Source organism: Glycomyces sp. TRM65418, from assembly GCF_019710475.1.
In the GTDB taxonomy this organism is placed as follows: domain Bacteria; phylum Actinomycetota; class Actinomycetes; order Mycobacteriales; family Micromonosporaceae; genus Glycomyces.
The window spans coordinates 1-113,914 of the sequence record NZ_JAJFAX010000010.1; the positions used below are offsets into that span (position 1 = coordinate 1).

Annotated in this window: 104 protein-coding genes (1 of these 104 cut by a window edge); 50 read left to right on the top strand and 54 right to left on the bottom strand. The window is 71.7% G+C overall.

Going from position 1 to position 113,914, the window contains the following annotated elements; translation table 11 throughout:
- Positions 1-406 precede the first annotated feature (406 nt).
- The gene (locus K3N28_RS19315; protein WP_228094392.1) at positions 407-832 is read left to right on the top strand and encodes an OsmC family protein; all 426 of its coding nucleotides are present in this window, start codon (positions 407-409) and stop codon (positions 830-832) included.
- A 207-nt stretch (positions 833-1,039) separates the two neighbouring features.
- On the top strand, positions 1,040-2,332 hold the full coding sequence (locus K3N28_RS19320; RefSeq protein WP_374209838.1) for a KamA family radical SAM protein: 1,293 nt from the start codon (positions 1,040-1,042) through the stop codon (positions 2,330-2,332).
- 60 nt (positions 2,333-2,392) lie between these two features.
- On the opposite strand, the gene K3N28_RS19325 is transcribed toward K3N28_RS19320, so the two are convergent.
- Positions 2,393-3,142 carry an NAD(P)H-dependent oxidoreductase gene (locus tag K3N28_RS19325; protein ID WP_228094394.1) on the bottom strand — a complete coding sequence of 250 codons (750 nt, stop codon included), beginning with the start codon at positions 3,140-3,142 and terminating at the stop codon, positions 2,393-2,395.
- Positions 3,143-3,273: 131 nt separating this feature from the next.
- Between K3N28_RS19325 and K3N28_RS19330 the strand changes: the two genes are divergently transcribed.
- A complete protein-coding gene (locus K3N28_RS19330; RefSeq protein ID WP_228094395.1) occupies positions 3,274-4,125 on the top strand; it encodes a helix-turn-helix transcriptional regulator in 852 nt (283 codons plus the stop codon).
- A 34-nt stretch (positions 4,126-4,159) separates the two neighbouring features.
- On the opposite strand, the gene K3N28_RS19335 is transcribed toward K3N28_RS19330, so the two are convergent.
- From K3N28_RS19335 to K3N28_RS19345, 3 genes are read right to left on the bottom strand one after another with little or no spacing between them, the layout of a single operon-like run.
- Complete coding sequence (locus K3N28_RS19335) at positions 4,160-5,092, bottom strand: NAD(P)-dependent oxidoreductase (protein ID WP_255640297.1); 933 nt, start codon at positions 5,090-5,092, stop codon at positions 4,160-4,162.
- Positions 5,056-5,922 (bottom strand): NAD(P)-dependent oxidoreductase, encoded by an 867-nt coding sequence (locus K3N28_RS19340; protein WP_228094397.1) that lies wholly within the window; start codon positions 5,920-5,922, stop codon positions 5,056-5,058. The genes K3N28_RS19335 and K3N28_RS19340 overlap by 37 nt, the downstream gene beginning before the upstream one ends.
- 10 nt (positions 5,923-5,932) lie before the next feature.
- Positions 5,933-6,805 carry an NAD(P)-dependent oxidoreductase gene (locus K3N28_RS19345; protein WP_228094398.1) on the bottom strand — a complete coding sequence of 291 codons (873 nt, stop codon included), beginning with the start codon at positions 6,803-6,805 and terminating at the stop codon, positions 5,933-5,935.
- Between the two features lie 140 nt (positions 6,806-6,945).
- Between K3N28_RS19345 and K3N28_RS19350 the strand changes: the two genes are divergently transcribed.
- On the top strand, positions 6,946-7,299 hold the full coding sequence (locus K3N28_RS19350; protein ID WP_374209836.1) for a winged helix-turn-helix transcriptional regulator: 354 nt from the start codon (positions 6,946-6,948) through the stop codon (positions 7,297-7,299).
- Here the strand turns inward: K3N28_RS19350 and K3N28_RS19355 are convergent.
- The 8 genes from K3N28_RS19355 to K3N28_RS19390 form a co-directional block, all read right to left on the bottom strand.
- Positions 7,296-7,835, bottom strand: coding sequence for a DUF2087 domain-containing protein (locus K3N28_RS19355; RefSeq protein ID WP_228094400.1), 540 nt, complete (start codon positions 7,833-7,835; stop codon positions 7,296-7,298). The two genes, K3N28_RS19350 and K3N28_RS19355, sit on opposite strands and share 4 nt — an antisense overlap.
- Before the next feature lie 51 nt (positions 7,836-7,886).
- A complete protein-coding gene (locus K3N28_RS19360; protein ID WP_228094401.1) occupies positions 7,887-8,555 on the bottom strand; it encodes an HAD family phosphatase in 669 nt (222 codons plus the stop codon).
- An 87-nt stretch (positions 8,556-8,642) separates the two neighbouring features.
- Positions 8,643-9,200, bottom strand: coding sequence for a thymidine kinase (locus K3N28_RS19365; protein WP_228094402.1), 558 nt, complete (start codon positions 9,198-9,200; stop codon positions 8,643-8,645).
- Between the two features lie 90 nt (positions 9,201-9,290).
- Positions 9,291-12,830 (bottom strand): methionine synthase, encoded by a 3,540-nt coding sequence (gene metH, locus K3N28_RS19370; protein WP_228094403.1) that lies wholly within the window; start codon positions 12,828-12,830, stop codon positions 9,291-9,293.
- Between the two features lie 719 nt (positions 12,831-13,549).
- Positions 13,550-14,446, bottom strand: a complete 897-nt coding sequence (locus tag K3N28_RS19375) for a phenylalanine 4-monooxygenase (protein WP_228094404.1) — start codon at positions 14,444-14,446, stop codon at positions 13,550-13,552.
- A gap of 69 nt (positions 14,447-14,515) precedes the next feature.
- Positions 14,516-16,171 (bottom strand): enoyl-CoA hydratase-related protein, encoded by a 1,656-nt coding sequence (locus tag K3N28_RS19380; RefSeq protein ID WP_228094405.1) that lies wholly within the window; start codon positions 16,169-16,171, stop codon positions 14,516-14,518.
- Positions 16,172-16,253: 82 nt separating this feature from the next.
- A complete protein-coding gene (gene mshC / locus K3N28_RS19385; RefSeq protein ID WP_228094406.1) occupies positions 16,254-17,486 on the bottom strand; it encodes a cysteine--1-D-myo-inosityl 2-amino-2-deoxy-alpha-D-glucopyranoside ligase in 1,233 nt (410 codons plus the stop codon).
- A 41-nt stretch (positions 17,487-17,527) separates the two neighbouring features.
- Positions 17,528-18,358 (bottom strand): undecaprenyl-diphosphate phosphatase, encoded by an 831-nt coding sequence (locus tag K3N28_RS19390; RefSeq protein ID WP_228094407.1) that lies wholly within the window; start codon positions 18,356-18,358, stop codon positions 17,528-17,530.
- A 209-nt stretch (positions 18,359-18,567) separates the two neighbouring features.
- Between K3N28_RS19390 and K3N28_RS19395 the strand changes: the two genes are divergently transcribed.
- Positions 18,568-19,542, top strand: coding sequence for an aldo/keto reductase (locus K3N28_RS19395; RefSeq protein ID WP_228094408.1), 975 nt, complete (start codon positions 18,568-18,570; stop codon positions 19,540-19,542).
- A 142-nt stretch (positions 19,543-19,684) separates the two neighbouring features.
- Here K3N28_RS19395 and K3N28_RS19400 read toward each other — a convergent pair whose 3' ends face one another.
- Positions 19,685-20,179, bottom strand: a complete 495-nt coding sequence (locus K3N28_RS19400) for a VOC family protein (protein ID WP_228094409.1) — start codon at positions 20,177-20,179, stop codon at positions 19,685-19,687.
- Positions 20,180-20,252: 73 nt separating this feature from the next.
- Here K3N28_RS19400 and K3N28_RS19405 point away from each other — a divergent pair, with 73 nt between their 5' ends.
- On the top strand, positions 20,253-21,089 hold the full coding sequence (locus K3N28_RS19405; protein ID WP_228094410.1) for a helix-turn-helix domain-containing protein: 837 nt from the start codon (positions 20,253-20,255) through the stop codon (positions 21,087-21,089).
- On the opposite strand, the gene abc-f is transcribed toward K3N28_RS19405, so the two are convergent.
- The 6 genes from abc-f to K3N28_RS19435 all read right to left on the bottom strand — a co-directional run bounded on the left by abc-f (position 21,073) and on the right by K3N28_RS19435 (position 29,658).
- Positions 21,073-22,722, bottom strand: coding sequence for a ribosomal protection-like ABC-F family protein (gene abc-f, locus K3N28_RS19410; protein WP_228094411.1), 1,650 nt, complete (start codon positions 22,720-22,722; stop codon positions 21,073-21,075). The two genes, K3N28_RS19405 and abc-f, sit on opposite strands and share 17 nt — an antisense overlap.
- A gap of 256 nt (positions 22,723-22,978) precedes the next feature.
- Positions 22,979-24,301: a M20/M25/M40 family metallo-hydrolase gene (locus tag K3N28_RS19415; protein WP_228094412.1), complete on the bottom strand. Its 1,323-nt coding sequence runs from the start codon at positions 24,299-24,301 to the stop codon at positions 22,979-22,981.
- Between the two features lie 119 nt (positions 24,302-24,420).
- Positions 24,421-26,487: a glycoside hydrolase family 2 protein gene (locus K3N28_RS19420; RefSeq protein ID WP_228094413.1), complete on the bottom strand. Its 2,067-nt coding sequence runs from the start codon at positions 26,485-26,487 to the stop codon at positions 24,421-24,423.
- Between the two features lie 3 nt (positions 26,488-26,490).
- Positions 26,491-27,360 carry a carbohydrate ABC transporter permease gene (locus K3N28_RS19425; protein ID WP_228094414.1) on the bottom strand — a complete coding sequence of 290 codons (870 nt, stop codon included), beginning with the start codon at positions 27,358-27,360 and terminating at the stop codon, positions 26,491-26,493.
- A gap of 4 nt (positions 27,361-27,364) precedes the next feature.
- The gene (locus K3N28_RS19430; RefSeq protein ID WP_228094415.1) at positions 27,365-28,300 is read right to left on the bottom strand and encodes a carbohydrate ABC transporter permease; all 936 of its coding nucleotides are present in this window, start codon (positions 28,298-28,300) and stop codon (positions 27,365-27,367) included.
- The gene (locus tag K3N28_RS19435; protein ID WP_228094416.1) at positions 28,297-29,658 is read right to left on the bottom strand and encodes an extracellular solute-binding protein; all 1,362 of its coding nucleotides are present in this window, start codon (positions 29,656-29,658) and stop codon (positions 28,297-28,299) included. The genes K3N28_RS19430 and K3N28_RS19435 overlap by 4 nt, the downstream gene beginning before the upstream one ends.
- Positions 29,659-29,736: 78 nt before the next feature.
- On the opposite strand from K3N28_RS19435, the gene K3N28_RS19440 reads away from it, so the two are divergent.
- Both K3N28_RS19440 and K3N28_RS19445 read left to right on the top strand, forming a co-directional pair.
- Complete coding sequence (locus K3N28_RS19440; protein ID WP_228094417.1) at positions 29,737-30,753, top strand: LacI family DNA-binding transcriptional regulator; 1,017 nt, start codon at positions 29,737-29,739, stop codon at positions 30,751-30,753.
- A gap of 112 nt (positions 30,754-30,865) precedes the next feature.
- Positions 30,866-32,533, top strand: a complete 1,668-nt coding sequence (locus tag K3N28_RS19445) for a sialidase family protein (RefSeq protein ID WP_228094418.1) — start codon at positions 30,866-30,868, stop codon at positions 32,531-32,533.
- Between the two features lie 249 nt (positions 32,534-32,782).
- On the opposite strand, the gene K3N28_RS19450 is transcribed toward K3N28_RS19445, so the two are convergent.
- The 10 genes from K3N28_RS19450 to K3N28_RS19495 form a co-directional block, all read right to left on the bottom strand.
- The gene (locus tag K3N28_RS19450; protein WP_228094419.1) at positions 32,783-34,003 is read right to left on the bottom strand and encodes a beta-1,3-glucanase family protein; all 1,221 of its coding nucleotides are present in this window, start codon (positions 34,001-34,003) and stop codon (positions 32,783-32,785) included.
- 185 nt (positions 34,004-34,188) lie between these two features.
- A complete protein-coding gene (locus K3N28_RS19455) occupies positions 34,189-35,379 on the bottom strand; it encodes a cation:proton antiporter (protein ID WP_228094420.1) in 1,191 nt (396 codons plus the stop codon).
- Positions 35,379-35,864 (bottom strand): cation:proton antiporter regulatory subunit, encoded by a 486-nt coding sequence (locus K3N28_RS19460; protein WP_228094421.1) that lies wholly within the window; start codon positions 35,862-35,864, stop codon positions 35,379-35,381. Before K3N28_RS19460 ends, K3N28_RS19455 begins: the two co-directional genes overlap by 1 nt.
- 6 nt (positions 35,865-35,870) lie before the next feature.
- Complete coding sequence (locus K3N28_RS19465; protein ID WP_228094422.1) at positions 35,871-36,074, bottom strand: hypothetical protein; 204 nt, start codon at positions 36,072-36,074, stop codon at positions 35,871-35,873.
- Between the two features lie 138 nt (positions 36,075-36,212).
- The gene (locus K3N28_RS19470) at positions 36,213-38,186 is read right to left on the bottom strand and encodes a phosphatase PAP2 family protein (RefSeq protein WP_228094423.1); all 1,974 of its coding nucleotides are present in this window, start codon (positions 38,184-38,186) and stop codon (positions 36,213-36,215) included.
- 422 nt (positions 38,187-38,608) lie between these two features.
- On the bottom strand, positions 38,609-39,943 hold the full coding sequence (locus K3N28_RS19475) for a glutamate mutase L (protein ID WP_228094424.1): 1,335 nt from the start codon (positions 39,941-39,943) through the stop codon (positions 38,609-38,611).
- 10 nt (positions 39,944-39,953) lie between these two features.
- The gene (locus K3N28_RS19480; RefSeq protein WP_228094425.1) at positions 39,954-40,349 is read right to left on the bottom strand and encodes a hotdog fold domain-containing protein; all 396 of its coding nucleotides are present in this window, start codon (positions 40,347-40,349) and stop codon (positions 39,954-39,956) included.
- The gene (locus K3N28_RS19485; RefSeq protein ID WP_228094426.1) at positions 40,346-41,098 is read right to left on the bottom strand and encodes an OAM dimerization domain-containing protein; all 753 of its coding nucleotides are present in this window, start codon (positions 41,096-41,098) and stop codon (positions 40,346-40,348) included. Before K3N28_RS19485 ends, K3N28_RS19480 begins: the two co-directional genes overlap by 4 nt.
- Complete coding sequence (locus tag K3N28_RS19490) at positions 41,095-42,687, bottom strand: lysine 5,6-aminomutase subunit alpha (RefSeq protein ID WP_228094427.1); 1,593 nt, start codon at positions 42,685-42,687, stop codon at positions 41,095-41,097. Before K3N28_RS19490 ends, K3N28_RS19485 begins: the two co-directional genes overlap by 4 nt.
- 1 nt (position 42,688) lies before the next feature.
- Positions 42,689-43,750, bottom strand: coding sequence for an L-erythro-3,5-diaminohexanoate dehydrogenase (locus K3N28_RS19495; protein ID WP_228094428.1), 1,062 nt, complete (start codon positions 43,748-43,750; stop codon positions 42,689-42,691).
- 222 nt (positions 43,751-43,972) lie between these two features.
- Here K3N28_RS19495 and K3N28_RS19500 point away from each other — a divergent pair, with 222 nt between their 5' ends.
- The 7 genes from K3N28_RS19500 to K3N28_RS19530 all read left to right on the top strand — a co-directional run bounded on the left by K3N28_RS19500 (position 43,973) and on the right by K3N28_RS19530 (position 51,941).
- Positions 43,973-45,448 (top strand): KamA family radical SAM protein, encoded by a 1,476-nt coding sequence (locus K3N28_RS19500; protein ID WP_228094429.1) that lies wholly within the window; start codon positions 43,973-43,975, stop codon positions 45,446-45,448.
- Positions 45,445-46,284: a 3-keto-5-aminohexanoate cleavage protein gene (locus K3N28_RS19505; RefSeq protein WP_228094430.1), complete on the top strand. Its 840-nt coding sequence runs from the start codon at positions 45,445-45,447 to the stop codon at positions 46,282-46,284. The genes K3N28_RS19500 and K3N28_RS19505 overlap by 4 nt, the downstream gene beginning before the upstream one ends.
- A gap of 195 nt (positions 46,285-46,479) precedes the next feature.
- Positions 46,480-47,154, top strand: coding sequence for a Crp/Fnr family transcriptional regulator (locus tag K3N28_RS19510; RefSeq protein WP_228094431.1), 675 nt, complete (start codon positions 46,480-46,482; stop codon positions 47,152-47,154).
- 109 nt (positions 47,155-47,263) lie between these two features.
- Complete coding sequence (locus K3N28_RS19515; RefSeq protein ID WP_228094432.1) at positions 47,264-48,259, top strand: hypothetical protein; 996 nt, start codon at positions 47,264-47,266, stop codon at positions 48,257-48,259.
- A complete protein-coding gene (locus K3N28_RS19520) occupies positions 48,256-50,307 on the top strand; it encodes a hypothetical protein (RefSeq protein WP_228094433.1) in 2,052 nt (683 codons plus the stop codon). Before K3N28_RS19515 ends, K3N28_RS19520 begins: the two co-directional genes overlap by 4 nt.
- Complete coding sequence (locus tag K3N28_RS19525; RefSeq protein WP_228094434.1) at positions 50,304-51,254, top strand: hypothetical protein; 951 nt, start codon at positions 50,304-50,306, stop codon at positions 51,252-51,254. Before K3N28_RS19520 ends, K3N28_RS19525 begins: the two co-directional genes overlap by 4 nt.
- 135 nt (positions 51,255-51,389) lie before the next feature.
- Entirely contained in the window at positions 51,390-51,941 is a 552-nt protein-coding gene (locus K3N28_RS19530) for a Pycsar system effector family protein (protein ID WP_228094435.1), read from the top strand.
- 149 nt (positions 51,942-52,090) lie between these two features.
- Here the strand turns inward: K3N28_RS19530 and K3N28_RS19535 are convergent, their stop codons facing one another.
- On the bottom strand, positions 52,091-52,396 hold the full coding sequence (locus K3N28_RS19535) for a hypothetical protein (protein ID WP_228094436.1): 306 nt from the start codon (positions 52,394-52,396) through the stop codon (positions 52,091-52,093).
- A gap of 148 nt (positions 52,397-52,544) precedes the next feature.
- Between K3N28_RS19535 and K3N28_RS19540 the strand changes: the two genes are divergently transcribed.
- From K3N28_RS19540 to K3N28_RS19555, 4 genes are read left to right on the top strand one after another with little or no spacing between them, the layout of a single operon-like run.
- On the top strand, positions 52,545-54,221 hold the full coding sequence (locus K3N28_RS19540) for an ABC transporter ATP-binding protein (protein WP_228094437.1): 1,677 nt from the start codon (positions 52,545-52,547) through the stop codon (positions 54,219-54,221).
- Positions 54,222-54,247: 26 nt separating this feature from the next.
- Positions 54,248-55,990 carry an ABC transporter ATP-binding protein gene (locus tag K3N28_RS19545; protein ID WP_228094438.1) on the top strand — a complete coding sequence of 581 codons (1,743 nt, stop codon included), beginning with the start codon at positions 54,248-54,250 and terminating at the stop codon, positions 55,988-55,990.
- Positions 55,991-56,031: 41 nt separating this feature from the next.
- Positions 56,032-56,658, top strand: coding sequence for a hypothetical protein (locus tag K3N28_RS19550; RefSeq protein ID WP_228094439.1), 627 nt, complete (start codon positions 56,032-56,034; stop codon positions 56,656-56,658).
- A 45-nt stretch (positions 56,659-56,703) separates the two neighbouring features.
- Positions 56,704-57,501 (top strand): SDR family NAD(P)-dependent oxidoreductase, encoded by a 798-nt coding sequence (locus K3N28_RS19555; protein WP_228094440.1) that lies wholly within the window; start codon positions 56,704-56,706, stop codon positions 57,499-57,501.
- Positions 57,502-57,505: 4 nt separating this feature from the next.
- Here K3N28_RS19555 and K3N28_RS19560 read toward each other — a convergent pair whose 3' ends face one another.
- Positions 57,506-58,708, bottom strand: a complete 1,203-nt coding sequence (locus tag K3N28_RS19560; RefSeq protein WP_228094441.1) for a serpin family protein — start codon at positions 58,706-58,708, stop codon at positions 57,506-57,508.
- A gap of 193 nt (positions 58,709-58,901) precedes the next feature.
- Complete coding sequence (locus K3N28_RS19565; RefSeq protein ID WP_228094518.1) at positions 58,902-59,837, bottom strand: diacylglycerol kinase family protein; 936 nt, start codon at positions 59,835-59,837, stop codon at positions 58,902-58,904.
- 346 nt (positions 59,838-60,183) lie between these two features.
- Here K3N28_RS19565 and K3N28_RS19570 point away from each other — a divergent pair, with 346 nt between their 5' ends.
- Both K3N28_RS19570 and K3N28_RS19575 read left to right on the top strand, forming a co-directional pair.
- Positions 60,184-62,106 (top strand): translation factor GTPase family protein, encoded by a 1,923-nt coding sequence (locus K3N28_RS19570; RefSeq protein WP_228094442.1) that lies wholly within the window; start codon positions 60,184-60,186, stop codon positions 62,104-62,106.
- On the top strand, positions 62,103-62,861 hold the full coding sequence (locus K3N28_RS19575) for a GNAT family N-acetyltransferase (protein ID WP_228094443.1): 759 nt from the start codon (positions 62,103-62,105) through the stop codon (positions 62,859-62,861). The genes K3N28_RS19570 and K3N28_RS19575 overlap by 4 nt, the downstream gene beginning before the upstream one ends.
- A gap of 168 nt (positions 62,862-63,029) precedes the next feature.
- Here the strand turns inward: K3N28_RS19575 and K3N28_RS19580 are convergent, their stop codons facing one another.
- On the bottom strand, positions 63,030-63,986 hold the full coding sequence (locus tag K3N28_RS19580) for a GlxA family transcriptional regulator (RefSeq protein WP_228094444.1): 957 nt from the start codon (positions 63,984-63,986) through the stop codon (positions 63,030-63,032).
- A 128-nt stretch (positions 63,987-64,114) separates the two neighbouring features.
- Between K3N28_RS19580 and K3N28_RS19585 the strand changes: the two genes are divergently transcribed.
- From K3N28_RS19585 to K3N28_RS19605, 5 genes are all read left to right on the top strand, one after another.
- Positions 64,115-65,014, top strand: a complete 900-nt coding sequence (locus tag K3N28_RS19585) for an NAD-dependent epimerase/dehydratase family protein (protein ID WP_228094445.1) — start codon at positions 64,115-64,117, stop codon at positions 65,012-65,014.
- Positions 65,015-65,428: 414 nt separating this feature from the next.
- Complete coding sequence (locus K3N28_RS19590; RefSeq protein WP_228094446.1) at positions 65,429-66,643, top strand: FAD-binding oxidoreductase; 1,215 nt, start codon at positions 65,429-65,431, stop codon at positions 66,641-66,643.
- Positions 66,640-66,897, top strand: a complete 258-nt coding sequence (locus tag K3N28_RS19595) for a (2Fe-2S)-binding protein (RefSeq protein ID WP_255640296.1) — start codon at positions 66,640-66,642, stop codon at positions 66,895-66,897. Before K3N28_RS19590 ends, K3N28_RS19595 begins: the two co-directional genes overlap by 4 nt.
- Positions 66,894-68,297, top strand: a complete 1,404-nt coding sequence (locus K3N28_RS19600) for an FAD/NAD(P)-binding oxidoreductase (RefSeq protein ID WP_228094447.1) — start codon at positions 66,894-66,896, stop codon at positions 68,295-68,297. The genes K3N28_RS19595 and K3N28_RS19600 overlap by 4 nt, the downstream gene beginning before the upstream one ends.
- Before the next feature lie 517 nt (positions 68,298-68,814).
- Positions 68,815-70,929 carry a beta-galactosidase gene (locus K3N28_RS19605; protein ID WP_228094448.1) on the top strand — a complete coding sequence of 705 codons (2,115 nt, stop codon included), beginning with the start codon at positions 68,815-68,817 and terminating at the stop codon, positions 70,927-70,929.
- 53 nt (positions 70,930-70,982) lie between these two features.
- Here K3N28_RS19605 and K3N28_RS19610 read toward each other — a convergent pair whose 3' ends face one another.
- On the bottom strand, positions 70,983-73,214 hold the full coding sequence (locus tag K3N28_RS19610) for an ATP-binding cassette domain-containing protein (protein WP_374209839.1): 2,232 nt from the start codon (positions 73,212-73,214) through the stop codon (positions 70,983-70,985).
- A 92-nt stretch (positions 73,215-73,306) separates the two neighbouring features.
- On the opposite strand from K3N28_RS19610, the gene K3N28_RS19615 reads away from it, so the two are divergent.
- Positions 73,307-74,275 carry a YafY family protein gene (locus K3N28_RS19615; protein ID WP_228094450.1) on the top strand — a complete coding sequence of 323 codons (969 nt, stop codon included), beginning with the start codon at positions 73,307-73,309 and terminating at the stop codon, positions 74,273-74,275.
- A gap of 57 nt (positions 74,276-74,332) precedes the next feature.
- Here K3N28_RS19615 and K3N28_RS19620 read toward each other — a convergent pair whose 3' ends face one another.
- Positions 74,333-75,193: a sigma-70 family RNA polymerase sigma factor gene (locus tag K3N28_RS19620; RefSeq protein WP_228094451.1), complete on the bottom strand. Its 861-nt coding sequence runs from the start codon at positions 75,191-75,193 to the stop codon at positions 74,333-74,335.
- Positions 75,186-75,767, bottom strand: coding sequence for a TetR/AcrR family transcriptional regulator (locus K3N28_RS19625; protein ID WP_228094452.1), 582 nt, complete (start codon positions 75,765-75,767; stop codon positions 75,186-75,188). The genes K3N28_RS19620 and K3N28_RS19625 overlap by 8 nt, the downstream gene beginning before the upstream one ends.
- Positions 75,768-75,866: 99 nt before the next feature.
- On the opposite strand from K3N28_RS19625, the gene K3N28_RS19630 reads away from it, so the two are divergent.
- On the top strand, positions 75,867-76,265 hold the full coding sequence (locus tag K3N28_RS19630) for a DUF4267 domain-containing protein (protein ID WP_228094453.1): 399 nt from the start codon (positions 75,867-75,869) through the stop codon (positions 76,263-76,265).
- A 39-nt stretch (positions 76,266-76,304) separates the two neighbouring features.
- Entirely contained in the window at positions 76,305-76,823 is a 519-nt protein-coding gene (locus tag K3N28_RS19635; protein WP_228094454.1) for a GNAT family N-acetyltransferase, read from the top strand.
- Positions 76,824-76,978: 155 nt separating this feature from the next.
- On the opposite strand, the gene K3N28_RS19640 is transcribed toward K3N28_RS19635, so the two are convergent.
- Positions 76,979-78,280 carry an MFS transporter gene (locus K3N28_RS19640; protein ID WP_228094455.1) on the bottom strand — a complete coding sequence of 434 codons (1,302 nt, stop codon included), beginning with the start codon at positions 78,278-78,280 and terminating at the stop codon, positions 76,979-76,981.
- 61 nt (positions 78,281-78,341) lie between these two features.
- Between K3N28_RS19640 and K3N28_RS19645 the strand changes: the two genes are divergently transcribed.
- Positions 78,342-78,887 (top strand): transcriptional regulator, encoded by a 546-nt coding sequence (locus K3N28_RS19645; RefSeq protein ID WP_228094456.1) that lies wholly within the window; start codon positions 78,342-78,344, stop codon positions 78,885-78,887.
- A 217-nt stretch (positions 78,888-79,104) separates the two neighbouring features.
- Here K3N28_RS19645 and K3N28_RS19650 read toward each other — a convergent pair whose 3' ends face one another.
- The 5 genes from K3N28_RS19650 to K3N28_RS19670 form a co-directional block, all read right to left on the bottom strand.
- Positions 79,105-80,724: a glycerol-3-phosphate dehydrogenase/oxidase gene (locus tag K3N28_RS19650; protein ID WP_228094457.1), complete on the bottom strand. Its 1,620-nt coding sequence runs from the start codon at positions 80,722-80,724 to the stop codon at positions 79,105-79,107.
- 10 nt (positions 80,725-80,734) lie between these two features.
- Positions 80,735-82,264 carry a glycerol kinase GlpK gene (gene glpK, locus K3N28_RS19655; protein ID WP_228094458.1) on the bottom strand — a complete coding sequence of 510 codons (1,530 nt, stop codon included), beginning with the start codon at positions 82,262-82,264 and terminating at the stop codon, positions 80,735-80,737.
- A gap of 70 nt (positions 82,265-82,334) precedes the next feature.
- A complete protein-coding gene (locus K3N28_RS19660) occupies positions 82,335-83,108 on the bottom strand; it encodes an MIP/aquaporin family protein (protein WP_228094459.1) in 774 nt (257 codons plus the stop codon).
- A gap of 271 nt (positions 83,109-83,379) precedes the next feature.
- Positions 83,380-84,144 carry an IclR family transcriptional regulator gene (locus tag K3N28_RS19665; protein ID WP_228094460.1) on the bottom strand — a complete coding sequence of 255 codons (765 nt, stop codon included), beginning with the start codon at positions 84,142-84,144 and terminating at the stop codon, positions 83,380-83,382.
- Positions 84,145-84,470: 326 nt separating this feature from the next.
- Complete coding sequence (locus K3N28_RS19670; protein ID WP_228094461.1) at positions 84,471-85,724, bottom strand: cellulose-binding domain-containing protein; 1,254 nt, start codon at positions 85,722-85,724, stop codon at positions 84,471-84,473.
- 137 nt (positions 85,725-85,861) lie between these two features.
- Between K3N28_RS19670 and K3N28_RS19675 the strand changes: the two genes are divergently transcribed.
- The 13 genes from K3N28_RS19675 (at position 85,862) to K3N28_RS19735 (ending at position 102,787) form a co-directional block, all read left to right on the top strand.
- Positions 85,862-86,749, top strand: coding sequence for an SMP-30/gluconolactonase/LRE family protein (locus K3N28_RS19675; protein WP_374209837.1), 888 nt, complete (start codon positions 85,862-85,864; stop codon positions 86,747-86,749).
- 185 nt (positions 86,750-86,934) lie between these two features.
- Positions 86,935-88,767 carry an ABC transporter substrate-binding protein gene (locus tag K3N28_RS19680; protein ID WP_228094463.1) on the top strand — a complete coding sequence of 611 codons (1,833 nt, stop codon included), beginning with the start codon at positions 86,935-86,937 and terminating at the stop codon, positions 88,765-88,767.
- Positions 88,764-89,837, top strand: a complete 1,074-nt coding sequence (locus K3N28_RS19685; RefSeq protein WP_228094464.1) for an ABC transporter permease — start codon at positions 88,764-88,766, stop codon at positions 89,835-89,837. The genes K3N28_RS19680 and K3N28_RS19685 overlap by 4 nt, the downstream gene beginning before the upstream one ends.
- On the top strand, positions 89,834-90,772 hold the full coding sequence (locus K3N28_RS19690; RefSeq protein ID WP_228094465.1) for an ABC transporter permease: 939 nt from the start codon (positions 89,834-89,836) through the stop codon (positions 90,770-90,772). Before K3N28_RS19685 ends, K3N28_RS19690 begins: the two co-directional genes overlap by 4 nt.
- Complete coding sequence (locus K3N28_RS19695; protein ID WP_228094466.1) at positions 90,769-91,773, top strand: ABC transporter ATP-binding protein; 1,005 nt, start codon at positions 90,769-90,771, stop codon at positions 91,771-91,773. The genes K3N28_RS19690 and K3N28_RS19695 overlap by 4 nt, the downstream gene beginning before the upstream one ends.
- Positions 91,757-92,743, top strand: coding sequence for an ABC transporter ATP-binding protein (locus K3N28_RS19700; protein WP_228094467.1), 987 nt, complete (start codon positions 91,757-91,759; stop codon positions 92,741-92,743). The genes K3N28_RS19695 and K3N28_RS19700 overlap by 17 nt, the downstream gene beginning before the upstream one ends.
- Positions 92,740-93,567, top strand: coding sequence for a M55 family metallopeptidase (locus tag K3N28_RS19705; RefSeq protein ID WP_228094468.1), 828 nt, complete (start codon positions 92,740-92,742; stop codon positions 93,565-93,567). Before K3N28_RS19700 ends, K3N28_RS19705 begins: the two co-directional genes overlap by 4 nt.
- A complete protein-coding gene (locus K3N28_RS19710; protein WP_228094469.1) occupies positions 93,560-94,864 on the top strand; it encodes a M20/M25/M40 family metallo-hydrolase in 1,305 nt (434 codons plus the stop codon). Before K3N28_RS19705 ends, K3N28_RS19710 begins: the two co-directional genes overlap by 8 nt.
- 12 nt (positions 94,865-94,876) lie before the next feature.
- The gene (locus K3N28_RS19715) at positions 94,877-96,877 is read left to right on the top strand and encodes a S9 family peptidase (RefSeq protein WP_228094470.1); all 2,001 of its coding nucleotides are present in this window, start codon (positions 94,877-94,879) and stop codon (positions 96,875-96,877) included.
- Entirely contained in the window at positions 96,874-97,806 is a 933-nt protein-coding gene (locus K3N28_RS19720; protein WP_228094471.1) for an LD-carboxypeptidase, read from the top strand. The genes K3N28_RS19715 and K3N28_RS19720 overlap by 4 nt, the downstream gene beginning before the upstream one ends.
- A 158-nt stretch (positions 97,807-97,964) precedes the next feature.
- Positions 97,965-99,761, top strand: coding sequence for a glycoside hydrolase family 3 protein (locus tag K3N28_RS19725; RefSeq protein ID WP_228094472.1), 1,797 nt, complete (start codon positions 97,965-97,967; stop codon positions 99,759-99,761).
- Positions 99,762-99,770: 9 nt separating this feature from the next.
- Entirely contained in the window at positions 99,771-101,018 is a 1,248-nt protein-coding gene (locus K3N28_RS19730; protein WP_228094473.1) for an exo-beta-N-acetylmuramidase NamZ domain-containing protein, read from the top strand.
- A gap of 23 nt (positions 101,019-101,041) precedes the next feature.
- Positions 101,042-102,787, top strand: coding sequence for a serine hydrolase domain-containing protein (locus K3N28_RS19735; protein ID WP_228094474.1), 1,746 nt, complete (start codon positions 101,042-101,044; stop codon positions 102,785-102,787).
- A 213-nt stretch (positions 102,788-103,000) separates the two neighbouring features.
- On the opposite strand, the gene K3N28_RS19740 is transcribed toward K3N28_RS19735, so the two are convergent.
- Together K3N28_RS19740 and K3N28_RS19745 are read right to left on the bottom strand one after the other, a co-directional pair.
- Positions 103,001-104,002 (bottom strand): SDR family oxidoreductase, encoded by a 1,002-nt coding sequence (locus K3N28_RS19740; protein ID WP_228094475.1) that lies wholly within the window; start codon positions 104,000-104,002, stop codon positions 103,001-103,003.
- A 44-nt stretch (positions 104,003-104,046) separates the two neighbouring features.
- Positions 104,047-104,223, bottom strand: coding sequence for a hypothetical protein (locus K3N28_RS19745; protein ID WP_228094476.1), 177 nt, complete (start codon positions 104,221-104,223; stop codon positions 104,047-104,049).
- 117 nt (positions 104,224-104,340) lie between these two features.
- Here K3N28_RS19745 and K3N28_RS19750 point away from each other — a divergent pair, with 117 nt between their 5' ends.
- Positions 104,341-104,982 carry a hypothetical protein gene (locus tag K3N28_RS19750; RefSeq protein WP_228094477.1) on the top strand — a complete coding sequence of 214 codons (642 nt, stop codon included), beginning with the start codon at positions 104,341-104,343 and terminating at the stop codon, positions 104,980-104,982.
- A 55-nt stretch (positions 104,983-105,037) separates the two neighbouring features.
- Here the strand turns inward: K3N28_RS19750 and K3N28_RS19755 are convergent, their stop codons facing one another.
- Positions 105,038-105,904 carry an AraC family transcriptional regulator gene (locus K3N28_RS19755; protein ID WP_228094478.1) on the bottom strand — a complete coding sequence of 289 codons (867 nt, stop codon included), beginning with the start codon at positions 105,902-105,904 and terminating at the stop codon, positions 105,038-105,040.
- Between the two features lie 81 nt (positions 105,905-105,985).
- Between K3N28_RS19755 and K3N28_RS19760 the strand changes: the two genes are divergently transcribed.
- Entirely contained in the window at positions 105,986-106,594 is a 609-nt protein-coding gene (locus K3N28_RS19760) for an NAD(P)H oxidoreductase (protein WP_228094479.1), read from the top strand.
- Positions 106,595-106,610: 16 nt separating this feature from the next.
- Here the strand turns inward: K3N28_RS19760 and K3N28_RS19765 are convergent, their stop codons facing one another.
- Genes K3N28_RS19765 through K3N28_RS19790 form a run of 6 tightly spaced genes read right to left on the bottom strand, consistent with a single transcriptional unit; the run spans position 106,611 to position 108,995 of the window.
- Positions 106,611-107,174, bottom strand: a complete 564-nt coding sequence (locus K3N28_RS19765) for a hypothetical protein (RefSeq protein WP_228094480.1) — start codon at positions 107,172-107,174, stop codon at positions 106,611-106,613.
- Entirely contained in the window at positions 107,171-107,692 is a 522-nt protein-coding gene (locus K3N28_RS19770) for a DUF6286 domain-containing protein (RefSeq protein ID WP_228094481.1), read from the bottom strand. Before K3N28_RS19770 ends, K3N28_RS19765 begins: the two co-directional genes overlap by 4 nt.
- Positions 107,689-108,078, bottom strand: a complete 390-nt coding sequence (locus K3N28_RS19775) for a hypothetical protein (protein WP_228094482.1) — start codon at positions 108,076-108,078, stop codon at positions 107,689-107,691. Before K3N28_RS19775 ends, K3N28_RS19770 begins: the two co-directional genes overlap by 4 nt.
- The gene (locus K3N28_RS19780; protein ID WP_228094483.1) at positions 108,071-108,247 is read right to left on the bottom strand and encodes a hypothetical protein; all 177 of its coding nucleotides are present in this window, start codon (positions 108,245-108,247) and stop codon (positions 108,071-108,073) included. The genes K3N28_RS19775 and K3N28_RS19780 overlap by 8 nt, the downstream gene beginning before the upstream one ends.
- Positions 108,244-108,555, bottom strand: a complete 312-nt coding sequence (locus tag K3N28_RS19785) for a hypothetical protein (protein WP_228094484.1) — start codon at positions 108,553-108,555, stop codon at positions 108,244-108,246. Before K3N28_RS19785 ends, K3N28_RS19780 begins: the two co-directional genes overlap by 4 nt.
- A gap of 5 nt (positions 108,556-108,560) precedes the next feature.
- Positions 108,561-108,995, bottom strand: a complete 435-nt coding sequence (locus tag K3N28_RS19790; protein WP_228094485.1) for an Asp23/Gls24 family envelope stress response protein — start codon at positions 108,993-108,995, stop codon at positions 108,561-108,563.
- A gap of 154 nt (positions 108,996-109,149) precedes the next feature.
- Between K3N28_RS19790 and K3N28_RS19795 the strand changes: the two genes are divergently transcribed.
- From K3N28_RS19795 to K3N28_RS19805, 3 genes are all read left to right on the top strand, one after another.
- Positions 109,150-109,902 carry a CPBP family intramembrane glutamic endopeptidase gene (locus K3N28_RS19795; protein WP_228094486.1) on the top strand — a complete coding sequence of 251 codons (753 nt, stop codon included), beginning with the start codon at positions 109,150-109,152 and terminating at the stop codon, positions 109,900-109,902.
- Between the two features lie 23 nt (positions 109,903-109,925).
- Positions 109,926-110,687, top strand: coding sequence for a GNAT family N-acetyltransferase (locus K3N28_RS19800; protein ID WP_228094487.1), 762 nt, complete (start codon positions 109,926-109,928; stop codon positions 110,685-110,687).
- A 272-nt stretch (positions 110,688-110,959) separates the two neighbouring features.
- Positions 110,960-111,190, top strand: coding sequence for an alpha/beta fold hydrolase (locus tag K3N28_RS19805; protein WP_228094488.1), 231 nt, complete (start codon positions 110,960-110,962; stop codon positions 111,188-111,190).
- Between the two features lie 52 nt (positions 111,191-111,242).
- On the opposite strand, the gene K3N28_RS19810 is transcribed toward K3N28_RS19805, so the two are convergent.
- The 3 genes from K3N28_RS19810 to K3N28_RS19820 all read right to left on the bottom strand — a co-directional run bounded on the left by K3N28_RS19810 (position 111,243) and on the right by K3N28_RS19820 (position 112,901).
- The gene (locus K3N28_RS19810; protein ID WP_228094489.1) at positions 111,243-111,470 is read right to left on the bottom strand and encodes a helix-turn-helix transcriptional regulator; all 228 of its coding nucleotides are present in this window, start codon (positions 111,468-111,470) and stop codon (positions 111,243-111,245) included.
- 2 nt (positions 111,471-111,472) lie between these two features.
- Complete coding sequence (locus K3N28_RS19815; RefSeq protein WP_228094490.1) at positions 111,473-111,907, bottom strand: hypothetical protein; 435 nt, start codon at positions 111,905-111,907, stop codon at positions 111,473-111,475.
- A gap of 163 nt (positions 111,908-112,070) precedes the next feature.
- The gene (locus K3N28_RS19820; RefSeq protein WP_228094491.1) at positions 112,071-112,901 is read right to left on the bottom strand and encodes an alpha/beta fold hydrolase; all 831 of its coding nucleotides are present in this window, start codon (positions 112,899-112,901) and stop codon (positions 112,071-112,073) included.
- A 128-nt stretch (positions 112,902-113,029) separates the two neighbouring features.
- Between K3N28_RS19820 and K3N28_RS19825 the strand changes: the two genes are divergently transcribed.
- Positions 113,030-113,728, top strand: coding sequence for a TetR/AcrR family transcriptional regulator C-terminal domain-containing protein (locus tag K3N28_RS19825; protein ID WP_228094492.1), 699 nt, complete (start codon positions 113,030-113,032; stop codon positions 113,726-113,728).
- Positions 113,729-113,863: 135 nt separating this feature from the next.
- Positions 113,864-113,914 carry the 5' portion of an NAD(P)-dependent alcohol dehydrogenase gene (locus K3N28_RS19830; RefSeq protein WP_228094493.1) on the top strand. 948 nt of this gene lie beyond the right edge of the window, so 51 of the gene's 999 nt are visible here — the first part of the coding sequence; its start codon is at positions 113,864-113,866; its stop codon lies beyond the right edge, outside the window.

Here is a 113,914-nt window from a genome sequence, read left to right on the forward strand (position 1 = left end):
GAACAACATTACTAGTCTCAACCCGCGCCGTCTAACTCGGGGCCTTTGACCCTAGTCACACGCAGTTGAGCCTTCGTGAAGTCTCAAGTGATTCCCGCGCCTCGATCTCGGGCCGCGCCAACGCTTCTCAGAGCTTGTCGCGTGCCTCCGTGATCTCCGGACCGGCCTCGTTCTCCTCGGCTGTTCCGTTCCCCCGCGGGCAGTTACAAATATACACACCCTGAACGGGGCCGAAACCAGGGGGGTCCCCTCCTGGTCGACGCTACGCCTGACCAGCGGAGACGCCACCTGGTCGCGGTAAGGCGGCGCCCGGGCCGTCGCGCCCGGCGCCCGCCGCGGACGCTCATCTCGGTCCAGCTTCGGCTGTTAGCCTGCCAGCGAAGGAAGTCCGAGCAGAGGAGAAGGCATGTCAGTCACTCGCAAAGCAAGCACTCGCTGGACCGGCGATCTCCAGAGCGGCAACGGCGTCACCAGCTTCGTGTCCTCGGGGCTCGCGGACGCTCCGGTGACCTGGGCGTCGCGCGCGAACGAGCCCGAAGGCAAGACCAGCCCTGAAGAGCTCATCGCGGCCGCGCACACCTCCTGCTTCTCCATGGCGTTCTCCGCCGCGCTGGGGAAGGCCGGCTACACGCCGGAGGAGCTCGTCACCGAAGCCGCGGTCGATTTCAAGCCCGGCACCGGCATCACCGGCATCGCGCTGACCGTGCGCGCGGTGATCCCCGGGATCGAGACCGACGAGTTCAACGAGATCGCCAACGGCGCCAAGGAGAACTGCCCTGTCAGCCAGGCCCTCAAGGCCGTCCCGATTTCGCTCGAGGCCACCCTGGGTTAGGGTCGCCACCGACAGCTGAAAATTTCATATTCACGCACAGTGTGCGCGAAAGCATCGGGTGCACCATCCGTGGCGGAAACGCCGCGGAGTCGAACGCGGGCGGTTTCGCTCGCGAGGCGGCAAGGTGCTCGTTGGTTTCGCGCACTTGTTTGTAGCCAGGCCTGCCTGCCCAGTTGCAAACCGATATCGCAAGAGGAGGGGGTTGCCCTGACTGCTCCTGAGAACACCGGTAGGCGCTTCCAGGCCTACACCATCCGCCACCTGGACGAACTGCTCAAGCGAGCCCCGATGACGGCGGAACAGCGTCTCCGGACGAAGGCCGTGGCCTCGGTCCTGCCGTTCCGGACGAACGCCTACGTCGTCGACGAGCTCATCGACTGGGACGATCCGTTCCAGGACCCCATGTTCCGGTTGGTCTTCCCTCAAGAGGACATGCTGCCGGCGGAGGACGTGGACCACATCGCCGGGCTGCTCCAGGCCGAGGCCTCCAAGCAGGAGGTCACCGCCGCGGCCAACGCGATCAGGTTCAAGATGAATCCGCATCCGGCCGGTCAGCTTCAGCTGAATATCCCCAAGGCCGGGGAGGAGCCCATACCCGGCCTCCAGCACAAGTACCGCGAGACGGTCCTGTTCTTCCCGCAGCAGGGCCAGACCTGCCACGCCTACTGCACCTACTGCTTCCGCTGGGCGCAGTTCGTGGGCATCGCCGACCTGAAGATGGCCAACAACGACGTCGATCAGTTGACGGGCTATGTGCGGGACCACCCCGAAGTGAGCAGTGTGCTGCTGACCGGCGGCGACCCCATGATCATGGGCGAGCCGGTGCTGCGGCGGTACATCGACCCGCTGCTCGAGATGGACCACGTCGAGTCGATCCGGATCGGGTCGAAGGCGCTGGCGTACTGGCCGCAGCGGTTCGTGTCCGACCCCGACGCGGAGGACACGCTGCGGCTGTTCGAGCGCGTGGTGGACTCGGGCCGGAACCTCGCGTTCATGGCCCACTTCTCTCACCACAAGGAGCTGGACTCGGACATCGTCCAGGAGGCGGTGCGCCGGATCCGCTCGACGGGCGCGGTGATCCGCACGCAGGCGCCGTTGATCCGAACGATCAACGACGACGCGGACGAGTGGGCCGGGATGTGGAGGACCCAGCACAAGCTGGGGATGATCCCGTACTACATGTTCATCGAGCGCGACACCGGCCCGCAGGACTACTTCTCGGTACCGCTGTGGCGGGCCTGGGAGGTCTTCCGCGACGCGTTCAGCCAGGTCTCGGGCCTGTGCCGGACCGTCCGGGGTCCCTCGATGTCCGCCACGCCGGGGAAGGTCTCGGTGGACGGGGTCGTGGACATCGGGGACGAGAAGGTGTTCGCCCTGCGGATGCTCCAGGCCCGCGACCCGCAGATCGTCGGGCGTCCGTTCTACGCGAAGTTCGACGAGAACGCGGTGTGGGTCGACGACCTGAAGCCGGCGTTCGCCGACAAGTTCCCCTGGGAGTGACGCTTCGGCGTCGGTGAGATCGAGCCGGAGCGGCGCACCGCCGCTCCGGCTCTCGGCGTTCTAGGCGATGTGCAGGGCGAACCCGGTGGTGCCCTCGGCTTCGCGGCCGGGCAGGAGGCGCTTGTCGGCGCCGTAGTCGTCGTCCTGCCGGCGGTAGGCGATGGGCTCGGTCTCGGCCAGGGTCTCCAGGCGGCCGCGGAGGAGTTTCACCGCGTCGGCGTAGTCGGATTCGCCGAACGTGACCGCGCTCGTGATCACCGTGGGCGGCAGGACCTGCATCCCGGTGTAGAAGAGGACGCCGTGCTGGATCGGGAAGAGCAGGTCGTCGATGGCGCCGTTGACGCCGCGGTCGGACAGGTGCGCCTCGGCGGCGCCGGTGGTCACGACGACCATGGCGCGCTTGCCCGCGAGCACCCCGTCGCCGTAGCGGGGCCAGGACCGGGAGGTGCCGTAGCCGAAGCCGTTGGTGAACACGCGGTCCATCCAGCCCTTCATGATCGCGGGGACCGTGAACCACCACAGCGGGAACTGGAGGATGACGGCGTCGGCGGCGAGGAGCCGCTCCTGCTCGGCCTTGACGTCCTCGGTCAGCGAGCCCTTGTCCCAGGCCTCGCCGGCGGCGGCCATGAAGTGCTCGTTCTCGGTGGGGCCGAAGTCGTCGTAGTCGGCGACGGCCTTCCAGTTCATGGCGTAGAGGTCGGCGACGGTCACGGTGTGGCCGAGCCCTTCGAGGGTCTGGACGGTCTCGTCGCGGAGGGCCGCGTTGAGCGAGCGGGCGTGCGGGTGGGCGTAGACGATGTGCGTTCTCATGGGAACCATGCTGCTGCGGTTCCAGCGGGGCTACCAGACGTCTGTTCGACCTGGGGTCGTTCGACCCTAGGACTGACAGACCTAGGCACCGGCGCTTCGCCGCGGCGATACTTGCCGCGGAGGTTTGAGTGATGTCATCTGATGCGACGGGGATCCACAAGCTCGAAGACGTGGTGGATCTGGGGAAGTTCCTGCAGGCGCGGCGCGCGCGGGTGAACCCGGCCGAGGTCGGACTGCCGGACAACGACCGGCGGCGCGTTCCTGGGCTGCGCCGGGAGGAGCTGGCGCTGCTGGCCGGGGTGAGCGTGGACTACTACACGCGCTTGGAGCAGGGGCGGGCGAAGCACCCGTCGGACCAGGTGCTGGACGCGGTGGCGCGGGCCCTGCGGTTGGACGAGACGACGCGTTCGCACCTGCACCGGTTGGCGGGGAACTCGCGGTTGAGCCCGTTGCACGCCAGCGCGGGGGTGCGGCCCTCGCTGCAGACGATGCTGGCGGCGATCGACGGCTTCCCGGCGCTGATCATGAACCACCGGCAGGACGTGCTGGCGTCGAATCGCTTGGCGCGCTTGCTGTACGGGGGCTTCGGGTGGGATCTCGAGGCGAATCCGAACTTCGTGCGGCTGCTGTTCGAGGAGGACTCGCAGCAGCACTTCCCCGATTGGGAGGCGGTCTGCTCGCACGAGACGGTGGCGCAGTTGCGGAAGATGGCGGCGCTGTTCCCCGAGGACAAGGAGATGACGGCGCTCATCGGCGACCTCACGGTGGAGCACCGGTTCTTCGCGGAGCTGTGGGCGCAGGCCGAGGTCAAGGACTGCAACATCGGGTGGGTGCGGTTCGAGCACCCGATGGTCGGGCTCCTCCAGCTGTACAAGGACCAGTTCCGGGTGGCGGACGGTTCGGGTCAGATGCTGGTGACGTTGACGGCGGCGCCGGGCACGGACGACTACGACAAACTGGCGCTGCTGGGGGCGGACCGGTAGCCGGTCCGCCCCTGGCAGCGCGTCGGCTTCGAGGTCAGCGGATGCGGAGTTGCTCGACGACGCTGATCCAGTCGGCCGTGCCGCGTCCGGTGGCGGTGAGTTCGTCGAGGTGCTTCTTGACCGGTTCGAGGAAGTCGGCGCTGACGCCCTGTTCGCGGCTGGCGGTGATGAGCGAGGCCATGGCGGCCCGGGTGAAGTCGACGCTCTGGCCCGGGGCCGGGTCGTACTCGCCGCCGTCGACGACGGTGGCGAACTCCTCGGCCAGCGGGAGCACGGCGCCGAGCCAGGCGATGACGTCCTTGGCGGTCTGCTCGGCCGGGACGCCGACGGTGCGCATCATCGCCGTGGCCTGGAGCAGGCCGCCGAACATCTGGTACATGGCGGTGAGGAGGGCCATGTCCTTGAGCGAGGCCAGGCCGGCGTCCGCGCCTTCGAACTCGGCGGCGCCGAAGGTCTCCAGCGCGGGCTTGGCGATGGCGAAGGCGTTCTCGTCTCCGGCGTAGAGCAGTCGCGCGTGGGGCGTGCCGATCATCTCGGGCACGGCCATGATCGCGCCGTCGAGGTAGGTGATGCCGTGGTCGGCGGCCCAGGCGGCGGTGGCGCGGGACTCGTTCGGCGTGGTGGTGGTCAGGTTGACGACGACTTTGCCCTTGAGGTCGGCGGCGGCCGGTTCGAGGTGTTCGCGGACGCTGGCGTGGTCGAGCAGGACGACGATGACGACGTCGCTCGCCGCGGCGGCTTCGGCCACGGTGGCGGCGGCCTTGGATCCGGCTTCCACGTGCGGTCGCGCTTTGGCGGCGGTGCGGTTCCAGACGGTGGTGGTGAAGCCCTGGACGCGCAGGCGCTCGGCCATGGCCGAGCCCATGGCGCCGAGGCCGAGGATGCTGATGGTGCCCTTCGGCATGGTGGTCTCCTTCGGTGCGGGTGCGGTCAGCGGACGGCGAGTCGTTCGATGATGCGGATCCAGTCGCTGTCCCCGTGACCGGTGGCGGCGAGTTCTTCCAGGAACTTCTGGTGGGGTTCGAGGAAGTCGGCTCGGATGCCCTGTTCTCGGCTGGCGGTGATGAGGGAGGCGATGCCGAAGCGGTCGAAGTCGACGCTCTGGCCGCCGGTGTCGTACGTGCCGCCGTCGACGACCGCGGCCAGCTCGCGGCCGTGGGGCAGCATGGCGCCGAGCCAGGCCTCGACTTCCTCGGCGGTCGCGGCCGCGGTGGCTCCGGTGGTGCGCATCATGGCGATGGCCTGGACGTAGCCGAGGAGCATGAGGTCCATGGCCGCGAGCAGGGCCATGTCCTTGAGTGAGGCGAGGCCGGTGTCGGTGCCCGCGAACTCGGCGGTGCCGAGGGCCTCCAGCGCGGGCCGGGCAGCGGTGTAGGCGTGCTCGTCGCCGGAGTAGAGCAGTCGCGCGCTCGGGTCGCCGATCATGGACGGGACGGCCATGACGGCGCCGTCGAGGTAGGCGATGCCGTGGTCGGCGGCCCAGGCCGCGGTCTCGCGGGCTTGGTTCGGCGTGGTGGTGGTCAGGTTGACGACGGTCTTGCCTTTGAGGTCGGCGGCGGCCGGCCCGAGTCGTTCGCCGACGCCGGCGTGGTCGAGCAGGACGACGATGACGACGTCGCTCGCCGCGGCGGCTTCGGCGACCGTGGCCGCGGCCGCCGATCCGGCTCGGACGTGCGGTTCGGTCTTGGCTGCGGTGCGGTTCCACACGGTGGTGGCGTGTCCGGTCTCGCGCAGGCGGGTCGCGACGGCGGATCCCATGGCGCCGAGGCCGAGGACGGTTGCGGTGGGTGCGGGCATGGTGTGCTTTCTAGGCGTCGGTGCCGCGGAGGAGCTGGTAGACGGGGACGGGGCGTCCCGCCCGCTCGCTCGCGTCGATCGCGCGCTGGTAGAAGTCCTGGGCGGTCTCGGTGAGCGAGGCGTCGACGCCGACGTCGACGCTGGCTTCGATGACGTGCTGGGCTCCGGCGTGCATCATCTTGAAGCTGTGGAGGTCGCCCCAGCCGCCGGCCTTGGCGGCTTCGGCGAACTCGCGCATGAAGTCGCGGTAGCTGTTGGGGTGGCTCGAGGCGTTCGCCACGAATCGGTCGATGTCGGCGCCGGAGCGGTCGACGATGGCGAGCGCCTGCTCCCAGCCGATCAGGAAGGCGTGGAACAGCGCGAGCTCGGCCTGGTAGAAGACCTGTGCGAGGCCGTAGTCCTCGCCGAGGTACTCCTGGCGGCTCAGGGGCCGCAGGAGGTCCTTGTGGGCGTCGAAGAGATCCTGCGGTCCGCTGAAGTACAGGTAGGAGTCCGGGTGGGCGATGTCGTCGCCTTGGGACATGAAGCCGCCGACGAGGTACCGGGCGCCGTGGCCGAGGGCCCATTCGGCGCCCTTGCGGGTGTTCTCGGGCGAGTCGGAGGACAGGTTGGCGATGACCTTGCCCTTGAGGTGGTCCGTGGCCTGGCCGAGGACGTCGTACATGGCCTGGTAGTGGGTGAGGCTGACGACGGTGACCTCGTTGGCGTCGAGGGCTTCGGCGACCGTGGCGGCGCGCTTGGCGCCCAGTTCCACCATGGCGTCGGCCTTGGCGGCGGTGCGGTTCCACACGGTCACTTCGACTCCCGCGTCGAGGAAGGCCTTGACCATGGACCGCCCCATCGGGCCGAGGCCGATCACGGTGACGGAATTCTTAGCAGACATGTTGTGCCCCTTAGGAAGTGGTGTCTTCTTGGTTTCGCTGTCGGAGTCAATCGTCGGTCGTCGCGGGTAGACTCTGCAAGACCGCACTTCCAGGTGGGGTTACTTACCGATACGTTCGGAATATGGTCGGGAGGGGCGCGATGGAGACGATGAGTGACGCAGATCAAACCTGCGGCATGTCGCTCGCGATCGACGTGGTGGGCGGCAAGTGGAAGATGCACCTGATGTGGGTGCTCGCCGAGGGACCCGTGCGGTTCGGGCAGATCCGGCGCAAGCTCGACGGCGTGAGCGAGAAGGTCCTGGCCGAGAACCTGCGGCAGCTGGAGGCGTACGGCGTGGTGCGCCGCGAGCTGTACGCGGAGGTGCCGCCGCGCGTGGAGTACTCGCTGACGCCGCTGGGCGAGACGCTGCACGAGGCGCTGGCGCCGCTCGAGGAATGGGGCGACAAGAACCGCGACGCGCTGGCGTCGCGGCCCGGTGCGGTCGTCGGTTAGATCGGCGGGGCCTCGCGGCGGCGGTACTCGCGCCCGCCCTCGGTGCGTTCGAGGAGGAGTTCGTCGATCATGTCGCGGCGCAGCTGGAGCGGGTCGTCGAACTCGGCGGCGAGCGCCTCGGTGATCTCGGCCTCGGTGTAGACCCGGTCGAACGCGAAGAGCCGGCCGGCGAGGTCGCGCAGGAGCGCGACCCGGGTGCGGCGGTTCACGGGGCGGACGGTGATACGGCCGTTCGAGTAGAGGTGCGCGACTTCGGGGCCGGTGCCGGGCGGCGCGTCGGGACGCGAGGCGCGGGCGGCGGCCGCGGCGGCCTTGAACGCCTCGGGCGCGGCGCGGATCCTGCCGTCCTCCCGGATGACCAGACCCGACTCGAAGAGGCGCATGAGCGCCTTCTCGGCCCGCGGGTGGCGCTGCCGCAGCTCGGTGACGCTCGCGCCCGCGTCGGCGAGGACGATCTCGGCGAACACCCTGAGGCGTTCGGGATCGGCGAGGGCCTTGACGATGGCGTGGCTCGGTTCGGTAGGTGGCGCGGTCATCCGGTCAGACTGGCGCACGCGGCCCGTGCCGTCAACGGTTTTTGCGGGACGCTAGCCGAGGGTGCGCAGGTAGGCGAGGTCGACGCCGTCGAGGGTGTCGAGGCGCAGGACTTCGAGGTCCGCGGGGAGCTCGACTTCGCTGGGGATCGCGAGGGTGACCGCCCCCGCCGCGAGAGCGGAGCCCACTCCCGAGACCGAGTCCTCCAGGGCCACGCAGCGCTCGATGTCGACGCCGAGCTTCTCGGCGGCGGTGCGGTAGGGCTCGGGGTCGGGTTTGCGCTGGTCGACCTCATCGCCGCACACGGTGATGTCGAAGCGGTCGGGTCCCATCCGGCCGATGATGATCTCGGCCAGCTCGCGCGGGGTCGAGGTCACCAGTGCGGTGGGGACGCCGGCGGCGCGCGCCTCCAGGAGGAGCTCCTGCGCGCCGGGCTTCCAGTCGACGCCCTCCGCGAAGAGCTGCTTCATGCGCCGGCGCAGCCACATCACGCGCTCGGGGGCTTCGGTGAGCGGACGGCCGAGGCTCTCGAGGAGCATGGTGACCGAGTCGTCCTCGTTGGTGCCGACCATGCGGGCGCGGACGGCCGGGTCCAGGGTGCCGCCGAGGAGTCGGGCGAGTTCCTCGATGCCGGTGTCCCAGACGCGCTCGCTGTCCACGAGGGTGCCGTCCATGTCGAAGAGCACGGCTTGCGGGAACACGGCATTCGGTAGGTCGTTCACGCTGCCAACAGTACGGGCGGCATCCGTGGAGGGCCGAGGCTCGCGGTCCGGCCGCGAGGCGGCTCACAGGGCCGTGCGGCGGTCGGCTCAGGCGAGGCCGGCGCGGTGGTGGCGGCGGCACAGGACCGTGTAGGAGTCCATGTCGCCGACTTCGACGACGTCGCCGGAGAAGACCATGACGCCCTCGCGCACGCGGGCGTTGTGCGTGCCGCGCTCGCCGCACCAGCAGTTGACGCGCACGGGCAGCTCCTCGACGCGGTCGGCGAGTTCGATGAGGCGCTGGGTGGCCGGGAAGAGGCGGCCGAGGAAGTCGGTCTTGAGCCCGAAGGCGTAGACGTCCAGCTGCAGGCCGTCGACGGCGTCGGCGAGGTGGTTGATCTGCTTCGGGGCTTCGAGGAACTGGACCTCGTCGACGATCACGTAGGGCGGTTTGATGGCCGCGAGGTCGTCGTAGATGTCGAACCCGGGCTTGACCTCGCGGGCCTCGTGGCTGAGGCCGATGCGGCTGGAGACGACGCCTTCGCCGCCGCGGTCCATCGAGGTGTAGACGACGCCCTCGCCGCCGAGGGAGTGGTGGTACTGGAGTGCGAGGGTGGACTTTCCGGCGTCCATGACACCGAGATAGGCGACGAGTTCGTGCGACATGCCTCCATCGTGCCGGGCCGCTCGAACGCGGGTCGAGGCGGTGGCGGGCGCGGTGCCCGACGCCCTAAGCGCGTCGGGCCCCTGCGTCGCCTATTTCGCGTTGAAGTAGCTCGCCTCCGGGTGGTGGAGGACGATCGCGTCGGTGGACTGCTCCGGGTGGAGCTGGTCCCCCTCGGACAGTTCCACGCCGATGCGGTCGGCGCCGAGCAGGTCCACGAGGGTCGCCCGGTCGGCGAGCTCGGGGCAGGCCGGGTACCCGAAGGAGTAGCGGCAGCCGCGGAAGTCGACGTCGAGGATGCCCTTGAGGTCACCGGGGTCGGCGTCGCCGACGGTGCCGCCGCCGGGCAGGACCCATTCGCGGCGGATGCGGCGGTGCCAGTACTCGGCGAGGGACTCGGTGAGCTGCACGGTGAGGCCGTGGACCTCCAGGTAGTCGCGGTAGGCGTTGGCCTGGAACAGCTCGTTGGTGTACTCGGAGACCTTGGATCCCAAGGTGACCAGCTGCATGCCGAGCACGTCGAGCCGCTCGCCGTCCTTGGCGCGGAAGAAGTCCGACAGGCACAGGCGCCGGCCCTGCCGCTGGCGCGGGAAGGTGAAGCGCGCGCGCTCGGCGTGGCCGTTCTCGTCGAGGACGACGAGGGTGTTGCCCTCGGAGTAGGCCGGAAGGTACCCGTAGACGACCTTCGCCTCGATGACGTTGTCGGTGGCGAGCCGGTCGAGCCAGTAGCGCAGGCGCGGGCGGCCCTCGGTCTCCACCAGTTCCTCGTAGGAGGGGCCGTCGCCGCGCGTGGGCTTGAGGCCCCACTGGCCGAGGAACGTGGCGCGCTCGTCGAGCATCGCGGCGTACTCGGCCAGCGCGATGCCCTTGACGACGCGGGAGCCGTAGAAGGGCGGCACGGGGACGTCGACGTCGGTGGCGACGTCGGAGCGCACCGAGGTGTCGTCGAGGTCGGGCAGGGTCTCCTTGACGAGGGTGGCCTGCTTGGCGCGGCGTTCGCGGCGCTTGGCGATCTTCGCCTCGTGCTCGGCGTCGGTGAGCTCGACGCCGGTGCGGCGGGCGGTCATGACGCGGTCCATGAGCGCGAGGCCTTCGAAGGCGTCGCGGGCGTAGTGGACCTGGCCGCCCTCGAACATCTCGCGCAGGTCGTCTTCGACGTAGGCGCGGGTGAGGGCGGCGCCGCCGAGGAGGACGGGCCAGCGCCGGTGGAGGCTGCGGGCCATCATCTCGGCGAGGTTGTCCTTCATGATGACGGTGGACTTGACGAGCAGGCCGCTCATGCCGATGACATCGGCCCGGTGCTCTTCGGCCGCGTCGAGGATGGCGTTGATGGGCTGCTTGATGCCGAGGTTGACGACGGTGTAGCCGTTGTTGGACAGGATGATGTCGACGAGGTTCTTGCCGATGTCGTGGACGTCGCCGCGGACGGTGGCGAGCACGATGGTGCCCTTGTCGGTGGTGTCGGCCTTGTCCATGTGGGGTTCGAGGTGGGCGACGGCGAACTTCATGGCCTCGGCGGACTGGAGGACGAACGGCAGCTGCATCTGGCCGGAGCCGAAGCGGTCGCCGACGACCTTCATGCCTTCGAGGAGGTGCTCGTTGATGATCTCGAGCGGCGTCCTGCCTTCGGCGAGGGCGGCGTCGAGATCGGCGTCCATGCCGTTCTTGTCGCCGTCGACGATGCGCTGGGCGAGGCGTTCGCCGAGCGGGAGGGCGGCGAGGGCTTCGGCGCGGGCCTCCTTGGTGCCGGCGAGGCTGACGCCGTCGAAGATCTCGATGAGCTTCTGGAGCGGGTCGTAGTCCCCGCCGCGGCGGTCGTAGACCATGTCGAGGGCGACCTGCCGCTGCTCCTCGGGGATCGAGGCCATGGGCAGGATCTTCGAGGAGTGGACGATCGCGCTGGTGAGCCCGGCCTGGACGCATTCGTGGAGGAACACGGAGTTGAGGACCTGGCGGGCGGCCGGGTTGAGGCCGAAGGAGATGTTGGAGATGCCGAGCGTGAAGTTGACGCCGGGGTAGCGGCGTGCGATCTCGCGGATGGCCTCGATGGTCTCGAGCCCGTCGCGGCGGGTCTCCTCCTGGCCGGTGGAGATCGGGAAGGTGAGGGCGTCGACGAAGATGTCCTCGATCTTCATGCCGTAGGTGCCGGTGAGGTCGTCGATGAGGCGGGCGGCGACGCGGACCTTCCAGTCGCGGTCGCGGGCCTGGCCCTCCTCGTCGATGCAGAGGGCGACGACGCCCGCGCCGTGCTCGGCGGCGAGGGGCATGATCCGCCGATAGCGGGAGTTCGGGCCGTCGCCGTCCTCGAAGTTGACGGAGTTGATGATGCATTTGCCGCCGAGGGCGTCGAGGCCGGCTTCGATGACGTTCGGCTCGGTGGAGTCGAGCATGATCGGCAGCGTCGAGGCGGTGGCGAAGCGGGAGGCGAGGACGCGCATGTCCTCGGCGCCGTCGCGGCCGACGTAGTCGACGCAGAGGTCGAGGAGGTGGGAGCCGCCGCCCGCCTGCTCGCGGGCGATCTCGACGCAGCGGTCGTAGTCGGCGGCGAGCATGGCGTCGCGGAAGGCCTTGGAGCCGTTGGCGTTGGTGCGCTCGCCGACGTTGAGGATCGAGGCGTCCTGCAGGTACGGGACGTGGTGGTAGGAGGAGGAGACGCCCGGTTCGAGGATCGGGGTGCGCTCCTTGGGCTTGACCAGGTCCTCGGGGGCGCCGCCGAGGCGGGCGCGGACGGCGCGGATGTGGTCGGGGGTGGTGCCGCAGCAGCCGCCGACGAGGTTGACGCCGTAGTTCTTGACGAAGTCCTCGTGGGCGTCGGCCAGCTCGTCGGGGGTGAGCGGGTAGACCGCGCCGTTCGGGCCGAGCGTGGGGAGTCCGGCGTTGGGCATGACCGAGATCGGGACCGGCGAGTGGCGGGAGAGGTAGCGCAGGTGCTCGCTCATCTCGGCGGGGCCGGTGGCGCAGTTGAGGCCGATGAGGTCGATGCCGAGGGCGGCGAGGCTGGTGAGGGCCGCGCCGATCTCGCCGCCGACGAGCATGGTGCCGGTGGTCTCGACGGTGACCTGGGCGATGATCGGGACGTTCGTGCCGAGGTCGGCGTTGGCGCGCTTGGCGCCGATGACGGCGGCCTTGGCCTGGAGCAGGTCCTGGGCGGTCTCGACCAGGAGGGCGTCGGCGCCGCCTTCGATGAGGCCGGCGGAGCATTCCCGGTAGTGGTCGCGCAGGAGCGCGAACGGCGCGTGGCCGAGGGTGGGCAGGCGGGTGCCGCCGCCCATGGAGCCGAGGACGAACCGGGGCCACTCGGGGGTCGCGTACTCGTCGGCCTTCCGGCGGGCGAGGGTCGCGGCGGCGCGGGCGAGCTCGCGGGCGCGGTCGACGATGTCGTATTCGACGAGGCCGCCGTAGTTGGCGTTGAAGCTGTTGGTCTCGACGCAGTCGGCGCCCGCGGCGAGGTAGGCGTCGTGGATGCCGAGCACGATGTCGGGGCGGGTCAGGCAGAGGATGTCCGAGAGGCCTTCGTGCCCGTCGTAGTCCTCCATCGTCGGGTCGAAGGTCTGCAGCATGGTGCCCATGCCCCCGTCGGCGATGACGACGCGGCGGCTGAGGACATCGAGGAAAAGACTCTTCGCAGACACGGGGTCAAGGGTACTTGCGGGTGCCGCTGAGTGGGAAGGGCGTTTCACAGGATGGGCATCGTGTCGGGTGAAGATCACACCGGGACGAATAGGATGACGGGCATGGAGTTCCTCGTACCTCTCGTGTTCTTCGCCATCGGCGTCTACGTCCTGTACTGGACCGTCCGATACGCCGTTCGGCACGCGCTCGAAGACGCCGACGAGCGCCGGCGCGAACGCCGCGAGGCCGTGGGGCCGGCGACCCGTCGCGAGCCCGGAGGCGCCGACGAGGCTGAGGATCACCGTGGGGCCGACGGCCGGGACGGGCGCGGCACCGGGTCGTTACGCCCTCCCTCGAAGGGACGCCATGGACGGTCAATAGTGGACCGAAGTGGCCGATCCCGCGCGGCTCCGCGAGATCGTCGGCGACGTGATGCCCCGGGCCGGCGCGAGACGCTGCGGATCAACGGGCGCGCCCGCATCGTCTCGGACGCGCCCTTCTTCGCGGACATGGTCGTCGAGGGCCACCGGCCGATCCTCGCGCTCGTGGTCGAGATCGACGCGAGCTACTTCCACTGCGGCAGGTCGGCCGTGCGGTCCGGCGTCCGGAGACGTGGAACCCCGACGCGCCGCCCTCCCACGCGCGGATGCTCAAGGAGACCCAGGTGGTCGAGCGAACCCTCGACGAGCTCGCCGAGTACTACGGCGAGCAGTACGAGAGGCAGCTCTGCTAACCGGCGCTACCCGCCGACGCCGGCCTCGGCCTTGAGCCGTTCGATCGACTCGTCGTCGCAGGTCGCCCAGAACTCCCCCACGACGTCCTCCAGCCGGTCCATCGACCCGGCGTCGAAGAGCTTGTCCTGGTACTTGGTGATGTCGTAGTCGATCGTGCCCATCGTCACCAGGTCCAGCGGCAGGATCCGCATGCCCCGGAACTCGTCGATCTCCCCGTAGGAGGAGAGGATGCCCGCGCCGTAGGCCTTGAGGCCGTCCTTCTCGCTCATCACCCCGAATTCGAGGGTGAACCAGAAGACGCGGGAGACGAACTCGAGCGCGTCCTCGGAGTGGACGCGGCGGGCCGCCTCGCCGGCGACGCGGTAGAGCGCGGCGAAGCGCGGTGACGCGAGGGCGTTGGCGTGGCCGATGACCTCGTGGATGACGTCCGGCTCGGGCGTGTACAGCGGCACCGAGTGGTGGCGGATGTACTGGGTCGCGTGGAACTTCCCCTCGGCGAGCACCCCGTAGAACTCGCGCAGCGGCACCAGCCCGGCGGCGGGCAGGTAGCTGAACCCGGTGAGCGGCTCGAGGGCCTCGGAGACCTCGTGGAGCTGCGGGATGTGGTCGGCGGGGAGCTTGAGTCGCTCGGCGCCCTCCAGGTACTCGTGTGCGGCCAGGGCCTGGTGCTTCACGGCGAGTTCGGCGCTGACCAGCCGCCATATCTCGTGTTCGGTGTCGGTATAGGAAACGGTCGGCATGGGTAGGCCGGGTTTCCAATCCAATGCGAGGGCCGCGATGGCGTTGCGCCGTTCGCGGTACTCGGGGTCGGCGAAGCCCGGGTGGTTCTCACCCAGTTCCACGACGACCGTGCCGTCGGCGTCGGTGTTGACCGGCGCGAAGTACTGTCCTTCTTCGAACATAAGGACAGTCCATCAGGTGGGAACGCGCCTGTCAACGCAGTCGCGAGACTGGCAAACCCTGTCCAGGCGCTAACGGAACCGGAGCTTCGCCGGGGTCTCGGTCGGGGCGGCCTTGCCGAGGAAGGCGCGGCGCTTGGCGTGGAAGCCGTGGCGGTCGTCGAACATGTCGCGGGCCATCTCGGCCAGCTCGATGGTCTGGTAGTACGACATCGGCTTGGCCTCGGCGCGGCGGCGGGCCTTCGCGGCGTACATGCGCCCGCGGGTGACCGGCTCGTTGTAGCCGACCGCCACGGCGCGCAGCCAGCGCTGGAACTCGTTCCAGTCGCGCGGGCCGACCGCGCCGATGAGGCCGATCCGGGCCGCCTCGTCCGCCGAGATCGGGAGCTTGTCACCGAGGAGGCGGGCGGCGGTCGACGCGCCGACGCGGTCGGCGACCGACCAGGTGTGCAGCTCGGAGCCGTAGATGCCCATGTCGTAGTACGGGTTGAGGACGACGCCGTCGCGGGCGACGGTGACGTCGGCGCAGAGGCCGGTCATGACGCCGCCCGCGCCCGCGTTCGCCGAGAAGGCGGCGACGGTGAGCTGGTCGGCCTGGGCGATGGCGAGGCACAGCTCGTCGATCGCGTTGATGTTGGCCCACGCCTCGGCGGCGGGGTCGGGCGCGGCGTCGATGACGCCGAGGTGGATGCCGTTGGAGAAGGCGTGCTCGGTGCCGGTGACGACGAGGATGCGGGTGTCCTCGGCGAGGGCCTTCTCGACCGCCGCGGTGAGGCGGCGGCACTGCTCGGTGTGCATGGCGCCGTTGTAGGACCGGATGGTCAGGAAGCCGATGTCGCCGTCGCGGCGGTAGACGGACTCGGCGAGCGCCTGGGGGGCGGCCCTGAAGGGCGCGGCCGACGCGTCGATGACCATGGCGGCCGGGAGCTTCGGGCCGCGCTTGCGCTCCAGGAGCGCGGCGTAACCGACCCAGAGGGTGCCGCGGCCGGTGGCGAAGGCGATGGACTCGCAGTCGCGGCCGACGATCGTGCCGGGCGAGGCGCCGGTGTCCTCGTCGGTGGGGACGGCGTCGAAGAGGCAGTAGGTGCGGCCCTCGAAGTCCACGGGCGCGCCGGGAGCGCCGTCGGCGGCGGCGATGCGGCGGGCGAGGTCGCGGGCCGGTGCGCGCCAGTCGAGCGCGAAGGCGGCGCGGCGCAGCAGCGGGAGCTCTCCGGTGCCGGGCACGGCGCGGGGGTGCTCCTCGGCGGGCACGGGGCGGGCCCCGGCGGCGACCTTGCGGACCACGGTCTCGACGCATTCCATGGCGGCGTCGGCTACGCGGCTGTTGTAGAGCGCGGACTTGGTGATGCCTTCGGGGACCTCGAATGTGGACGTCGCCCAGATGGGGCCGGCGTCCATCTCCTCCACCGCCGAGAGCGCGGTGACGCCCCAGCGCGGCCCCTGCCCGAGCAGGGTGTGGTCGAGCGAGGAGGGGCCGCGGTCGCCGACGGGGCCGGGGTGGACGATCACGGTGGTCCAGCGACGCCAGACCTCCTCGGGCACCCGGTGCTTGAGGAAGGGGCACAGGATGAGGTCGGGGTCGATCCGCTCGACCTCGCGGATGAGCGACTCGGGCTCGGCGTGCGCGGGCGCGAGTTCGACGCCGACCTCGTGGCCCTGCTCCCGCAGGGTGCACCACACGCGCTGGGTGAGGCCGTTGAAAGCGGACGCCAGCAGCAGGATCTTCAATTCGACTCCAGGAGGAATGGGGAGTCGGCCACGCTCAACTGTGAGCGTACCGATACTCGGCAATTCGCACAATCAGCGCGTGTCAGTGTATGCCGAGCAATCCTCGGACGGTGTCGCGGGCAAGGGCCGGCGCCGAGGGGTCCTCGCCCCCGGCCGCGAGGGTCTCGGCGGCCCAGGCGTCGACCGCGGCGAGCGCCCCGGCGGTGTCCAGGTCGTCGGCCAGGCGCTCGCGCACGGCGGTGAGCATCGACCCGGCCGGGACGGCGAGCTCGCGCGAGACGGCCTCGCGCCAGCGCCCCAGGCGCAGCTCGGCCTCGGCCAGCGCGGCGGCGCTCCACTGGCGGTCGGCGCGGTAGTGGTGGGCCAGGAGGGCCAGGCGCACGGCGGCGGGGTCGACCCCTTCGGCGCGGAGCTTGGAGACGAAGACGAGGTTCCCGAGGGACTTGGACATCTTCTCGCCGTCGAGGCCGATCATGCCGGTGTGGACGTAGCTGCGCGCGAAGGGCCTGACGCCGGTGAGGGATTCGGCGTGGGCCGCGGACATCTCGTGGTGGGGGTAGATGAGGTCGTTGCCGCCGCCTTGGACGTCGACGGTCTCGCCGAGGAAGTCGAGGGCGATGCAGGTGCACTCGATGTGCCAGCCGGGGCGGCCGCGGCCCACGGGCGAGTCCCAGGAGGGCTCGCCGTCGCGGGGGGCGTTCCACAGGATCGGGTCGAGCGGGTCGCGCTTGCCTTCGCGGTCGGGGTCGCCGCCGCGTTCGCGGGCGTAGCGGAGCATGGTCTCGCGGTCGTAATTCGACTCGGAGCCGAAGGCCGGGTGGGACTCGACGGCGTAGTAGACGTCGCCGGACTCGTGCCGGTAGGCCGCGCCGCGCTCGAGGAGGCCCGCGACGGCCCGGCCCACGGCGGGGATGGACTCGACCGCGCCGACGAAGTGGCGGGGCGGGAGCACCCCGAGGGCCTCCATGTCCTCGCGGTAGAGGGCGGTCTCGCGCAGGCCGAGGACCTGCCAGTCGGTGCCGTCGCGCTCGGCGCGCTCGAACAGGGGCTCGTCGACATCGGTGACGTTCTGCGCATAGTGGACGTCGAGGCCCTGGTCGAGCCAGTAGCGGTGCACGAGGTCGAAGGTGATCATCGTGGCGGCGTGACCGAGGTGGGTGGCGTCGTAAGGGGTGATGCCGCACACGTACATCGAGGCGCGCTCGGCGCCGGGCTTGACCGTCTCGCGCAGGCCCGCCGAGGCGGTGTCGTGCAGGCGCAGGGCCGGGCCGTGGCCGGGCAGGGCGGGTACGTGCGGTGCGGTCCAGGAATCCATGCCCGCGATCTTATTGCGGACACCGGCCGACCGGCCAGCGCTCAGGCGCCTTCGGCGGAGCCGACCACCCCGGTGACGAGCAGCAGCAGGATGATCCCCCCGAACGCGAAGCGGTACCAGACGAACGGCATGAAGGTGTGGCTGGTGACGAACTTCATCAACCAGGCGACGGACGCGTAGGCGACCGCGGCCGAGACGACGATGCCGACGATGAGGGACCCCATCGGGACCGTGCCTCCGGCCAGCTCGTCGAGTTCGAGGAGCCCGGCGCCGGTGAGCGCGGGGATGCCGAGCAGGAACGAGAAGCGGGTGGCGCTCTCGCGGTCGAAGTCGCGCAGGAGCCCGGCGGTCATGGTCGCGCCCGAGCGGGAGACGCCCGGGAAGAGGGACAGGACCTGGACGGAGCCGACGAAGATCGCGTCCTTCATGTTGGCGTGCTGCTCGGTGCGCTGCTGGGGGGCGACGCGCTCGGCGAACCACATGACGAAGGACCAGCCGATCGCGCCGACGGCGACGACCCACAGGTTGAAGATGCGGTCGACGACGCCGGAGAGGACCAGGCCCGCGAGGACCACGGGGATCGTCCCGACGATGACGTACCAGCCGTAGCGGTAGTCGAGGCCGCGGCGGTCCTTGTGGAGCAGGCCGATGGAGAAGCCCTTGACGATCCGCCAGATGTCCTTGGTGAAGTACACGAGGATCGCGAGGATGGCGCCGCCCTGGATGACGGCGTTGAAGGCGATCACGGACCGGTCCGCGGGGTCGATGCCGAGCAGCTGGGCGAAGAGGACGAGGTGCCCGGTGGAGGAGATCGGGAGGAACTCGGTGAGGCCCTCCACGATCCCGAGTATCACGGCCTGCCAGATCTCCATCGGTCTCCTCTTCCGGTGCGCGCCATGCGGCTCTCGCGGCCCGTCTCACGGGCCCCGCAAGAGTCTAGGCGGCCCCGCAAAGGGGCGTCCTCTGCCGATCGGCCGAAGTTGCGGAGCCCGCCTCCGCCGTTCGACCGACGAGGCGGCGAGCGGCGCCCGCGAGAACGGGCCTCGCTTTCCGCGGGCCGCTGCAGGTAACTTGTGTGCTCATGGAACGCCGACCACTTGGACGCAGCGGCATCGAAGTCTCCTCTTTGGGCCTGGGGACGATGACGTGGACCACCGATGAGGCCGGCCTTGAGGACGCCGCCGCCCAGTTGCAGACGTTCGTGGAGGCGGGCGGCACGCTCGTGGACACCGCGGACGTGTTCGGACAGGGCATGGCCGAGGCGGCGATCGGCCAGCTCATCGGCAAGGTGGTGTCGCGCTCGGAGCTGCACATCGCCACGAAGGCCGGCGTGCGCACGGACGGGGCGCCGCGCAAGCGCGACACCTCGCGGGGGTGGCTGATGCGCTCGCTCGAAGGGTCGCTGCGCCGGCTCGGCACCGACTACGTCGACCTGTGGATCCTGCACGTGTACGACCCGGACACGCCGCTGGAGGAGACCATGTCGGTGCTCGACGCGGCGGTGTCGAGCGGGAAGGTCCGCTACGTGGGGCTGTCCAATCACACCGGTTGGCAGACCGCGCGGGCGTTCGCGTGGCAGTCGGCGTGGCCCGGACGGGCCCCGATCGTCGCGAGCCAGGTCGAGTACTCGCTGCTGCAGCGGGGCGTCGAACGGGAGGTGCTCCCGGCGTGCCTGGCGATGGAGATGGGCGTGCTGGCGTGGTCGCCGCTGGGCCGGGGCGTGCTGACGGGGAAGTACCGGTTCGGGCGCCCGGCCGACTCGCGGGCCTCGTCGGCACAGTGGTCGCGGTTCGCCGGGGTGTACCTGGACGAGCGCTCCGCGGGGATCGTGGAGGCGTGCGCGACGGCCGCCGAGGGGCTCGGTGTGAGCCCGCTCGAAGTGGCGCTCGCGTGGGTGCGGGACCAGCCGGGCGTGGCCTCGGCGATCGTGGGGGCGCGCAACGCGACGCAGCTGCGGGCCTCGCTGGCGGCCGAGCAGCTGTTCCTGCCGCCGGAGATCCGCCTGGCCCTCGACGACGTCTCGGCGCCGACGGTGGGCTACCCGGAGAGCTACTGACACGCGGTCCGGCCGGTGGCGGACCGGGCTTCGCGCATGATGGGCGTCGGCCTCGAGAGCGCCGAGCAGACCGCGTCGCGGCTGCGGGCCGCCGGCGCGCCCGAGGGCTCGTGCCCGCAGGCGCACCGGCGGCGTGCCGTGCTCAGCCTTCGGACATGGAGGCGATCCACTCGTCGATGCGGCGCTGGGCCTCCTCGTGCGAGACGTCCTCGACGCGGGTCATGATCGACCAGCGCCGCCCGAACGGGTCGGCGATCGACGCGTATCGGTCGCTGGTGAGGAACACCGAGGGCTCCTCGCGGACCGTGGCCCCGGCTTCGACGGCCTTCGCGAAGACCGCGTCGCAGTCCTCGACGTAGAGGGAGGTGGAGCCGGTGATCCGCTCGGCGTTCGGCGCCTCCAGGCCCCACTGCGGGTTCGCGTCGCCGAGCTGCAGGACCGAGTCGCCGATCTTCAGGTCGCAGTGCACGACCGAGCCGTCCGGCCCGTCGTTGCGCATGAGGACCTTCGCTCCGAAGACGTGCTCGTAGAACTCGATGGCCTTGGCGGCCTCGTTGACGACGATGAACGGCACGATCGAGTGGTAGCCGTCCGGAATCGGGTCGACCTTGGCGTCTGTTCTGGGTTCAGTGCTCATGGGACGAGTCTCGCCGCCGGGGCCGGCGCGCGCTTGTAAAAAAGCGACGTACCCCGGCTCTACTATCGGAGCCGTGAACGGACCCACGGCGAGCGGCAAGGGCCTCCTGCGACCCCAGGAGGCGGCACGGCACATCGACCTGCGGCGCTACCCCGAGACGGGGGCGCTCGGGGCGTACGTGGAGCGGTACTGGTCGGTCCGGTGGGACCTGCCGGAGGGCGCCGCGTACGAGTCGGTGGTGATCCCCCACCCGTGCGTGAACCTCAGCTTCATGCCGGTGATCGGCGCGGAACTGCACGGCCCGGGGCTCGCGGTCTCGCGGCACCCGCTCACCGGCGAGGGCCGCGTGTTCGGCGTGAAGTTCCGGCCCGGCGGATTCACGGCGTTCAGCGGCGTCGAGGCGGCGGCCCTCGCGGACTGGTCCGCGAGCGCGTCCACGGTGTTCGGGGCCGAGGCCGACGAGCTCAACGCGATCGTCATGAGCGGTGCGGACGCGCAGGCCATCGCCGTGGTGTCGCGGTTCCTCGCCGCACGGGCGCCCGAACGGCCCGATCCGCGGTACGGGCGGCTGCTGGCGGTGGTGCGGGCGATGCTGGAGGACCGGTCGATCACGCGGGTCGACCAGGTCGCGGCCCGGTTCGCCATGTCCGCCAAGACGTTGCAGCGCCTGTTCCAGGACTACGTGGGGCTCGGGCCGAAGACGCTCATCCGCCGGTACCGGATCCACGACGCGGCCGACCGGCTCGCCGAGGACCCGCATGCGGACCTGGCCCGGCTCGCGGCCGAACTCGGCTGGTCGGACCAGGCCCACTTCACGCACGACTTCAAGGACCTCATCGGCTCGCCCCCGGCCGAGTACGCGGCACAATGCGCCTCGGCCGGGAGGGAACTGGTCATGGCCCACCGGTGACGGCGAGCCGCCGGTCGCCGGTGACCCTGCCCGCGTCCATCTCGAGGCGGCGGCCCTTGAAGGCGGCGCGGAGCCGTCGGTCGTGGCTGACCAGGACCACTGTGCCCGTATAGGCGGCCAGGGCCTCCTGGAGCTGTTCGGCGAGCATCGGCGAGAGGTGGTTGGTCGGCTCGTCCAGCAGGAGCACGTCGACCGGTCGCGAGACGAGCCGGGCCAGTTCGAGCCGCCGGCGCTGGCCCCACGAGAGCGCGGACACGGGTGTGCCGAACTGGTCGTGGGCGAACAACCCCAGGCGGTCGAGCGCCTCGGCGTGCTCTTCGAGGGTGCCGACGCGGCCTTCGGCGAAGGCCCGCAGGACCGACTGCCGGTCCGATCCGGGAGCGGCGAGCTGACGCAGGTGGCCCACGGTCCCGGTGCGGTCGACCGTGCCCTCGTCGGGCGCGAGCTCACCGGCGAGGACCCGCATGAGCGTGGTCTTGCCCGCGCCGTTCGGGCCCGTGATGAGGACCCGTTCGCCGTGGGCGACGGTGAGTTCGCCGACCTCGAGCCGGTCCCCCACGCGGACGCCCTTGAGCGCCAATGCGGGCGCTTGGGCGTCCACGTCGGTGGTCAGGAAGCCCGGTTCGAAGCGCATCGGCTCCGGCGGCGGCGCGACCGGGTGGGCGCGCAGCCGCTCCAGCTGCTGCTTGGCGACCTTGATGCGGCTGGCGGCGCCATGGCTGCGGTCCCGTTGCCGGAAGGCCCCGGTGGACATGTTCGCCAGCGGGCTCTTGCGCGGGATGGCGGCCATGCGGCCCGCGTTGTGCTCGACGAGGGCCTGCTGCCGGGCCACCTCGGCGGACCAGGTCTCGTAGGCCTCCTGCGCCTGTGCGCGTTCGACTCCCTTCGCGGTCAGGTAGCCGGCGTAGCCGTTGCCGTAGCGGCGGGCGGTCCGGTCGGCCAGTTCGAGCATGGTGGTGGTGACGGCCTCCAGGAAGGCCCGGTCGTGGGTCACGGCGACCACCGTGCCGGGCCAGTCGCGCAGCTGCGCTTCGAGCCAGGTCACGGCGCTGTCGTCGAGGTCGTTGGACGGTTCGTCGAGCAGGAGCAGGGCCGGTCGCGACGCGAGCGTCGCGGCGAGCATCAGCCTGGAGCGCTCGCCGCCCGAAAGCGTCCCCAGGGGACGCGAGCGGTCGAGGCCCGGCAGGCCGAGGGCCGCGAGCGCCCGGTCGACCCGCAGGTCCGCCTCCCAGCCCTCGCGGGCTTCGAAGCGGGCGAGCAGGTCGGCGTAGGCCTCGGCGGCGGCCGCCTCGCCGTCGGCGAGCGCCTGTTCGGTCTCGCGCATCGCGGCCTCGATCTCGCGGATCTCTTTGAGCGCGAGGTCGATCGCGTCGGCGACGGTCCGGTCGGCCGGCAGTTCGAGCTGCTGCGGCAGGTAGCCGACGCCGCCGGGGAAGGCGACGGTGAGCTCGCCGTTGTCGGGGGTCTCGACGGCGGCGAGGAGCCTGAGCAGCGTGGATTTGCCGGAGCCGTTGTCGCCGATGACGCCGAGCCTCTCCCCCGGTTTGACGGTGAAGGAGACCCGGTCGAGGACGAGGTGGTCGGCGTAGCGCTTGGTGACGTCTACAAGGGATAGTTGGGCATGGCGGAGCACGGTGCCTCCAGAAAGCAGTCGTTCGCGAAGGAAGGGAAGGACGGCGCGCAGAAGGAGAGCTCGGGGCTTCATGGATCGATGCGCGCCTGGGCGGTCGCCGCGGAGCCTTGCTCAACGCGGTGACCTGGCTGCTTCTAGAGGAAGAAAATCAACATCGCGGTCGATTATAGCGGCGTTCGCGCCGGGATGTCCAGACCGGACGCGGCCCCTGGCGCGGTGAACGCCGTCACCACACCAGGGCCCGTGGGCGTGCTCGTCAGGAGCGGGAGACGAACCGGTCCATGGCGTCCACGCCGAACTGGAGGGCCGAGATCGGGACGCGCTCGTCGATGCCGTGGAACAGGGCGGTGAAGTCGAGGTCCGCAGGGAGCTTGAGCGGCGCGAAGCCGAAGCAGCGGATGCCGAGGGTCGCGAACGCCTTCGCGTCGGTGCCGCCCGAAAGCATGTACGGGACGGTGCGGGCACCGGGGTCGCTCAGGCGGATGGCCTCGGCCATGGCGTCGACCAGCGGCCCGTCGAAGGAGGTCTCGTAGCCGGGCTGGCGGATCTCGTACTCGAAGTCGATCCCCGCTCCGGCGAGTTCGCGCAGGACGGCCTCGAGCTCGTCGTTGCGGCCCGGCAGCGAGCGGCAGTCGAGGACGGCCTCGGCGGTGGAGGGGATGACGTTGGTCTTGTATCCGGCGTTGAGGCGGGTCGGGTTGGCGGTGTTGCGCAGCGTCGCGCCGACGAGGCGGGCGACGGGGCCCAGCTTGGCGACCGTCTCGTCCGGGTTGTCCGGGTCGAACTCGACGCCGGTGAGCTCGGAGACCGACTCCAGGAACTGCCGGACGGTGGGGGTCATCTCGACGGGGAACTCGTGCCGGCCGATGTCGGCCACCGCGCGGGCGAGGCGGGTGACGGCGTTGTCGTCGTGGAGCATCGAGCCGTGGCCGGGACGGCCGCTGGCGCGCAGGCGCAGCCAGTCGAGGCCCTTCTCGGCGGTCTGGACCACGTAGACGCGCAGGTCGTTCTCCAGGGTCATGGAGAAGCCGCCGACCTCGCCGACCGCTTCGGTGACGCCTTCGAAGACCTCGGGGTGCTGCTCGACCATGAAGCGGGCGCCGTAGTCGGACCCGGCCTCCTCGTCGGCGGTGAAGAGCAGGACCAGGTCGCGCGGCGGGATCCTGCCCTGCCGCCGCCAGTCGCGGACGAGCGCGAGGAGCATCGCGTCGAAGTCCTTCATGTCGACCGCGCCGCGGCCGAAGAGGTAGCCGTCCTTGATCTCGCCGCCGAAGGGGTGGACGGACCATTCGCTCGCCTCGGCGGGGACGACGTCGAGGTGGCCGTGGAGCAGGAGGGCCCCGCGGGCGGGGTCGGCGCCGGGGTAGCGGCAGGCGACGGAGGCGCGGCCGGGCGCGGACTCGTAGATCTCGGGGGCCAGGCCGACCTCGGCGAGCTTCTCCGCGACGTACTCGGCGGCGGCGCGCTCCCCTTTTGCGGTCGCGTTGTCGCCGGTGTTCGTGGTGTCGATGCGGATGAGGTCGCGGGCGATCTCGACGACCTCGTCGTGCGGGCGGGGCTCTTTCGCGGTTTCAGCCATCTCTGAGTTCTATCAAGCCGACGGATCGGCACGCACGGCGCTGTGGCGGCTGTCGCAGTGTTCACTGCCGCCGGCCCGGAGGGCGGGACCCGGTCGAGCACGACCGGGCCCCGTCCGCGTCAGGCGAGGCCCGGGCGGGGCGCGCCTTCGAACTCGCCGGGGCGGGCGCCGCGGCGGTTCGAGGGCTCGACCTCGGCGGCGTCGAGGAAGGCGCGGGCGATCGTGCGGTGCTCGTTGTCGGCCAGCCAGATCAGCAGGCGGGCGGGCCCTGCCACGGGCGGGACGGTGAGGCTCGCCGCGGGCGAGAGCTGGAACGGCTCGGCCTTCACCGGCTCGCTGCTCGCGACCGGCGCGACCGCCGTGGCGGTCGGCGTGCCGGGCGCGGTCCACGCGGCGTGGACGGTGCCGGACACCTCCGTATCGCCGTGGTGGGAGACGTGCACGTCGAACGTGAACGGCGCGTCCGGCGGCGTGATGTCGGCGCCCGCCGCGGCCGGGACCAGGTCCAGGACGAGCACCGTGGGGGCGTTCACGTCGGCGGGCACGCATCCGCCCCAGTCCTTGGGGCGGCGGTCGATGTCGAGCAGGCCCGCGGCCTCGTGCTCCACGTCGGCGAACTCGGTGTACACGTACCCGGTGAAGCGGTCGTGGCGGCGCAGTTCCTGCGTCTCCCAGCGCAGGTGCCAGGCGCGTTCGAGGCTGGTGAAGCCCTCGCCGTATTCGCTGTTGACGATCGGCAGCCCGCGGCGGGGCACGTCGGGCGAGGCGTAGAACGACTTGTCGACGGTGAAGTCGGGGCCGAGGCGGACCGCGAAGGCGTCCTGCTCCCCCGAGGCCAGGCGGGCCACGGCGTCCTTCCACTTCCCCAGGTCCGGCTCGTAGTAGTGCCAGTCGACCAGGTCGGTGCGCACGTGCGACCAGCCGGAGTTCTCCACGATCGGCCGCGTGTCGTCGAGTTCGCGCAGCCGCTCGTAGGCGCGGACCGCGGCCTCGGCGCGGGCGGGGCTGCCGGGGATGTCCCAGTCCAGGCCCCACTCCTCGTTGTAGAGGCCCCAGATCACGATGCCCGGGTGGTTGCCGTCGCGTTCGACCATCGCCGGGAGCTGCGCCTCGAACGCGGCCGCCGCCTCCGGGGAGAAGCGGCTCGGGCAGGCCGGTTCGGCCCACACGAGCATGCCGGTGCGGTCGGCCTCGTGGAGCCACAGCGGTTCTTCGAACTTGAGGTGCTTGCGGACGAGGTTGTAGCCGAGGCCGCGGGCGAGGTCGAGGTCGCGCAGGAGCGACGCGGCGTCGGGTGCGGTCAGCCCGGTGTCGGGCCAGTACCCCTGGTCGAGCACGCCGCGCAGGTAGACGCGTTCGCCGTTGAGGTAGAGCGCCTCGCCGCGGGCTTCGAAGCGGCGCAGCCCCGTGGTGGCGACGACGCGGTCGTCGCCGGTGCGGACCTCGACCTCGTAGAGGTGCGGGTCGGCCGGGGACCACAGCTGCGGGTCGTCGAGGTCGATGCGGCCCTTCGCGACGCCGGTGTCGTCGGCGGTGAGCGTGACGGTCCGGCCCGCGACCGCGGCGGTGACGGTCCGGCCGGCGGGGGCGTCGCCGGCGAGTTCGACGCGGACGTCGACGCCGGTGAGGCTGTCGCCGCGCAGCGCGACCGAACGCGCGTAGGTGCGGCCGCGGGCCTCCAGCCACACGGTCTGCCAGATCCCCGAGGTGGGGGTGAACGCGACGCCGTCGTAGTCGTCGCGCGGGATCGACCGCTGCTTGCCGTGCGGGATGGCGCGCTTGTCGGCCGGGGCGGTCACGGCCACCTCGAGCAGGGCGCTCACGCCGGGGACGAGCGCGTCGGTCACGTCGATCTCGAAGGATTCGTAGCCGCCCGTGTGCTCGCCGACCACGGTGCCGTCGACGCTGACGACCGCGTGGTGGTGCACCGCCCCGAAGGAGAGCACGATCCGGGAGCCGGCCCATTGGGACGGCGCGCTCACCCGGCGCCGGTAGACGCCCCGCTCCAGCCAGGTGCGGTGCACGCCCGAGGCCGCGCTCTCCCAGGCGAACGGGACCGTGATCGGCCCCGCATAGCCGTCGGCCGCGAAGTCCCAGCGGCCGTTGAGGTTCAGCCAGCGCTCGGACCGGTCGCGGTCGGGCCTGGGGTATTCGGGGCGGGGGATCGGGAACGGGTCGGAGGTCATGCGTCAGCCCTTCACGCTGCCGGCGAGGATGCCGTTGATGAAATGCCGCTGGAGCAGGATGAACAGCACCAGCAGCGGAATGAGTGCGACGGAGCTCGCCGCGAGGAGTTCGCCGGTGACCGTGGCGTAGTCGGCGCCGATCCGGTTGCCGGTGATGTTCTGGGCGAGGGTGGAGAGCACGACCTGGAGCGTGGCCATGCGCTCGGAGCTCGCGGCCACGACGGGCCAGACGAAGTCGTTGTAGATGTTCATGATGGTGAGGACGGCGAGACCGGCCAGTCCGGGGCGGATCACCGGCACGACGACGCGCCAGAAGATCCCGAACTCGCCGCAGCCGTCGACGCGGGCGGCGTCGAGCAGCTCGTCGGGGACGGCGCTGATGACCTGGCGCATCCAGAAGACGGCGAAGGCGTCGACCGCGCCGGGGAGGATGAGCGCCTGGTAGGTGTTGACCCAGCCGAGGGTCTTCATCTCCAGCAGCAGCGGGATGATCAGCACGATCGTCGGCAGCATGAGGGTGATGAGGACGGCGCCGAAGGCGAGGTTCCGGCCCACGAAGCGGTACTTGGCGAACGCGAACGCGGCCAGGGGCGCGAAGAACATCGTGATGGCGCCCTTGAACAGGAGCACGATCGCGGTGTTGAGGAAGCCCTGTCCGATGGGGACGTCCTGGAACATGGCCGTGTAGTTGTCGAGTGTGAACCGGGTCGGGTCGAAGGTGAGCGGCGAGCGGATGATGTCGTTCGCCGGTTTGAACGCCGAGAGCAGCGCCCATGCGACGGGCGCGAGGAACGCGGCGAGCAGGAGCATGAGGAGGACGTGGGAGCCGATGCGCGGGCGTTCGCGGCGCACGGGGGCCTGGGTCGCGGTCATCTCGTCAGTCCTTCGCTCGCAGGAGTCGGACGAACCCGAGCGACAGGACCATCACGAGGACGACCAGGAGGAACGAGTTCGCGGCGCCGGTGCCGAGGTCGGCTCGGGTGATGTGGTTGTAGAGGTAGTAGCCGGCGGTGGTGGTGGAGTTGTACGGGCCGCCCTGGGTCACGACGAAGGGCTCGGCGAACATCTGGAAGACCGCGAGGGTCTGCAGCACGACGGCGAACATGATGGTGCGCCGCAGGAGCGGGACGGTGATGCTCCACAGTCGGCGGCCCCGGGACGCGCCGTCGATCTCGGCCGCCTCGTAGACGGCGCCGTCGATCGACTGGAGTCCCGACAGCAGGATGATGACGATGAAGCCGGTGGTCTTCCACAGGAACAGCAGCGCGAGCGTGGGTTTGGCCCACGCGCCGGTGGTGAGCCAGCCGACCTCGGGGACGCCGAAGACGCCGAGGAGGGCGTTGACCGCGCCGTACCGGCCGTCGAAGAGCACGACCCAGATCTGGGCGACGGCGACGAGCGGGGTCACGAACGGGACGATGAAGGCGACCCGGTAGAGGCCGCGGAGCTTCAGCTTCGCGTTGTTGAGCAGCACGGCCACGAGCACGCCGACGACCATCTGGATCGGCACGATGAGGAGCCACAGCGCGGCGGAGTTGCCGAGGGAGTTCCAGAAGGCGCCGTTGGTGAGCAGGTAGGTGTAGTTGTCCCAGCCGACCCACTCCGCGGCGCCGGTGCCGCGCCAGTTCGTGAAGCTCAGACGGGCCGTGAAGAACAGCGGGTAGACGCCGAACGCGAAGAACACGGCGAGGAACGGCGCCACGAAGACATAGGGCGCGAGGCGGCGGCGCAGGCGCGTGCCGCCGTGGCGGCGCCGCCGGCGGGGTGCCGCCGGCGGCGGCGCCGCGGAGCGGGCGGCCGGGATCGTCGTCATTGGCGGTCGACCAGGTTCGTCTGGATCGCCTCGGTGGACTGGGTGAGCACCTCGTCGGGGGTGAGGTCGCCGTCGAGCATCCGCTGGAGGTCGTTGCCGAGGTAGTCGACGGCTCCGGCCCACCACGCGGGCGTGGGGGTGCCGCCGGGGATCTCGGCGCCGGCTTCGGTGGCGACGGCCCACAGGTCCTGGCCGCCGAGCGCCTCGATCGGTCCGAACAGCGGCTCGGCCGGGTCGGACGCGGGCAGGTAGCTCGGGATGGACGTGGTGAGGCCCTCGGGGTAGATCTCGCCAGGGCCCCAGACGGCGGTGTACCCGGCGGGATCGAACATCAGGAACTCGTAGAACAGCCAGGCGAGGTCGGCGTTGGCGCCGTCCTTGGGCAGGACGAACGAGGAGCCGCCCATCGCGCCGGAGCGGACGCCGCCGGCCTCCCACGCGGGCAGGGCCGTGGCGCGCCAGTCGCCCTTGGTCTCGGTGAGCAGCTGCTGCGGGGCGAAGCTGAACCAGATCGCCCACGGGTAGAAGACCTGGTTGCCGTTCTCGAGTTCGGCGATGTCGGTCGGCGTGAGGTACTCGGCGCGGGTGCCGAGGCCCTCGCGCCGCACGGTGTCGAGGAAGCCGAGGATCTGCGCGAACTCGGGGGTGTCGAGGCGCAGCCGCCCCTCGGCGTCGGCGATGGAGGTGCCGAGCTGGTTCGCGTACATCTCCAGTTGGAGCTGGCCGAGGAACGCGGACTGCTCCAGGTGGATCGGGCCGGATCCGGGCACGGCGGCCTGGTAGGCGCGGGCGGCGGCGAGCAGGTCCTCGTAGGTCTCGATCGCCGCGACGTCCACGCCCGCGGCATCGAGCGCGGTCGCGTTGTAGAACAGCAGGCCCGGGTCGAGGTCGAAGGGGACGCCGAAGATGCCGCCGTCGATGGTGTTGACGTCGAGTTTCTGCGGCGCGATGTCAGCGACGTAAGGGGCGAGCACGTCGCTGAGGTCCCACAGGTAGTCGGCGAGGCCGCCGATCTTGGCGTCGTCGAGGAACACGCCGTCGGGCACGTCGGTGCCGGTGATGAGGGTGTTCTGGAGCTTCGCGTCGATGTCGACGGCGACGTGGTGGACCTTGATGCCCGGGTAGGCGGCGTTGAAGTCGGCGATGACGCCCTCGAAGACCTCGAAGAGGTCCCCCGAGCGGTCCCAGATCGTGATCTCGCCTTCGGGTCGGTCGCCGCCGGGCGCCTTGAGGAGGCGGGACTCGTCGGTGTCCTCGCCCGAGGTGATGTCGGGGCCGCACGCCGCGAGGGCGGGGGCCGCGGCGGCGAGGCCTGCGGTCGCGAGCAGGGCGCGTCGTCGGAGGTGGTGGCGTTGCATGGGCACTCCCTTGTGATTTGCCAACGTGTGCAAAATCTAGCATCCCTTTGCCGACGTTGCAAACGGTAGGATGCTCTCATGCCGGCAACACTCCGCGACGTCGCCGAACTGGCGCAGGTCTCCGTCCGCACCGTCTCCAACGTGGTGAGCGGTTACGAGCATGTCAGCGAGCGCATGCGACAGAAGGTCCTCCGGGCCATCGAAGAGCTCGACTACCGCGCCAACCCCGTGGCGCGCACCCTCCGCACCGGACGCACGGGCATGCTCGCGCTCGTCGTCCCCGAGATCGCCGTCCCCTACTTCTCCGAACTCGCCAGGGACGTCATCGACGCCGCCGCCGCGTTCGGCTACCGCGTCATGATCGACCAGACCGGGAACGACCACGAGCGGGAGCGGCAGCTCCTGCGCGGCGACGACCGCACGATGCTCTTCGACGGCATCCTGTTCAGCCCCTTGGTGACCAAGGCCGAACTGCTCGAGATGCGCGGAGCCACCACCATGCCGATGGTGCTGCTGGGCGAGCACGAGTTCGACGGCCGCTACGACCACGTCGCGATCGACAACGTGCAGGCCGCCCGCGACGCCGTCGCGCACCTGATCGCGATCGGACGCACCCGGATCGCCGCGATCGGCACCCAGCCGGACGAGGAGTACGCGACCCCCCTCCAGCGCACCGCCGGATACGAAGCGGCCCTTGCCGAAGCGGATTTGGAGAGTCCGCCGGGGTTCACCGTCCCCGCGGCCCGCTACAGCCGCACCGACGGCTACGAGGCCGCCGCCGCGCTCATGTCGCGCTCGCCGCGCCCCGATGCGATCTTCTGCTTCTCGGACCTGCTCGCCATGGGCGCCATGCGCGCGGTCTTCGACGCCGGGCTCCGCGTGCCCGACGACGTCGCCGTCATCGGCGTCGACGACATCGAGGAGGGGCACTTCTCGCGTCCGTCGCTGAGCACCGTCTCGCTCGACACCCCGTTCATCGCCCGCGAAGCCGTGCGCCGCCTGACCGCGCGGATCGAGGATCCCGAGGTCGCGGCCGAAGAGGTCATCGCCGAACACCGTCTCGTCGTACGCGAGAGCACCGCCGGAGGCGAGTGAGACCGGCGGACGCGGCCGGAAAAATCAAGCCTTGCAACGTAGGCAAATTCCTGGCATGGTGTTTGCAACGTCTGCAAAGCCGCAGGCGTCGCATCCACAGGAGGCAACCCCCATGACGGTGACAAGACAATGGACCGCGCGAGCGCGGCGCTGGGCGGCGCTGCTGGCGGCCGCGGTCCTGGTCGCGGCCGGCGCGCAGGCGCTCGTCGCGACCCCCGCCGCGGCCGCGTACCCGGGCACGGTGCTCTACTCCCCCGACCTCGGGGCCTTTCCCGACGGGACCGCCGGCTACCCGCGCGCCATCGGCCTGCAGCACGACGGCTCGGCCGCCGAGACGATGCTCGTGACCTTCGCCAAGGGCGGCCACAACGCCCCCACCACCCTCCCGATCTACCGCAGCACGAACGGCGGCCAGAACTGGAGCCAGATCAGCACCCTCGCCTCGAACACCCCCGGCTGGGATCTCGAGGCGCCCACGCTCTTCGAAGTCCCGCGGAACATCACCGGACTGAACGCCGGCGACCTGCTCGCCGCCGGCACCGCCTGGGACGTCGGGAACTACACCGCGCAGAAGGTCGAGGTCTTCAAGAGCACCGACGGTGGCTTCACCTGGTCGTATCTGTCGAACTGCACCCAGACCTCGGGGCAGCCGAACACCTGGGGACACGGCATCTGGGAGCCGACGTTCCTGGTGGCGGACAACGGGACCCTCGCGTGCTTCATCTCCGACGAGCGGCCCTCGAACAGTGCCGCCAACAACCAGAAGATCGGCCACTACACCTCCACGAACGGCGGCGTGACCTGGAGCGCGAACATCCAGGACGACGTCGTCTTCCCCGCCGACAACCTGCTGCGCCCCGGCATGCAGACCTTCGCGGAGCTCCCCGACGGGCGCTTCGCGATGGGCTATGAGCTCTGCCGCGACGCCACGAACGCCGACCACGCGTGCGAGGTCTACATCAAGTACAGCCAGGACGGCTTGAACTGGGGCGCGGCGGGCGACCGCGGCACGCTCGTGACGACCTCGGACGGCCGGGAGCTGCTGCACACGCCTTACATCTCGTGGACGCCCGCAGGTGGGCCCAACGGGACGCTGCTCGTCTCCGGCCAGCGCGTGGTCTCAGGCCCCACCGGGAACAAGACCGTGCTCGCCGAGTCCGGGACGGTGCTGTTCGCGAACCGGAACCTCGGGGCGGGCGACTGGTTCGAGGCGACCGCGCCGGTCACGGTGAACCCCACGGGCGGCTACGCCCCCGGCGTGCCCTCCTGCCCGGGCTACTCGACGCCGGCGATCCCGCGCGAGAACGGCACGAGCTTCCTGTACCTGGCCGCGACCTGGTTGGGGCAGGGCAACCAGTGCGAGGTGCGGTTCGGCATCGGCACGGTCCCCGGTGCGACCGGAGCGGTCGTGAACCCGCAGACCGGCAAGTGCCTCGACGTGGACACGAACACGTCCGCGAACGGGAACCGGGCGCAGATCTGGTCGTGCGGAACGGCCTCAGGCCAGGACTGGTCGCGGTATGCGGACGGCTCGATCCGCGCCTTCGGCAAGTGCCTGGACGTGGACGCGCAGGGCACGGCGAACGGCACGAAGGTGCAGTTGTGGGAGTGCAACGGCTCCGGGGCCCAGCGGTGGACGCCCCAGTCGAACGGCTCGCTGCTGAACCCGCAGTCGGGCCGCTGCCTCGACATCTCGGCGGGCGGCACCGCGGAGGGCACCAAGCTGCAGATCTACGACTGCAACGGCCAGTGGACGCAGGTCTGGAACCTGCCGTCCTGACGCCGGTCCCGTTGTAGCGGACCCTCGCGGCCGCGGGCGCTTCGGCGCCTGCGGCCGCTTCGCGAACCGCGATTCGCTGGGGCTCGGTCTCCACCGGCCGGACGGCGCGACTCGCCGCCCAGGCGTCGGCGCTGAAAATTCGTGCGCATAACTCGTCGGCGATATATAACTTCATCGACCGGTCTCAAGGGCATGAAATCGGGCCGTGGCATGAGCGCACGGCCCGATCTGGCTTCGGGGAGCGCTCTCTCACGTAACCGTGAGCGTCCACCTGCGCGGGTTGCCGTCGAAGGCGACACCGGACTGGTCGGGGACGCCGTCGGGCGTCACGTCGTCGTACGGGAAGGCGTACCCGATCGGCGAGTTCGCGTGGACCGCGCGGGCGTAGTGGTTGGTCACCGGGTCGGCGTAGAAGTCGTCGACGGCGGGGCCGTTCGGCTGGTCGGCGTGGCTGTGGACCGTGCTGCGGTTGAACGCCGCCGCGAGCCGCGCCAGGGCGCCCTTCTTCGCCTCGGTGTCCGAGGGGATGTTCGCGAAGGGTCCGTGGTTGCAGGTGAAGACGTCCCAGGACCCGGGCTTGGCGAACGTGGAGCCGTCGTCGAAGACGAGCGTGTCGCCGTTGACGCGGCCGGTGAGCACCCCGCGCCCGCCCTGGAGGTCGATGCGCAGGTCGGTGTGGCGGTAGGTCTCCCACACCCGGTCGGCGTAGCCCTCCCAGTAGCCGGCGAACGGCATGTCCGGCCGTCCCACATGAGGGGCCATGATGTTCTGCGGGGACATGACGCGCAGGATGCCGGCGTCGCCGTGCATCACCAGGTCGTTCCACGGGTAGCCGTCCCGCGCCGCCTGGGCTTCGAGGTCGGCCGCGATGGCCTCGACCGCGCCGTGCGGCAGCGGGGCCACCGAGTGGTCGCCGTTCCCTTGGAGCCGCATCCCGATCGGGAGGGCGGTGACGAGGTCGACGTAGCTGACGTTGGCGAACAGCTGCACGTCGTTGAAGGTGAACTCGCAGAACGAGACGATCTTGCCGAAGTTGGCGTCGGCCCGGTTGTGCAGCGCGGGCTCGACCAGCGAAGGACCGGGGTTGACGAAGAACTCGAGCTTCGACTCGCGGACGAAGTAGACGCGGCCGCCGTACATGCGCGGCAGGGTCACCACCACCGGAGCGGCGCCGGGGGCGCCGAGCGGGATCGCGGCGTCGACCGGGAGCGGGGTGTTCGGCCCGCCGGGTTCCTCGAGGTAGTACGGGCCCTGACCGGCGCGCAGGAGCATCATGCGGTCGGTGCCGAACTCGCGCCCGGTGACGTAGGCGCTGACGTTGGCGGTGTCGGTGTCGTTGACGAGCGCGAGCTCGCAAGTGGTCGGTGCGGCCGAGGCGGCGGGGACGTCGAACGAGCGCCACCAAGGCGAACTCGCGGCGACCGCGCCCGCGGCGGCGGTGAGGGAGAGCATCGCTCTTCGCGAAACCATGGATAACCTCCAAATGGTGCGAGATTGAGGAATGCGGCTGAGATTAGCATGGTTTCTTAAAAGATTAAAGGGGCGATTTCGTACATAAGCGCTCACCGTATGCATCGAGGCTGAAATCGTCCACATAGGGCCGCCGGGGGCGGTGGCGGCCGCCACCGCCCCCGGCGGATCCGTGGAGCAGGCGCTCAGAGGCCCGCGTCGGCGAGTCGCCTCGCGCGGTTCTTCCTGCGGCGCTTGGCGACGATCGGGCCGGCCAGACGCGGCGCGAGCGGGCCGATCGCGGCCAGGATGAGCACGTACGCGGCCGAGACGGTGCCGAGCGCCGGATCGAGGCCCGCCGTGACGCCGAGTCCGGCGATGACGATCGAGAACTCGCCGCGCGGCAGCAGCACGAGCCCGGCGCGGAGCTTGCCGGTGAACGCCGAGCCGCCGCGCCCGGCCGCCCACCAGCCGGTGGCGAACTTCGTCGCGATCGTGCAGACCGCCAGCGCGACCGCGACCGGCAACACCGGCGGCAGCGCGGTCGGGTCGGTCTCGAGTCCGAAGTTGACGAAGAAGATCGCCGCGAACAGGTTCTTCAGCGGCTCCAAGGTCTCCTCGGCCTGCCGCGAGACCTCGCCGGAGAGGGCGATGCCGACGAAGAACGCGCCCACCGCGGCCGAGACGTGGACCTGCTCGGCGAGCCCGGCCACGATGAGGACGATGCCCATGACCTTGAGCATGAGGATCTCGTTGCTCGGCGAGGTGAGGAACCGCGAGAGCAGTCCGCCGAGCCGGGACGCGACCACGAAGGCGATGGCCACGGCCAGCAGCGCGATCCCGAGGCCGACGGCGGCCTGCGAGAACGCGAGACCGGCCAGGAGGGTGGTGACGATCGGCAGGTAGAGGGCCATGACGAGGTCCTCGGCGACCAGGAGGGCGAGCACCGTGGGGGTCTCGCGGTTGCCGAGCCAGCCGAGGTCGGTGAGGACCTTCGCGATGATGCCCGAGGAGGAGATGTAGGTGACGCCGCCGAAGACGACGGCGGCCACGGGCCCCCAACCGAGCAGGAGCGCGCAGACCACGCCGGGGGTGGCGTTGAGGACGAGGTCGACCACCGCGCCGAGCCAGGAGGTCCGCATGGTGCCTATGAGTTCGCGCGGCGTGTACTCCAGGCCGAGGGTGAACAGGAGGAGCACGACCCCGACTTGGGCGCCGACTTCGATGAAGCCGGTGATCGCCTGCAACTCGTAGACGCCTCCGTGGCCGAAGGCGAGGCCGGCGAGGAGGTAAAGCGGGATGGCGGAGAGGCCGAACCGTACGGCGGCGGCTCCGAGCAGACCGAGGGCTCCGATGAGGAGGCCGAGTTCAAGGAGGAGCTCGACGGTCTCGTGCATTATTCGCGACCGCGCAGGATCCGGTCGACCGCGTCGACGGCCTCCTGCGTCCCGATCGTCACGAGGCGGTCGCCGACGTGGAGGGTCGCGGAGGGGGCGGGACCGGTCTCGACGCCGTCGGGACGGACGATCGCGACGATGGAGGCGCCGGTGCGGGTCCGGGCGCGGGTGTCGCCGAGGGGCCGCTCGGCGTACGGGCTGGTGGCGTCCACGAGGATCTGGCGCGAGACGAGGTTGTCGATCTCGTGGTGGAGTCGGTTGAGCTTCTCGACGATGCGGGCGCCGCCGAGGAGTTCGCCGATCGCGGCGGACTCGTCGGCGGAGAAGACGATGCAGTCGAGCATCGAGTCGGGATCGTCGGGGTCGTAGATGATGAAGTCGCGGCGGCCCTCGCGATGGGCGACGATCCCGAGCCGTACATGGCGTTTGGTCTCGAATTCGAACCGCACGCCGATTCCGGGCAGCTCGGTGCGCTCCACGTCCACTGTCGATCACTCCTTAGGTGTGGGATACGCACCGAACCGTACATCACGGTCCGACCGGTCGGCCGCGACCGGTTCGAGGGCGCCGCGGACGGCGCCGCAGGCCCGCTCGGGCACGCGGATCCGCTCGTCGGCGGCGTACCGGCCGCGCACGTCGGCGTCGGGGAGCGGGCCGGGCCGGGTGCAGTGGGCGAGGACTTCGTCGGCGCTCATGGCGTTCCCTTCGGAGCGGAGGGTTCGAAGCCTACGGAGATCCGGGCCGGCCTCTCCAACATGAATCGCGCGAATGTACGGGTCGCGATCTGCGTGGAGGCGAGGCCCCGGCCGCTGAGCGGCCGGGGCCTCGGCGGTCTAGGCGGCGTCGATGCGGACCTTGACGCGCTTCTTCTCGTATTCGACCGTGACGGTGTGGCCGGGCAGGTCGAGCACGACCTCGGCGAAGGTGCCGGTGACCTGCTTGGCCTTGATGACGGTGAGCGGCATGCCCGCGGCGGGCGGGCGCTGCGGGTCGAGGGCGATCCGCAGGACCGCGGCCGGTCCGAGGGCGACCTCCTTGGAGACGTCCAGGGCGGGGTCGTCGCCGTCGCCGAGCCGCACTCGGAGCGTCGCGTTCGACTGGGCGTAGGCGCGGAGTTCGAGCTGGGCGGTGTCGACCGCGAGGGTCCCGCCGGTGACGGTGACGCCGCCTTTGCCGAGGGCGTTCGGGGAGGCCGCGCCCAGGGTCCCGTCCTGGAGGGCGACGCCGCCGGAGAACGCGTTGTCGCCGGCGAGCGTGAGGGCCCCGGCGCCGGACTTGGTGAGCTTGCCAGGGCCGCCGATGTCCCCCCGCCAGGTGTCGGCGGCGCTGAAGCCGCCTTGGGCGGCGTCCATGACGACGTGGACGTCGTCGTCGAAGCGGCCGTAGCCGTCCGCGGCGGCGAAGAGGTCGAGGCGGCCCCACTGCTCGGGCCCGTCCAGGATCGGGTATCCGGCCTTCAGGGCCGTGGTGCGCAGGACCTCGCGGCGCTGCTCGGCGTCCAGGTAGGGCAGGCGGGTCTCCAGGAGGACCTCGGCTCCCTTGGGGACGGTGAGCGGGGCGTCGGAGCCGGACCGCTTCAGGAAGTAGGTGAGGCGTTCGCGGTAGCGGGCGCGGTTGACCTCGCGGTCGGCGTACTGGTCGGTGTCGGGGCCCTCGCGGTGCGCGTAGGCGTGCAGCTCGTCGGCCGAGACGCCGGCGGCGGCCGTGAAGTACGCGAGCGCCTGGGCGCGGGCCTCGGCCTTGAGGTCGGCGTTCGCGGGGTCGTGGAGGGCGGCGGCGGCCAGGGCGGTGCCGAGGATGCGGCCGCCGATGACGTCGACCGCCGAGTGCATGCCGGCGGTGATGCGCGAGTGCGCGACGTCGGCGGCCCGGGCGAGCTGCTCCTGGAAGCGTTCGGGCACGGCGTAGGCCAGCGCGATGGCGGCCATCCAGGCGGCATTGGTGTGCCCGGAGGGGAAGCCGCCGTCTTCGGCGGGGTTCGTGGATCGCTGGCGCAGGAGCTGCGGGGCGACGACGACGTCCGAGTCGTAGGCGGGGACGCCGAGGACGGGGATGCCGCCGGACTCGGCGACCTCGCTGTCCTCGTTCATCCGGTAGGGGCGCGGGTACTGGTAGGCGAACTTGCTGGGGTTCGAGGAGGCGAACGGGCCGCGCACGGTGTTGACGAGCTGCGCGACCCTGCCGAGCTCGGAGTCCGCGGCGCCGGCCCCCGTGGCCGAGCCGGCCGGGGCTCCGGCGGGGACCGAGTCGCTGATCTTGCCGTCGGGGATGCCGTCGGGGGCGCTGGTGATAGCGGTGACGGCCTTCGCGCCGGCCTTGTAGGCGGCTTCGAGGGGGCCGAGGCCGCCGATGGCGCTGTAGCTCTGGTGCTGGCGGTCGAAGATGAAGGACTGCTTGGCGACCGCGTCGGGGCGGTTCCCGGTGATCTCGGCGCTGTAGGCCATGTTGGCTTCGAGGACGTCGTCGTCGACGACGGTGCCGTTGTCCCAGTCGGGGCCGGTCTGCCAGAGGGCCTCGAAGCCGCTGAGGATGCGGACGGCGGCGTTGGTCTCGGCGGTCTGGTTCTCGATGACGTTGGTGGTGTAGGCGTCCACGAAGGCGGGGCCGTCGTACTGGGCGTACTGGGCGGTGCTCTGGACCGTGGCACTCGCGAGACCGCCCACTGAGTCCACTGTAGAGTGGAGCGCGCTAGTCGACTGGGAGGCGGCGGCGGGTTCGGCGACGGCCGCCGCCGCCATGCCGGCGGCGATGGCGGCCGAACCGGTGAGGAGGCGGCGTCGATCAAGCGTGTGCGGTGCTTCGGTCATGGGTGGTTCGCTTTCCCGTCGGGGAGGGCGGGCCGCGGAGGCCCGGGGCAGGTGGTCCATGGGTGCGGTAACACTGTCACGACAGGCGATGAACGGGTCCTTGCGGGCCGATGTCGCGGGTCTGCACGTCGGCTGACGCTTGCACGACGGGGCCCGAGGGGCCGGGGCTTGCGGTCGCCGCGGGGTTCGGCGAGGCCCGCGCCGATGGCCTCGACGTCGAGGGCGACCGCGTCCGCCGCTGCCAGACCGGTCGCGTGCGCGGCGTCGAACCTCTTGTCCCCCATGCGCAGGCGGGTCTGGACGGCCCGGTGGGCCGCCCCAGAGGCCACCGAGTCGCGCACGATGGCCTTTCGTCGGCGCGCAGCGCTGCGGAGGGGTCCGCACCTTGAGACGCGAGGGGAGACCCGGCCGGCCGGCGGATCTCACCGCGATGTCGACCAGGCGCCGAGCAGTCCTTCGGCGGCGTGCCGGTACCCGTTCGCGGCCAGGAGCCCTGCCGGCGCGAGGCGGTAGTCGGCGTCGACTGCGAAGCGGGCGTCCTTCGGGGGCCGGACGCCGCCGGAGGTGTCCGCGCCGACGGCCTCGCGGAGCCACGCGGCGGCGGCGGGATCGCGGCGGAGCACGCCGCCGGAGCCGATGACGAGGCCGACCGCGGCGAGGTCCTTGCCGCCGCGCAGGGGCTCGGTCGGACCGCCGATCTGCTCGCCGCGGGCGTGGCGGCGCACCGCGATGCGGGCGGCCAGCGCGCTCAGTTCGGCGTCGGGCCCGGGGTCGTCGGCGCGGAACGCCGGGTTCGCCGTGCGGAGGCCCGCGGCCTCCTCGAGCGCGGCGCTCGTGGGGAGGTCCTCGTCGTCGGCGGCTTCGGCGATGCCTACGGCGGTGTGGCGGACCCCGAGGTCGCCTTCGACGGTCCTTGAGCGCCAAGCGGTTCCGGCGACTTCGGCGCGGGGGCCCTCGCGTTCGGCGTCCGGGGTGAGGACGGAGTAGACGTCGGTGGTCGCGCCGCCGACGTCGACGACGAGCAGGTCGTCGGCGATCCGGTCGGCGAGGAGCTCCACCCCGGTGAGCACCGCGTCGGGGGTGGCGGCCTTGACCATGCGGGTGAAGTCGGCGCTCGCGGAGAGGTGCTTCCCGGCGATGACGTGGCGGAGGAAGACCTCGCGGAGGGCGGTGCGGGCGGGGACGGGATTGAGGGCGCCGATGCGCGGCAGGACGTTCGCGACCCCGGTGACCGCGATGCCCGCGGCGTCGAGGTCGGCGGCGGCCGCCGCGAAGGCGTCGGCGTTGCCGGCGTAGACGACCGGGGTGCGGATCCCGGAGGCGGCGAGGGCGGCGGCGTGGTCGCGGACGGCCGTGTCGTCGCCGCCGTCGGTGCCGCCGGCCAGGAGGATCACGTCGGGCCGCGCATCGGCGAGCGCGGCGAAGTCGGCGTCGGCGAGGCGCCCGGCGCGCACGTCGACGACGCGGGCCCCGGCGCTGAGTCCGGCCCGGTAGGCGGCGCGGGCGGTGACCAGGGGCTCGTTGCCGATGACGGCGAGGCGCAGGCCGCCGCCCGCGGACGAGCACACGAGCGTGTCGACGACGTTGGCGGCCTTGGGAACCGCCGCTTCGGCGGCGGCGCGGAGGCCCTCCATGACGTCGGTGGCGAGGGTCGTCGGATGCGAGGCCGTGCCGAGGAGGTCGCCGGTGTCCGCGTCGACGGCGGCGGCCTTGGTGTAGGTCGAGCCGACGTCGACGCAGACGACGGCGTTCGTCATGGCGGGGTCCTCACGGCGCCGTCCTCGGGGGAACGACCACGGTGCCCGTGGCGGTGGTGGCGACGATCGGCGGGTCGAGGAGGACCGCGGCCGAGTCGCCGCGTTCGGGGTCGGCGCGGCAGACGACGGCGAGGGTGAACTCGACGGTGCGGCTGCGGGCGCCGGTCCGGACGATCACGCCGGTGGCCTCGACGACGTCGCCGGCCTTGACGGGCGCCTTGAACTGGACGTCCGTGTAGGACGCGAAGAGGCCTTCGTCGCCGTCGGTGCGGATGCACAGCTCGGTGGCGACGTCGCCGAAGAGGCCGAGGCCGTAGGCGCCGTCCACGAGGTCGCCGCCGTAGTGGGCGTGGCTGTAGGGGAGGTAGCGGCGGTGGGTCACGGTCGTGCCGTTGTGGTCGGTCATGCTGCCGGCTCCGCTTCTCTGCTGGTGACGAGGCGATGGACGAGGTAGGAGGCGACGTCGGACGGGGTGGTGCCGCGGGTGAAGATCCGGTCGACGCCCAGTTCGGCGGCGGCGTGCTCGTCGAAGCGGGGTCCGCCGACGACGAGCAGCGGGCGCTTCCCCGGCGGCAGGGCCTCGCGGAACGCGGCGGCCATCTCGCGGGTGTTGTGCAGGTGCGCGTCCTTCTGGGTGACGACCTGGCTCACGAGGACGGCGTCGGCCTCCTCGTCCACGGCGCGGTTGACGAGGTCGGGGACGGCGACCTGCGCGCCGAGGTTCACCACGCGCAGTTCGCGGTAGTACTCCAGGCCCTTCTCCCCCGCGACGCCCTTGATGTTGAGGATCGCGTCGATGCCGACGGTGTGCGCGTCGGTGCCGATGCAGGCGCCGACGACGCAGAGCTTGCGGCCGAGCCGCTCGCGGATGGCGTCGTTGACTTCTTTGGGGCTCAGCTGGGGGTAGTCGCGTTCGACCACTTTGACGTCGTCGAGGTTGACGAGGTGCGTGGACGCGCCGTAGACCACGAAGAACGTGTAGCCCTCGCCGATGGCCTTGGCATGGACGAGCATCGCCCCGTCCAGGCCCATCTTGGCGGCGAGCTGGAGGGCCGCGCCCTCGGCGCGCTTGTCGTGCGGGACGGGCAGGGTGAAGGACAGCTGCACCATGCCGTCGCCGGTGGTGTCCCCGTAGGGCCTGACGATGCGGCTCATCGGGCGGCCTCCTCGCGGGCGGGGGCCGCCGCGGCGTCCCGGTCGAGGATCGCGGCCGCGGGATTCCAGTAGTCCTCGGCGCGCTTCGCGACGCCGTCGAGGCCCCGGCCGCCGTCGGCGGGGCGCTTCATGATGCCGAAGGTGCCGTCGGCGATGGCGTCCAGCAGTCCGTCGTCCACGATCGTCCCGAGGAGGTCCACGGCCTCGCCGAGCACCTCGCCGGCGCGCTTGGCGATGAAGCCGTCCGCGGGCGGATGGAAGTCCTCGGCGAGCCCGGCGCAGGCGTTCAGGACGTAGCGCACGTTCTGGAGGGCGATGTCGCGATCGGAGAGCCAGGGCGTGACGACCGCTTCGGTCATCATGCCCACCAGCAGGATCGACTGGCCGGTCATGACCCCGGCGAGGTTGAAGAACCCGTCGAGGAGGTTGCCGCGGAAGACGTCGCCGGTCATGTGCCTGGTGGGCGGCATCCACTTCAGCGGCGCGTCCGGGAACAGCTGGCGGGCCAGCAGGGCGTGCGCGAGCTCCATGCGGAAGGACTCGGGCAGGTCGGGGTTGATCTCGAAGGCGTGGCCGAGGCCGAGGAGCCGATCGGGAAGCCCGGCCTCGTGCGCGAAGTGCTCGTTGAGCAGCTGCGAGACGGTGACCGTGTGGGCCGCCTCGACGGCGTCGGCGGTGGTCAGGTAGTTGTCCTCGCCCGTGTTGATGATGATCCCGGCGCGGGCGTGGACCTGGCGTGAGAAGCGCTGGTCCACGAAGGTGCGGATGGGGTTGATGTCGCGGAACAGGATGCCGTACATCGAGTCGTTGAGCATCATGTCGAGCCGGTGCATTCCCGCCAGTGCGGCGATCTCGGGCATGCACAGCCCGGAGGCGTAGTTGGTGAGGCGGATGTAGCGGCCGACCTCGCGGGAGGTCTCGTCCAGGGCGGCGCGCATGAGCCGGAAGTTCTCGCCGGTGGCGTAGGTCCCGGCGAAGCCCTCGCGGGTGGCGCCTTCGGGGACGTAGTCCAGGAGGGACTGCCCGGTCGAGCGGATGACGGCGATGACGTCGGCGCCCGCGCGGGCGGCGGCCTGGGCCTGCGGGATGTCCTCGTAGATGTCGCCGGTGGCGACGATGAGGTAGATCCAGGGGCGCTGGGGCGGGTCGCCGATCTCGGCGACGAGGGCGTCCCGGCGGCGGCGCGAGCGGTCGATGCGGTCGAAGCCGTGGGACACGGCGGCGGTCGCGCGCTCGCGGGCGGCTTCGGCCGCAGCGCCTTTCGGGAATGCGAAGCGGACGCCGCCCGCGGCGGCGGCGTGCGCGAGGCGGGTGAGGTCGGGGTGGTCGGCGAGGGCGTGGAAGACGGGGAGGGCGATGCCGTGTTCGATGCCGACCTGTTCGGCGACGGCGTCGGCGAGGCGGTTGACCCAGGGGATGCCGTCGGGGTCGGCGCCGGTCAGGCCGGCGAGGCGGAGGGTGGCGCGTTCGACGGAGACGGTGGTGTGGCTGCGGGCCAGGTCGACCACGGGCTGGGCGGCGCGGGCGGCGAGGCGGCGGGCGCGGTCGACGAGGGCGGGGTCGAGGGGCAGGAGCGGTGTCGCGGTCATGTCAGCGCCCCTCGGTCTCGACGTGGCCGACGCGCGCGGTGAACAGCTCCCGCAGACGCGGGTCGGCCCGCATGAGCTGGAGGGCGTACTCGGCGTGGCCGGGGACGTAGCCGTTGCCGATGAGCATCTCGACGTCGGCGGCCAGGCCTTCGGCGCCGAGGGCGGCGGCCGTGAAGGAGGTGGCCATCGAGAAGAAGACGACGGTGCCGCCGGCGGCGGTCGCGAGGATCGCGCCGTGTTCGCAGCCGGGCACGTCGACGCAGACGACGGTGACGTCGGCGCCGCGGCCGCGGAGGGCTCCGGTGACCTGTCCGGCGACGTCGATCGGCTCGGTGGCGTCGGCGACGACGATCGTGTCGGCGGTGCCGAGGCGTCGGATCTGGGCGGCCTCGATCTCGTCGCGGACGACGGCGACGACCTCGGCGGCGTGGGCGTCGCGGGCGGCGGCGAGGGAGAGCGACCCGGACTTCCCGGCGGCGCCGAAGACGGCGACGGTGGTGGAGGCGTGGGCGCGGCGCGCGACGATGCGGCGGACGAGGGCGGGCGCGCCGCACACGTCGAGGACGGCGAGCGCGAGGTGCTCGGGCAGGTCCTCGGGGAGGGGGGCGGCGATGGAGCGGCCGAAGAGGATCGCGTGCCCGGCGGCGGGGACCTGCTCGCTCAGGCCGTCCCAGCGGGCGAGCCCGTCGCTGATGTGCAGCGGGGTGAGGGTGAGGGAGACGAGGGTGGCGATCTTCTGGCCGGGTTCGAGGCCGAGCGGGGAGCGTTCGCCGACGGCGTCGACGGTGCCGATGAGCATGCCGCCGGAGCCGGTGGCGGGGTTGTGCATCTTGCCGCGGCGCTCGATGATGCCGAGGACTTCGGCCCGGATCCGTTCGCCGTCGCCGCCGTGCGCGGTATGGAGCTGCCGGTAGGAGGCCGCGTCGAGGTTGAGGCGCTCGACGCTGATGCGGGCCTCGTCGTCGGCGATGGCGGGGTCGGGGTCGAGCCGGTCGGCCGCTTGTGGCAGCGCTCCGGCGGGGCTGACGACTCGGTGCGATCCGACGGGTGAGCCTGTCGACATCGTTGCCGCCCTTCTTGATAACGGGATGTTATGGAGTCTCAATATGCGGGACCTAGCGCACAACTGTAACGGAAGGTTATCCTCGTCACAAGGCGGATATCCTCCGTCTGCGACGTTTCTCCGGGCCCACATCCCGGACGTGGAGGTGAGAAGGTGTCGAATCGACCATCGGGAGAAGCAGCGCCGAATGACGACTCGCAGTCGTCGCCGGGCGCGCCCGTCATGATCGAGCAGCCTTACCAGTACCGGCGTCGCCAGCTGGTGGAACCCGACTGGACCCGGTTCCCCGGATGGGCCGACGTGACCGAGGCCGACTGGGCTTCGGCGCAGTGGCAGCGCGCGCACTGCGTCAAGAACGTGAAGCAACTTCGGGACGTGGTGGGCGACCGCCTCCACGAGTCGTTCTACGAGGACCTCGCCGCGGACATGGAGCGGTCCGCGACGATGTCGATGCTCCTGCCGCCGCAGATGCTCAACACGATGGCGCCCGAGATCGAGGAGACCGGCGCGGGCTCCTGGACGGACGCGTTCTACGCCGACCCCGTGCGCCGCTACATGCTGCCGGTGGCCTCCGATCGGCGCACCGACTGGCCCTCGCACCCGTTCGCGGCCCGCGACTCCCTGCACGAGCACGACATGTGGGCGGTGGAGGGCCTCACCCACCGGTATCCGACGAAGGTGCTCGCCGAGCTGCTCTCGACCTGCCCGCAGTACTGCGGGCACTGCACCCGCATGGACCTCGTGGGCAACTCGACGCCCACAGTGGACAAGCGGCGGCTCGCCCTCAAGCCCGTCGACCGGCAGACCGCGATCCTCGACTACCTCCAGGCCCACCCGGGCGTGCGCGACGTGGTCGTCTCCGGCGGCGACGTGGCGAACCTGCCGTGGAAGCAGCTGGAGCGGTTCCTCGAACGGCTGCTGGACGTCCCGACCATCCGCGACATCCGCCTCGCCACCAAGGCGCTCATGGGGCTGCCGCAGCACTGGCTGCAGGACGAGATCGTCGAAGGCATGGCCCGCGTCGCCAAGCGCGCCGCCGGCCAGGGGGTCAACCTGGCGATCCACACGCACGTCAACCACGTCAACTCGGTGACCCCGGCCGTCGCGCGAGCGGCGGCCGCGATGCTCGACGCCGGCGTGCGCGACGTGCGCAACCAGGGCGTGCTCATGAGGGGCGTCAACGACACCCAGGCCGACCTGCTCGACCTGTGCTTCGCGCTGCAGGGCGAGGCGAACATCCTGCCGTACTACTTCTACATGTGCGACATGATCCCCAACGCCGAGCACTGGCGCACCTCGGTCGCGCAGGCGCAGGAGCTGCAGACGGCGATCATGGGCTACCTGCCGGGGTACGCGACGCCGCGGATCATCTGCGACGTGCCGATGGTCGGCAAGCGCTGGGTGCACCAGCTCTCCGAGTACGACCGGGAGCTCGGCATCTCGTACTGGACCAAGAACTACCGGACCAGCATCGAGGCCGACGACCCGGACGCGCTCACCCGGCGCTACCCGTTCTACGACCCGATCGACACGCTGCCCAAGGCGGGCCGCGAGTGGTGGGCGAACATGCCCTTGCCCGCCGCCCCCGGCCACCCCGACCGGAATGGGCACTCGACTGATTCCCAGGTGCGGGCGCGGGAGGCGGGCGACGCGGCAGCGGCGCGGTCGCGCGCGGCCTCGGCGGCGGAGGTCCTTTGAACGGCACACTCATCACCGTGGCCCCCACGGGGGCCGAGGTGGACAAGCGCGAGGTCCCGGCACTGCCGGTGACACTCGAGGAACTGGTCGACACCGCCGTGCGGTGCGAGCGGGCGGGGGCCTCGGTCGTCCACGTGCACTTGCGGGACGACGAGGCGAAGCCGACGCTGGATCCGGTGCGGCTGCGGGACGCCGTTGCGGCCCTTCGGGACGCGACGGACCTGATCGTCCAGCTCTCGACCGGCGGTGCGGTGACGGACCCGGAGGAGGCCCGTCTCGCGGTGCTCGACGCGGAGCCGGACATGGCCTCGTGCACCATGGGCACGGTGAACTTCGGCGACGGGGTGTTCATGAACCGCTGGGAGTTCATCGTCGAGCTCCACGGGCGGATGCGGGAACTGGCGGTCGTCCCGGAGTACGAGCTGTTCGACCTGGGCCACCTCGCTTCGCTGGAACGCCTGCTGGACGAGCGCGGACTGCCGTTCGGCGAGCACGTGCACGTCGACTTCGTGCTGGGAGTGCCCGGGGGCGCGGCCGGAGACGCGGCCACGGTGACCGCCTTCGCGGAGGGGGTCCGCCGGTACCTCCCGGAGGGGACCACCTTCTCCGCCACGGGCATCGGCAGGACCACGCTGCCGGTCATGTTCGCCTCGCTGGCGCACGGCGGGCATCTGCGAGTGGGCATGGAGGACACGGTGTCCTTCGCGAGGCGCCGACCGGTGACGGGCAACGACCAACTCGTGGAGCGAGCGGCCCAGGCCGCGGCACTGGCACAACGACCCGCGATCACCACGGCCGAGGCGAGAAGGCTCCTGAACATCCGCGACGCCGACTGAACGGGAGCGGCAGCCCGCGAGTGGTCGATCGGCCGAGGTCGGGGCCATGATGCTTCCGCACCGCGCGGACCGCGCTCGTGCACGAGCGCGGTCCGCGCGGTGCGGAAGCCGCTGGCGAGGCCAGGGATCGACGCTCACTCTTTCGGTGTCGTCAATGCGACAGTCAGCGCTGCCGATTCTCGCTAAGAAGAGCGTATGCCTCCCGTCCCCCCTCCTCACCGAACCCGTGGGTTCCTCGCCCTCACCACTCCTGAACAGTGGCGCGACCTCCTGCAGCACGGCAAGCGGCGTCCCGTCGAACGCGGCACGCGGCTGCTCGACCAAGGCGGCCCCAGCCGGCTCGTCTACGCGCTCGAGCATGGACGGGCCCGCGTCGTCTACACCGAGCACAATGGCGATGAGGTCCTCGTAGCCGTCCGCGGACCCGGAGACCTCGTGGGCGAATACGCGCAACGGGACCGCAGCAAGCACATGGCCTCGGTGTGGACCCTCGAGCAATGCGTCGTGACCGTGTTCACCGCGGACGGTTTCGAAGGCGGCATCCGGCGCCACGATCTCGGCGAACCCCTGCAGCGCTACATGCTCGGCAAGGCCCGTCAGGTGGGCAAGCGGGTATGGCGCGTCGCGCACCTCCGTGTGGAGCAGCGCATGGCGAAGCTCTTCCTCGAGATCATCGAAGCCGGTGTCGACGCCGAAGTGCACACGGTGCCGTTGTCCCAGAATCAGATCGCCGCCTCCCTCGGCGTCTCACTGAGTTCCGTGGCGCACCTGCTCGGCGCGTGGCGGCGAATCGGACTGGTCGAGACCCGGGCGTTCGAAATCGAGGTTCTCGACCTGCCGGCGCTGACCCGCAGGGCCGCAACGCGTTGAACGTGTCGAGTACCACTGCCGATCGTGCAATGTTGCACGACGACCGCTCATGAAAACCCCGAGGATCAGGAGGAATCACACCTGCCATACGGCATCACCGAGGAGTTCCATGCACGACGTTCCCCATCAGACGCAACCCGAACCGCACGACCTCACGATCCTCGCCCTCGACATCCGTCGCTTCAGCGATTTCACCGAAACCGAGCGCACTCGGATCGCCACCGAGTTCCGCGACTGCGTCGAGGCGTCCTTCGCCGGCGACCTTGCACCGGTCTGGAACGGACGGGTCTTCGAGCAGGACGGCGGCGACGGCATCGTCGTCGGTTTCCCCCGCAAGCACCTGCGCGACATCGTCGACGCGGTGCCTGCCGCACTCCAGCAGGAACTGCGCAAGCTCCACCAGCGGACCGGGCTCAACGTCCGGATGCGCATGGGCATCGGCGCCGGTCCGATCCAGTACACGCCGGACACGCGTGTCAGCACGGCACCGAACCAGCCGATCATCGACGCCTGCCGCATCGCCGACTCCGAGCCGGCCCGGCTGCTCTTGGAGAACTCCGACAAGGACGCCACCTTCCTGGCCGTGGCGGTCACGGCGACGGTCATGACCGAGACGATCGGCCCGGACCCGCGAGGGCTCAGGGCCTCCGAGTTCGTGGAGGTACGGGTGGACACCAAGAAGAAGCAGTACCAAGCCACCGCCTTCCTGCACGTCCCCTCCCCTTCCGGCGCGCTGCTGCGATACGGACTCCTGAATCTCCACGGCAGTCCCCTCTCGACCGATGACTCGGCATCCCCGCTGGAGGAGCTGATCAAGCACGCGAAGCAGACCTGGCCGGCCGCACAGGGCACCGCCGAAGTGGCGGCCGCCCGGATCGGCAGCGTCGACATCGACAAGGAGTCGGTGCGGACCGGCGATGTCGGCGAACGCGCCGTCGTCGCCGGTGCGAACAGCCGAGTCCACAACGACAGCCGCGATCAGCGCAGCTACGTCGGGCGCGACAGCGTCGTCAGCCACGGCGGCAATGCCCGGGTCACGAACGTCGGCCGCGACGAGGATCGCATCCGCCCCTTCTGGCTCGACGAGGAAGATGACCGCACATGACGGATATCCCTCAAGACCCGGTGACCGAGACGCCCCCAGAAGGCGCCATCGACACCGAGCTCTCGCCCGAGACCGCGGCGGCGCCCCCGCAATCGAGCGGGACCGCGGCTTCCGGTGATCAGATCGGGCGCGACAGCGTCGTCAGCAACGGCGGGGACGCGAAGGTCGAGAACATCACCAACAACTTCTACCGCAGCAGGATCGCCCTCGCTCGGTACGCCGCCGAGCACGGCACGGTCGACCGCGACCTCAAGGGCATCGTCGATCCGCCTGACGGCCGCGAGCACCTGAGAGCCCTCGGCGCCACTCGGGTCCTGGTCCTCACCGGGCCGTCCCACTCGGGGCTGCCCACCGCCGCGAGCTGCCGCTGGGTGCAGTTCGCGAAAGGCGCGGGCGATCTCCCACTCCGAGTGCTCCACCCCGACAACCGCGACGACCTCCAGACCCTGGTGGACCAGAGCGAGCCGGGCACGGTGCAGCTTCTCGACTCCTCGAGCGACAGCGAACTCGGCCGGGACATCGTCGAGCTGCTCCCCCGCTTCCAGGCGGCGATGCGCGACCGGGGCAGCTACCTCGTCATCGCCGTCGGGGACCAATGCCACTCCCGAGCGATCGCCTCGCTGCCGGGATCCGTGTTCGCCCTCGGCAAGCCGGATCAGCGGCTGGTCCTCGCCACCTACCTCCGCAAGGACATCGCCATCGCGCCGCTGCTCGCCAACGAGCGTTTCAAGGCGATGCTCGCCGAATGCTGGCCTCCGCGGGTCGAGAAGCTCGCGGCGATCATCAACGACGCCGGCCCGGACGCCGATGTCGACGAACTCGTCGACGGCCTCGACGCGTTCGTCGAAGACTGGTCGGGCGAGCTGGAACTGCTCGTCGAGGCATTCGAGCCCGACACGCGCGCTTTGCTGGTCGCCGCCGCCGCGATGGAAGGCGCCTCGGCCGGGGCCGTCGCCTTGGCCGCCGACTGGTTCATGGACATCGTCGGGTTCGAAGGACCTCATCGGGACATGCTGCGCATGCGCCTCCTCGCTCAGCGGTTCGAACCGCTCAAGGAGGTGTTCCGGATCGAAGGAGCAGGCACGGCGTTCACCGAGAGCGGCTACGGGGAAGCGGTGCTGCCGGTGCTGTGGGAGCAGTTCCCCTCCTGGAGGGAGCCCATGCGCGAATGGTTCGACCGGCTCCTGCTCCCCTCGTCCTATCTGGATGACGAGCCGACCGCGCGGCTGCTGCTGCGGCTGCTCGAACTCGCGTCGCATCTGGGCGATGCGACCTTGGTCCTCGAGAGGGCCTCGAAGCTGCTCTCCGGCCGGTCCACGAACTACCGGCAGGGCCTGACCACGGACCTGCTGATCGCGGCCGCGACCGATCCCTCCATCGGGAGGCAGACGCGCTACCAGCTCTGGCGCTGGGCGAAGAACTGGGACGACGGCTCGGAAGCACTGCAGCGCACCGTGGTCGCGACCTGCGCCAGCACGGAGTACACCGAGCGCTACCCGGACAACGCGATGCGTCGGCTGAAGCACCTGGTGAAATCGCGCGACCACAAAGTGCACCGGCAGGCGCTCGAGGCCGTCGTCGACCTCGGCGCGTCCATGCCGACGCGCTCGATGTTCCTGCACATGTCGGAGTGGTTCTCCGGTGACCGCGGGAACCGGCTCCGCCTTGCCGCGCCCGACATGGCGGTGCGGCTCCTCGGCAGCGACAGCGTCATCGCCCGGATCCGCGACCGTCCCGGAGCCCTGGAGGGCGCTCGGGAGTTCGCGGTTCGATTCCTGCAGCGACTGTTCGCCTCCGCCTCGTCCGACCAGGTGCGGTCCGTGGTCACCGCGTGGCTCGCGCTCGCAGACAAGCTCGACTACCCGGACCGGGAGCATGCGGTCGCCATGCTGTCAGCGGCCGCCGCTGAGGACATCCTCGCCATCGGCCAACTCGCACAAGCGGTGAGCCACGGCGTCTGGGTCGACCGACCCGACGCCGACCGACGCCGACCCATGCTCGAGCGCCTTCGCGCCGACCTCTCTCGAATGGAAGTGCCCCTGTCGTGACCGGATTCTTCGTCATCCTCATCCTCGCGGCCGTCATCGTCGGCGCTTGGAAGATCTACGCGTCCCAGAAGTCCCCGGCCGCCGCGTATGCGCCGGCCGCCCCGGCCTTCGTCCCGCCGACACCGCTGTACGAGGTCGCGACGGTACGGCTCGATCTGCCCAGCGTGGTGCCGGCATTCCGCTTCAACTGCGAGTTCAGTGTCAGGTACCGCACCGACAACGCCGTTTCCTCCGGCCCCGACCCGCTGACAGCGGTGAAGTCGGCGATCCAAGCGGAGGCGCGGACGATCACCGCCGCATACGCATTGGACGGCGACATGGGCCTCCTCGAGTACGAGTTGGACGTGGCCTTCCAGGCGGGAATGACCGACGGGGGCAGGCCGGTCGATTTCAGCGCCCAGTGCCTCGCGATCGCCTGCGACTCCGCGGAGCAGAAGCTGGTGAAGGAGGTGTCGCTCCGCAAGTTCAGGCTGGAGGTCGAGAACCACCTCGAAGAGGCGTACCGGACCCGCATCCGGCAGTTGGACGAGTTCTTCTCCGAGCCTCGCAGCGCGGCGCTCTGGTGGTTCGCTCAGAACCCCGACAAGATCGACCAGCTCCCCAACAAGATCAAGCTGATGTACAAGGTCGACCGGAGCCTGCACCACGAAGGGGCCGAAGGCGGCGTCTCCTGGTTCGACCCCGAGCATCCTGACGGGCTGCAGGCCGCCGACCTGAGCGACTTCCTGGCCACCTCGGATCTGTCGTCGCGTGCCGCTGTCGGCACGCTGCTCGGCAACACGTACGAGCGGTTCGGCCGGGCGGATCTGGCTCAGCGGGCCAGGATGCTCGCCGAGGCTCCGGAGCCCGAACCCGAACGGGATCCCGAGCCCGAGCCCGAATCTCAGCCCGCGCCCGACACCTGGCCGGTGGCCGACGCGGAAGGTTCCGAGCCTGAACGGGAGTGACCTGTAGACCGGTTGCGGCGCAAAGACGATGACGTCGGTCGTCACCTCCGGTCTCCCGATCTTGCAGGCCCGCGTCGACGGTGTTCACGCCGTCGATGCGGGCACCGCTCCGTTCCCGATCGCGCGGAGGTTGATGTGACCGACTCAGATGCCGAGCACGGCTCGACGGCGGTGCCGCCGGAGCCCGACCAGGCTTGGAAGATACTGCTGCTGGTCAACGACTGGGTGCGCCATGCCGAGACCAAACTCGCCGCCACGCTCGCGGCGGCCGGCATCAGCGGCGGCGTGCTGTTCAATCTGGTGACCGATCAGCACGAGACCAGCCTCGCGTTCAATCTCGCCGCGGTCATTTGCTGCACCGCGGTCATCCTCGCCGGCGTCTCCGCGATCGTCGGCCTGTATCCCGTGCTCGCCGTCCGCCGTCGGGGCCCTGACGACACCGCCAGCCTGATCTACTTTCACGACATCGAACACCGGTATCGGAACGACTACCCCGCTTTCCGGACGGCGCTTCACACTCTCACGACCGATGCGGATCTGCTCACAGATCACCTGAGCCGGCAGATCCACGCCAACGCCGCAGTCGCCGATCGCAAGTTCCGATGGGCGAACCTCGCCATCCGTACGCTGCTCATCGACCTGCTGGCGCTCGGCGCCCTGACATTGATCATCGCCTTGGGCCTTTGAACAGGCCCTGTCGAACCTGTGGCCGGTGATCCGGTCGCGGCCCGCTCGGGAAGGCGATCGGGCGGACGCAGGAAGCGGTCCGCGCCGGATCCGGCGCGGACCGCTTCCGGTCGTTTCCGGAAGCTAGGTCGTGGCGGGCAAGGCTGCGGTCAGTCGCGCCAGCGGCGGCGGCCGACCCCCGAGAGGATTCCGCCGATCGCCAGGTAGATCAGGGCCGCGATGCCGTAGTTGACGACGGCGCGGACCTTCGGGTCCTCGATCTGCGTGAACATGTCCTTGAACAGCCACGCGAACCAGTTGGCGCAGTCCGCGATGAAGTTCACCAGCGGGTTGCCCGGGTTGGCCTCGAGCAGGATGAACGCGAGGTGCAGCAGGATGATCAGGGCGATCAGTCCGAAGACCGCCGAGATGATGTGCACGATGACGGGGTTGTGACGGGTGGCGACGTAAGGCATGACGATTCCATTCGCTTCGATTATCTGTCGCGCTTGGACAGCGGAGTATCCCGTTGAGGTGCGGCGCAAACAAGTTGCGTCGAAGCGTCGGATAGACGACCGTTTATGCGCTTTCCGGAATACCGGTCGGCCGGTAAGCTTGGATCCCATGCCTTCCCGACCTCGGCCGCTCCGACCGAAGCGGCCGATCACCCCGCTGCGGCTCCTCGTCGGCCTCGCCCGGCCCCACAAGGGCCGCATCGCGCTCGGCGCGCTCTTCTACCTCCTCGCCGGCTCGGCATCGATGGCGCAACTGTGGATGATCGGCCGGATCGTGGACGAGGGCTTCATCGCCCGCGACGGTTCCGGCCTCGTGTTCTGGTTGTCGCTCACCGCACTCGCCGTGATCGCGCAGCCCGTCTTCTGGTCGCTGGGCTTCCGGCAGTTCGTCGGCGCCGAGGCGGCCGGCCAGCGCGCGATCGTGCGGCGCCTCACCGACCACCTCAACGCCGCCGGAACCGGCGTGCGCGGACGCGTCCCGGCCGGCGAGCTGGTGAACCTGCCCAGTGAGGACACTCGCAGGGCCGCCCGCTCGATCGCCGACGTCGGGTTCTTCTTCAACAACTTCGCGATGTTCACCGTCGGCTCGGCGCTGGTGTGGTCGATCCACCCGCTGTTGGGCGTCGTGATCATCGCGGGGAGCGCCGTCACCTCGGTCGTCACCGGCCCGCTGCTGGGCCGCCTGCAGCGCCGCCAGTCCGACTACCGGGAGATGATCGGCGACCTGACCGCGCACGCGGCCGACATCGTCGGCGGGCTGCGGGTCCTGCGCGGCATCGGCGGGGACGTCCTGTTCGCCGAGCGGTACCGGGAGCGCTCGTCGGCCCTGCGGGACAAGGGGTACCGCGTCGCCAACTCGAGTTCGTGGATCCACGCGATGCGGCACTCGATGCCGATCGTGTTCGTCGCCGCGATCACCTGGACCGGTGCCATCCTGGCCGCCGACGGCGCGATCACCATCGGCGGGCTCGCCTCGGCGTTCAGCTTCGCGACGGTGTTCATCGCCGTCTCGGGCAACTTCATCGGGCTCGCGCACTTCCTGGTGGCCGCCTGGGTGGCCGCCGGGCGCATCGCCGGGTTCCTGCACGTCGGCCCCGACGTGGACGACAGCGGGACGGTGCGCGGTGGCGGCGGCGAACTCCGCGATCCCGAATCGGGCCTGACCGTCCCGGTCGGCGGCCTCACCGCGGTGGTCACCGCGGAGACCGCTCCGGCGCTGGAGGCGTGCGAGCGGCTGGCCCGCTACCGCGATTCCGAGGCGGTCTGGGGGGCGAGGCCGCTGGAGGCGTACGCGCTCGCGGAGGTGCGCGAGCGGATCATGCTCCTGACCGACGAGGACTACCTGTTCGCGGGCACGCTCGCCGAGACCCTGCGGGCCGACCGGAACCGGGCGCTCGCGGCGATCGAGACCGCCTGCGCCGCCGACGTGTACAGCGGCCTCGGCGGTTCCCTGGACGGCCGGGTCGCCGAGGGCGGGCAGAACCTCTCGGGCGGTCAACGCCAGCGCCTGCGCCTGGCTCGCGCGATCGCGGCCGAACCGGAGATCCTGCTGGCGGTGGAGCCGACCTCGGCCGTGGACGCGCACACCGAGTCACTGGTGGCCCGGCGGGTGGCCGCGGCCCGCGCCGGTAAATCCACAGTGGTCGTCGCCGCTTCGCCGATGTGGCTGGCCCGGGCCGACCGGGTGGTGTGGATGGTCGAGGGCAAGGTCCACGCCGTCGGGTCCCACGCCGAGCTGCTGGACGACCCGGCCTATCGCCGTCTCGCCTCGCACCGGGCCGACTGATGACCGCTTCGACCGAAGGAGACCGCATGGGCGCCGACGTCGCGACCGCCGCGCGCCTGCCGATCGCCGACGCTCGCCAGGTGCGGCGGGCCTTCATGCGGCTGCTCGCCGCCGACCGGGGCCGGGCGATCCAGGTCCTCGTCCTCTACACGCTCGCGGCCGGATGCACCGTCGCGGTCCCGATGCTCCTGGGCCGGGTCGTCGACGGGATCGGCGCGGGTTGGAGCATCGAACGCATCAACCTGGTGTGCGGCCTCATCGTCGCGGCCGTGGCCGTGCAGTTCGTGCTCAGCCGCCTGGGACGGCGCGCGGGCTACCGCTTCGGCGAGCGCGCCGCCGCGCGGCTGCGCGAGGGCGTCGTCACGAAAGTGCTCGGGCTGCCGCTCGGCCGGGTCGAGCAGGCCGGACGGGGCGACCTCGGCACCCGGACCGCCGCCGACGTGAACACCGTCGCGGATCTGCTGCGGGACAACGGACCGACGGTGGCGACCGCGCTCATCGAGGTGGTGGTGCTGTACGTCGCCACGTTCCTCATCGATCCACTGCTGGGCCTGTGCGCCCTGGTGACGGTGCCGCCGCTGCTGCTGGCGGCCCGCCGGTACCTGCGCCGGGCGAGCGGGGCGTTCCTGGCGCAGCGCGCGGCCATGAGCGAGGCCGCCGAGACCCTGTCGGCATCGGGCGCGGGAGCCCGGACGGTGGCGGCGCTCCGACTCCAGCAGGAGCGGCGCGAGGCCGGCCACGCCCGCGCCGAGACCATGTACCGGCGGTTCATGCGGGTGCTGCGCTTGCAGATCGAGTTCTTCCTGGTGCTGTTGTGGCTCAACCGGTTCCAGTTGGTCATCGTGGTCGCCGCCGCCGGGCTCTGGTACTTCCAGGGCGGGCTGAGCCTGGGCACGGCGGTCGCGGCGATCACCGTGACCGTCCGGATCGCCAACCCGACCAACGCGGTCATGGTGCAGCTCAACGAATTCCAGCAAGGCGCGGCCTCCCTCGCGCGCATCGAGGGCGTGAACCTCATCCACGTGGAGCCGCGGACGGCGGTGCCGGAGGGGAACGACCTGCGCCTGGACGCGGTGACGTTCGGCTACGGCGACGGCCCCGACGTGCTGCACGGGCTGAGCCTCCACCCGCGCCCGGGCGAGCGGCTGGTCGTCGTGGGCCCCTCCGGGGCCGGGAAGTCGACGATCGCGCGGCTGCTCGCGGGGATCGACCGGCCGCGCACCGGGACGGCCACGCTGGGCGGCGTCCCGGTGGGCGACATCGCGGTCGAGGAGCTGCGCCGCCGGGTCGTCCTGGTGACCCAGGAGCATTACGTGTTCACCGCGACCCTGCGCGAGAACCTCGTGCTCGCCGCACCGGACGCGGACGACGACCGGCTCGTCGAGGGCCTGCGGCGCGTCGACGCCGGATGGGCCGTCGCGGCCGGGCTCGACACGATGCTCGGCCCGGAGCACCGGCCGCTGAGCACCGCCGAGGCGCAGCAGATCGCGCTCGCCCGCGTCGTCATCGCCGACCCCGCGATCGTGATCCTCGACGAGGCCACGGCCGGGATCGACCCGGCCAGCGCGGGCAATGTGGAGGCGGCCCTGGCGGCGGCCCTCGCGGGCCGCACGGTCATCGCGATCGCCCACCAGTTGCAGGCGGCCCGCTCGGCCGACCGGATCGCGGTGGTCGAGCGCGGGCGGATCGTCGAGGACGGCACGCACGAGGAGCTGCTGGCGGCGGGCGGCGTGTACGGGGGGCTTTGGCATGCGTGGCAGGGCGACTGATTCGGGTTGCCCGGCGCCCTCCGGGCGGTTATGGTCCGATCATGGCGAGAACCCCCGTGACCGGAACCGACGTCGAACGGGCCGTGGCCCTCACCGCGGAGACGTTGCGCACGGCTCCGGCCGAGGCGTGGAACGCGCAGGCCGGGCCGATGGACTGCGACTGCTGGGAGGCCTTGGACCATCTGAACAACGGCCTGTTCTCCTATGCGCTGCGGCTGGCCCCGCCGGTGCCGTATGTCGAGGGCCGGCCGACGATCCTGTGGCACCGCCCCGGAGCGCATCCGTTCCCGATCACCACCGACCGGGAGGCGGGCCCGGAGGCCCGGATCGAGGCGCTGCTCATGATGGGCGGCCTGGTCGCCGCCGTGGTCGACACCCGGCCCCCCGCCGCGCGGGCCTGGCACATCTGGGGCGTCGGCGACCCCGAGGGCTTCGCGGCGATGGGGGTGGTCGAGACGCTCGCGCACGCCTTCGACCTCGCGCAAGGGCTCGGGGTGCCGTTCGAGCCGCCCGCGGACCTGGTGGCCCCGGCGCTGGCGCGCCTGTTCCCGGAGGCGCCGACCGACACCGACCCGTGGCGAACCCTGCTGTGGGCGACGGGCAGAGGCGGGCTCGAAGGGCACGAGCGGCGGGGCCCGGACTGGGCCTGGCACTCGGCGCCGCTCTAGGCGCCTCCGTCGCACCTGCACCGCCGGCGGTAAGGAGCATTTCTGGTGGATGAAGACCACGGCGTCGTCGTCGTGACCGGCGGCGGACAGGGCGTGGGCCGAGCGATCGCCGAACGCCTGCTCGCCGACGGCGCACGGGTGGTGGTCGTCGAGCTCTGCGAGGGGGCCGCCTCCTGGACGGGCCCGGCCCTCGAGTCGGACCGGGCCCGCGTCGTCGTGGGCGACGCGGGCCGTGACGAGGTCGCGGCCCGGGCTGCGGGGGCGGCCGCGGAGCTCGGGACGCTCACCGGCTGGGTCAACAACGCGGCGGTCTTCCGCGACGCGTGGCTGCACGAGGCCGGCGGCGAGGCGGTCGCCGACCTGATCGGGGCGAACCTGCGGCCGTGCCTGACCGGTTCGGCCGCCGCCGTCAGGTCGTTCCGCGCCTCGGGCACCGCGGGCGCGATCGTCAACGTCTCGTCGCATCAGGCGCGGCGCGCCGTCAGCGGGGCGCTGCCCTATGCCACCGCGAAGGCGGCCGTCGAAGGGCTCACCAGGGCGCTCGCGGTCGACTACGGCCCGTGGGGCGTCCGCGTCAACGCGGTCGCCCTCGGGTCGATCCGCACCGAGCGCATGGACGCCCTGCTGGCCGAGGGCGCCGAAGCCGATCGCACGGCCTTCGCCCGCACCATGCGCGGCCTGCATCCGCTGGGCAGAGCGGGCCGCGCCGAGGAGGCGGCCGACGTCGTGGCCTACCTCCTGTCGGATCAGGCGTCCTTCGTGTCCGGCGCGGTGGTCCCGGTCGACGGGGGCCGTGCCGCGCAGGGCCCGGATCCGGAGGCGCGCCGCCTCGAACCGGGGTGACCGCTCAGGCCGCGCGTTCGGGCTCGGCGACCCAGCCGGCGATGAGGACGAGCCCGGAGGGCCGGTGCCGGGCGAGGTAGGCGAAGGGCCGGTCGAACCGGACCGAGGCTTTCACGTGGCGGTGCTGGGGCTTGGAGAAGGAGGCGGCACGGGTCATCGCGAGCGCGGTGACGGCGGCGGCCTCGAAACCGGTGGCGCTGAAGACCGCCGTGGCCGACTGCTTCGCCTGGCTCACGAAGACCGGTTCGGCCGCGAGGCGGTCGAACTGGGCCCGGTCCGGGTCGGAGGCGAGGAGCAGGCCGAGCTGCCGGGCGCTCTCGGACAGGTCCAGGTCGGACTCGAGGTGGAAGCGCACCGTCTCGACGTCGATCTCGGGGCCGGTCTGTCGTCGCGTCCCCATGTATTCGACGACTTCGACGCCGACGGCCCGCTCCCCTACGGCCAGGTCGGTCGCCGAGCGGCCCCAGGCGGGATCGCTCGCGGCGCCGAGCAGCAGGTCCGTGACGCGATGCGGGGTGAGATCCTCGCGTCCGAGCGCCAGGAGCACGTCGATGTCGCCGTCGCCTGGAACCGTGAGGACCGACGCGTCGTCGGTGACGCGCAGCAGATCGTCGTGAAGCGTGGCGGTGAGCGCGTGGCACCGGCCGAGGCGGGACCAGGTTCCCGGCATGAGGGCGGGGCGTTCCTGGAACGGCGTGGCCCAGGTCGTGCGGACCGAGAGGGCGCTGGCCAGCACGAGGTCGATCCGCTGCGAGAAGTCGAGGGGCATCCGCTCGATGAGGCCCTGGGTGCTGCGCGAGACCCATGCGTCGAGGGCGGCCTTGTCGGCGGGCGCGTCGCCGGTGAGCGAACCGATCGCGTCGACGGGAAGGCCCTCGACCCACTCGGGGTCGAGGGTGATGCGGGATCCGGCCCAGACGCCGAAGGCGAGGCGGAGCGCCGGGGAGGCCTCCACCGCGCGGAGGAGGGCCTCGGGGATCGCGGCGGCCCGCTCGGGGGTCAGCCGCGCGGCGGTCAGCAGTTCGTTCCGGGTCGCGCCGATCGCGCCGGTGGCGAGGACGCCCAGGAGCGGCCAGATGCCGAGTCCGGAAGCGGCCGCGGGGATCTCCGAGCGGTGCTCGAACCAGCGCCGAGTGAGTTCGTTCGCGGCCGCGACCTCATCGGCCGTCAGCGCCTGCTGCAGTGCCTTCGTCTCATCGGTGCTCATCCCCCGCATGCTAGCGCGCGGCGGCGGGGGCGCGGGGTCCACGGCTTGCAGCGGTCGCGGGCGAGGGCGGCCCACTGGGGGAACCGGAAGCCGTGCCGACCTGAAGCGGACGGCGGCCGCGGGCCGGGCGGACCGGGCCGCCGGGATCCGCCGTTCGCCCGGCGCTTCAGCTCGTGCGCGACCTGAGCGTCGGTCAGCGCACGCGGACGGCCCCGGGCTGGACCTCGATCGAGAAGCCCGTCGTCTCGCCGAGGTCTTCGCCGTCGATCTCCAGGACGCGCGGCTCCGACAGCGCGACCCTCAGGTGGCGCGCCCTCGCGTGCGCGGCCGTGTCGGCGCTCTGCGCGCTGCCCTCGCGTCGCAGGAGCCGCCGGATGCCGTTGTCCCACACGAACGACCGGAGCGTGTCGAGCCATTCGCCGATGCTGTCCGCGCTCAACAGGAGCAGATCGAGTTCGCCGTCGGAGAGGTCCGCGTCGGGCAGGAGCGAGATGCCGCCCTGGAGGGTCCCGCAGTTGCCGACCAGGAGGGTGTGTCCGGCGGTCCGTTCGGTCGCCTCGCCGTCGATGCCGAGGTCGATCTCCACGATCTCGCTCGTGTCGAACGCGCGCCCGAGCGACTCCACATAGGCGAGCCATCCGACCTTGCTCTTGAGGTCCTCGTCGGTCTCGACGATCATGTGCGCGTCGATGCCGAAGCCCGCCATGACGGCGAACGCATGGCGCTGGGGCACGCCGTCGATGTCCGCCCGGACCCAGCCGAGGTCGATCGGGCGCGGCTCGCCTTCGAACGCGCGGGCGAAGGCGCCGCCGAGGTTCCCGATCGGCACGCCGAGGTTGCGGGCGAGGAGGTTGCCGGTGCCGAGCGGGACGATCGCGAGGTCGGTCGTGCCCTCGTCCTCCGCGAGCCGCTCGGCGACGGCGCGCACGGTCCCGTCGCCGCCCACCGCGACGACCACCTCGGCGCCCGCGGCCAGCGCCACGCCCGTGGCCCCCTGGCCGGGGTCGTCCACGGTCGTCTCGTACCACGAGAGCGCCGCGTCTGAGACGTCCTCGGGAAGCGCCTGTTCGAGGTCCTCCCGCGAGGTCTTCGACGGATTCCACACGATCGCGATCCGGTCGTCGACCATCACGTTCCCTTCTTCCCGTGCCGTCCTGCGACCGCCTTCGGTTCCGTGGTCGCGGGAGGTCTGCCGTCACCTGCGGTGACGCCCGCAGCGCCACTGTGCACAGGCGGCCGTTGCGCTCACCCTACTCGACGCCCGGGCGGCTCGGGTCGGTCACTGCGCATACCCCGGCTCCGGGAGGCGCGGGCCGGGCCGCGCTAATTCGGTTGCGCGGCCCGAATGGAGGGCTTAGCCTCGGGCGCATCGTCGGATGTCGACGTGCCAGTCCTCGTCTCGAAGGAGATCGCCATGCGCCAAGCCTCGGAGTGCTTCATCCGATTCCAGCCGATCTCACTCTCGAGGACTTGCAATGTCGTATCTCAACCTGGGGATTCTCGCCCATGTCGACGCCGGTAAGACCAGCCTGACCGAGCGTCTGCTCTTCGACGCGGGCATCATCGACCGCGTCGGCAGCGTCGACTCCGGGAGCACGCAGACCGACTCCATGGACCTGGAGCGCCGCCGCGGGATCACCATCCAGTCGGCGGTGGTCGCGTTCCAGCTCGACGGCCTCACCGTCAACCTCATCGACACGCCCGGGCACACCGACTTCATCGCCGAGGTGGAGCGGGCGCTGCGGGTGCTCGACGGTGCGGTCCTGGTGGTCTCCGCCGTGGAGGGCGTCCAGGCCCAGACGCGCGTGCTGTTCCGCACCTTGGAGCGGCTCGGGGTGCCGACACTCCTCTTCGTCAACAAAGTGGACCGGCGCGGCGCCCGCGAGGCGGACCTCTTGGAGGACATGGCCTCCCTGCTCAGCCCGCGGCTGCTGCCGATGAGCACGGTGCGCGACATCGGCTCGCGCGAGGCCGCGGTGCGGCCGTTCGGCTTCGGCGAGCGGGCGTTCCGGGAACAGGCGGTCGAGATGCTCACCGAGGGCTCCGACGAGTTCCTCGCCGCGTACCTGGAGGACCCCGACTCGCTCGACTGCGAGGCCGAGCTGGCCGCGCAGGTGCGTTCGGGCGCGGCGCACCCGGTCTACTTCGGGTCCGCCGTCACCGGCGCGGGCGTGGCGGCCCTGACCGAGGGCATCCGCCGATACCTGCCGGTGCCGCGACGCGACGCCGAGGGCGAGCCGGTCGGGACGGTGTTCAAGGTGGAGCACGGCCAGGCGGGCCAGAAGGTGGCGTACATCCGCCTGCACCGCGGCCGGATCGCGCCGCGCGAGCAGCTCACGTCGTTCCGCCGCACCGACGGCGCCGTGGAGTCGTTCGACGGCAAGGTGACCGCGGTCGAGGTCTTCGCGACCGGCACGACCACGGCGCCCGCCGTCGCGGAACCGGGCAGCATCGCGAAGGTCAAGGGCCTCACGGAGGTCCGCATCGGCGACGCGATCGGCTCGGAGGAGGCGCTGGCGGGCGGCGGGTTCTTCACGCCGCCGACGCTGGAGACGGTGGTGCGTCCGGCGCAGCCGCGCGACCGCATCCGGCTCAACCGGGCGCTGCTGAGCCTGGCCGAACGGGACCCGCTGGTGGACCCGCATCTGGACGAGCTGTCCGAGGAGATGGCGGTGCGGCTCTACGGCGAGGTGCAGAAGGAGGTCGTGGCCTCGCTCCTCGCCGAGGAGTTCGGCATCGAGGTCGAGTTCGAGGAGACGCGGGCGATCCACGTCGAGCGGCCGATCCGGGAGGCGGCCGCACTGCACGAGATGGGGCCGTGGCAGCAGACCCCGCACCTCGCGACGGTGGGTCTCAGGCTGGAGCCGGGCGAGCCGGGCTCGGGTCTGCGGTACGAGCTGGAGGTCGAGCGCGGCTCGCTGACGCGGGCGCTGCGCAACGCGGTCGAGGAGACCGTCCACAGGGTCCTGAAGCGGGGCCTGTACGGCTGGGCGGTGACCGACTGCCGCGTCGCGCTGACCGCGACCGGCTACATCGGCAAGGCGAGCACGGCGAACGACTTCCGGGAGGTCACCGCGTTCCTGCTGGACGGGATGCTCAAGGAGTCGGGGCCCGCGGTCTGCGAGCCCGTCAACCGCTTCGACGTGGAGTTCCCGGCCGGGACGGGCAACGCCGTCTTGAAGGCGCTCGGCGAGGGACGGGCGGACATCAAGGGCCAGTTCTCGACCGAGACCACCGGCTACGTCTCGGGGTTCATGCCGACCGAGGCGGTCCACGGTTTCGAGCGCCGGCTGCCGGGTCTCACGGAGGGCCTGGCGATCTTCACGACCGAGTTCGCCGAGTACCGCCCGGTCTACGGCACCCCGCCTCGGCGCGGTTCGGCAGAGGAGCAGCGATGACGTTGCAGGTCAACCGCATCAACGGCCGGTGGGAGGCGCGGGAGGCGGGGGCGCTCGCCGGGCGCGCGGACTGCTGGGTGCGGCCCGACGGGAAGCGCTTCGCGCACTTCGGATCGGACGATGCGGCGGTGATCGCGGCGCTCGGCGCGGCGATCACCGCCGAGCACGGCCGGCCGCTGCACACGACCGCCGACGCCGACGACCGCGCCTCGCTGCTGCGGTTCGGCGAGGCCGGTTTCGTGGGCGAGCGGTACGAGCACCGGTGGACGCTGCCGGTGGACGTCGCTGCCGACTGGGACGACGAGGCGCTCGCGCCGTTCGAGGTCGGTTCGCCGGAGACGTTCGGCCCCGAGCAGGTGCAGCGGCTCGACGAACGGTTGCGGGCCGACGTCCCGGGCCTGCGGGGCTGGCGGTGGACGGCCGAGGCGTGGGCGGCCGAGCACGGCACGCCCGCCTATGACCCGGCCCTGTACCCGGTGGTCTGGGATCCGATGGAGCGGCGGTTCGCCGCGATGGCGCGGGTCTGGTCCGATCCGGACGGCCCTCGACTGGGCCTGGTGGCCGTGGCCCGGCCGTACCGGCGGCGCGGGCTCGCGGCGGCGCTCATGGCGCGGGTCTTCCGGGAGCTGCGCGAGCGGGAGCGCACCGAGGTGGCGGCCGAGTGCGACGCGGCGAACGCGGCCTCCTGCGCGCTCATGGCGAAAGCGGGAGGAACGGTCGTGGGCGGTGAGATCGAGCTGATCCTGTGGAACTGAGTGCCGGAGCGGCCAGGCGGGGTCCGGCTGCACGAGGCGCGGGAGCGCCACTGAGCGGCGTGCGAGGCTCGACGCCGCGCGCCGGGGCGGCCGGGGTCGAGGGCGGGGCCGACCGAGGCGGGGCGAGCGCTCGGAGCCGGTCCGATGCGGCGAACCCGGGACGGACGATCATCGCGTCGACGCCGGAGCGCGGGTGAACGCGGCGCGGTAGGCGCTCGGGGTCAGCCCGAGGTGCCTGGCCATGTGCTGTCGGAGGGACTCCGCGGTGCCGAAACCGCTGCGGCGGGCGACCTGGTCGACGCTGAGATCGGTCGCTTCGAGCAGTTCGCGGGCCCGGTGCAGGCGTTGCTGCAGGAGCCACTGGAACGGGGTCGTGCCCGTCTCCGCGATGAAGCGGCGCGCGAGCGTCCGCACGCTCACGTTCGCCTCGCGGGCCAGGTCGTCCAGGGAGATCGCCCGGTCGAGCCGGCCGAGCGCCCACACGCGCGCCTCGGCGAGCGACGATCCGGTCACCGGCGGCAGCGGCGTCTCCACGAACTGCGCCTGGCCGCCTTGGCGAACCGGTGTGACGACGGCGGCGCGGGCGGCCGCGTTCGCCGCCGCCGCACCGTAGTCGCATCGGACCAGGTGCAGGCACAGGTCGATCCCGGCGGCCGAGCCCGCACCCGTGAGGATCGCCCCGTCGTCGACGAACAGCACGTTCGGGTCGACCGACACCGACGGATGCGCTTCGCGCAGTTCCTCGGCGAGCGCCCAATGGGTGGTGGCGGGGCGACCGTCGAGGAGCCCGGCCTGGGCGAGGATGAACGCGCCGCTGCAGATGGAGGCGATGCGCCTGCCGGCGGCGGCCGCCTGCCGCAGCGCCTCCAGTGTCGCCGCGTCGGCGTCGTGGCGGCGTCCGCTGGAGGGGACGATCACGGTGTCGGCCGTTTCCAGCGCCTCCAGGCCGTCGGCGATCACCAGGTCGAAGCCGCCCGAGGAGGCGATGACGCCCGGTTCGGCGGTGCAGACGGTCACTCGGTATCCGGGCCGGCCCTCGACCTGGACGTCTTCGAACAACGTGGACGGCATCGACAGGTCGAAGGGTTTGACCGGGGGGACGGCCAGGACGGCGACATCGCGCATGGCGGGATCCTTTGGAAGCATGGCGTTCAGGCCACTAGGCTACTCCCCCGTCGCCGCGCACGATTGGTCTCGCGGCCCTGCCGCAGTGCGAATCCCAACTGAGGCAAGCGAATCGAAGGAGACCAGTCATGTCCGAACGCATCGTCATCGGAGCGGGCGCCACGGGAGCGGCGACGGCGCGGCGGTTCGCCGCGAACGGCGACCGGGTCCGCGTGATCACCCGCGGCGGCGGGGGCCCCGAGGTCCCCGGCGTGGAGCGGATCGCGCTCGACGCGGCGAGGACCGACGAACTGGCGGCGGCGATGCAGGGCGCGGCGACCGTGGTGAACGCCGCGATGACGGCGTACGACACGTGGCCCGAGACCATGCCGCCGCTGTTCGACTCGATCCTGGCCGCGGCCGAGCGGGTGGGCGCGGACTACGTGATGCTCGGCAACCACTACGGCTACCGGCAGACGAGCGGGCCGGTCGGCGAGCGCACCCCGCTGGAGCCGCACACCCGCAAGGGGAAGGTCCGGGCCGAGCTCTGGCGGCGGGCCGAGGCGGCGCACGCGGCCGGGCGCCTGCGGGCCGCGGAGGTCCGGGCGGGCCAGTTCCTCGGCCCCGGCGCGGTCTCGCCCTTCACCTTCATGGTGGCGCCGAAGGTGCTCGCCGGGCAGCTGGCGCTGGTGCTCGGCAATCCCGATGCGGCGCACTCGTTCTCGTTCACGGAGGACGTGGCCGCCGCACTGGTGGCCGCCGCCGGGAGCGAGCGCGCGTGGGGGCGGGCGTGGAACGCCCCGGTCATCGTCGCCACGGTGCGGGAGGCCGCCGAGCGTCTCGCCGAACGCCACGGCGCGCCGCAGCCGCGACTGGAGCAGCTCACCGAGCGGGACCTGGCGCTGCTCGGGTTCACGGCACCGCTCTGGAACGAGTTCCCCGAGACGGCCTACATGGCCGACCGGCCGTTCATCGTGGACGACACCGACATCCGGGAGGCGCTCGGCGTCGAGGCGTCTTCGCTCGACGAGGCCGTCGCGGGCCTGTAGCGGAACGGGGCGGGCGGGTCTGCGCCCGCCCCGCAGCCGCGCCTCGGCCTTGGCCCGCCCCGCGAGCGGGGCTGTCGGCCTTCCCGCACCGGTATGGCTCACCGCCGCGGACGCACCGCGCTCGGAGGCCGAGCCCCGCCGCCCGCGTCCGCGACCTCGCGGGGCGAGACGTCCCGCCCGCCGGCACTTCGGCGGCGGCGAACCCGCACGCGGGACGGAACCGGAGGCGCTTCGCCTCGGCGTTCACACCCGCGCCCGGTGCGGGGCGCAGCCGGTCCCGGCCGCGCCCGGTTCGCCGGATCACGCGGGCGCCTCAGCGGTCGCGGCGGCGCGGCTTCCACCATGCGGGAGGCGGATCGGACCGGTCGGCTCGTCACGGTGTACGCCGGGCGGGATCGGGCATACTCTCTGATCGTGCCGAGTTCTGAGGGGCGGGTGGTTCGGATCGATGCCGCGGACGTGGTCGTGATCGGGGCCGGAATCATCGGCGCCGCGTGCGCCGAGGCGCTCAGCGCCGCCGGTCTGCGGGTGCTGGTGCTCGACCGGGGCGCCCCCGCCGGGGGGACGACCGCCGGGGGCGAGGGCAACGTGCTCGTGTCCGACAAGGCTCCCGGGCCCGAGCTGGATCTGGCCGTCGCCTCGCGGCGGCGGTGGCCCGAGCTGCTCGAGTCGCTGCGCGGCGAGCTCGGCGACGAGCTCGTGCAGGTCGAATGGGAGCCCAAGGGCGGCTTGGTGGTCGCCACCGACGAGGACGCCGTCGGGCCGCTCCGGATCCTCGCCGAGGCGCAACGCGAGGCCGGGGTCGAAGCGGTCGACACGACGGCCGAGGCGGCGCGCGCGATGGAGCCGCACCTGGCCGAGGACGTGCACGCGGCGGTCCACTACCCCGAGGACGCCCAGCTGCAGCCGGTGCTGGCGACGACGGCGCTGCTGGCGGCCGTGCGGGCGCGAGGCGGGGAGGTGCGCGGCGGAACCGAGGTGCACGGCCTGGTCCTGGATGCGGCCGGCACGGTCGGCGGGGTGCGCCTCGGCGACGGGACGGTGTCCTGCGGGGCGGTCGTCAACGCGTGCGGGCCCTGGGCCGGACATTTCAGCGTGACCGTGGGCGCGCCGATCGAGGTGCTGCCGCGGCGGGGCGCGGTCCTGGTGACCGCGCCGCTGCCGCCGGTGGTGGTGCGTCGCAAGGTCTACGCCGCCGACTACGCGGCGGCCGTGGCGACCCCCCACGTCGACCTGCAGGTGTCGGCGGTGGTCGAGTCCACCGCGACGGGCGCGGTCCTCATCGGCTCGAGCCGCCAGCGCGTCGGATTCGACGAGTCCCTGGAGGTCGAGGTGCTGCGGCGCTTGGCGCGCAGCGCGATCCGGCTGTTCCCGGTCCTGGCGGGCGTGCCCGTGATGCGGACGTACGGCGGTTTCCGGCCGTACACGCCCGACCATCTGCCGGTGATCGGCGAGGACCCTCGGTTCCCCGGCCTGTGGCACGCGTCCGGGCACGAGGGCGCGGGGATCGGGCTGGCCCCGGCGACGGGGCGGCTGGTGGCGGACCTGATGTGCGGGCGGCAGCCCGAAGTGGACCCGTTCCGCTTCCGGGTGGACCGGCCCGAGGTGATCGCGGAGGTGCGGACGTGAGAGTGCGGTTCGAGGGCGAGGAGATCGAGGTCGAGGCGGGCCAGACCGTCGCGGGGGTGCTGCTGTCCAAGGGGATCCGTTCGTGGCGGACCACGCGGGGCGCGGATCGGCCGCGGGGGCTGTTCTGCGGGATCGGGGTCTGCTTCGACTGCCTGGTGCGCGTGAACGGCGTGCCGGACGTGCGGGCGTGCCAGCGCGTGGTCGCCGACGGGGACGACATCCGGACCCAGACCGGCGTGGAGCTGCCGTCATGAGGCGCGTGGTGGTGATCGGTGCGGGGCCGGCCGGGATGGCCGCGGCGCGGGAGGCGGCGGCGCACGGCGTCGAGGTGGTGCTCATCGACGCGGCCGCGAAGCTGGGCGGGCAGTACCACCGGCAGGACGCGCTGGAGCCCGGCGACCGGTTCGGTTCGCCGGTGGCGCCGGGGAGCGCGGAGGCCGCGCTGCCGGAGGTCGAGCATGTGGCGGACGCGACCGTGTGGGCGATCGAGCCGATCGACGGCGGGCATCGCGTGCACCTGCGGATCGGCCCGGCCGACGGGCCGTCGCGGCAGGGTCGGGCGGTCGAGGCGCGGGCGATCGTGCTCGCGACGGGCGCGTACGACCGCGCGCTGCCGTTCCCGGGGTGGGATCTGCCGGGGGTCGTGACGGTGGGGGCGGCGCAGGCGCTGGCGAAGGGCCAGGGGGTCGCGGTCGGCGACCGGGTGGTCGTCGGCGGGACCGGGCCGTTCCTGCTGCCGGCGGCGGTCTCGCTCATCCGCGCGGGCGCGCGGGTCGTGGAGGTCGCCGAGGCGAACGCGGCGGTGACGGGTTGGCTCACGAGTCCGCGAGGGGCGCTCGCGGGCTGGTCGAAGAGCGGTGAGCTGGCGCGGTACGCGGCGGCGCTGGTGCGGCGGCGGGTCCCGTACCGGTCGCGCACGGCGGTCGTCGAGGCGCACGGCTCCGAGGTCGTCGAGTCGGTCACGTTGGCGCGGTTGGACGCCCGGTGGACGCCGATCCCGGGGAGCGAGCGGCGGGTCCAGGCGGACGCGGTGGCGGTCGGGTTCGGGTTCACGCCGCAGTCGGAGCTCGCGTTGGCGACGCGGTGCCGCGTGTCGGACGGGTTCGTGGTCGTGGACGCGGCTCAGGGGACCACGGCTCCGGGGGTGTTCGCGGCCGGGGAGCTGACGGGCATCGGCGGGGCGGATCTCGCGGCGGCCGAAGGGGCCGTGGCCGGTGCGGCGGCGGCGAAGTACGTGGGCGCGGCGGTGGAGCCGCCGTTGCGGGCGATGGCGCGGGTCCGGTCGGGCCGGAGGTTCGCGGCCGCGCTGGCGGCGGCGTACCCGGTGCGGGCGGGCTGGCACGACTGGCTGCGGGACGACACGATCGTGTGCCGGTGCGAGGAGATCACGAAGGCGGCGCTGTTCCGGGCCGTGGACGATCGCGATGTGGGAGCGGCGCGGTCGCTCAAGCTCGTGAGCGGGGTCGGCCTCGGGCTGTGCCAGGGCCGGGTGTGCGGGCAGAACGCGGCCGAGCTGGCGGGCGTGGACGGCACCGGGTTCGCGAAGCGCCCGATCGCCTCGCCGGTGCGGCTGGCGGAGCTGGCCGAGGAGGAGCCGATCGAGTCCCCGATCGACGCGGAGGAGTCCGGGAGCCCGCTCGGCGTCGAGTACTGAGACGACCTCGCCGTTGAGCGCGGGGCCGGCGGCTGCGGGGACCTGGAGTGACGGGCCGGACGCCGGACGGGCCCGGCCGCTCGCGCCCGGATGCGGCGCGGGTGCGGCGGGAGCGTCGCGGCTCGGCTGAGCCGAGCGCCGGGTTCGCGCGACCGGCCTCCGCGCCTCGCGGTCGCTGCGGCGACCCGAGCCCCGGCGACGGGACGAGCCGAGCACCGACGGCCGCCACCACGCCGGGCGACACCGGAGAAGCGGCGGGGCGCGGGCACGGGTCGGCGATGCGCCTGCGGACGCCGTCGAGGAGATCGCGTATCGGGCGGGCGCCAGCGGCCTCGGCCGTTCCCGCGCGTTCGACGAATCCGGCCCTTGCCGCGCGAGTCGAATCCGGTCTCACCCGCCCGGCGGCCCCGGTGCCCAGTGCCTGTCACCGCTGCTTCCCGGCCGCGGCCTGGGGGTTGACAGGCGATGCCGCGCTTGCGTACGGTACGTCTGACTACGTAGTCATAAGGAGCAGCGGATGAACCACCGGCCGAACCCGATCCTGTTCGGGGCCGCGTACTACTTCGAGTACCAGCCCGGCGCCGCCGACGGCTTCGACACCGAGGCGGCCCGCGCGCGGCTGAAGACCGACCTCGACCTCATGGCCGAGGCGGGCTTCTCGGTGATCCGCGTCGGCGAGTCCGTCTGGAGCACCTGGGAACCGGAGAACGGCCGCTTCGACCTGGAATGGCTCCGGCCGGTGCTCGACGGCGCGCACGAACGCGGCATCGCCGTCGTCCTCGGCACCCCCACCTACGCCGTACCGCCATGGCTCGCCCGCCTCTACCCCGAGATCGCCGGCGAGCACCGCACCGGGCAGCGCTTCGGCTGGGGCGCACGCCAGGAGGTCGACTTCACGCACCCGGCCTTCAAGTTCCACGCCGAGCGGATCATCCGCACGATCCTGGCCCGCTACGCCGAGCACCCGGCGGTCATCGGCTTCCAGGTCGACAACGAGCCCGGCCTGCACGCCTTCCACAACGAAGGCGTCTTCCAGCAGTTCGCGGACCGCCTCCGGCACCGGTACGGCGACGTCGAGACCCTCAACCGCGAATGGGGCCTGGTCTACTGGTCCCACCGGCTCTCGACCTGGGCCGACCTGTGGCGGCCCGACGGGAACGCGCAGCCGCAGTACGCGCTCGCGTGGCGCCGCTTCCAGGCCGAGCTGACCACCGAGTTCATCGCCTGGCAGGCCGGCATCGCCCGCGAGTACGCACGCGAGGACCAGTTCGTGACCACGTGCATCTCCTACTCCCGCCAGGGGATCGACGACCCCTCGCTCACCGAGCGGCTCGACGTGACCGCCGGGAACCCGTACTACCGGATGCAGGACGGCCTCGCGCTGCCGCCCGCGGACGAGGGCGACGCGATCACGTGGAACACCGAGGGGACCTGGGCGCTCTACCACTCGGCCGACCGCATGTACTCCTCCAAGCAGGCGCCGTTCCTGGTCACCGAGACGAACGCGCAGGCCATCGGCGAGCCGTGGCGCAACGAGCCGGCCTACGAAGGGCAGTGGCGGCAGGCCGCATGGGCGCTGATCTCGCGCGGCGCGTCGATGATCGAGTACTGGCAGTGGCACACCCTCCACTTCGGCGCCGAGACGTACTGGGGCGGGGTCCTCCCCCACAGCCTCCGGCCGGGCCGGGTCTACCGCGAGCTGGCGCGGATCGGCGCGGAGCTGCGCCGAGCCGGCGCGGCCCTCGACGGTCTGGTGCCGGGGGCCGACGCGGCGATCCTGTACTCGAAGCGGAGCGAATGGGCGCTGGCGGCGCAGCCGCAGATCGCGAAGGACGACGGCGGAGCCGACCCGCGCTCGTTCGAGTCGATCCTCGGCCCGTTCTACCGGGGCGCGTTCGACGCCGGACTCCAGACACGCATCCTCCACACCGGACAGATGGGCGATCCGGTCGCCGCGGCGGCCGAGTACCCGGTGCTGGTGGCCGCGGGCCTGTATGCGGAGGACGACGACCTGCTCGACCGGCTCGCCGCCTACGCGGCCGCGGGCGGGCACCTGGTCGTGGGGCCGCGCACCGGGTACGGCGACGAAGAGGCCCGGGCGCGCCTGGAGGTCAAGCCCGCGCGGCTCCACGAGGCCGCCGGAGTCTGGTACGAGGAGTTCGCGAACCTCACCGGCGAGGTCGCGGTGCGGTCTGCGGACGGTTCGCCGCTGGCGCTGGACGCCGATGCGGCGGCCGTGAAGTGGGCCGACGGCCTGTACGTGGAAGGCGCGCAGGCCCTGGCCGAGTACGCGCACCCGCATTACGGCCGGTTCGCGGCGGCGTCCACGAAGGAGCACGGCGAGGGCCGGGTCACCTATGTGGGGACGATTCCCAACGCGGCCTTCGGGAAGGCGCTCTTCGAGTGGATCGCCCCGGCGGACGCGTGGCGGCCGGCCCACCCGAGCCTCACGGTGACGAGCGGTGTGACGGGCGAGGGCGAGACCGCCCGCTTCGTGCACAACTGGTCCTGGGAGGCGACGGAGTTCGCGCTGCCCGCGGCGGCCCGCGACCTCCTGGACGACACCCGGTACGAGCCGGGCGAGGCCCTGCGGCTGGGCCCGTGGGACGTGAAGGTCCTGATCGAGTCCTGAACGGGGGGAGCCGTGCGCCGATCGCCTCGGGGCGGTCGGCGCACGGCTCGAGTTCAGCCGGCCTGGAGCGCCCGTGCGGTGGCGGTGCCCTCGATCCCCGTGACGGGCCCTTCGTAGAGCACGCGACCGCCGTGCCTGCCGGCGCCGGGGCCGAGGTCGACCACCCAGTCGGCGCGGCGGATCACGTCGAGGTTGTGCTCGATGACGACCACGGTGTGCCCGTGCTCGACCAGCTGGTCGAGCACCGCCACCAGCGTGTCGATGTCGCGCAGGTGCAGGCCGGTGGTCGGTTCGTCGAAGACGTACAGCGACGGCTCGGTCGCCTCCCGCAGCTCCTTCGCGATCTTGACCCGCTGGCACTCCCCGCCCGACAGCGTGCTGAGCGGCTGGCCGAGACGCAGGTAGCCGAGGCCGACGCGGTCGAGGCCGTGCAGCGCCTTCCGGATGGCGGGGTCCGGCAGCCGGTGGATCGCCTCGGCGATGGTCAGGTCGTCCACGTCGGCGATGGTGAGGCCCTCGACCCGGTGCCGCAGCGCCGCCTCGGTGAACCGGCGCCCTTCGCAGGTGGGGCACACGGTCTCCTGGCCGTCCATGAACGCCAGGTCGGTGTAGCGCACGCCGAGACCGCCGCAGTCGGGGCAGCCGCCTTCGGAGTTGGCGCTGAAGTACTTGGCGGGCAGGCCGCTCGCCTTCGCGAAGAGCTTGCGGACCGGCGCGGCGATCCCGGTGTAGGTGATCGGCGTCGAGCGGCGGCTCCTGCCGATCGGCCGCTGGTCGACCACGATCGCGCCGTGCTGGTCCACCAGTTCGGCGGCCAGGCTCGACTTGCCCGAACCGGCCACGCCGGTGAACACGGTGAGCACGCCGGTCGGGAGGTCGACCGTGACCTGCTGCAGGTTGTTGCGGGAGGCGTCCTTCACGGTGACCGTGCCCGCGCCCTTCCGCGGGGCGGTGTTGGTCGGCGCCCGCTCGGTCAGGGCGCGCGCGGTCGGCGTGTCCGCTTGCCGCAAGCGGTCGAACGGCCCCTGGAACACCGCGCGTCCGCCCTCGGCGCCCGCTCCGGGCCCGATTTCGACGATCTGGTCGGCGACCGCCATCACGGCGGGGTCGTGCTCGACCACGAGGACGGTGTTCCCCTTGTCGCGCAGGCGCTTGAGGAGGTCGGTCATGGCGTCGACGTCGTGCGGGTGGAGCCCGACCGTGGGCTCGTCGAACACGTACAGCATCTCGACGAGGCTGCTGCCGAGGTGCTTGACGGTCTTCACCCGCTGCGACTCACCGCCCGAGAGGGTGGTGGTCGCACGGCCGAGGTGCAGGTAGCCCAGGCCGATCTCGGTCATCGCCCGCAGCCGTTCCACGAGGGCCTCCACGACGGGCGCCACCTCGGGCTCGCGCACGGCCGCTATGTGCTCGGCGAGTTCGGTGATCTCCAGGCGCGCCATCTCGCCGATGGTGCGGCCCTGGAGGCGGACGGCGCGGGCCTCGGCGTTGAGGCGGTCGCCCTCGCACTCCGGGCAGGGGCCCGAACGCGTGAACCGGGCGATGGCCTCCTGCTTGCGGTCGGAGAGGTCGTCCGAGGTGCGCAGGTAGATCCGCTCGAACCGCTCGACGAGGCCCTCGTAGTCGGCGGGCGGCTTCGTGCCGAGCCGGGCGGCCTCATCGCCGCCGTAGAGCAGCGCCCGGCGCTCGCTCGCCGTCCAGTCCTTGAGCGGGGTGTCGACCGAGAACGCGCCGATGTCGGCGTATTTGCCGTACCAGTACCCGCCGTCGCCGAAGCCCGGCAGCAGGATCGCCCCCTCGCGCAGCGACCGGTCGAGGTCGAGGAAGCGGTCGACGTCGGGCTCGACCGTTTCGCCGAGTCCCGAGCAGGTGGGGCACATGCCCGCGGGGTCGTTGAAGGAGAACCGGTTCGACTCGCCGAGGTGCGGCGTGCCGACGCGGGAGTACAGCAGCCGCAGGTAGGTCCACGTGTCGGTGATGGTGCCGACGGTGGAGCGGGCGTTGCCGCCGATGCGGCGCTGGTCGATCACGACCACGGGCGACAGCCCCGACAGCTCGTCGGCCTCGGGCCGCGTCCATTTCGGAAGCCGGTTGCGGACGAAGGGCGGGTAGGTCTCGTTGAGCTGGTGGCCGGCCTCGGCGGCGATCGTGTCGAAGACCAGCGACGACTTGCCGGACCCGGACACGCCCGCGAACACGGTCAGGCTGCCGCGCGGGACGTCGAGGTCCACCGACCGCAGGTTGTGCGACCGGGCGCCGCGGATTCGGATCATTCGTTCGTGCATCGTTCCGGCGTTCATGGCATCGGCGTTCATGGCTCTGACGCTATGCGCAGATGCGGCCGGTTCCCGACCGCGATTCGCGGCAGACTGGAGCCATGTCGGATGTCACCGGGCGCATGCTGTCGCTGCTGGCCACGCTCCAGACCGGGCGCTCGTTCAGCGGTGAGGAGCTGGCGACGCGCCTCGGCGTCAGCCCCCGCACGCTGCGGCGCGACATCGACCGCCTGCGCGGTCACGGCTACCCCGTCGAGACGCGGCCGGGCCCCGGAGGCCACTACCGGCTCACGGCGGGCAGGACGATGCCGCCGCTCATGCTCGAGGACGACGAGGCCGTCGCGATGCTGCTCGGCCTGGCTTCCCTGGCGACCAAGGGCAGCGCCGACGAAGGGAGCCTCGACGAGGCGGCCACGCGCGCCTACGGGAAGCTCGAGCAGTTCCTGCCCAAGCGCCTGCGGCCGCGCATCGCGCGGCTGCGCACCAGCCTGGAGACCGGCGCCACGGCGGCGCCGAGCACCAGCGCCGAGCACCTGGGCCTGCTCGCGGACGCCATCGGGAGCCGGCAGGTCGTCGCCTTCGAGTACGAGCGCAAGGACGGCGCGGTCGCGACGAGGCGGGTCGAACCCCACCGGCAGGCCCATCACCTGGAGCGCTGGTACCTGCTCGGCTGGGACCTCGACCGGGGCGACTGGCGGGTCTACCGGGTCGACCGCATCAGCGGCCTGCGCGTCTCGACCGCGCGCTTCGAGCCGAGGCCCGCACCCGCCGACACCGCCATCGGCTACCTCGCGAGCGGCATCAACCGGACCCGCGAACCGGTGGTGATCACGGTCGACGCTCCGGCGGGCGCCGTCGCCGACGCGTTCCGGCACGACGATGCCGAGGTGGTGCCGTTGACGGAGCGGCGCACCCGGGTCCGCCTGTGGCTGGACTCGTGGGAGTGGCCGCTGCCGGCGCTCGCGTTCCTGGACGCGGATTTCACCGTCGAGGCGCCGGAGCGGTTCCTGGAGGGGCTCAAGGGGTTCGGCGAGCGGCTGGCCCGAGCGGCGGAGCGCGACGGCCGTTGAGCGATCCGGCGCCGGGCGCCGCGCCCGGATCGGCCGTGGATCCGGGCGCGGCCGCGGTCAGTCTTCGAGGGCCGCCAGTTCCAGGGCGGCGACCGCGTCCGTGTCGTTCGTGATGTCGATGGCGGCGATCCTGCCGTCGACGACGGTGAAGGCCAGGACCGAGCGGGGGCTGCCGCCCGGGGCCCACATGGCGCCGGCCGTGCCGTCCACCATGACCGCGACCGCCTGCCGCGCCCGGCCGTTGAACAGCGCCGCCACGGCCTTCGCGCCGATGACCTCGCGGCCGGAGAACCCGGTCGCCACCGCCTCCTCGTCGGCGACCACGACGATGTCGGGGTCGAGCACGGCGAGCAGGTCCTCGAAGCGGCCTTCGCGCGCCGCGGCGAGGAAGGCGTCGACCACGTGCCGCTGACGCCGCACGTCCGGCGCGGGCCTGCCCGAGCGGACGCGGCGGCGGGCACGGCTCGCGAGCTGGCGCGCGGCCTCGGGGGTGCGGTCGAGGATCGGGGCGATGCGGTCGAAGGGGACGCCGAACAGGTCGTGGAGCACGAACGCGAGGCGCTCGGCGGGTCCGAGCGAATCGAGGACCACTTGCAGGGCGAGGCCGACCGAGTCGGCGCTGACGGCGGCGGATTCCGGGTCGTCCGGGCTCGACGCGGGGACCGGCGGGTCGGCGTCGAGCGCGTCCTCGCGGCGGGTGCGGCGCGAGCGCAGCAGGTTGAGGCAGATGCGCGCGACGACCGTGGTGAGCCAGCCGCGGAGGTTCTCGACCTCGGCGGTGTCGGCGCGGGCGAAGCGCATCCACGCCTCCTGGACGGCGTCGTCGGCCTCGCCGGTGCTGCCGAGCATCCGGAACGCGACGGCGTGCAGGTGCTCGCGGTGCTCCTCGAAGCGCTGCACCGAGCGGTCGTCATGCACCGCTGCCGCCGCGGAACCGCTGCAAGAGGATCTGGAGCCGCTGGGACTGCAGGCCCGGGCGCAGACGGCCGTCCCGGTTCAGGGTGGCCAGTCCGTGGATCGCGGCCCAGCCGGTCTCGGTGAGCGTCTCCGGATCCTGGCCCTCTCCCGCCAGCGGGGCGAAGACCGCGTACAGGGACGCGAACCCGGCTTTCAGCGGTTCGAGCGCCTCGTCGCCGAACTGCAGCCCTTCGGCCAAGGTGAACATCGCCTCGAACACCGCCGGCTTGGCCGCTGCGAAGTCGAGATAGGCCTGCGCCATGGCCTCCAGCTCCCCGCCGTCCTCCGCGCTCGTCCTGGCCCGCTCCATCGACTCGGCCAGCTCCTCGAAGCCCTCCAGGGCGACCGCGTCCACGATCGCGCCCCGCCCGGCGAAGTGCCCGTAGAGGACCGGCTGGCTGTACTCGATGCGGTCCGCCAGCTTGCGGATCGTCACCGAGTCCCAGCCCTCGGCCTCGGCCATCTCCCGGGCCGCACTGACGATGAGCGAGGCCCGTCGGGCGCGTTCGCGTTCCCGCCGCTGCTGTGTAGCCATGAGCTGATCCTAGCACCGCTAGACTTCCGAGCGTCACTATGCTAGCTTCGTTGCCGTACCTAGCAACGTTAGATTTTCTAGCTTCAATAAGGAGCCTTCGTGGCACGTCGCATCATCGCCAACGTCTGCACCGTCGTCATCGCCCTCGGCATCATGTACATCGGCGCGTCCTTTCTCATCGCCCCCGAGACCTCCGCTTCGACCTTCGGCTTCACGGCGTGGCCCCAAGGAGCCGCGGCCGACTTCCTGACCGTCAAGGGCGTCCGCGACGTCGTCTCGGGGATCGTCCCGCTGACACTGCTCGCCCTCGGCCAGCGACGGGCGCTCGGCTGGGTGCTGCTGTGCGAAGCGCTCATCCCGGTGGGCGACGGCACCCTGGTCCTCCTCCACGGCGGCAGCGCCGCCGCGGCGATCGGCGTGCACTACGCCACCGCCGCGTTCGTGATCGTCACGGGCGTCCTCCAGCTCCAGGTCGCCCGCCGCGCCGAGCGCCGATAATCGTTTGCGCGGGGTCTCACCGGCCGGGACACTCGGCCGGTGACTGTGATTCGACGAGAGGTCGAGGGCGACGCGCCCCTCATCCATGCCCTCCACGACGCCGCCTTCGCGACGGCCCCTCACGCCTCGGGCACCGAGGCCGCCATCGTGGACGCGCTGCGGGACGGCGAGGACTGGGTGCCCCAGTTGTCGCTGGTGGCCGAGATCGACGGCGAGCCCGTGGGGCACGCGGTGTGCTCCTACGGCCGGCTGGGCGACGAGCGGATCCTCGGACTCGGCCCGATCGGGGTCGATCCGGCGCTGCACGGCAAGGGCATCGGCTCGGCGCTCATGCACGCCGCGATCGCGGCGGCGGACGCGAGGGACGAGCCGATGATCATCCTCCTCGGCGACCCCGACTATTACCGCCGATTCGGGTTCGAACCGGCGTCGCGCTACGGCATCGAGCCGCAGGAGCCGGACTGGGCGCCCGCCTTCCAGGTCCGCCGCCTCGCCACCTGGCGCGAGGACCTGCGCGGACGCTACGTCTACTCCCCCGGGTTCGACGCCCGGAACTGAGCGGGCGCGACTGCGGCGCGACCCGGAGGTCGCCCCCGTTGTCCCGAACGATCGAAAAACGTAGCGTGAGCGGGGACCGCTCCTCGGGCGCCGACGTACGACGACCTCGCCGCAGCCTTGGCGTCGTTCGCTGAAAACGGCTGAGCGCGACGGCGTCAGCCCGCGACCGCGACCGGTTCGGGCTCGGCGGGCCCGGGCAGGTCGCGCATGTTCCGCAGCGGCGAGAGGAAGACCGGCAGGAACGACAGGCAGACCCCCGCCGCGGCGATCCACAGCGTCGTCCTCGCCCCCAGGAACTCCCCGAGCACGCCGCCGAGGAGGGCCCCGACCGCGCTGAGGCCCCAGGCCAGGAATCGGACCGTGGCGTTCATGCGGCCGAGCAGCCGGTCGGGGGTCAGGCGCTGGCGGAAGCTCACCTGGTTCACGTTGTAGACGACCGAGCCGACGCCCACGATCCCCATGCCCAAGGCGCCCAGCCACAGTCGCCACCCCGGTTCGGCGGCGGGGAGGAGCAGCAGGCACGGGGACGTCACGAACGTGGAGATCCAGATGGCCCGGCCCTCCCCCAGCCGGGCGGTGGCCGGGCCGGACAGGAACGCGCCGGCGAGGCCGCCGACGCCGAACACGCCGAAGAACAGGCCGATCTGCCCGGGCGTCATGCCCAGGTCGCGGGGCAGGAAGACGACGATCATCGCCATGAACGCCCCCATCCAGAGGTTCCACCAGCTGGTGCAAGCCACGATGGACGCCAGGAGGCGGTTGCCGAAGACGAAGGCCAGCCCCTCCTTGATCTCGGTGGCGATCCGGGCGTCGTGGGCGACTCGCGGCTTCGCTTCACGGCGGCGGATGCGGACGAGGAAGAGGGCCGAGGCGCCCATGGCGACCGCGTCGAAGGCGATCGCCACCGGCGCCGTGAGCCATTCGATGAGCTGACCGGCGAGCACGGGGCCGCCGAGGTGCGCGGTGGAGCGCACGGTCTCGAGCTTCGCGTTGCCCTCCACCAGCTTCGCGCGGCCGACCAGGTGCGGCAGGTAGCTCTGGTAGGAGACGTCGAAGAAGACGGTGCAGACGCCGACGGTCAAGGCGACGGCGTACAGGTGCCCGATGGTGAGGGCGTCGGCCCACCAGGCGACGGGAACGGTGAACAGGACGGCCGCACGCACGACGTCGCTGACGATGAGGACGCGCCGGCGGCGCATCCGGTCGATCCACGCGCCCGCGGGCAGGCCGATGAGCAGGAACGCGAGCATGGTCATGGCCGACAGGAGGCCGACCTGGAATTCGCTCGCGCCGAGGGCGAGGACGGCCGCGAGCGGGAGCGCGAGAGTGGTGATCTGGAAGCCGAACTGGGAGACCGTGGTGGAGAGGAAGAGGCCGCGGAAGTCGTGGTCGCGCAGGAGCCCGAGGCGGTCCCTCCGCTCGGGCGGGTCGGGGTTCGGTTCACCGAGGGAGATCATGCGATTGAGTATTCCCAATCGATTGGGAAGTGTCAATCGCATTTGCCGCTAGGATGATCACGTGGCAGTAGAGCGCAGCGCAGAGGGATTCAAGGACGATCGGCCGGTGGCGACCGAGGCCGAGGCGAAGGCCGTGGCCTCGGCGGTGCGCCTGCGGATTCTGCGCCTGTGCCTCGACAGCCCGTTGACGAACAAGGAGATCGCGCAGCGGCTCGGCGCGAACCCGGCCACGGTACTGCACCACGTGCGCAAACTCGTGGACACGGGTTTCCTCGCGCCGCAGGGGGAACGAGTCGGAGCGCGCGGGGCGCGCGAGATTCCCTACCTGGCGACGCGGAAGTCCTGGGCGCTGCAGCTCGGGGACGAGTTCCGCTCGGACCTCTCCGTCGCGATGCTGGAGGTCTTCCGCACCGAGGTCGCGCAGGTCCCCGATCCGGCGCAGGTGAACACCGGCAGGCTCGGGCTGCGGTTGAACGCCGAGCAGTACCGTGAGCTCAGTCGGCGGTTCAAGGACCTGTTCGACGAACTGGAGCAGTGGCAGCCCGGCCCGGGAGCGGAGCCGTATTCGCTGTTCGTGGCGATCCACCCCGACGCCGGCCGGCAGTGATCCGGCGAGGCTCCCACCGGATCGCCGGACTGTTCCGGCGGCGGACTGCGCATCGGACGCCCGTGACCCGGCCTCGGTGATGACGCGCGGGCATGACACTCCCGGTCGGACCGTCCTCACGAGCGGGGCGCGCGAAAAGACGGGGGCGGGGACCCCTCAGACCCCGCCCCCGTCGCTCCCTCATTCATTCCAGTGAAGACTCATGTCCGGCGACGACTCACCTGCGGTCGAGCATCGCCTGGACCTTCGCCCGGACCTCGGGGGTGTCGAGGCCCCGGATCATCAGGGTGGTACGGCGGCGCAGCACGTCGTCGACGGTCTCGGCCCACTCGCGGTCGCGCGCGTAGACCACCTGCGCCCAGATCTCCGGCGCGTCCGGGTGGACCCGCTCGGCCAGCTCCGGGTGCTCCCCCGCGAGGCGGGTGATGTCGAACGCGATCGAGCCGTAGTGCGTCGCCAGGTGCTTCGCGGTGTCCTCGCCGAGGTTCGGCAGCGGCGCGCCGCCGTCCGAGAGCAGCCGGTGCTCCACGGCGTGCGGGTTCGCGATGCCCGGCAGCGGCAGCCGGTGCGGCAGGTTCCGCATCGGCTCCATCTCGGACCCGAGCGAGTGGCCCGGCAGCTCCGAGAGCTTCTTCATCACGGTCCGTCCGATGTGGCGGAACGTGGTCCACTTGCCGCCGGCCACCGACAGCATCCCGCCGCGGCCCTCGGTCACCACCGTCTCGCGCTTGGCCTTCGCCGTGCTCTCCGGACCGCCCGGCAGCACCCGCAGGCCCGCGAACGCGTACGTGATCAGTTCGGGCTTGAGCTGCTCGGAGCGCACCGACAGGCTCGCCTCGTCGAGGATCTGCTCGAAGTCGGCCTTGGTCGGCGTGACGCGGCCCGGGTCGCCTTCGTAGACCTCGTCGGTGGTGCCCAGCAGGAGCATGTCCTCCCACGGCAGCGCGAACGTGATGCGGTACTTGTCGACCGGCGTCGCCAGGGCGGCCTTCCAGTCGGCGGTGCGCTTGAGCACCAGGTGCGCGCCCTTGGAGAGCCGGATGGACGGGTCCGCGCCGGCGTTCTCCATGCGCCGCAGGTGGTCGACCCACGGGCCGGTCGCGTTGAGGACGACGTGGGCGTCCACGCCGAACTCGGTGCCGTCGATCTTGTCGCGCAGGTCGGCGCCGCTGACGCGGCCGCCGGTGAAGCGCAGGCCGGTGACCTCGGCGTAGTTGAGCACGGCCGCGCCGGCGTCGGCCGCGGCGCGGGTGGTCATGAGCGCCATGCGGGCGTCGTTCATCTGGCTGTCGCCGTAGACGGCGACCGCTTTGAGGTCCTTGGTCCGCAGCTCCGGCACGGCCTCGCGGGCCTTGGCGGGGCTGAGCAGGTGGCCGACGCCGTCGCCGAAGGCCGAGAGCGCGGAGTAGGCGAAGACGCCCGCGCCGAGCTTCGCGGCCCCGTGCGGCCCTCCCTTGTAGACGGGGAGGTAGAAGGTGAGCGGGCGCGACAGGTGGGGCGCGACCTGGCGGGTGAGGGCGCGGCGTTCGAAGTGGTTCTCCGCGACGAGTTTGACCGCGCCGGTCTGGAGGTAGCGCAGTCCGCCGTGGAGGAGCTTGGACGAGGCCGAGGAGGTCGAGCCGGCGAAGTCGCCGGCGTCCACGAGGGCCGCCCGCAGCCCCGACTGCGCGGCATGCCAGGCCGTGGAGAGGCCCAGGATGCCGCCGCCGATCACGAGCAGGTCGAACGTGGCGTTCGTCAGCTGCTCGCGCTGTTCGGCTCGGCTCACCCGCTCGGTGAAGCAGAAGGCGCCGGTCGGGTCCGTCCCGGTTGCGGACGGGTGCTGCAAGGTGGTCATCGCGGTGCTCCTACTCTTCGATCCAGCCCATGGTCCGCTGCACGGCCTTGAGCCAGTTCTGGTATTCCCGGTCGCGGACCTCGGGGTCCATGTCGGGCGTCCATTCGGCGGCCCTGCGCCAGTTGGCGCGCAGGTCCTCGACGCTGTCCCAGAAGCCGACGGCGAGGCCGGCGGCGTAGGCGGCGCCGAGGCACGTGGTCTCGGCGACCATGGGTCGCACGACGGGCGCGTCGAGCACGTCGGCGAGGAACTGCATGAGGAGGTTGTTGGAGGTCATGCCGCCGTCGACCTTGAGGGTGAGGAGGTCGTCGCCGGAGTCCTTGATCATGGCGTCGCTGATCTCGCGGGTCTGCCAGGCGGTGGCCTCGAGGACGGCGCGGGCGATGTGGGCCTTGGTGACGTACCGGGTGAGGCCGGCGATGACGCCGCGGGCGTCGGAGCGCCAGTAGGGCGCGAAGAGCCCGGAGAAGGCCGGTACGAAGTAGGCGCCGCCGTTGTCCTCCACGGTCATCGCGAGCGTCTCGATCTCGGCGGCGGTCTTGATGAGTCCCATCTGGTCGCGCATCCACTGGACGAGCGAGCCGGTGACGGCGATCGAGCCTTCGAGGGCGTAGACCGGGTCCTGCTCGCCGATGCGGTAGCCGACGGTGGTGATCAGGCCGGACTCGGAGTGGATGAGCTTCTCACCGGTGTTCATGAGCATGAACGTGCCGGTGCCGTAAGTGGACTTGGCCTCGCCGATGCTGAAGCAGGTCTGCCCGAAGAGGGCGGCCTGCTGGTCGCCGAGCGCGGAGGCCACGGGCACGCCCGCGAGGAGGCCGCCCATGGGGCCGCCGGTGACGGTGCCGTAGACCTCGGAGGAGGAGCGGATCTCGGGGAGCACCTGCATGGGCACGCCCATCTCGGCGGCGATCTCGGGGTTCCACTGGAGGTCGTCGAGGTTCATCAGGAGGGTGCGCGAGGCGTTGGTGACGTCGGTGACGTGCACGCCGCCGTTGACGCCGCCGGTGAGGTTCCAGATGACCCAGGAGTCCATGGTTCCGAACAGGAGGTCGCCCGCCTCGGCGCGTTCTCGCAGGCCGGGGACGTTGTCGAGGAGCCAGGCGATCTTGGGCCCGGCGAAGTACGCGGCGAGCGGGAGGCCGGTCTGGCGGCGGAAGCGGTCCTGGCCGATGTCGCCGCCGAGTTCCCGGACCTTGACGTCGGTGCGGGTGTCCTGCCAGACGATGGCGTTGTGGACGGGCTTGCCGGTGTGCTTGTCCCACAGCATGGTGGTCTCGCGCTGGTTGGTGATGCCGATGGCGAGGATGTCCTCGCGGGAGGCGCCGGCCTTGACCATCGCCCCGGCGACGACGTCCTGGACGTTCTTCCAGATCTCGGCGGCGTCGTGCTCCACCCAGCCGGGCTTGGGGAAGATCTGGGCGTGCTCTTTCTGGTCGACGGAGACGATGCGGCCGTCGCGGTCGAAGATGATGCACCGGGAGGAGGTGGTGCCCTGGTCGATGGCGGCGATGAAGGGGCCTGCGTGCGAGTCGGTCATGGTGCGCTCCAGAACGTCGTTGTCGTGGTGGACTGCCGGGAAGGCGGATACGTCGATTGTGTGCCCATGGCTATGCGAAGGCAACGTTGTAGAGGCCGGCGGCGAGGGCGGCGCCGACGAGCGGGCCGATCACGGGGATCCACGCGTAGCCCCAGTCGGAGCGGCCTTTGCCCTTGAGGGGCAGGAGGGCGTGGACGATGCGCGGCCCGAGGTCGCGGGCCGGGTTGATGGCGTAGCCGGTGGGGCCGCCGAGCGAGAGACCGATCGCCACGACGACGAGGGCGGTGATGAGGACGCCGAGGGTGCCCAGGCCGTTGCCTTCGTCGTTGAGCCCCTGGGTGAGGATCGCGATGACGAGGACGAAGGTGCCGATGATCTCGGTGGTGAGGTTCTGAGCGGTGTTGCGGATCTCGGGGCCGGTGGAGAAGACGCCCAGCACGGGGCCGGCCTTGGCGTCCTTGGCGCCTTCGACGGCGTCGGGCTGGGCCGCGAGGTCGGCCATGTGGGTCTGGAACTGGCCGTAGTAGGCGAGCCAGGCGAGGGTGGCGCCGAGCATCGCGCCGACCAGTTCGGAGGCGAAGTAGAGGGGGACCTGGGACCACGGGGTGGCGCCCTCGATGGCGAGGCCGAGGGTGACGGCGGGGTTGAGGTGGGCGCCGGAGACGCCGGCGGCGATGTACGCGCCGGTGAGGACGGCGAAGCCCCACCCGAAGGTGATGGCCAGCCAGCCGGCGCCCTGCGCCTTGGATTTCTTGAGGGTGACGGCGGCGACCACGCCGGCGCCGAGGAGGATCAGCATCGCGGTCCCGACGACCTCGCCGATGATGATGTCTGCGTTGGACACACCGACTCCTTTGTCTGCGTCCGAGGCCGGGGCCTGGGCTCCAGCCTCGTGGGAAGGGCTTGTTCGACTCGGCGGGCCTCCCGAACGCTCAAATCGTCGAGTGTTCGACAATGCCGACCGATGTACGAAAAGTGTTCTCCTTAGTTACCGGCGCGTCAATACATATGTGATGACCGTCACATAGGTCCTGATGGAACATGCGAAACAGCTGCAAGACAGGCATACCAGGACCACAGGAGATCCGCAGGGAAGTGATGAAAAGGACGAACCGTTAGAAGGGTTTGGCCCCGAGATCGCGGGAGACCGAGCGCGCGGTGTCGCGGACGGCCGCGATGAGCTCGGCCCGCAGCTCGCCGTCCCGGCAGACCCGCTCGACCGCACCGGTAATGCCGACCGACCCGACCGCCATGCGGCGGCGGTCGTAGATCGGGGCCGCCACCGAGGCCACCCCGTCGAGGGTCTCCTCGTTGTCGACGGCGTAGCCCTGGGCGCGCGTCAGCTCCAGGATCCGCTCGACGTCGTCGAGATCGCTGATCGTGCGGGACGTGAACGGCTCGCGCTTGGCGTCGACGAGTTCGGCGTGGGCCACCGGGTCGGTGGCGGCGAGGACCTTGCCGAGGGCCGTGGAGTGCAGCGGCTGCATCGCGCCGACCTCCAGCACCTGGCGGCTGTCGTCGGGACGGAAGACGTGGTGGACGATGAGGACGCCATGCTGGTGGAGCACCCCCAGGTAGACGGCCTCGCCGGAGGAGCGGGCGAGGTCGTCCGTCCACACCAGCGCGCGGGCGCGCAGTTCGTGGACGTCGAGGTAGGTGGTGCCCAGGCGCAGGAGTTCGGCGCCGAGCTGGTAGCGGCCCGAGCCGGGGTCCTGCTCGACGAAGCCCTCGTGCTGGAGGGTGCGCAGGATGCCGTGGGCGGTGGCCTTCGCGAGGCCGAGCGCCGAGGCGATGTCGGACAGGCCGAGGCGCCGCTCGCCGCCCGCGAGCAGCCGCAGCATCGCCGCGGCGCGCTCCAGCGACTGGATGTTCTTGGCCATCCGAGCGCCTCCGTTCCATCGGGTCCCACCCGGCGGACCTGACCGCCGCGCCGCACTCGGCGAATGTCGTTCACGGCTCGCCGGCCGTGTTCGCGGCCGACGGGCTCCGCCGAGAACCGTGCCGGTGCACGGCTCGCGAGCGTCGCCGAGAACTGTGCCCATGCACGGCTCGCGAGCGTCGCCGAGAGCGAGGTCCATCTTAACGTTGCCACGTTCGACAATGCTAAACGCCATCGGTTCTTGCCGACCAGCGGTGAGCGGCGTCCCGACGAGCCGGGGCACGGGAACGGCGGCGGGCCCTGTCGGGCCCGCCGCCGTTCGCGGGATCAGTGGCCGTAGCGGCTCTTGATGTGGCGCCACCAGTCCCGGAGCATCCAGTGGTCGAATTCGGTGATAGTGGACGAGGAGCCCGCCTTCATGATGAAGCAGCACTGGCCCGTCGGCGTCCAGTCGTAGAAGTCGTCCAGGCCGAAGGTGTGGCCGACCTCGTGGAGGTAGATCGTGACCTGAGCGGAGTTCAGCGAGTTCACGAAGTACTCCTGGCCCATGCGCTGGCCCCAGTCGCCGCCGGCCCCGCCGCCCATGCCCTGGGTGAGCCACAGGCTCTGGTCGTAGTGGTGGTCGTAGCCGCCCGGGCAGTGGGGGTAGTTCCCGTCCTGGTGGAAGAACCGTCCGCAGTCCTCGCTGCACTGCGGCGCGTCCTCGCGGATGTCCCCGATGTAGACGTCGACCGAGTCGTCGTTCCACTGCAGGAGGCTGCGGTCGTAGGCGGCCCAGCCGACCACGTTCACGTCGATCTCCTGGAACGGCCAGTCGTTCCAGCCGGCCATCTGGCCGAACCAGAGGTCGTACTGCTGCTGGAGCTTCGCCTCGATCGCGTCGCGGGTCTGGGCGCTCACACTGTTGCGCGAATCCCATCGGACGCAGTAGTTGACCGTGCCGCCGGTGGCCATGACCTGGTCCCAGCCGTAGTTGCGGAAGTTCGGCGGGTAGGTGTCCTCGACGTGGTCCCAGACCTCGTTCAGCGGCTGCACGAGGTGCGCGGGCGGGTTCCACTCGTTCTGGTCCGGCCCGCCGGTGGGCGTCTCGGTCGGCGACGCGGTGACGTTCGCGGGCGGGTCGGACGGCGCCGGTCCCGTGTCGCCGGTGCAACGCTCGCCGTTGAGCCAGAACGCCTTCGGCGCCGAGTCGGCGGTTCCCGAAGCGGTGCCGGTGAAGCCGAAGGTCACCGTAGCGTCGGTCGAGAGCCGCCGGTTGTGGTCGACGCCGGTCGCGCTGACGCGCGTGCCCGACTGCGTCGCCTCGGTGTTCCACGCGTTGCCGAGCCGCCGGCCGTCGGTGAAGTCCCATTCGAGCTTCCACGGATCCAGGGGCGTGTCGCCGAGGTTGGTGATCGCCACTTCGGCGTTGAAGCCGCCGGGCCACTGCGCGGTGATCTGGTAGTCCACGTCGCATCCGGTGATGGCGGCCGAGGCCGTCATCACGGTGAACGCCGTCGCGCCCGCACCGACGACCGCCGCCGCCGCGGCGGCGATCGCGGCGCGCAGGCGCCTTCGCCTACTGGGGAGTGCCGGTCCCATTCGCGTTCCCATCCGCGACGGCCGGGGCGGCCCGGCCGGTCGCTGTGTCGGATAATGTTGGCCCGGCTCGACGCCGGGCGATTCGACCGGAACGTCCTGTTCACGGTCACACGGACAGGCTATATCGAGGGGTTTCTATGCACAATGCTCCGGTGGGTTTCCGAAGACTGGACGAGCGGTTCACCGTCGCCGGGGACGACTACCTCGAATGCCTCTTCTCGGGAGGCCGCTGGACCGAGGGTCCCGTGTACGTGCCCTCCGGGAAGTACCTGCTGTTCAGCGACATTCCGAACGACCGGATCATGCGCTGGGACGAGACCGACGGATCGGTGAGCGTCTTCCGCTCCCCCGCCGGATACGCCAACGGGCACACGCTCGACCGGCAGGGGCGCCTCGTCTCGTGCGAGCAGGGGGCGAGGCGGGTCGCCCGCACCGAACTGGACGGCTCGATCACGGTCCTCGCCGACCGCTGGCAGGGCAAACGGTTCAACAGCCCCAACGACGTCGTGGTCGCCCGCGACGGCTCCGTCTGGTTCACCGACCCGCCGTACGGGATCACCAGCGACTACGAGGGACACCGGGCGGAACCGGAGATCGACGGCTGCCACGTGTACCGCATCGACTCCTCGGACGCCGTCGATCGGGTCGCCGACGACTTCCAGCGTCCGAACGGACTCGCGTTCTCGCCTGACGAGCGCGTCCTCTACATCGCCGACACGCATCGCGGCCACATCCGCCGCTTCGATGTGGACGGCGGGAAGCTCACGGGAGGCGAGGTCTTCGCCGAGTCCCCCGGAGGAAGGTTCGACGGCCTCCGCGTCGACGCCCTCGGCCGCGTCTGGGCCGCCGCGGACGGGGTCCACTGCTTCCACCCCGACGGCGCGCACCTGGCGACCCTGCCGATCCCGCAGCCCGCCGTGTCGAACCTGGCCTTCGGCGGCCCGAAGCGGAACCGGCTGTTCATCACGGCGACGAACTCGGTGTACTCGATCATGCTGAACACGAACGGCGCCTGGCGGCTCTAGAGGGCGCCCGGCGCCAGGGTGCGCCGGTTCAGGCTCCGGACATGTTGCAGCAATGAAAACTTTCTTCACATCGTTGACAACACAAGAAGTGTTCCGTCATCCTGATCGGTACATCGAGGACCCGCGGTGCGCTCGTCACCGCAGCGCGCCCGGCGCCCGGAACCGAATGCGAGGACTTGCGCCCCATGAATCCCCATGCCCTGACGCGGCGGTGCCTCTCCGCCGCAGCCGCGCTGACGCTGTCGGCGGGAGCGCTGGCGGTCGCAGCACCAGGCGCGGCGGCCCAGGAGAACGACGTCGACACGCTGATGATCGCCACGAACCAGGAGGTCGACACCTTCAACCCGTTCAAGCGGCGGTTCACGATCACCTACGAGACCAGCATGATGACGTATGAGACGCTCGTGCGGATCGGGGCGGACGGTTACGAGCCCGTCCCGGGTCTGGCGACCGAGTGGACGGAGTCCGAGGACGGCCTGACCTGGACGTTCACCATCCGGGAGGGCAGCACCTGGTCGGACGGCGAACCGCTGACCGCCCAGGACGCGGCCTACACCTACAACCTGCTCATCGAGAACCAGGCGATCCACGACTGGAACATCGACTTCGCGGCGAACCTGGTGAGCGCCGAGGCCCCCGACGACACGACGTTCGTGCTCACGCTGGCCGAACCGGCCCCGGCCGAGGTGCTCTACCGGGAGGTGTACATCGTCCCCGAGCACGTCTGGTCCACCTACCCCGACCCGTCGGCGGACGACGCGAACCGGCTGCCGCTGGTCGGCTCGGGCCCGTTCCAGGTCACCGAGTACGAGACCGACGAGTTCATCCGGCTCGAGGCCAATGAGGACTACTGGGACGGCGCGCCCGGCTTCGACGAGGTGGTCTACGACTACTACGTGGAGACCGACGCGGCCGTGGCCGCCCTCGAGGCGGGCGAGGTCGACATCGTGGGCTCGGGCATGCAGGGCGGCCTCAACCCGGCGCAGATCGGGGCGCTCGAGTCCCAGGGGCACGTCACGACCAACGACGCGCAGGGCCGCCGGTACGTGTCGCTCACGCTCAACCACGGCACCGTCACGCAGGACGGCACGGAGTTCGGCGACGGGCACCCGGCGCTCAAGGACCCGGTGGTGCGCACGGCGATGCACACCGCGATCGACAAGCAGGCCCTCGTGGACACCGTCCTCGACGGCAGCGGGACCCCGGCGACCTCGCTGATCCCCTCGATCTTCGAGCAGTGGCACTGGGACGGCGGCGGCGAGCTCGTCGAGTTCGACATCGACGCGGCCAATCGGATGCTCGACGACGCCGGCTACGCGCGCGGCGACGACGGCATCCGGACCATGCCCGGGGGCGGGGAGCCGCTGCGCTTCCGGTTCTACCACCACGCCGACAACACCGCGTACGCCACCGTCGTGGAGTTCGTGACCGAGTGGTGGGCCGAGCTGGGCCTGGACATCGAGGCCGAGGCGATCGAGCAGGGCACCCTGAACGACCTGGCCTACCTGGGCGAGTTCGACATCGCCTTCTCCGGCTGGGGCGTGGGCCCGAACCCGACCGAGCAGCTGGGCATGCACACCTGCGCGGTCCTGCCGACCCTCACCGACGGCAGCGAGCGCTCCAGCGAGAACTCCTACTGCAACCCCGAGTACGACGCGCTCCACGAGCAGCAGAAGGTCGAGTCCGACCCGGCGGCGCGCGCCGAACTCGTGAAGCGGCAGCAGCAGCTGCTCTATGAGGACGCGCCGGTGATCTGGCTGTACTACCAGAACGTGCTGGAGGCCTACAACCACGACACGGTGACCGACATGCGCACGCAGCCGGCCGAGGGCGGCATGATCACCGGCCAGCAGGGCTTCACGTGGTCGTACTACACGGCGCGGCCCTCGAACACCGAGGAGGACGGCGGCGCGCCGGTCTGGGTGTGGGTCGCGGTGGCGGCGGCGGTCGTCGTCGCGGCGGCGGGCGCGATCGTGTTCGCGATGCGGCGCAAGCAGACGGCGGACGAACGCGAATGATCGACGGTTCGACGACCGCGGGCGGGTCCTCGGCCGAGGACCCGCCCGCGGGACGTCCCGGAGGACCTCGCCGAGGGAGTCGGCACGGCCGCGTCTCCAGCGGGTTCGGCTGGTATCTGTTCAAGCACGCCGGCGGGGCGGCCGTGTCGCTCCTGCTGGTGCTGTTCTCGTCGTTCTTCATCTTCCGGCTCATCGCCGGGGACCCGATCGACCAGCTCACGAAGGAGCGGCCGGTCTCGCCCGAGCAGCGCGAGGCCATGCGCGCCGAGCTCGGCCTCGACCGTCCGATGTGGCAGCAGTTCTGGGACTACATCGCCGGGACCCTCACCTTGGACCTCGGCGAGTCGTTCCAGTACCGCAGGCCGATCTTCGACCTCATCGTGGAGCGGCTCCCGGCCACGCTCCTGCTGTCGGGCACCGGCATGGTGCTCGCGGTGGCGCTCGGGTTCTGGATCGGAACGCGCTCGGGCTGGAAGCAGGGGAGCCGGTTCGACAAGGGGCAGGTCGCGACCGGGCTGCTGCTGTACTCGGCGCCCACGTTCTGGCTCGGGATGATCGTGATCCTGGTCTTCGCCCGATTCCTCGGGATCTTCCCCGTCAACGGGATGCGCTCGCCGAGCACCCCGCCGGACTTCTGGTCCCAGGCGGTCGACATCGGCCACCACCTGGTGCTGCCGGTGCTCACCTACACGGCCGTGGTCTACGCCGGGTACCTCATGATCATGCGGTCGTCCATCCTGGACGAGATCGGGAGCGACTACCTGACGACGGCCCGCGCCAAGGGCCTGCGCGACGACGAGGTGCGCCGCAGGCACGCCGTCCCGAACGCGCTGCTGCCGACCGTGACGCTGGTGTTCCTCGCCCTCGGCTCGGTCGTGAACGGCTCGATCGTCACCGAGGCGGTCTTCAGCTGGCCGGGCCTGGGCAGCCTGTTCGTGCAGTCGATCTTCTACCCGGACCGGCCGGTGCTCCAGGCCCTGTTCGTGCTGTTCTCCAGCTCCACCATCCTCGCGGTGCTGTGCGCCGAAATCCTGTACTGGTTCATCGATCCGAGAATTCGAAGGTCATGACGTCGACAACGGCCTCGCCACGGGCGCTCCACCTCTCGTCGAAGCGAGCGAGACGCAAATTGGCCCGGGCGCGCCGGCGCCGGTCCTTCGCGCGGTCCTGGACCGCGTACCGCAGCCAGCGCACCGGCATGGTCGGCCTGGTCCTCCTGGGCGCCATCGTGGTCCTCGCGATCGGCGCGCCGATCCTCATCGACGAGTCCCAGCTGAGCGTCACGCAGGCCACGGGCGGGCGCATGGAGCCGCCCAGCGCGGCGTACCCGCTCGGCACCGATGAGACGGGCCGGTCGATCCTGGCGCTCACGCTGTGGGGCTCGCGGCTGTCGCTGCTGATCGGCTTGACGGCGACGGTGGTGGCGATCCTCATCGGCACCGCGATCGGCGTGACGAGCGGCCACATCGGCGGCTGGTACGGGTGGATCGCGCTGCGGATCTCCGACTGGTTCATGGTGCTGCCGAGCCTGGTCGTGGCGATCGCGCTGCTGGCGGTGCTCGGCCGGAGCATGGCCACCACGATCACGGTGATCGCGCTGGTCTCGTGGTCGGGCACGACGCGCCTGGTGCGCGCGCAGACGCTGACGGTGCAGGCCCGGCCGTACCTGGAGCGCGCCCGCGCGCTCGGCGCGGGGCACTGGCACCAGATGACCAAGCACATTCTGCCCAACGTGCTGCCGCTGGTGCTCGCCAGCGCGACGTTGCTGGTGCCCTCGGCGATCCTCATGGAGTCGTCCCTGGCGTGGCTGGGGCTGGGCGACCCGAGCGTGGTGTCGTGGGGCTCGATCCTCAACCGCGCCTCCGACAACGGCGCGGTCTCGGCGCACGCGTGGTGGTACCTGCTGCCGCCGGGCCTGGCGATCCTGATCGTGGTGCTGGCGTTCATGATGTGCGGCCGGGCCCTGGAGGCCGTGTTCAATCCGAGGCTGCGAGGTGAGCGGTGACGCTCTTGGAGTTCCGGGACCTGCACGTGACCTACACCGGTTCGCGCGGGCGGCTCCCGGCCGTGCGGGGCGTGGACCTCACCGTGGACGCCGGGGAGACGCTCGGCATCGCCGGGGAGTCCGGCTGCGGGAAGTCGACCCTGGCGATGGCGGTGCTGCGGCTGCTGCCGAAGAGCGCGGAGGTGTCCGGGCGGATCCTGCTCGACGGGGAGGACCTGCTCGCGATGGGCTGGGGGCGGCTGCGCGCCGTGCGCTGGACCGGCGCGTCGATCGTGTTCCAGGGGGCGATGCACTCGCTCAACGCGGTGCAGCGCATCGGGCGGCAGGTGGCCGAACCCCTCCTCGTGCACGAGCGGACGACGCCGGCGAAGGCGGCGAGGCGCGCCGAGGAGCTGCTGGAGCGGGTGGGGCTGCCGCCGTCGCGGGCGCGGAGCTATCCGCACGAGCTGTCGGGGGGCCAGCGGCAGCGGGTGATGATCGCGATGGCGCTGGCGTGCGACCCGGGGCTCATCATCGCCGACGAGGCGACGACCGCGCTCGACGTGATGGTGCAGGCCCAAGTGCTGCAGCTGATCTCGGGACTGGTGGCCGAGAAGGGGGTGGGTCTGGTGATGATCAGCCACGACCTGTCGGTGCTGTCGGCGGTGTGCGACCGGGCCGCGGTGATGTACGCGGGGCGGATCGTGGAGCAGGGTCCGGCCCGCGAGGTGTTCGCGAACGCGCGGCACCCGTATTCGGCCGCGCTCGGGGCGGCGTTCCCGGCGATCGGCGACCTGGCCGCGCGCAAGCGCCCCGGGGGCCTGGCCGGGGATCCGCCGGATCCGTCGCGGCTGCCGCGGGGCTGCGCGTTCGCGCCGCGGTGCGCGGTCGCGGTGGAGCGCTGCGTCGACGAGTCGCCGGAGCTGCTGCCGGTGCCGACCGGCGGCTCCGCGGCGGACCCGGTGCGGACCAGTGCCTGCTTCGTCGCACAGGAAGGGGAACCTGTTGTCGCTCAACGATAGCGTGCTGTCGGCCCGGGACCTGCGGGTCGAGTTCGGGCTGCCGGGCGGGCGGGTCGCGCGGGCCGTCGACGGCGTGGACCTGGACGTGGCGCCGGGCGAGATCGTGGCGCTGGCGGGCGAGTCCGGCTGCGGCAAGACCACCTTGGCGCGGGCGCTGCTCGGTCTGGAGCGGGCCACGGGCGGGGCGATCGCGTTCGGCGGGGCGCCGCTGCGGTACTCGACGCGGGCGCTCAAGGCGTACCGGCGGCGGGTGCAGCTGGTGCTGCAGGACCCGTCGGGAGCGCTGAACCCGCGGCACACGGTCTACGACGCGGTCGCCGAGGGGCTGCGCATCCACGGGATCACCGACGACGAGCCGGGGCGGGTCGCGGAGGCGCTCTCGCGGGCGGGGCTGCGCCCGCCGGAGCAGTTCTTCCTCGCGTACCCGCACGAGCTCTCGGGCGGGCAGCGGCAGCGCGTGGTCATCGCCGGAGCGCTGGTGCTGCAGCCGAGCCTGCTCGTCGCGGACGAGCCGGTGGCGTCGCTGGACGCGTCGGTGCGCGGCGAGATCCTCTCGCTCCTGCTGCGCCTCAAGGAGGAGCAGGGCCTGGGGGCCCTGGTGATCACGCACGACCTGGGACTGGCGTGGAGCATCGCCGACCGGATCGCGATCATGTACCTGGGCCGGATCGTGGAGCAGGGCCCGGTCGAGCAGGTGCTCACCGCGCCGCGGCACCCGTACACGCGGGCGCTGGTGTCGGTGCTGCCGGATTCTCCCGTACCGGAGCCGGTCGTGCTCGCCGGGGAGCTGCCGGACGCGTCGGACATCCCGGGCGGGTGCCGGTTCCGGCCGCGCTGTCAGGAGGTCGCCTCCGGAGCGGCCGCGCCCGTCCTCCACCAGTGCGAAGGCGAGGATCCGGAGATCCTTGGGCCGGAGTCGAAGCCGCACGTGGTCGCCTGTCACCTCGACCGTGCGAGGATGGCGGTATGAGGATCCTGATCAGCGCCGACATGGAAGGCGCCACCGGAGTGACCTGTCCGGACGACGTGCTCCCCGGGGGACCGGGCTGGGAGCGGATGCGGCCCTTGTTCACGGACGAGGTGAACGCCGCCGTCGAGGGCCTGCACCGCGCCGGCGCGCGGGACATCGTCGTGAACGACGCGCACTGGACGATGCGGAACCTGATGCCCGAGCGGTTCGAGTGGCCCGCGACGGTCATCACCGGCCGCCACAAGCCGCTGTCCATGATGGAGGGCGTGCAGGACGCGGACGCCGTGGTGTTCCTGGGGTACCACGCCGGGGCCGGGATGGAGGGCGTGCTCGCGCACACCTATCTGGCGAACACGATCACCGGTGTCTGGCTCGACGGCGTGCGCGCCAGCGAGGGCCGCCTGAACGCGGCCGTCGCGGCCGAGTTCGGCGTCCCGGTGATCATGGTGACCGGCGACGACAAGACCGTCCACGAGGCGGAGGACTACGCGCCCAAGGCGGTCGGCGTCGCGGTCAAGGACTGCCTGTCGCGGTATGCGGCGGCGTGCCGCACGCCGAAGTGGGCGATCCGGGCGATCCGCAAGGGCGCGTCGGAGGCCGTGGCGCTCGCGGGCCGCCGCGAGCCCGTGCAGGCGGGGCCGCACCGCATCGAGGTCGAGTTTGACGCCGATCACCTGGCCGGCGCGGTCACGGTGATCCCCGGCGTGGAGCCCTCGGGCGAGCGGCGGGTGGCGTTCGAGCTGCCGACCATGTACGAGGCGATCCGGTGCTTCAAAGCGGTCACGACGATCGCGTCCGCCTCGACCGAGGAGCAGTATGGTTGACGCCCAGGCGCTCGACGAGGTCGTGCGGTTCACGTCGGAGCTGATCCGCATCGACACCACCAATCGCGGCGGCGGCGACGGGAACGAGCGGGGGGCCGCCGAGTACGCGGCCGAGCGGCTCGCCGAGGTCGGCGTCGAGGCGCGGATCCTGGAGAAGGCCCCGAACCGATCCAATGTGGTCGCTCGGATCGAGGGGGCCGACCCGGACGCCCCGGCCCTGCTGGTGCACGGCCACCTCGACGTGGTGCCCGCCGAGGCCGCCGACTGGAGCGTCCACCCGTTCTCCGGCGAGATCCGCGACGGGATGCTTTGGGGCCGCGGAGCGCTCGACATGAAGAGCATGGACGCCATGGTCCTCGCGACGGTGCGGAACTGGGCGCGCTCGGGGTTCCGGCCGCGGCGGCCGATCGTGGTCGCGTTCACCGCCGACGAGGAGGCCAGCGCCGAGTACGGCGCGGGGTACCTCGCCGAGGCCCACGCGGACCTGTTCGAGGGCTGCACCGAAGGCGTCTCCGAGGCCGGCGGGTTCACCTTCCACGGCGGCCACGACCTCCGGATCTATCCGATCGCGGCGGGCGAGCGCGGCACGGCGTGGCTGCGGCTCTCGGCGCAGGGCACGGCCGGACACGGCTCGAAGGCCAACCCGGACAACGCCGTCGGCAAGCTCGCGGGCGCGATCGCCCGCATCGGCGCGCACGAGTGGCCGGTGCGGCTGACCCCGACCGTGCGGGCCGCGCTCACCGAGCTGGCGGCCCTCTACGGGGCCGAGGCGGACTTCGAGGACGTGGACGGGACCCTCGCGAAGCTCGGCCCGGCGGCGCAGCTGGTGGAGTCGACACTGCGCAACAGCGCCAACCCCACGGTGCTCCGGGCCGGGTACAAGGTCAACGTCATCCCCGAGCACGCCGTGGCCGAAGTGGACGGTCGGGTGCTGCCGGGCGGTGAGGAGGAGTTCGCCGCCACGATGGACGCCCTGTGCGGTCCCGACGTGCGGTGGGAGTACCAGCACCGGACCGCGCCGCTGAGCGCGCCCGTCGACTCCCCCACGTTCGCGGCGATGCGTGCGGCGGTCCTGAAATTCGACCCCGAGGGCCACCCGGTGCCGTTCTGCATGTCCGGCGGCACCGACGCGAAGCAGTTCGCGCGGCTCGGGATCGCCGGCTACGGCTTCTCGCCGCTGGGCCAGACGCCCGAGCTCGGCTACGGCCGGCTCGCGCACGGCGTCGACGAGCGGGTCCCCGTCGAGGGCCTGCGATTCGGACTGCACGTCCTGGACGACTTCCTGCGGAACGCCTGAGAGAGGGCACTCATGGTCGAGCAGACACCCTACGGCGCCTGGCAGTCCCCCATCACCGTCGACATGGTCGCGGCCGCGGACGGGCGTCCGGGGCACCTCGGCGCCGTCGGCGGCGAGCTGTGGTGGACCGAGCCGCGCCCGAGCGAAGGCGGCCGCAAGGCCCTGATCCGGCGCCGCGAGGACGGCACGACCGAGTCGGTCCTGCCGCCGCCGTGGAACGTGCGCAATCGCGTCCACGAGTACGGCGGCCACCCGTGGGCGGGCGGCCACGGCGAGGACGGCCTCATCGTGGTGTTCACGAACTTCACGGACCAGCGGCTCTACCGGTTCGACCCCGACGCCGGGACCGATCCGGTCCCGCTCACGCCCGTACCGGCGATCCCCGCCGGGCTGCGCTGGTGCGAACCGGTGATCCTGGAGGAGTACGGCGAGGTCTGGGCGGTCCTGGAGGAGTTCACCGGAGCGCGGCCCACGGACGTGCGCCGCGTGCTCGCCGCGGTGCCGCTCGACGGCTCGGCCGCGGGCGACCGAGCGAGGATCCGCGAACTGAGCGACGACTCGTACCGGTTCCTGACGGGCCCGAAGCTGACCTCGTTCGGGCAGCAGGTGGCGTGCATCGCCTGGAACCATCCGCACATGCCCTGGGACGAGACCGAGGTGCGCGTCGCCGACGTCGCGATGGACGGCGAGGTCGGCCCGTTCCGGACCGTGGCGGGCGGCGACGGCGAGTCGATCGCGCAGATCGAGTGGAGCTCGGACGGCACGATCGTCTACGCGGGGGACCGCACCGGCTGGTGGAACCTCCACTGGGTCGACACCGTGAACGCCGAGCACGGCGAGCACGGGCCGGTCCACCGCGCCGAAGAGGAGTTCGCGGGCCCGATGTGGACGCTCGGGTCGCGCTGGTTCGGAATCCTCGCCAGCGGCGACATCGCCGCCGTCCACGGCAAGGGCGAGAACCGCCTCGGCGTCTTCGACGCCTGGGGCCGCAAGATGGTCCCGGTGGAGGGGCCGTGGACCGACTGGGCCCCGGGGGTCTGCACCGTGGGCGACAAGGTGTACGGCCTGGCCGCGAGCCCGAGCACCGGCTACGAGGTGGTCGAGGTCGACACCGCGAAGGACAACGCCACGCGGGTCGTGGCCGCGCCGCACCGGGACGCGGTCGACCCGGCCTACTACCCGGTGCCCGAGCACCGCACGTTCGAGGGCCCCGGCGGCCGGGAGATCCACGCGCACGTCTATCCGCCGCGCAACCCCGCACACGAAGGGCCCGAAGGCGAACCGCCGCCGTACGCGGTGTGGGTCCACGGCGGGCCGACCAGCGGCGCGCGGGCCGTGCTCGACATGGAGCTGGCGTACTTCACCTCGCGCGGCATCGGCGTCGTCGAGGTCGACTACGGGGGGTCCACCGGCTACGGCCGCGACTACCGCGAGCGCCTGCACGAACGATGGGGCGAAGTGGACGTCGAGGACTGCGCGGCGGTCGCGCGGGCGCTGGCCGCCGAAGGCGGCGCCGACCCCTCGCGCCTCGCGATCCGCGGCGGCAGCGCCGGGGGCTGGACCGCCGCCGCGTCGCTGACCGCGGAGGCGTCCCGCGGCGTGTACGCGTGCGCGGTGGTCAAGTACCCGATCCTGGACCTGTCGGGCTGGACCGCCGACGACACGCACGACTTCGAGTCGCAGTACGTGTACTCGCTCGTGGGCCCGCCGGACCGGTTGGAGGAGCGCTCGCGCGAGCGGTCCCCGGTGCACCACGCCGAACGCATCGAGGTCCCCTTCATCCTCTTGCAGGGACTGGAGGACGAGATCTGCCCGCCCGCCCAGGCCGAGCGGCTGCTGGAGCGCATCGAGGGCAAGGGCGTCCCGCACGCCTACCGCGCGTACGAGGGCGAGCAGCACGGGTTCCGGCAGGCCTCGACGATCGTCGACGCGGTGCTCGCCGAGCACGCCCTGTACGCCCAGGTGTTCGGCTTCGAGGCTCCCGAGGGGATCGAGCTGGAGCTCAAGCCGTGAGCCTCGCGCCGCTGCGCCGGCCGCGCCGCCTCGTCCCCGGCGACCGCGTGGCGGTGCTGTCGCCGTCCAGCCCCGCCCCCGCCGAGCGCTTCGACGCCGCGTTCGAGGCGCTGCGCGGCTGGGGCCTGGACCCGGTCCTGATGCCGCACGCCCGGGACCGATACGAGCGGTTCGACCAGCTCGCCGGGACCGATGCGGCACGGGCGGCGGACTTCCAGGCGGCCTGGGCCGATCCGCAGTTCGCGGCCGTGTTCGCCGCGCGCGGCGGCTACGGCGCGAACCGGATGGTGGACCTCGTGGACTGGGCGGCGCTGCGGGAGGCCGAGCCGAAGGCGCTCATCGGGTTCAGCGACGTCACCACGCTGCATGAGGCCGTCGCGCTCCACCTGGGCGTCGCGTCGATCCACGGCCCGATGCCGACCTGGTCGGTGTTCCTGAACGACCGGCCCACGAACGAGCACCTGCGGCAGACCCTGTTCGCACCCGAACTGACCCAGAAGATCGCCTCCCCCACGGCTCGCGCGATCGTCGGCGGCAGCGCCTCGGGGGTCACCGCGGGCGGCTGCCTGGCGATGCTCGCGAACGGGATCGGCACGGCCGAGCACCGCGGCGACCTGGAGGGCGCGATCCTGCTCATCGAGGACACCGACGAGCGGCCCTACCGGATCGACCGGATGCTGACGCACCTGCGCCGCGCGGGCTGGTTCGATGGCCTGGCCGGCGTCGTGGCGGGTTCGTTCGCGGCCTGCGGACCGTACGAGCCGATCCGGACCGTGCTGGAGGACCAGTTCGGGGATCTGGGCGTCCCCGTGGTCGAGGAGTTCGGTTTCGGCCACTGCGAGCCGGCGATGACGGTTCCCTTGGGGCTCAGGGCGGTCTTGGACGCCGATGCGGGCATGCTGCATTTCGGGGAGCCTGCGCTGGCGTGAGGCGGGGATCGGTCCGCGGCCGCCTTTCTGAAAATTCTCTCCGTAGTCTTGCCTTCACGTGAAGCTTTCTGCCAGGATGAGCGGAACGGGCCAGCCTCGGCCGAACCGGCCGGCGAGGGGCCCGACCCCCGCTCATCGCTCAGACTGGAGTCCGTCCTATGGAGACCCATCCCCGCAGGACCGTGCTGGCCGCCGCGCTCGGAGCCGCAGCGGCCGCCGCCGCCGCAGGCACGGCGCAAGCCCACGGCCGCCACGACCACGGCGACAAGGACGAGCGGAAGTTCGTCAAGCGCCGCCTCAAGGCCATGTCCCTGGAGGAGAAGGTCGGCCAGCTCTTCACGGTCTACGCCTACGGCCGCACCGCCGACACCCGCGATCCCGCCGACGTCGCGCAGAACCAGCGGACCCACGGGGTCGACAACGCCGCCCAGCTCATCGAGACCTACCGACCCGGCGGCATCATCTACTTCGCCTGGTCGAACAACGTGGCGAACCCCGACCAGATCACCGCCCTCTCCAACGGACTCCAGGCCGCGTCCACAGCGGACGGTGGAACGCCGCTGCTCATCGCGACCGACCAGGAGCACGGCATCGTCACCCGCGTCGGCCCGCCCGCGACGCAGCTGCCCGGCGCGATGGCGCTCGGCGCGACCCACGACGTCGAGGCCGCCCGCGAGGCGGCCGTCATCGGCGGCGCCGAACTGCGGGCCATGGGCCTCAACGTGAACTTCGCGCCCGTCGCCGACGTCAACGTGAACCCGGCCAACCCGGTGATCGGGGTGCGCTCCTTCGGGTCCGACGCCGAGCACGTCGCCGGCTTCACCGCGGCCCAAGTGGAGGGTTACCAGGCCCGGTGCGACCTCGCGGCCACCGTCAAACACTTCCCCGGCCACGGCGACACCGCGGAGGACAGCCACACCGACCTCCCGCAGATCGACCACACCTACGCGGAGTGGCAGGCGATCGACGCGCCGCCGTTCCGCGCCGCGATCGACGCCGGGGTCCACGCGATCATGAGCGCCCACATCCAGTTCCCGGCCCTGGACGCCTCCCTGGCGCCCGCCACGCTCTCCGAGCCGATCATCACCGGGCTCCTGCGCGAGGAGCTCGGCTACGACGGCGTCGTCGTCACCGACTCGCTCGCCATGGAGGGCGTGCGCGAAGGCTACGGCGACGACCGCATCCCCGTGCTCGCGCTGCTCGCCGGCGTCGACGTGCTGCTCATGCCCGTCGACCTCGACCTGGCCTACAACGCGGTGCTCACCGCCGTCGGCGACGGCGAGCTCACCGAGCGGCGCATCGACGAGTCGGTCACGCGCATCCTGCGCCTCAAGTACCGGTTGGGGCTCTTCGACGACCCCTACGCCGACCCGGACGCGGTCGCCGAGATCGTGGGGACCCCTGCCGGCATCGAGGCGGCGCAGGCGATCAGCGACCGGACCACCACCCTCGTCACGAACGACGGGACCCTGCCGATGGTCACCGACGGCGGATTCGTGCTCGTGACCGGCTGGGGCGAGGCCACCACCTCCTCGATCGCCGCCGAGTTCGGCCGCCGCGGCTGGTCGGCCTCCAGGGTCGTCACCGGCGCCGCGCCGACGCAGGCGCAGATCGACGCCGCAGTCGCGGCCGCCGACGGCACAGGCCTCATCGTGGTGAGCACCAACGGCGTCGCGACCAACCCGTCCCAGGCCGCGCTGGTCAAGGCCCTCGCGGCCACCGGCGTCCCGCTCGTCGCCGTCGGCGTCAGGAACCCGTACGACATCGCGTACTTCCCCGACGACGTGAACGCCTACCTGGCGACCTACTCGTACGCGGCCGACGGGCTCGAATCGGCGGTCGCGGTCATCCTCGGCGCGATCCGGCCCCAGGGCAGACTTCCCGTCGACATTCCGAAGGCCGACGACCCCGAGGCGGTCCTCTTCGCCTTCGGCCACGGCCTCACCTACGCATAGGAGACAGTGATGCAACGCAGAAAGCTCCTCGGGAGCGCACTGGCCGGAGCCGCCCTCGCCACGGGCGCCGCGGTGCCCGCGCAGGCGAACGGCAAACGGGTCCGCACCGGCATCGAAGTCCTCGCCGAGAACGACTTCGCCGAACTCGCCGGCCAGCGGGTCGGCGTCATCTCCAACCCCACTGGCGTGCTCCCGGACCTGAGCCACGAAGTGGACCTCATGCACGGCAGCGGCAAGGTCGACGTCGTCGCCGTCTTCGGCCCCGAGCACGGCTTCCGCGGCGTGTCGCAGGCCGGCGAAGGCGAGGACTTCTTCCTCGATCCGAAGACCGGCATCCCCGTCTACAACGCCTACAACAACAAGGACCGGATGGCCGGGCTCCTCGCCGACGCCGGGGTCGAGACCGTGGTCTTCGACATCCAGGACGTCGGCGCCCGGTTCTACACCTACATCTGGACCATGTACCTCGCGATGGAGGCCGCCGGGCAGCTCGGACTGCGGTTCGTCGTGCTCGACCGCCCCAACCCGGGATCGGGGACGGCCGCGAGCGGACCGGTGCTCCACCCCGAGCACGCGACGTTCGTGGGCCTCAAGCCGATCGCCCAGCGCCACGGCATGACCGTGGGCGAGCTCGCGTCGTTCTTCAACGGCGAGTTCCTCCCCACGCCGGTCGACCTCACCGTCGTGAAGATGCGCGGCTGGAAGCGCCGCATGTACTTCGAGGACACGCGCCTGCCGTGGGTCGCCCCCTCCCCGAACATGCCCACCGTCGAGACCGCCGTCGTCTACCCGGGCACGTGCCTGTTCGAGGCCACCGCGCTCTCCGAGGGGCGCGGCACCACCAAGCCGTTCGAGCTGCTCGGCGCGCCCGAGATCGACCACACCTGGTCGGAGGCGCTGCAAGGGCTCCCGGGGACGCGCTTCCGCGAGGCCTACTTCACGCCCACGTTCTCCAAGTGGTCCGGCCGGGTGTGCGGAGGCGTGGACCTCCATGTCACCCACAGGGGGGAATTCGACCCGATCCGCACCGGCCTGGCGATGATCATCGAGCAGCGCCGGGCCTTCCCGCAGTACGGGTGGCGCTCGCAGGACGTCACGTCGTTCTGGCTGGACAAGCTCACCGGCAACCAGGCGGTCCGCCTCGCGATCGAGGAGGGCGCGGACGTCGACGACGTGACGGCCCTGTGGGCCGAGGAATTGGATGCGTTTTCCGAGCAAAGAGAGTCGTATTTGCTCTACCGCAACACCGCTCAGTGATGGCACGATAACCAGGAGACACGATGCAGCGTCGAACCATGCTCGGGGGCGCGGCGGGGGCGGCGCTGGCGCTCGCGTTCGCCTCCCGCGCCAATGCCGAGGAGACCCCCTCAATGTCCGAACTCACCGGCCCTCCCAGTGCCGGACCGTACGATGTGACGTTCCCGGAAAGCCCCTTGCATCTGCGACACGGCACCTGCCGCGAAGCCCGGCTGACGGCCGAGCACGTGGACCGGATCACGCCCGCCCTCGAGCCGTTCATGGAAGGGCCCGCCCCGGCCTTCCCCGGCTACACCGTCCTCGCGGCGCGCCACGGCGTCGTGGTCGCGCACGAGGCCGGCGGGCACCGCCTCCGCTACTCCGGCTGGGACGAGGCGACGAAGACCGCCGTCGAGCTGCCCCCGTCCGAGTGGGCGCCCGCCGAGCGCGACACCGTGTACGACCTGGCCTCGATCTCGAAGCTGTTCACCGCCACCGTGACCGGCGTCCTCATGGACGAGGGCCTCATCGACCTCAAGGTCCCGGTGGTCGAGTACCTGCCCGACTTCGACGCCCTCGACCCGGACAAGACCCCCATCACGCTGGGCCACCTCCTGACCCACACCTCCGGCATGATCGCGTTCATCAAGCTCTACGACCTGCCCGACGAGCAGGCCCGCATGGAGGCGATCTACCGGTACCCGCTGCGCCGCCCGCCCGGGAGCGGCTACGAGTACTCCGACCTGAACCTCATCGTCCTCGCCAAGGTCCTCGAAGCGGTCGCCGAGAAGCCGCTCGACGCGCTCGTGGACGAGCTGGTGTGCGAACCGCTCGGACTCCGGGACACCGGCTACAACCCGTCCGACCGCCACCGGACCGCCGCCACCGAGCATCAGCCGTGGACCGGCCGGGGCCTGGTGCACGGCGAGGTCCACGACGAGAACGCGTGGGCCTTCGGCGGCGTCGCCGGGCACGCCGGGGTGTTCGCCACGGCCTGGGACCTGGCGGTCTTCGGGCAGATGATCCTCAACGGCGGCCGCTACGGGAGCGCGGAGATCCTCAGCGAGTCCACCGCGCGTCTGGTGTTCACCAACGAGAACGCCGGGATGGGCGAGGGCGCCTCGCGGGGTCTGGGCTGGCAGCTCGGCCAGCGCTGGTACATGGACGCGATGAGTTCGCCGGTCACGGTGGGCCACACCGGGTACACGGGGACGGCGCTCGTGCTCGACCCGCTCGCCGGGACCCTGCTGGTGCTGCTCACCAACCGCGTGCACCCGACGCGGAACTGGGGCACGGCGAGCGCCTACCGCCGGGCGGCGAGCCGTCCGATGGGTCGGGCGGTGCCGGTGAAGCCGAAGACCGGGAGGGAGGCGTGGTACTCGGGCCAGGTGGACGGCGCCACTGCGACGCTGACGGGGACGCTCTCGCGGCCGACGTCGGGGGCGAAGGCGTCGTTCGCGCTCTGGTACGACACCGAGGCCACGGACACGGCGGTGTTCGAGGCGAGTGCCGACGGCGCCGCGTGGACGCCGGTGTCGCTGGATCTGCGCACCGAGGACCACCGCTGGCGGACCGAGGGCGCCTTCTCGGGCTTCTCGGGACGCCAGTGGATCGACGCGGACGCGAAGCTGCCGGACGGCACGGTGCAGGTGCGGTGGCGGTACACGAGCGACTCCTTCTATCAGGGCCGGGGCGTGTACGTCGACAAGGTGAAGGTGCGCGAGGGCCGCGCCCTCCTGTGCGAGGACGCGGACCTCGTCGCCGACGGTTGGGAGCTGGTCGGGGACTAGGGGTGTTCGAGCATCCCCGGCGAGTCGGTGTCCGAGTCCATGTGTTCGCTCGCAAGGCGGAAGGCCCTCCCGATAGCGGTGTTGTACCAGGAGGGCCGACAACGCAGCGAGCGGGCCCGCGGAGGGCCGCCGCGCAGCGGCGACCGGTCAGGGTGGTGGTGGGCCGACGGGCGGGCGGGCCGGATGGCGGCCGTCAGGGATGCTCGAACACCCCTAGAAGGCGCGCGGGGCGAAGTGCTCGGCGAGCCGGTCCATCACCGCGTCGACTTCGGGGTCGACGACCTGGTGCTCGGGGTGGGCGTCGTACCAGGCGACGACCTCGCGGGCCCCGAGCTTGTACGGGGTGGTGCGCCGGCCGAACTCGGGGACGAGGCGCTTGACCTTGCCGTTGTCGAAGACCATCGAGTGGGCCTTGTCGCCGAGGAGCCCCGCGCCCCACTGGGGAGCGGCGGCGGCGATGGCCTCGGAGGCGACGTGCACGAGGTTCGGCTCGGCCACCCCGGCGGCGTCGGCGACGTGGGCGAAGATCTGGTTCCAGGTCGGCGCCTCGTCGCCGGTGATGTGGAAGGCCTCGCCGATCGCGGCCTCCTTGCCGAGGAGGCCGGTGAAGCCGACGGCGAAGTCGCGGGCGTGCGTGATCGTCCACAGTGACGTGCCGTCGCCGTGGACGATGACGGGTTTGCCGGCGCGCATGCGGTCCACGACGGTCCAGCCGCCGTCGAAGGGCAGCATGGTCTCGTCGTAGGTGTGGGAGGGCCGGATGATCGTGGCCGGGAAGTCGGATTCGCGGTAGGCCTGGACGAGCAGTTCCTCGCAGGCGATCTTGTCGCGCGAGTACTGCCAGTGCGGGTTCTTGAGCGGGGTCGACTCGGTGACGGGCAGGCGCGTGGGCGGGGTCTGGTACGCGCTCGCGGAGGAGATGAAGAGGTACTGGCCGGTGCGGCCCGCGAACAGGTCGATGTCGCGCTTGACCTGGTCGGGCGTGAAGTTCACCCAGTTGACGACCGCGTCGTAGGAGGCGTCGCCGAGAGCGGCGCGGACCGAGTCGGGATCGCCGATGTCGCCGGTGACGACCTCGACTCCCGGCGGCAGCGTCCGCTCGCTCGTGCGCCCCCGATTGAGGACGGTGACGTCGAGGCCTTGGCGGACGGCCTCCCGCACGCACGAGGTGGAGATCCGACCGGTACCGCCGATGAACAGCACGCTGAGGCTCACCGTGAGCTCCCTTCATTCCCGAAGACAGCCCCACCCTACCTGCGTCAGCGTCGGCGCCGGCGGGTCCGCCGGAACGAGCGGTGCTCGCCGCTGAGCATGGCCCCGACGACGAATCCGATGCCGCCGAGCACGATGACCAGGAGCACGGCCATGGCATCGCCCATGACGATCGCCAAGGCCAGCAGCATGCCGGCCAGCATTCCCACGAATGACGCGCGCACGGTTCCTCCTCGCAGCCGGGGGCCGCGCCTCGGGCGGCCCGCTCCACTGTGGTTACCCATGTGCGCGTGGCCGAACCGCACGGCCGCCTTGTCGGTGCCGTCGGGCAGACTTGCGGGATGCGCGAGTTCCTCTCCACGCGAGTCCCCTGGGGCCGTCCCGCCGTCCCCGAGATCCCGGTGCCGCCGTTCGCGGACGCCGAGGCTCGGGGGCGCTTCACGCGGTTGCTCCAGCTGCACGTGGCGCTCGTGGACGAGGGGACGTCGCTGGCGGCGAAGATCCTCGGCGCGGCGCTGACGACCCGCGGCCCGGTCTCGCCGCAGCTCACCGCCTTGGAGCTGGAGGCCGCGATGGCGACGTTCTTCCCGGCCCCGTGGACGCCCGCCGTCTTCGCCGAGACGCTCGGGCGGTTCCACTCCCACGCGCCGCGCGCGCTGTCGGACGGACGGTGGAGCTGGGACGTCGACCCGGTGTTCACCGCGAGCCCGCGCGAGCCGCAGGGCTGGGTGATCGAGCGCAATGAGCGCGGCGGCATCAGCACCCAGGAACTCGAATCCGACGGCGATCTGGTGCTGCTGTGGATGGAGCACTTTCACCTGTGGCACCCGTTCCCGTACGCGTGGCGCGTGGACGAGGCCGACATGCGGTCGCTCGCCCCGGCGGCGAGGGCCGCCCGGGAGGTGCACGCCCACGACGCCGCACTGCCCTATCTGGCGAACTGGCGCGCCGAACGCGAAGCGGCCCTGGACGATTCGGCCTGACGGCGCGCCTCCGGCGTGCGGGCACCGGCGCCGGGTGCTCCGGCCCGGCGACCGCTCAGGCCGCGCGGGCGCGGAACTCCCTCGGGCTGCGGCCGTGGAGGCGTTTGAAGGCCGTGCTGAACGCGAACGGATCGGCGTAGCCGACCGTCTTCGCGACGGCGGCCACGGAAAGGTCGGGGTCGGCGAGCAGGTCCTCGGCGAGGCACATCCGCCACTCGGTGAGGTAGGCGAGCGGCGGTCGGCCCATGACTTCGGTGAAGCGCTTGGCGAAATGGGCCCGCGACACGCCCGCCGCGGCGGCCAGTGCGCCCACGGTCCAGCGTTCGGCCGGGCGCTCGTGGATCGCCTCCAGCGCGGGCCCGGCCACCGGGTCGAGCGCTCCGCGGTACCAGTCCGGGGCCGCGGCGCCTTGGCGGTCGAACCAGCAGCTGAGGGTGCAGACGAGCCCCCAGTCGAGGACCCGGTCCACGAGGGACCGCCCGCCGGGCTGATGGCGGCGGGCGAGGGCGTCCTCCAGGCCTCTGAGCCAGAGGACGTCGTCGACGCGTTCCTCTTCGAGGACGAGCGTCCGGGGGAGGGTCCGCAGCAGGCGTTCGTGCCGGGGGCGGAGCTTCCGGTAGGCGCCATGGACGAAGGCGGCAGGGTCGAATGCGGCGGGGCCGGAGGCGGCCGGGCCGTGGGGGCCGGCGTCGGCGGCGTCGCTCACGTGGAACGGTTCGGGGCCGCGGACGATGGCGGTGCTGCCCGCGCGGACCTTGCGCTCGGCGCCGTCCCGGCCGGTGAGCAGGACGTCGCCGCGGACGACGGTGAGCATCGTCAGCGGCGAGCCGTCGCCGAGGGAGCAGTGCCGGCCGGGTTCCACGCGGTCGACCGCCGCCTCCTCGGCGCGGATGCCGGCGAGCATGTCGCTCAATGGGTCCATGCTGGCAAGGATAGACGATCGCAAAGGAAGTTCCGGTTTTCGACCATGGTCCGTCCACCGGATCGGCGGTGTACTTGCGGCATGAACGAGATCGCACCCACCGCCCTCATCGTCGTCGCCCACCACCGCTCCGATTCGCTGACGGCAGCGGTCGCCGAGCGGGCCGCGAAGCGCCTGGAACTGAACGGCTACCGCGTCGACCTGCTGGACCTGCACGCCGAGGGCTTCGACCCTCGCAACAGCGTCGCCGACGAGCCCGACTACGGCGACCGCGACAAGCGCTACACCGAAGAGGTCCACCGCCACATCGCCCGCGTCCACGCCGCCGATCTGATCGTGCCGGTCTTCCCGGTGTGGTGGTTCGGGCTGCCGGCCCTGCTGAAGGGCTGGTTCGACCGGGTGTGGAACTACGGGCTCGCCTACGGGCGCCGCCAGTCGCCGATGGCCGGGAAGCGGATGCTCTGGCTCGCCCTGGCCGGGCTCACCGAGGACGACCCCAATTCGGAGCTCACGCTCACGCTCCTGGAGACGCTGCGCCGCGGCATCTCGGAGTACTGCGACATCCCCGACACCCGCACGGCGGCGCTGTTCGACAGCGAAGGCCAGCAGCTGACCGGGGCGGAGCGCGACCGGCACTACCGGGAGCTGTTCGCGCGGGCCGACGCGGCGATCGACGCCGCGATGGCCTGACCGTCGGGGTGGGTCCTCAGTGGACGCGTGGCGTGCGGCGGGAGCCGGGGCGGCGCGGGCCGTCCACGAGGACCCGCACGGTGACCTCGCCGTCGGGGAAGGCGGTCGTGACCGCCTCGTCGAGCGCGCCGGCGGCCTTGACGAGGGACTCGCCGTCGGCCCGGGGGTCGACGTCGGCCCGCAGCTGCACCAGTTGACCCGCGCCGACGGGAATGCGCTTGGCGGTGACGTGGTCCACCGGGGCGTTGCGCTCCAGTTCCTCGCACAGGCAGGGGGCGATCGAGCTGACGTCCATGTCGACGCGGTCGGCCCCGTCCGAGCCGATCGGCACCCGGCTCTCGACGCGGCGCGGAAGGCGCGCGAGCAGCCACCACAGCGCGAGGATCCCGGAGACGAGCGCCACCGCGCCCGCGGTCCAGGTGAACCAGTCTTCCTCGGCCGCGGCGACGACCGCTCCGGTGTCGAGCCGATCCCACATGCCGACCAGGTCGAAGCGCCAGTCGATCACGGTCGCGCCCGCCGCCAGGAGCAGCAGGCCGAGCAGTATCGCGGCGGGCCGGTCGATCGCCAGTGTCCTCATCGTGTCCGCTCCTTCGCCTGCACCGAGACCTCCGGGTCCGTGAGCCCCGAGAGCCGGTCCCCCACCGCTTCGGCGATGCCGGCCACGCCGTTCGGGGCGTCGGGGACGAGCAGGGCCTCCACGTGCAGGCGTCGCCGGCGCAGGGTGGCGCGGCCGTGGAGCACCCCGGGCGCGCGCTCGGCGGCGTCGGCGGCCATCGCCTCGATCGCCTGCCGCGAGACCCACAGGTTCGGGTGGCCTTCGGCGCGCCGGTGACTGCGGCGGGCCGGCAGGCACGCGATGACCAGGAACAGCAGGCCGAGGATCGCCGCGGCGATCCCCCCGGCGACGATCCAGGTCGACGGGCGCGGGTCCTCGAGGAACCCCATCGCTCGGCGCAGCCAGGATTCGTGCGACGTCCAGCCGCGTTCGGCGGCGAAGTGCTGCCCGGCGAGGACCGCGAGTCCGGCGAGGAGCAGCGCCCCGACGAGGCCGTACCAGGCCACCGCGGGACGGCGGCGGGGGTCGCGCGACGTCATCGCACCCTCCGTTCCGGGGCGTCGTCGCCGCCGGTCAAGTGGACGATGACGTCGAGGGCGGCGATCTCGTAGCCGGTGATGCGAGCGGCCTCCTCGCGGACGCGGCGGGCGAGGTCGCGGGCGGTGGCCGCGGTCGGCCCCGGCCAGCGGACCCCGACGTCGAGGCGGGCCCAGATCCGGCCGTGCCTGACCGAGACGTGGGCGCGCGGATAGACGTCGCGTCCGAGCAGGCCGGTGCGCGAGGCGCCGCCGGGCGCTCGGCGGGCCGCGCCTTCGATGACGTGCGTGACGGCCGTGTCCTCGATCTCCAGCGCTCCGCGTTCCTCGGGCGGCCGGTCGGATCCCGCGCCGGGAAGGTCGGCGAGCGCGAACGACTCGTCAGCCACGGCGACCTCGGAACTTGTCGAGCACGTCGACCTCGCCGCTCATCCGTCCCGCGACCGCGAAGCCGACGGCGCCGAGGACGAGGGCGAGGAGGAAGCCGGTGAAGCCGCCGGTGATGACGGCCAGCGCCAGCAGCAGGCCGGCCAGCATGCCGGCGAACGATGCTTTCATGATCGGTCCTCGTCTCTCGGTTCGCCCACGTCCTCCACGGTGACGGCCACCGGCAGGCCGCCCGTGAGCGGCTTGAGGGCCTTCCTGACGGCGGAGGCGGTGCGCTGCATGTCGGCGCCCCAGTGGACGGTTATGTGGACGCCGCAGGCGGCGTCGTCGAGGCGGAGCCCCGAAATGCGCCGCCCCGGCAGGAACACCGCGATCTCGCCTCGGGGGCCGCCGTGCAGCTCCCGCACTCCCGGTACGGCGAGGACGGCGGCGGCGATCCTCTCGGCGCGGTCGGCGAAGTCGCCGGTCTGGGCGGGCACGGGCGTCACTCCACCCGCGATTCGCCCTCGGACTCGTCCTCGGACTCGTCTTCGAGATGGACGTCGTGCACCAGGATGTTGACCTCGGTGACCTCGAGCCCGGTCATGCGCTCGACCGAGTCGACCACGTTGCGCCGCACGCCGGCGGCGAGGTCGGCGAGCGCGATGCCGTACTCGGCGGTGAAGTCGAGGTCGATCGCGGCCTGGCGTTCGCCGACCTCGACCGAGACGCCCTGGCCGTAGTTGGTGCGCGAGCCGGGTATGCGCTCGCGGATCGCGCCAACGGTGCGGCTGACGCCGCCGCCGAGGCGGTACACGCCGTCGACCTCGCGAGTCGCGATGCCCGCGATCTTCGCGACCACCTGGTCGGCGATGGTGGTCTTGCCCTGCTCGCTCGCCAATGCGCCGTCCTGCGCCTTGGTCGCCGCTTTCTCCGTCATGTCGACATCCCCCCTTGTCCGCCCATAACGATCACACACAAGCGGCATCATGTCACGGAAAGTGACGATAATGCGAAACAGCGGATTCGGCGCCTCGGCGGCGACCGGGATCGCGCGACCCCGTCGGGCTCGCGCGCGGTCTAGAATCGCGTACGTGACCCCTCACGGCTCCCGGCGCGCCCTGCCGCCGGTCCTCCTCGCCTCGCTCCTCGCCCTGGTGTGGCACGCCGTCCTCTTCGCGGGCGCCGAACTCGTTCCAGGGCTGGACGCTCCGCATCTGACGTCCACGCTGGTGACGCTCTGCACGCTGCCCGTCCCGCTGCTGGCGGCCGCGGCGCTGGGGAACTGGCGCTCCAGCGGCTTCGCCCCGGATCGCGACCGGCCTCGGGCCGTCGCGGTGACGGTGCCGCTGTTCCTGGTCAGCCTCGTGTACCTCGTCCCCGGCGGCATCGAGGGCGGCGGCGAGACGCTGCTGCGCATCGCCGTGTTCTGCCTGGTCGTCGGGCTCAGCGAGGAGAGCCTGTGGCGCGGGGTCGTGCACCGGGTGCTGACCCGGCTCGGCCGCACGCCCGCCGCGGTCTGGGGCGGTGTGCTCTTCGGCCTCGGCCATGCCCTGTCGGGCCTGTGGTTCGACCGGCCGATCGACGACACGGCCTTCCAGGTGGTGAGCACCGCGGCCTTCGGGTTCTGCTACGCCGCGGTCCGATTCGACCTGGCCACGGTCTGGCCGCTCGTGGCCGCGCACGCCGTCTACAACTTCGCGCAGTACGCGAGCCCCGGCGCGGCCCCGTGGCCGGTGCAGCTCGCGGTCGCCGCGGGCTTCGTCGCCTACGGCGTCTGGCGGCTGCGGCGTCTGGACCGCACGGCCGCCGACGAACGGACCGAACCGGTCCCGCAGCCTTCGTGACCGACGGAAAGGAGTCCGCCGCCATGGCGATCGAGACGAACGCCCCCGAGCCCGTCGCGGGCCTCGACGAGGCGCCGCGGCTGCAGGCCCGCAATTCCGCGGCCTTCTGGGCCGCGACGGGCCGCTCCCGCGGGCACGAGGTGATTCGCCGCCGCGGCTTCCTCGCCGTCGTCGGTGACGAGCGTGCGGGCCTGCGCGTGCTGATCCAGGAACCCGGCCTCGCTGCGGACGAGGTCGACGAGATCGTCGCCATGGCCGGGAACGCCGAAGGCCCGGTGGACGCCGAGGACCCGTTCGGCGCCACCGATCTCGGCGCGCTGGGCTTGCGGCACTGGCAGATGCCGATCATGGTGCGCCCGGCCGGTCCGGTCGCCGAACCGGCGATGGAGGTGGTCCGGGCGGAGACGGAGGCCGACGTGCACGCGGCCGAGCGGGCCGTGATCGCGGGTTTCGAGCTGACCCGGTTCGAGCCCCATCGCGGCGGCGAGCTGTTCCCGATGGCGCTGCTGGAGGAGCCGGGCGTGGACGTGTTCGTCGCCCGCCTCGACGGCGAGGTGGCCGGGGCGTGCGTCACCGTGGCGGCCAACGGTTTCGCCAGCCACTACTGGGTCGGGACGCCGCCGGCGTTCCGCTCCCGCGGCGTCGGCCGGGCCGTGATGCTCGGATCCCTCGCCCACCTCGTCGGCCTGCCCGTCACGCTCACGGCCTCGCGCCTGGGCAGGCCGCTGTACGAATCGCTCGGATTCACCGCCGCCGCGCCGTCGACCTGGTGGTCGTCCCAATAGGACGGGCCTCAGGAGTCCGCGGACTCGATGAGGCCGCGCAGCACACGCGTGAGGACGCGGTCGAACAGCGCCGAGGACCGCCGCGACCGAACGCATCGTGACGGCCGCGAGGCCGTCGTCGTCGGCGATTCCCATTGCGGCGGCGATCCGGCGAGACTGAACTCGGGTGCGGGCCTCGGCCGCCTCGCCTGGGCCGGTCCCACAGACCGCCCGCGTCGGATGGGTTCCACGCCGCCCCTTTTCCACGTGGCAACGAGGCCCAGAGCCGCCAGATGGGTGCGCAGTGGAGCGGGCCGAGGCTCCGCGAACTGCGCAAGCCCTTGCTGGTGCTCCACGGTGAAGCCGACCAGATGCTCCGAGTGAAGGCGGGGAAGGCCGCCGCGGCGGCCGTCGAAGGCTCCCGCCTGTTGACCTTCCCCGGCGTCGGCCACGACCTCCCTGCGGCGCTGGCGCCCGTGATCGCGAGCGCCGTCAGGGAGAACGCGGCCCGTGCCGGGCTATGAGAGCAGCGGGTCGAGGGCCGCGATCACGGTTCGCAACGCGCCGGCGGACCGTTCAGCCGGTGATCGAGTCGTCGTAGCCGAAGACCTCGTCGAGCGGGACGCCGAAGACCCGCGCGATCTGGAAGGCCATCTCCAGGGACGGCGAGTACCGGCCCTGCTCGATCGCGATGACGGTCTGGCGGGTGACGTCGATGCGGTCCGCGAGCTGCGCCTGCGTCATCTCGCCGTTGGCGAATCGCAGCGCCCGGATGTTGTTGGTGACCTTTGTCCGCCTGCCCACGGTCAGCACCCTCGCCGGTAGCCGACGATCCTGGCGATCGACTCCGCGGAGGCCGCGACCGTGAAGGCGAAGTAGATCCCGCTGGCGATCCAGAAGTGAGGCGCCTCGACCATGGCCAGGGCGAACGGCACGAGCACGGCCGCGGCCAGCACGTAGAAGCCCGCGCGGACGCCGCGCTGCGCGATCAGGGTGTCGCGCTCGTCCTGCCGGTCGCGGCCCTTGCGCGGCGCGGGGGCGAGGAACATGTTGAGGACGATGGACGCGGCGACGGCGATGAGCAGCGGCCGCTGGAACTCGACGTCGGCGGCGGCGGTGTCGGCGAGGCGGTCGAGCATGACCGCCAGGTAGACGAGCGGGACGGCGACGGCGGTGGTCAGGTAGCCCCAGGCGTGGCGTTCGCCGTAGGGAAGTCGCGTGTGGCCTGCGGATGCGGTCATGATGGAGGGCTCCTCGGTGGTGGACCCCTATGAGAGTAAAGCATCGCTGACATGATGTCAAGTAAGCTTTACATTAGTCGATGTCGAGACGGAGGGCGGCAGGGCCGAGATGATGTCGACCATGCTCGGCGGCGCTGACGGTGATCGGTTGCGGGTCCAGGGGTCAGGGCTCGGCCGGGGTGCGGTCGAGGAAGGGCAGCACGAGTTCGGCCAGCTCGACCGGGGTCGTGTAGGTGGCGTCGTGCGGACTCCCGGGGATGACCGCCATCTCGCCGTGCGGCAGGAGGCGCACGACCTCGCGGACCCAGCGCTGCGTGGCCACCGCCTCCTTCGCGCCGCGAGTGACCAGGGTGGGCACCCGCACCTTCGGCAGGTCGTATTCGACGTGATGCTCCAGAGCGATCCCGAAGGTCCGCCAGGCCCGGCGGAGCCCGGCGTCGGCCAGGTCGCGAAGGATGATCGGCAGCTGGCTCGGGTCCTCGTACGGCAGGCCGCGCAGCCAGCGCAGCGCCTGCCGAGGGCGGGTGCGCGCGGCCGGGTCCATGGTGGGGCCCACCAGGACCAGGCTCCGGACCAGATGCGGGTGCCTGGCGGCGAGGGCGACGGAGATCTGCGTGCCGAAGGAGTTGGCGACCAGGGCGGCCGGCGCCTCGCCCGTGGCCTCCACCCACGCGGCGAGCCGGTCGGCCAGGGCGGGGACGCCGAGCACGGCCCCGGGCTCGCCGCTGAGACCGAAGCCGGGGAGGTCGACCGCGCGCACCGGGTACCGGTCGGCGAGCAGCGCGGCCAGCGGCATGAGGTAGCGGTGCGAGACGGCCATGCCGTGGACGAGCAGCACCGGGGCCTTGCCCGGCGGGTCGTCGCGCGTGGTCCGGCAGTGGATGTCGACGCCGTCCACGGTGGTCCAGCGGCTCACGAACCGCGCGTCCGGGCGCGGGGCCGCGGCGGCCAGGCGGTAGCGCTCGCGCATGCGGCGCCAGTTCCAGTCGTACATCGTTCCTCTTCAGGGCCAATCGTCCCCCGAGGGTACGCCGTCCGCCGCCGCGTCTGGCCGATTCCGGAGTGAGCCGGGCCGCTCGGGGCGGCTTACGCTGTACGGTACGGACGTCGGAAGGGGTGGTGATGGCGGGAAAGCGCACGGGCGCGTCGACCGGGACACAGGCGGGGCTGAGCCGCGAGCGGGTGCTGCGCTCGGCGGTCGCCATCGCCGACGAGCGCGGCCTCGCGGCGCTGACGATGCGGAGCCTGGCCGAATCGCTCGGGGTCGAGGCGATGTCGCTGTACCACCACGTGGCCAACAAGGAGGCGGTCCTGGACGGTCTGGTCGAGGTCGTCATGGCCGAGATCGAGGAGGCCGTAGCCGGGCTCGACGCGCCCGAGCCCGAGGACGACTGGCGGACGGCGATGCGGCGGCGCGTCCTCGCCGCGCGCGACGTGCTGCTGCGGCACCCTTGGGCGCCTTCGGTGTTCGAGACGCGGACGGGCACGAGTCTGGCGGTGGCGCGGTACTTCGACGGCGTGCTGGCGCTGATGCGCCGGGGCGGGTTCAGCTACGACCTGGGGCACCGCGCGCTGCACGCGCTCGGGAGCCGGGCGCTGGGCTTCTCGCAGGAGCTGTTCACCCCCGACGGCGCCGGGTCGCCGGCGGCATCGGAGGCGGCGGTGGCGGCGATGGCCGAGCAGGTGCCGCATCTGGCGGCGATGATCGCGGACGCGTCGCATGACGGGGCGGTGCTGGGATGGTGCGATTACCAGGCCGAGTTCGAGTTCGGGCTCGATCTGATCCTGGACGGCCTCGAACGCCTCCGCGCCGCTTCCTGACGCGTCCGAAACGCGTGGTGTCGGACCCGGCGGCATGCTGCGGCTTGACAGCCTTACATCGTAAGCCTAGAGTCAGTCTTACAACGTAAGCCGGCGTGTTCCAGAACGCGTCGCCGAGCACGCGGAGGAGCCGCCATGAGAGCCGTCGTCCAAGAGCGCTACGGACCGCCGGAGCAGGTGCTCCGG

Coding starts and splice junctions, on each gene's coding strand:
- K3N28_RS19315 (WP_228094392.1), top strand. CDS start 407: ATGTCAGTCACTCGCAAAGCAAGCACTCGCTGGACCGGCGATCTCCAG.
- K3N28_RS19325 (WP_228094394.1), bottom strand. CDS start 3,142: ATGAGAACGCACATCGTCTACGCCCACCCGCACGCCCGCTCGCTCAAC.
- K3N28_RS19330 (WP_228094395.1), top strand. CDS start 3,274: ATGTCATCTGATGCGACGGGGATCCACAAGCTCGAAGACGTGGTGGAT.
- K3N28_RS19340 (WP_228094397.1), bottom strand. CDS start 5,922: ATGCCCGCACCCACCGCAACCGTCCTCGGCCTCGGCGCCATGGGATCC.
- K3N28_RS19345 (WP_228094398.1), bottom strand. CDS start 6,805: ATGTCTGCTAAGAATTCCGTCACCGTGATCGGCCTCGGCCCGATGGGG.
- K3N28_RS19350 (WP_374209836.1), top strand. CDS start 6,946: ATGGAGACGATGAGTGACGCAGATCAAACCTGCGGCATGTCGCTCGCG.
- K3N28_RS19355 (WP_228094400.1), bottom strand. CDS start 7,835: ATGACCGCGCCACCTACCGAACCGAGCCACGCCATCGTCAAGGCCCTC.
- K3N28_RS19365 (WP_228094402.1), bottom strand. CDS start 9,200: ATGTCGCACGAACTCGTCGCCTATCTCGGTGTCATGGACGCCGGAAAG.
- K3N28_RS19375 (WP_228094404.1), bottom strand. CDS start 14,446: ATGTTCGAAGAAGGACAGTACTTCGCGCCGGTCAACACCGACGCCGAC.
- mshC (WP_228094406.1), bottom strand. CDS start 17,486: ATGGATTCCTGGACCGCACCGCACGTACCCGCCCTGCCCGGCCACGGC.
- K3N28_RS19390 (WP_228094407.1), bottom strand. CDS start 18,358: ATGGAGATCTGGCAGGCCGTGATACTCGGGATCGTGGAGGGCCTCACC.
- K3N28_RS19395 (WP_228094408.1), top strand. CDS start 18,568: ATGGAACGCCGACCACTTGGACGCAGCGGCATCGAAGTCTCCTCTTTG.
- K3N28_RS19400 (WP_228094409.1), bottom strand. CDS start 20,179: ATGAGCACTGAACCCAGAACAGACGCCAAGGTCGACCCGATTCCGGAC.
- K3N28_RS19415 (WP_228094412.1), bottom strand. CDS start 24,301: ATGGCTGAAACCGCGAAAGAGCCCCGCCCGCACGACGAGGTCGTCGAG.
- K3N28_RS19420 (WP_228094413.1), bottom strand. CDS start 26,487: ATGACCTCCGACCCGTTCCCGATCCCCCGCCCCGAATACCCCAGGCCC.
- K3N28_RS19425 (WP_228094414.1), bottom strand. CDS start 27,360: ATGACCGCGACCCAGGCCCCCGTGCGCCGCGAACGCCCGCGCATCGGC.
- K3N28_RS19430 (WP_228094415.1), bottom strand. CDS start 28,300: ATGACGACGATCCCGGCCGCCCGCTCCGCGGCGCCGCCGCCGGCGGCA.
- K3N28_RS19435 (WP_228094416.1), bottom strand. CDS start 29,658: ATGCAACGCCACCACCTCCGACGACGCGCCCTGCTCGCGACCGCAGGC.
- K3N28_RS19440 (WP_228094417.1), top strand. CDS start 29,737: ATGCCGGCAACACTCCGCGACGTCGCCGAACTGGCGCAGGTCTCCGTC.
- K3N28_RS19445 (WP_228094418.1), top strand. CDS start 30,866: ATGACGGTGACAAGACAATGGACCGCGCGAGCGCGGCGCTGGGCGGCG.
- K3N28_RS19450 (WP_228094419.1), bottom strand. CDS start 34,003: ATGGTTTCGCGAAGAGCGATGCTCTCCCTCACCGCCGCCGCGGGCGCG.
- K3N28_RS19455 (WP_228094420.1), bottom strand. CDS start 35,379: ATGCACGAGACCGTCGAGCTCCTCCTTGAACTCGGCCTCCTCATCGGA.
- K3N28_RS19465 (WP_228094422.1), bottom strand. CDS start 36,074: ATGAGCGCCGACGAAGTCCTCGCCCACTGCACCCGGCCCGGCCCGCTC.
- K3N28_RS19470 (WP_228094423.1), bottom strand. CDS start 38,186: ATGACCGAAGCACCGCACACGCTTGATCGACGCCGCCTCCTCACCGGT.
- K3N28_RS19475 (WP_228094424.1), bottom strand. CDS start 39,943: ATGACGAACGCCGTCGTCTGCGTCGACGTCGGCTCGACCTACACCAAG.
- K3N28_RS19480 (WP_228094425.1), bottom strand. CDS start 40,349: ATGACCGACCACAACGGCACGACCGTGACCCACCGCCGCTACCTCCCC.
- K3N28_RS19485 (WP_228094426.1), bottom strand. CDS start 41,098: ATGAGCCGCATCGTCAGGCCCTACGGGGACACCACCGGCGACGGCATG.
- K3N28_RS19490 (WP_228094427.1), bottom strand. CDS start 42,687: ATGACCGCGACACCGCTCCTGCCCCTCGACCCCGCCCTCGTCGACCGC.
- K3N28_RS19495 (WP_228094428.1), bottom strand. CDS start 43,750: ATGTCGACAGGCTCACCCGTCGGATCGCACCGAGTCGTCAGCCCCGCC.
- K3N28_RS19500 (WP_228094429.1), top strand. CDS start 43,973: ATGATCGAGCAGCCTTACCAGTACCGGCGTCGCCAGCTGGTGGAACCC.
- K3N28_RS19510 (WP_228094431.1), top strand. CDS start 46,480: ATGCCTCCCGTCCCCCCTCCTCACCGAACCCGTGGGTTCCTCGCCCTC.
- K3N28_RS19515 (WP_228094432.1), top strand. CDS start 47,264: ATGCACGACGTTCCCCATCAGACGCAACCCGAACCGCACGACCTCACG.
- K3N28_RS19520 (WP_228094433.1), top strand. CDS start 48,256: ATGACGGATATCCCTCAAGACCCGGTGACCGAGACGCCCCCAGAAGGC.
- K3N28_RS19535 (WP_228094436.1), bottom strand. CDS start 52,396: ATGCCTTACGTCGCCACCCGTCACAACCCCGTCATCGTGCACATCATC.
- K3N28_RS19540 (WP_228094437.1), top strand. CDS start 52,545: ATGCCTTCCCGACCTCGGCCGCTCCGACCGAAGCGGCCGATCACCCCG.
- K3N28_RS19545 (WP_228094438.1), top strand. CDS start 54,248: ATGGGCGCCGACGTCGCGACCGCCGCGCGCCTGCCGATCGCCGACGCT.
- K3N28_RS19550 (WP_228094439.1), top strand. CDS start 56,032: ATGGCGAGAACCCCCGTGACCGGAACCGACGTCGAACGGGCCGTGGCC.
- K3N28_RS19560 (WP_228094441.1), bottom strand. CDS start 58,708: ATGAGCACCGATGAGACGAAGGCACTGCAGCAGGCGCTGACGGCCGAT.
- K3N28_RS19565 (WP_228094518.1), bottom strand. CDS start 59,837: ATGGTCGACGACCGGATCGCGATCGTGTGGAATCCGTCGAAGACCTCG.
- K3N28_RS19570 (WP_228094442.1), top strand. CDS start 60,184: ATGTCGTATCTCAACCTGGGGATTCTCGCCCATGTCGACGCCGGTAAG.
- K3N28_RS19575 (WP_228094443.1), top strand. CDS start 62,103: ATGACGTTGCAGGTCAACCGCATCAACGGCCGGTGGGAGGCGCGGGAG.
- K3N28_RS19580 (WP_228094444.1), bottom strand. CDS start 63,986: ATGCGCGATGTCGCCGTCCTGGCCGTCCCCCCGGTCAAACCCTTCGAC.
- K3N28_RS19585 (WP_228094445.1), top strand. CDS start 64,115: ATGTCCGAACGCATCGTCATCGGAGCGGGCGCCACGGGAGCGGCGACG.
- K3N28_RS19600 (WP_228094447.1), top strand. CDS start 66,894: ATGAGGCGCGTGGTGGTGATCGGTGCGGGGCCGGCCGGGATGGCCGCG.
- K3N28_RS19605 (WP_228094448.1), top strand. CDS start 68,815: ATGAACCACCGGCCGAACCCGATCCTGTTCGGGGCCGCGTACTACTTC.
- K3N28_RS19610 (WP_374209839.1), bottom strand. CDS start 73,214: ATGCACGAACGAATGATCCGAATCCGCGGCGCCCGGTCGCACAACCTG.
- K3N28_RS19615 (WP_228094450.1), top strand. CDS start 73,307: ATGTCGGATGTCACCGGGCGCATGCTGTCGCTGCTGGCCACGCTCCAG.
- K3N28_RS19625 (WP_228094452.1), bottom strand. CDS start 75,767: ATGGCTACACAGCAGCGGCGGGAACGCGAACGCGCCCGACGGGCCTCG.
- K3N28_RS19640 (WP_228094455.1), bottom strand. CDS start 78,280: ATGATCTCCCTCGGTGAACCGAACCCCGACCCGCCCGAGCGGAGGGAC.
- K3N28_RS19650 (WP_228094457.1), bottom strand. CDS start 80,724: ATGACCACCTTGCAGCACCCGTCCGCAACCGGGACGGACCCGACCGGC.
- glpK (WP_228094458.1), bottom strand. CDS start 82,264: ATGACCGACTCGCACGCAGGCCCCTTCATCGCCGCCATCGACCAGGGC.
- K3N28_RS19665 (WP_228094460.1), bottom strand. CDS start 84,144: ATGGCCAAGAACATCCAGTCGCTGGAGCGCGCCGCGGCGATGCTGCGG.
- K3N28_RS19670 (WP_228094461.1), bottom strand. CDS start 85,724: ATGGGACCGGCACTCCCCAGTAGGCGAAGGCGCCTGCGCGCCGCGATC.
- K3N28_RS19675 (WP_374209837.1), top strand. CDS start 85,862: ATGCACAATGCTCCGGTGGGTTTCCGAAGACTGGACGAGCGGTTCACC.
- K3N28_RS19680 (WP_228094463.1), top strand. CDS start 86,935: ATGAATCCCCATGCCCTGACGCGGCGGTGCCTCTCCGCCGCAGCCGCG.
- K3N28_RS19685 (WP_228094464.1), top strand. CDS start 88,764: ATGATCGACGGTTCGACGACCGCGGGCGGGTCCTCGGCCGAGGACCCG.
- K3N28_RS19690 (WP_228094465.1), top strand. CDS start 89,834: ATGACGTCGACAACGGCCTCGCCACGGGCGCTCCACCTCTCGTCGAAG.
- K3N28_RS19705 (WP_228094468.1), top strand. CDS start 92,740: ATGAGGATCCTGATCAGCGCCGACATGGAAGGCGCCACCGGAGTGACC.
- K3N28_RS19710 (WP_228094469.1), top strand. CDS start 93,560: ATGGTTGACGCCCAGGCGCTCGACGAGGTCGTGCGGTTCACGTCGGAG.
- K3N28_RS19715 (WP_228094470.1), top strand. CDS start 94,877: ATGGTCGAGCAGACACCCTACGGCGCCTGGCAGTCCCCCATCACCGTC.
- K3N28_RS19725 (WP_228094472.1), top strand. CDS start 97,965: ATGGAGACCCATCCCCGCAGGACCGTGCTGGCCGCCGCGCTCGGAGCC.
- K3N28_RS19730 (WP_228094473.1), top strand. CDS start 99,771: ATGCAACGCAGAAAGCTCCTCGGGAGCGCACTGGCCGGAGCCGCCCTC.
- K3N28_RS19735 (WP_228094474.1), top strand. CDS start 101,042: ATGCAGCGTCGAACCATGCTCGGGGGCGCGGCGGGGGCGGCGCTGGCG.
- K3N28_RS19750 (WP_228094477.1), top strand. CDS start 104,341: ATGCGCGAGTTCCTCTCCACGCGAGTCCCCTGGGGCCGTCCCGCCGTC.
- K3N28_RS19755 (WP_228094478.1), bottom strand. CDS start 105,904: ATGGACCCATTGAGCGACATGCTCGCCGGCATCCGCGCCGAGGAGGCG.
- K3N28_RS19760 (WP_228094479.1), top strand. CDS start 105,986: ATGAACGAGATCGCACCCACCGCCCTCATCGTCGTCGCCCACCACCGC.
- K3N28_RS19765 (WP_228094480.1), bottom strand. CDS start 107,174: ATGAGGACACTGGCGATCGACCGGCCCGCCGCGATACTGCTCGGCCTG.
- K3N28_RS19770 (WP_228094481.1), bottom strand. CDS start 107,692: ATGACGTCGCGCGACCCCCGCCGCCGTCCCGCGGTGGCCTGGTACGGC.
- K3N28_RS19780 (WP_228094483.1), bottom strand. CDS start 108,247: ATGAAAGCATCGTTCGCCGGCATGCTGGCCGGCCTGCTGCTGGCGCTG.
- K3N28_RS19790 (WP_228094485.1), bottom strand. CDS start 108,995: ATGACGGAGAAAGCGGCGACCAAGGCGCAGGACGGCGCATTGGCGAGC.
- K3N28_RS19800 (WP_228094487.1), top strand. CDS start 109,926: ATGGCGATCGAGACGAACGCCCCCGAGCCCGTCGCGGGCCTCGACGAG.
- K3N28_RS19805 (WP_228094488.1), top strand. CDS start 110,960: ATGGGTGCGCAGTGGAGCGGGCCGAGGCTCCGCGAACTGCGCAAGCCC.
- K3N28_RS19815 (WP_228094490.1), bottom strand. CDS start 111,907: ATGACCGCATCCGCAGGCCACACGCGACTTCCCTACGGCGAACGCCAC.
- K3N28_RS19820 (WP_228094491.1), bottom strand. CDS start 112,901: ATGTACGACTGGAACTGGCGCCGCATGCGCGAGCGCTACCGCCTGGCC.
- K3N28_RS19825 (WP_228094492.1), top strand. CDS start 113,030: ATGGCGGGAAAGCGCACGGGCGCGTCGACCGGGACACAGGCGGGGCTG.